This window comes from Pseudoalteromonas sp. CST2 (genome assembly GCF_028599385.1).
In the GTDB taxonomy this organism is placed as follows: Bacteria; Pseudomonadota; Gammaproteobacteria; order Enterobacterales; family Alteromonadaceae; genus Pseudoalteromonas; species Pseudoalteromonas atlantica.
Map to the genome: position 1 here is coordinate 57,672 of NZ_JAQREO010000008.1, position 115,343 is coordinate 173,014.

At 41.0% G+C, this 115,343-nt stretch carries 97 protein-coding genes, 2 tRNA genes and 2 pseudogenes (1 of these 101 only partly in view); 63 read left to right on the forward strand and 38 right to left on the reverse strand.

Features of this window, described 5'->3' with window-relative positions; translation table 11 throughout:
- Positions 1–61 precede the first annotated feature (61 nt).
- Positions 62–1,432, forward strand: a complete 1,371-nt coding sequence (locus PSH41_RS11915) for a YjiH family protein (RefSeq protein WP_273589126.1) — start codon at positions 62–64, stop codon at positions 1,430–1,432.
- A 120-nt stretch (positions 1,433–1,552) separates the two neighbouring features.
- On the opposite strand, the gene PSH41_RS11920 is transcribed toward PSH41_RS11915, so the two are convergent.
- Positions 1,553–2,089 carry an acyloxyacyl hydrolase gene (locus PSH41_RS11920; protein ID WP_273589125.1) on the reverse strand — a complete coding sequence of 179 codons (537 nt, stop codon included), beginning with the start codon at positions 2,087–2,089 and terminating at the stop codon, positions 1,553–1,555.
- A gap of 246 nt (positions 2,090–2,335) precedes the next feature.
- Here PSH41_RS11920 and PSH41_RS11925 point away from each other — a divergent pair, with 246 nt between their 5' ends.
- Positions 2,336–2,929: an MlaC/ttg2D family ABC transporter substrate-binding protein gene (locus tag PSH41_RS11925; RefSeq protein WP_004589167.1), complete on the forward strand. Its 594-nt coding sequence runs from the start codon at positions 2,336–2,338 to the stop codon at positions 2,927–2,929.
- 210 nt (positions 2,930–3,139) lie between these two features.
- Positions 3,140–4,477: an ankyrin repeat domain-containing protein gene (locus PSH41_RS11930; protein ID WP_004589168.1), complete on the forward strand. Its 1,338-nt coding sequence runs from the start codon at positions 3,140–3,142 to the stop codon at positions 4,475–4,477.
- A gap of 287 nt (positions 4,478–4,764) precedes the next feature.
- Here PSH41_RS11930 and PSH41_RS11935 read toward each other — a convergent pair whose 3' ends face one another.
- Genes PSH41_RS11935 through PSH41_RS11955 form a run of 5 tightly spaced genes read right to left on the reverse strand, consistent with a single transcriptional unit; the run spans position 4,765 to position 8,285 of the window.
- Positions 4,765–5,208: a DUF2069 domain-containing protein gene (locus tag PSH41_RS11935; protein ID WP_273589124.1), complete on the reverse strand. Its 444-nt coding sequence runs from the start codon at positions 5,206–5,208 to the stop codon at positions 4,765–4,767.
- Complete coding sequence (gene wrbA / locus PSH41_RS11940) at positions 5,205–5,759, reverse strand: NAD(P)H:quinone oxidoreductase (protein ID WP_154945798.1); 555 nt, start codon at positions 5,757–5,759, stop codon at positions 5,205–5,207. The genes PSH41_RS11935 and wrbA overlap by 4 nt, the downstream gene beginning before the upstream one ends.
- Entirely contained in the window at positions 5,759–6,106 is a 348-nt protein-coding gene (gene arsC / locus PSH41_RS11945) for an arsenate reductase (glutaredoxin) (RefSeq protein WP_273589123.1), read from the reverse strand. Before arsC ends, wrbA begins: the two co-directional genes overlap by 1 nt.
- A 54-nt stretch (positions 6,107–6,160) precedes the next feature.
- Positions 6,161–7,618, reverse strand: a complete 1,458-nt coding sequence (locus tag PSH41_RS11950; protein WP_024034211.1) for a M48 family metalloprotease — start codon at positions 7,616–7,618, stop codon at positions 6,161–6,163.
- Between the two features lies 1 nt (position 7,619).
- Positions 7,620–8,285: a hypothetical protein gene (locus PSH41_RS11955; protein WP_273589122.1), complete on the reverse strand. Its 666-nt coding sequence runs from the start codon at positions 8,283–8,285 to the stop codon at positions 7,620–7,622.
- Between the two features lie 147 nt (positions 8,286–8,432).
- On the opposite strand from PSH41_RS11955, the gene PSH41_RS11960 reads away from it, so the two are divergent.
- The 13 genes and pseudogenes from PSH41_RS11960 to PSH41_RS12020 all read left to right on the forward strand — a co-directional run bounded on the left by PSH41_RS11960 (position 8,433) and on the right by PSH41_RS12020 (position 24,382).
- Positions 8,433–8,651 carry a hypothetical protein gene (locus PSH41_RS11960; RefSeq protein ID WP_004589174.1) on the forward strand — a complete coding sequence of 73 codons (219 nt, stop codon included), beginning with the start codon at positions 8,433–8,435 and terminating at the stop codon, positions 8,649–8,651.
- Positions 8,644–9,720 carry an AI-2E family transporter gene (locus tag PSH41_RS11965; RefSeq protein ID WP_264390709.1) on the forward strand — a complete coding sequence of 359 codons (1,077 nt, stop codon included), beginning with the start codon at positions 8,644–8,646 and terminating at the stop codon, positions 9,718–9,720. Before PSH41_RS11960 ends, PSH41_RS11965 begins: the two co-directional genes overlap by 8 nt.
- A 126-nt stretch (positions 9,721–9,846) precedes the next feature.
- Complete coding sequence (locus PSH41_RS11970) at positions 9,847–12,072, forward strand: aminotransferase class V-fold PLP-dependent enzyme (RefSeq protein ID WP_273589121.1); 2,226 nt, start codon at positions 9,847–9,849, stop codon at positions 12,070–12,072.
- Positions 12,073–12,588: 516 nt separating this feature from the next.
- Entirely contained in the window at positions 12,589–14,235 is a 1,647-nt protein-coding gene (gene pgi / locus PSH41_RS11975) for a glucose-6-phosphate isomerase (protein WP_004589177.1), read from the forward strand.
- A 268-nt stretch (positions 14,236–14,503) separates the two neighbouring features.
- Complete coding sequence (gene zwf / locus PSH41_RS11980) at positions 14,504–15,976, forward strand: glucose-6-phosphate dehydrogenase (protein ID WP_273589120.1); 1,473 nt, start codon at positions 14,504–14,506, stop codon at positions 15,974–15,976.
- A 3-nt stretch (positions 15,977–15,979) separates the two neighbouring features.
- A complete protein-coding gene (gene pgl, locus PSH41_RS11985; RefSeq protein WP_273589119.1) occupies positions 15,980–16,690 on the forward strand; it encodes a 6-phosphogluconolactonase in 711 nt (236 codons plus the stop codon).
- Between the two features lie 338 nt (positions 16,691–17,028).
- Positions 17,029–17,736 (forward strand): SapC family protein, encoded by a 708-nt coding sequence (locus PSH41_RS11990; protein ID WP_004589180.1) that lies wholly within the window; start codon positions 17,029–17,031, stop codon positions 17,734–17,736.
- Between the two features lie 245 nt (positions 17,737–17,981).
- Positions 17,982–18,662, forward strand: a pseudogene (locus PSH41_RS11995) (isoaspartyl peptidase/L-asparaginase family protein); the annotation flags it as partial.
- A 191-nt stretch (positions 18,663–18,853) separates the two neighbouring features.
- Positions 18,854–19,156 carry a hypothetical protein gene (locus PSH41_RS12000; protein ID WP_206435481.1) on the forward strand — a complete coding sequence of 101 codons (303 nt, stop codon included), beginning with the start codon at positions 18,854–18,856 and terminating at the stop codon, positions 19,154–19,156.
- A 125-nt stretch (positions 19,157–19,281) separates the two neighbouring features.
- Positions 19,282–19,638, forward strand: a pseudogene (locus PSH41_RS12005) (isoaspartyl peptidase/L-asparaginase); the annotation flags it as partial.
- Positions 19,639–19,733: 95 nt separating this feature from the next.
- The gene (gene hrpA, locus PSH41_RS12010) at positions 19,734–23,621 is read left to right on the forward strand and encodes an ATP-dependent RNA helicase HrpA (protein WP_273589118.1); all 3,888 of its coding nucleotides are present in this window, start codon (positions 19,734–19,736) and stop codon (positions 23,619–23,621) included.
- Positions 23,622–23,695: 74 nt separating this feature from the next.
- Positions 23,696–24,076 (forward strand): response regulator, encoded by a 381-nt coding sequence (locus tag PSH41_RS12015; protein WP_024034218.1) that lies wholly within the window; start codon positions 23,696–23,698, stop codon positions 24,074–24,076.
- A 9-nt stretch (positions 24,077–24,085) separates the two neighbouring features.
- On the forward strand, positions 24,086–24,382 hold the full coding sequence (locus tag PSH41_RS12020; RefSeq protein WP_004589184.1) for a PilZ domain-containing protein: 297 nt from the start codon (positions 24,086–24,088) through the stop codon (positions 24,380–24,382).
- A gap of 95 nt (positions 24,383–24,477) precedes the next feature.
- Here the strand turns inward: PSH41_RS12020 and PSH41_RS12025 are convergent, their stop codons facing one another.
- Positions 24,478–25,668: a class I SAM-dependent methyltransferase gene (locus tag PSH41_RS12025; RefSeq protein WP_273589117.1), complete on the reverse strand. Its 1,191-nt coding sequence runs from the start codon at positions 25,666–25,668 to the stop codon at positions 24,478–24,480.
- Positions 25,669–25,808: 140 nt separating this feature from the next.
- Between PSH41_RS12025 and PSH41_RS12030 the strand changes: the two genes are divergently transcribed.
- The gene (locus tag PSH41_RS12030) at positions 25,809–26,465 is read left to right on the forward strand and encodes an HD domain-containing protein (protein WP_004589186.1); all 657 of its coding nucleotides are present in this window, start codon (positions 25,809–25,811) and stop codon (positions 26,463–26,465) included.
- Position 26,466: 1 nt separating this feature from the next.
- Positions 26,467–26,895, forward strand: coding sequence for a VOC family protein (locus PSH41_RS12035; RefSeq protein ID WP_054983077.1), 429 nt, complete (start codon positions 26,467–26,469; stop codon positions 26,893–26,895).
- On the opposite strand, the gene PSH41_RS12040 is transcribed toward PSH41_RS12035, so the two are convergent.
- Positions 26,892–27,887: a response regulator gene (locus PSH41_RS12040; protein WP_054983078.1), complete on the reverse strand. Its 996-nt coding sequence runs from the start codon at positions 27,885–27,887 to the stop codon at positions 26,892–26,894. The two genes, PSH41_RS12035 and PSH41_RS12040, sit on opposite strands and share 4 nt — an antisense overlap.
- 9 nt (positions 27,888–27,896) lie before the next feature.
- Positions 27,897–31,229: an MHYT domain-containing protein gene (locus PSH41_RS12045; protein WP_273589116.1), complete on the reverse strand. Its 3,333-nt coding sequence runs from the start codon at positions 31,227–31,229 to the stop codon at positions 27,897–27,899.
- A gap of 309 nt (positions 31,230–31,538) precedes the next feature.
- Here PSH41_RS12045 and PSH41_RS12050 point away from each other — a divergent pair, with 309 nt between their 5' ends.
- Positions 31,539–32,189 (forward strand): M48 family metallopeptidase, encoded by a 651-nt coding sequence (locus tag PSH41_RS12050; RefSeq protein ID WP_273589115.1) that lies wholly within the window; start codon positions 31,539–31,541, stop codon positions 32,187–32,189.
- A 63-nt stretch (positions 32,190–32,252) separates the two neighbouring features.
- Here PSH41_RS12050 and PSH41_RS12055 read toward each other — a convergent pair.
- Together PSH41_RS12055 and PSH41_RS12060 are read right to left on the reverse strand one after the other, a co-directional pair.
- A tRNA-Tyr gene (locus PSH41_RS12055) sits at positions 32,253–32,337 on the reverse strand.
- Positions 32,338–32,385: 48 nt separating this feature from the next.
- Positions 32,386–32,470 (reverse strand) — tRNA-Tyr (locus PSH41_RS12060).
- Between the two features lie 112 nt (positions 32,471–32,582).
- Here PSH41_RS12060 and PSH41_RS12065 point away from each other — a divergent pair.
- Both PSH41_RS12065 and PSH41_RS12070 read left to right on the forward strand, forming a co-directional pair.
- Positions 32,583–33,110, forward strand: a complete 528-nt coding sequence (locus PSH41_RS12065) for a VC2046/SO_2500 family protein (protein ID WP_273589114.1) — start codon at positions 32,583–32,585, stop codon at positions 33,108–33,110.
- Positions 33,111–33,300: 190 nt separating this feature from the next.
- Complete coding sequence (locus PSH41_RS12070) at positions 33,301–33,603, forward strand: DUF6172 family protein (RefSeq protein WP_004589192.1); 303 nt, start codon at positions 33,301–33,303, stop codon at positions 33,601–33,603.
- 128 nt (positions 33,604–33,731) lie between these two features.
- Here the strand turns inward: PSH41_RS12070 and PSH41_RS12075 are convergent, their stop codons facing one another.
- The 3 genes from PSH41_RS12075 to PSH41_RS12085 all read right to left on the reverse strand — a co-directional run bounded on the left by PSH41_RS12075 (position 33,732) and on the right by PSH41_RS12085 (position 35,427).
- A complete protein-coding gene (locus PSH41_RS12075; RefSeq protein ID WP_029774254.1) occupies positions 33,732–34,211 on the reverse strand; it encodes a YchJ family protein in 480 nt (159 codons plus the stop codon).
- Positions 34,212–34,253: 42 nt separating this feature from the next.
- The gene (locus PSH41_RS12080) at positions 34,254–34,688 is read right to left on the reverse strand and encodes a SulA-like leucine-rich domain-containing protein (protein ID WP_029774255.1); all 435 of its coding nucleotides are present in this window, start codon (positions 34,686–34,688) and stop codon (positions 34,254–34,256) included.
- Positions 34,689–34,971: 283 nt separating this feature from the next.
- Complete coding sequence (locus tag PSH41_RS12085) at positions 34,972–35,427, reverse strand: tetratricopeptide repeat protein (RefSeq protein ID WP_064386675.1); 456 nt, start codon at positions 35,425–35,427, stop codon at positions 34,972–34,974.
- A 117-nt stretch (positions 35,428–35,544) separates the two neighbouring features.
- On the opposite strand from PSH41_RS12085, the gene PSH41_RS12090 reads away from it, so the two are divergent.
- Positions 35,545–36,837 (forward strand): NCS2 family permease, encoded by a 1,293-nt coding sequence (locus PSH41_RS12090; protein WP_004589400.1) that lies wholly within the window; start codon positions 35,545–35,547, stop codon positions 36,835–36,837.
- A 253-nt stretch (positions 36,838–37,090) separates the two neighbouring features.
- Here PSH41_RS12090 and PSH41_RS12095 read toward each other — a convergent pair whose 3' ends face one another.
- Complete coding sequence (locus tag PSH41_RS12095) at positions 37,091–37,849, reverse strand: hypothetical protein (protein ID WP_064386676.1); 759 nt, start codon at positions 37,847–37,849, stop codon at positions 37,091–37,093.
- Between the two features lie 293 nt (positions 37,850–38,142).
- On the opposite strand from PSH41_RS12095, the gene cysB reads away from it, so the two are divergent.
- A complete protein-coding gene (cysB, locus tag PSH41_RS12100; protein ID WP_024032357.1) occupies positions 38,143–39,120 on the forward strand; it encodes an HTH-type transcriptional regulator CysB in 978 nt (325 codons plus the stop codon).
- A 71-nt stretch (positions 39,121–39,191) separates the two neighbouring features.
- On the opposite strand, the gene PSH41_RS12105 is transcribed toward cysB, so the two are convergent.
- The 3 genes from PSH41_RS12105 to pabB all read right to left on the reverse strand — a co-directional run bounded on the left by PSH41_RS12105 (position 39,192) and on the right by pabB (position 42,599).
- Positions 39,192–40,568: an L-serine ammonia-lyase gene (locus PSH41_RS12105; RefSeq protein WP_004589403.1), complete on the reverse strand. Its 1,377-nt coding sequence runs from the start codon at positions 40,566–40,568 to the stop codon at positions 39,192–39,194.
- A 102-nt stretch (positions 40,569–40,670) separates the two neighbouring features.
- A complete protein-coding gene (locus PSH41_RS12110) occupies positions 40,671–41,246 on the reverse strand; it encodes an NUDIX hydrolase (RefSeq protein ID WP_273589113.1) in 576 nt (191 codons plus the stop codon).
- 6 nt (positions 41,247–41,252) lie between these two features.
- The gene (gene pabB / locus PSH41_RS12115; RefSeq protein WP_248461690.1) at positions 41,253–42,599 is read right to left on the reverse strand and encodes an aminodeoxychorismate synthase component I; all 1,347 of its coding nucleotides are present in this window, start codon (positions 42,597–42,599) and stop codon (positions 41,253–41,255) included.
- 169 nt (positions 42,600–42,768) lie between these two features.
- On the opposite strand from pabB, the gene PSH41_RS12120 reads away from it, so the two are divergent.
- The 6 genes from PSH41_RS12120 (at position 42,769) to PSH41_RS12145 (ending at position 53,980) form a co-directional block, all read left to right on the forward strand.
- Positions 42,769–44,295: a fumarate hydratase gene (locus PSH41_RS12120; protein ID WP_004589406.1), complete on the forward strand. Its 1,527-nt coding sequence runs from the start codon at positions 42,769–42,771 to the stop codon at positions 44,293–44,295.
- Positions 44,296–44,745: 450 nt separating this feature from the next.
- Complete coding sequence (locus PSH41_RS12125) at positions 44,746–45,786, forward strand: Glu/Leu/Phe/Val family dehydrogenase (RefSeq protein WP_024033350.1); 1,041 nt, start codon at positions 44,746–44,748, stop codon at positions 45,784–45,786.
- A gap of 154 nt (positions 45,787–45,940) precedes the next feature.
- Positions 45,941–46,579, forward strand: coding sequence for a chloramphenicol acetyltransferase (locus tag PSH41_RS12130; protein WP_128581605.1), 639 nt, complete (start codon positions 45,941–45,943; stop codon positions 46,577–46,579).
- Positions 46,580–46,934: 355 nt separating this feature from the next.
- A complete protein-coding gene (locus PSH41_RS12135) occupies positions 46,935–49,823 on the forward strand; it encodes a ligand-binding sensor domain-containing diguanylate cyclase (RefSeq protein ID WP_337939740.1) in 2,889 nt (962 codons plus the stop codon).
- Between the two features lie 58 nt (positions 49,824–49,881).
- Positions 49,882–50,706, forward strand: coding sequence for a M90 family metallopeptidase (locus PSH41_RS12140; protein ID WP_004588146.1), 825 nt, complete (start codon positions 49,882–49,884; stop codon positions 50,704–50,706).
- Between the two features lie 97 nt (positions 50,707–50,803).
- Positions 50,804–53,980 (forward strand): amidohydrolase family protein, encoded by a 3,177-nt coding sequence (locus PSH41_RS12145; protein WP_055254993.1) that lies wholly within the window; start codon positions 50,804–50,806, stop codon positions 53,978–53,980.
- 141 nt (positions 53,981–54,121) lie between these two features.
- Here the strand turns inward: PSH41_RS12145 and PSH41_RS12150 are convergent, their stop codons facing one another.
- Positions 54,122–54,490 (reverse strand): hypothetical protein, encoded by a 369-nt coding sequence (locus PSH41_RS12150; protein WP_004588144.1) that lies wholly within the window; start codon positions 54,488–54,490, stop codon positions 54,122–54,124.
- Between the two features lie 150 nt (positions 54,491–54,640).
- On the opposite strand from PSH41_RS12150, the gene PSH41_RS12155 reads away from it, so the two are divergent.
- Complete coding sequence (locus tag PSH41_RS12155) at positions 54,641–55,393, forward strand: Nif3-like dinuclear metal center hexameric protein (RefSeq protein ID WP_055254995.1); 753 nt, start codon at positions 54,641–54,643, stop codon at positions 55,391–55,393.
- Positions 55,394–55,404: 11 nt separating this feature from the next.
- Here the strand turns inward: PSH41_RS12155 and PSH41_RS12160 are convergent, their stop codons facing one another.
- Both PSH41_RS12160 and PSH41_RS12165 read right to left on the reverse strand, forming a co-directional pair.
- Entirely contained in the window at positions 55,405–56,169 is a 765-nt protein-coding gene (locus tag PSH41_RS12160; RefSeq protein WP_273589112.1) for a YdcF family protein, read from the reverse strand.
- Between the two features lie 51 nt (positions 56,170–56,220).
- On the reverse strand, positions 56,221–57,108 hold the full coding sequence (locus PSH41_RS12165) for a LysR substrate-binding domain-containing protein (RefSeq protein ID WP_004588141.1): 888 nt from the start codon (positions 57,106–57,108) through the stop codon (positions 56,221–56,223).
- 178 nt (positions 57,109–57,286) lie between these two features.
- Between PSH41_RS12165 and PSH41_RS12170 the strand changes: the two genes are divergently transcribed.
- Complete coding sequence (locus PSH41_RS12170) at positions 57,287–57,409, forward strand: hypothetical protein (protein ID WP_273589111.1); 123 nt, start codon at positions 57,287–57,289, stop codon at positions 57,407–57,409.
- 153 nt (positions 57,410–57,562) lie between these two features.
- On the opposite strand, the gene PSH41_RS12175 is transcribed toward PSH41_RS12170, so the two are convergent.
- Positions 57,563–59,932, reverse strand: a complete 2,370-nt coding sequence (locus PSH41_RS12175; RefSeq protein WP_273589110.1) for a bifunctional diguanylate cyclase/phosphodiesterase — start codon at positions 59,930–59,932, stop codon at positions 57,563–57,565.
- Positions 59,933–60,145: 213 nt separating this feature from the next.
- On the opposite strand from PSH41_RS12175, the gene pyrC reads away from it, so the two are divergent.
- From pyrC to PSH41_RS12220, 9 genes are all read left to right on the forward strand, one after another.
- The gene (pyrC, locus tag PSH41_RS12180; protein WP_055254999.1) at positions 60,146–61,195 is read left to right on the forward strand and encodes a dihydroorotase; all 1,050 of its coding nucleotides are present in this window, start codon (positions 60,146–60,148) and stop codon (positions 61,193–61,195) included.
- A gap of 464 nt (positions 61,196–61,659) precedes the next feature.
- On the forward strand, positions 61,660–61,863 hold the full coding sequence (locus tag PSH41_RS12185; RefSeq protein WP_004588138.1) for a cold-shock protein: 204 nt from the start codon (positions 61,660–61,662) through the stop codon (positions 61,861–61,863).
- An 864-nt stretch (positions 61,864–62,727) separates the two neighbouring features.
- Positions 62,728–63,498 (forward strand): DUF3450 domain-containing protein, encoded by a 771-nt coding sequence (locus PSH41_RS12190; RefSeq protein WP_004588137.1) that lies wholly within the window; start codon positions 62,728–62,730, stop codon positions 63,496–63,498.
- Between the two features lie 7 nt (positions 63,499–63,505).
- On the forward strand, positions 63,506–64,870 hold the full coding sequence (locus PSH41_RS12195) for a MotA/TolQ/ExbB proton channel family protein (RefSeq protein WP_004588136.1): 1,365 nt from the start codon (positions 63,506–63,508) through the stop codon (positions 64,868–64,870).
- Entirely contained in the window at positions 64,870–65,394 is a 525-nt protein-coding gene (locus tag PSH41_RS12200) for a MotA/TolQ/ExbB proton channel family protein (RefSeq protein WP_004588135.1), read from the forward strand. Before PSH41_RS12195 ends, PSH41_RS12200 begins: the two co-directional genes overlap by 1 nt.
- 14 nt (positions 65,395–65,408) lie before the next feature.
- The gene (locus tag PSH41_RS12205) at positions 65,409–65,813 is read left to right on the forward strand and encodes an ExbD/TolR family protein (protein ID WP_004588134.1); all 405 of its coding nucleotides are present in this window, start codon (positions 65,409–65,411) and stop codon (positions 65,811–65,813) included.
- Positions 65,813–66,427, forward strand: coding sequence for an energy transducer TonB (locus PSH41_RS12210; RefSeq protein ID WP_004588133.1), 615 nt, complete (start codon positions 65,813–65,815; stop codon positions 66,425–66,427). The genes PSH41_RS12205 and PSH41_RS12210 overlap by 1 nt, the downstream gene beginning before the upstream one ends.
- A gap of 11 nt (positions 66,428–66,438) precedes the next feature.
- Complete coding sequence (locus PSH41_RS12215; RefSeq protein ID WP_004588132.1) at positions 66,439–67,698, forward strand: tetratricopeptide repeat protein; 1,260 nt, start codon at positions 66,439–66,441, stop codon at positions 67,696–67,698.
- A gap of 63 nt (positions 67,699–67,761) precedes the next feature.
- Positions 67,762–68,805, forward strand: a complete 1,044-nt coding sequence (locus PSH41_RS12220; RefSeq protein WP_273589109.1) for a hypothetical protein — start codon at positions 67,762–67,764, stop codon at positions 68,803–68,805.
- 4 nt (positions 68,806–68,809) lie between these two features.
- On the opposite strand, the gene PSH41_RS12225 is transcribed toward PSH41_RS12220, so the two are convergent.
- Together PSH41_RS12225 and PSH41_RS12230 are read right to left on the reverse strand one after the other, a co-directional pair.
- Complete coding sequence (locus PSH41_RS12225) at positions 68,810–69,142, reverse strand: TraR/DksA C4-type zinc finger protein (RefSeq protein ID WP_273589108.1); 333 nt, start codon at positions 69,140–69,142, stop codon at positions 68,810–68,812.
- A 57-nt stretch (positions 69,143–69,199) separates the two neighbouring features.
- Positions 69,200–70,180, reverse strand: a complete 981-nt coding sequence (locus tag PSH41_RS12230) for a tRNA-dihydrouridine synthase (RefSeq protein WP_054983096.1) — start codon at positions 70,178–70,180, stop codon at positions 69,200–69,202.
- 227 nt (positions 70,181–70,407) lie between these two features.
- Here PSH41_RS12230 and PSH41_RS12235 point away from each other — a divergent pair, with 227 nt between their 5' ends.
- The 11 genes from PSH41_RS12235 (at position 70,408) to adk (ending at position 82,040) form a co-directional block, all read left to right on the forward strand.
- The gene (locus PSH41_RS12235; RefSeq protein ID WP_273589107.1) at positions 70,408–70,893 is read left to right on the forward strand and encodes an HvfA family oxazolone/thioamide-modified RiPP metallophore; all 486 of its coding nucleotides are present in this window, start codon (positions 70,408–70,410) and stop codon (positions 70,891–70,893) included.
- A gap of 83 nt (positions 70,894–70,976) precedes the next feature.
- Positions 70,977–71,834, forward strand: coding sequence for an HvfB family MNIO-type RiPP peptide maturase (locus PSH41_RS12240; protein ID WP_443197746.1), 858 nt, complete (start codon positions 70,977–70,979; stop codon positions 71,832–71,834).
- A 10-nt stretch (positions 71,835–71,844) separates the two neighbouring features.
- Positions 71,845–72,597, forward strand: a complete 753-nt coding sequence (locus tag PSH41_RS12245; protein WP_273589106.1) for an HvfC family RiPP maturation protein — start codon at positions 71,845–71,847, stop codon at positions 72,595–72,597.
- Between the two features lie 72 nt (positions 72,598–72,669).
- On the forward strand, positions 72,670–72,792 hold the full coding sequence (locus tag PSH41_RS12250; RefSeq protein WP_004588125.1) for a hypothetical protein: 123 nt from the start codon (positions 72,670–72,672) through the stop codon (positions 72,790–72,792).
- Positions 72,793–72,964: 172 nt separating this feature from the next.
- Positions 72,965–73,510 carry an adenine phosphoribosyltransferase gene (gene apt / locus PSH41_RS12255; protein WP_273589105.1) on the forward strand — a complete coding sequence of 182 codons (546 nt, stop codon included), beginning with the start codon at positions 72,965–72,967 and terminating at the stop codon, positions 73,508–73,510.
- Positions 73,511–73,513: 3 nt separating this feature from the next.
- The gene (gene dnaX, locus PSH41_RS12260; RefSeq protein ID WP_273589104.1) at positions 73,514–75,982 is read left to right on the forward strand and encodes a DNA polymerase III subunit gamma/tau; all 2,469 of its coding nucleotides are present in this window, start codon (positions 73,514–73,516) and stop codon (positions 75,980–75,982) included.
- A 59-nt stretch (positions 75,983–76,041) separates the two neighbouring features.
- Complete coding sequence (locus tag PSH41_RS12265) at positions 76,042–76,368, forward strand: YbaB/EbfC family nucleoid-associated protein (RefSeq protein ID WP_004588122.1); 327 nt, start codon at positions 76,042–76,044, stop codon at positions 76,366–76,368.
- A gap of 6 nt (positions 76,369–76,374) precedes the next feature.
- Positions 76,375–76,983 (forward strand): recombination mediator RecR, encoded by a 609-nt coding sequence (gene recR / locus PSH41_RS12270; protein WP_273589103.1) that lies wholly within the window; start codon positions 76,375–76,377, stop codon positions 76,981–76,983.
- A 266-nt stretch (positions 76,984–77,249) separates the two neighbouring features.
- Positions 77,250–79,154: an MFS transporter gene (locus PSH41_RS12275; protein ID WP_273589102.1), complete on the forward strand. Its 1,905-nt coding sequence runs from the start codon at positions 77,250–77,252 to the stop codon at positions 79,152–79,154.
- A 145-nt stretch (positions 79,155–79,299) separates the two neighbouring features.
- The gene (gene htpG, locus PSH41_RS12280; RefSeq protein WP_273589101.1) at positions 79,300–81,213 is read left to right on the forward strand and encodes a molecular chaperone HtpG; all 1,914 of its coding nucleotides are present in this window, start codon (positions 79,300–79,302) and stop codon (positions 81,211–81,213) included.
- Positions 81,214–81,395: 182 nt separating this feature from the next.
- Positions 81,396–82,040, forward strand: coding sequence for an adenylate kinase (gene adk, locus PSH41_RS12285; RefSeq protein ID WP_004588118.1), 645 nt, complete (start codon positions 81,396–81,398; stop codon positions 82,038–82,040).
- A 113-nt stretch (positions 82,041–82,153) separates the two neighbouring features.
- Here the strand turns inward: adk and tpx are convergent, their stop codons facing one another.
- Positions 82,154–82,741 (reverse strand): thiol peroxidase, encoded by a 588-nt coding sequence (tpx, locus tag PSH41_RS12290; RefSeq protein ID WP_004588117.1) that lies wholly within the window; start codon positions 82,739–82,741, stop codon positions 82,154–82,156.
- Positions 82,742–82,957: 216 nt separating this feature from the next.
- On the opposite strand from tpx, the gene PSH41_RS12295 reads away from it, so the two are divergent.
- The gene (locus PSH41_RS12295; RefSeq protein WP_273589100.1) at positions 82,958–83,962 is read left to right on the forward strand and encodes a response regulator; all 1,005 of its coding nucleotides are present in this window, start codon (positions 82,958–82,960) and stop codon (positions 83,960–83,962) included.
- Positions 83,963–83,965: 3 nt separating this feature from the next.
- Positions 83,966–84,937 carry a sensor domain-containing diguanylate cyclase gene (locus tag PSH41_RS12300; RefSeq protein ID WP_004588115.1) on the forward strand — a complete coding sequence of 324 codons (972 nt, stop codon included), beginning with the start codon at positions 83,966–83,968 and terminating at the stop codon, positions 84,935–84,937.
- 152 nt (positions 84,938–85,089) lie between these two features.
- Here PSH41_RS12300 and PSH41_RS12305 read toward each other — a convergent pair whose 3' ends face one another.
- From PSH41_RS12305 to PSH41_RS12320, 4 genes are all read right to left on the reverse strand, one after another.
- Positions 85,090–86,604, reverse strand: a complete 1,515-nt coding sequence (locus tag PSH41_RS12305; RefSeq protein WP_004588114.1) for a SpoVR family protein — start codon at positions 86,602–86,604, stop codon at positions 85,090–85,092.
- Between the two features lie 17 nt (positions 86,605–86,621).
- Positions 86,622–87,905 (reverse strand): YeaH/YhbH family protein, encoded by a 1,284-nt coding sequence (locus PSH41_RS12310; protein WP_273589099.1) that lies wholly within the window; start codon positions 87,903–87,905, stop codon positions 86,622–86,624.
- Between the two features lie 26 nt (positions 87,906–87,931).
- A complete protein-coding gene (locus tag PSH41_RS12315) occupies positions 87,932–89,854 on the reverse strand; it encodes a PrkA family serine protein kinase (RefSeq protein ID WP_004588112.1) in 1,923 nt (640 codons plus the stop codon).
- Between the two features lie 209 nt (positions 89,855–90,063).
- Positions 90,064–90,645 carry a Fe-Mn family superoxide dismutase gene (locus PSH41_RS12320; protein ID WP_004588111.1) on the reverse strand — a complete coding sequence of 194 codons (582 nt, stop codon included), beginning with the start codon at positions 90,643–90,645 and terminating at the stop codon, positions 90,064–90,066.
- Between the two features lie 267 nt (positions 90,646–90,912).
- On the opposite strand from PSH41_RS12320, the gene PSH41_RS12325 reads away from it, so the two are divergent.
- On the forward strand, positions 90,913–91,251 hold the full coding sequence (locus tag PSH41_RS12325) for a Grx4 family monothiol glutaredoxin (RefSeq protein ID WP_004588110.1): 339 nt from the start codon (positions 90,913–90,915) through the stop codon (positions 91,249–91,251).
- A gap of 257 nt (positions 91,252–91,508) precedes the next feature.
- On the opposite strand, the gene PSH41_RS12330 is transcribed toward PSH41_RS12325, so the two are convergent.
- Positions 91,509–91,661, reverse strand: coding sequence for a hypothetical protein (locus tag PSH41_RS12330; RefSeq protein ID WP_273589098.1), 153 nt, complete (start codon positions 91,659–91,661; stop codon positions 91,509–91,511).
- 436 nt (positions 91,662–92,097) lie between these two features.
- Here PSH41_RS12330 and gltB point away from each other — a divergent pair, with 436 nt between their 5' ends.
- From gltB to PSH41_RS12345, 3 genes are all read left to right on the forward strand, one after another.
- Positions 92,098–96,555, forward strand: a complete 4,458-nt coding sequence (gene gltB / locus PSH41_RS12335; RefSeq protein ID WP_273589097.1) for a glutamate synthase large subunit — start codon at positions 92,098–92,100, stop codon at positions 96,553–96,555.
- Positions 96,556–96,564: 9 nt separating this feature from the next.
- Entirely contained in the window at positions 96,565–97,980 is a 1,416-nt protein-coding gene (locus PSH41_RS12340; protein WP_004588108.1) for an FAD-dependent oxidoreductase, read from the forward strand.
- A gap of 218 nt (positions 97,981–98,198) precedes the next feature.
- Entirely contained in the window at positions 98,199–99,218 is a 1,020-nt protein-coding gene (locus tag PSH41_RS12345) for a GGDEF domain-containing protein (protein WP_273589096.1), read from the forward strand.
- Positions 99,219–99,230: 12 nt separating this feature from the next.
- Here the strand turns inward: PSH41_RS12345 and PSH41_RS12350 are convergent, their stop codons facing one another.
- From PSH41_RS12350 to nadK, 4 genes are all read right to left on the reverse strand, one after another.
- The gene (locus PSH41_RS12350) at positions 99,231–99,542 is read right to left on the reverse strand and encodes a hypothetical protein (RefSeq protein WP_004588106.1); all 312 of its coding nucleotides are present in this window, start codon (positions 99,540–99,542) and stop codon (positions 99,231–99,233) included.
- A gap of 37 nt (positions 99,543–99,579) precedes the next feature.
- Positions 99,580–101,253, reverse strand: a complete 1,674-nt coding sequence (recN, locus tag PSH41_RS12355) for a DNA repair protein RecN (protein WP_024033375.1) — start codon at positions 101,251–101,253, stop codon at positions 99,580–99,582.
- Between the two features lie 75 nt (positions 101,254–101,328).
- Positions 101,329–101,895, reverse strand: a complete 567-nt coding sequence (locus PSH41_RS12360) for a hypothetical protein (protein WP_273589095.1) — start codon at positions 101,893–101,895, stop codon at positions 101,329–101,331.
- Between the two features lie 75 nt (positions 101,896–101,970).
- Positions 101,971–102,855 (reverse strand): NAD(+) kinase, encoded by an 885-nt coding sequence (gene nadK / locus PSH41_RS12365; protein WP_004588103.1) that lies wholly within the window; start codon positions 102,853–102,855, stop codon positions 101,971–101,973.
- Between the two features lie 284 nt (positions 102,856–103,139).
- On the opposite strand from nadK, the gene PSH41_RS12370 reads away from it, so the two are divergent.
- Together PSH41_RS12370 and grpE are read left to right on the forward strand one after the other, a co-directional pair.
- Entirely contained in the window at positions 103,140–104,105 is a 966-nt protein-coding gene (locus tag PSH41_RS12370) for an HrcA family transcriptional regulator (RefSeq protein WP_054983110.1), read from the forward strand.
- Between the two features lie 58 nt (positions 104,106–104,163).
- Positions 104,164–104,778 carry a nucleotide exchange factor GrpE gene (gene grpE, locus PSH41_RS12375; RefSeq protein WP_024033377.1) on the forward strand — a complete coding sequence of 205 codons (615 nt, stop codon included), beginning with the start codon at positions 104,164–104,166 and terminating at the stop codon, positions 104,776–104,778.
- Positions 104,779–104,806: 28 nt separating this feature from the next.
- On the opposite strand, the gene PSH41_RS12380 is transcribed toward grpE, so the two are convergent.
- A complete protein-coding gene (locus tag PSH41_RS12380) occupies positions 104,807–106,006 on the reverse strand; it encodes a Bcr/CflA family multidrug efflux MFS transporter (protein WP_024033378.1) in 1,200 nt (399 codons plus the stop codon).
- A 194-nt stretch (positions 106,007–106,200) separates the two neighbouring features.
- On the opposite strand from PSH41_RS12380, the gene PSH41_RS12385 reads away from it, so the two are divergent.
- Entirely contained in the window at positions 106,201–106,998 is a 798-nt protein-coding gene (locus tag PSH41_RS12385) for a M48 family metallopeptidase (RefSeq protein WP_024033379.1), read from the forward strand.
- A 72-nt stretch (positions 106,999–107,070) separates the two neighbouring features.
- On the opposite strand, the gene PSH41_RS12390 is transcribed toward PSH41_RS12385, so the two are convergent.
- From PSH41_RS12390 to PSH41_RS12400, 3 genes are all read right to left on the reverse strand, one after another.
- On the reverse strand, positions 107,071–108,084 hold the full coding sequence (locus PSH41_RS12390) for an alpha/beta fold hydrolase (RefSeq protein ID WP_273589094.1): 1,014 nt from the start codon (positions 108,082–108,084) through the stop codon (positions 107,071–107,073).
- Between the two features lie 162 nt (positions 108,085–108,246).
- A complete protein-coding gene (locus PSH41_RS12395; RefSeq protein ID WP_273589093.1) occupies positions 108,247–109,035 on the reverse strand; it encodes a nucleoside-binding protein in 789 nt (262 codons plus the stop codon).
- A gap of 134 nt (positions 109,036–109,169) precedes the next feature.
- The gene (locus tag PSH41_RS12400; protein ID WP_004588096.1) at positions 109,170–110,483 is read right to left on the reverse strand and encodes a Na+/H+ antiporter NhaC family protein; all 1,314 of its coding nucleotides are present in this window, start codon (positions 110,481–110,483) and stop codon (positions 109,170–109,172) included.
- A 339-nt stretch (positions 110,484–110,822) separates the two neighbouring features.
- On the opposite strand from PSH41_RS12400, the gene dapB reads away from it, so the two are divergent.
- The 3 genes from dapB to carB form a co-directional block, all read left to right on the forward strand.
- Complete coding sequence (dapB, locus tag PSH41_RS12405; RefSeq protein WP_273589092.1) at positions 110,823–111,620, forward strand: 4-hydroxy-tetrahydrodipicolinate reductase; 798 nt, start codon at positions 110,823–110,825, stop codon at positions 111,618–111,620.
- Between the two features lie 364 nt (positions 111,621–111,984).
- Positions 111,985–113,121: a glutamine-hydrolyzing carbamoyl-phosphate synthase small subunit gene (gene carA / locus PSH41_RS12410; RefSeq protein WP_004588094.1), complete on the forward strand. Its 1,137-nt coding sequence runs from the start codon at positions 111,985–111,987 to the stop codon at positions 113,119–113,121.
- Between the two features lie 16 nt (positions 113,122–113,137).
- Positions 113,138–115,343: the 5' portion of a carbamoyl-phosphate synthase large subunit gene (gene carB, locus PSH41_RS12415; protein ID WP_248450822.1), read on the forward strand. 1,013 nt of this gene lie beyond the right edge of the window; 2,206 of the gene's 3,219 nt are visible here — the first part of the coding sequence; the start codon lies at positions 113,138–113,140; the stop codon falls past the right edge of the window.

The following is a 115,343-nucleotide window of genomic DNA, read 5'->3' on the forward strand; positions in this document are numbered from 1 at the left end:
ATAAGTTTTTACTACAAAAAGAGCGCTTTGCTCTTTTTGTAGTTTTTATGGATTAAAAAATATGTCTCAGTTACCTCCTCGCGGGCACTATACGTGGCGCACTTGGTTTACTTTTTTAGTACCGTCGTTAATTGGTGTGTTTTTATTTATGACACCCATTCCTACCGCAGACGGGATGACCATTCCTATTGCGTTAATGGCTAAAGGCGTGCAAGCGTTGATGTCTGGCTCTGCGCAAGCAATTATTACCCTTATTATTTGTATTACTGGCGTTATGTCGGTGATCACCAAAGTATTTAAACCCGCCGCTATTTGCCAATCACCCCTGTTAAAGCATTTATTTGATGTAAGTGTAGTGTGGTTAGTGGTGCGTTTATTTGGTATGGCGTTTGTGCTAATGACTCATTTAGGGTTAGGTAGCGAGGCAATCACCTCTGCAAACACAGGTGCTTTGGTATTAAACGACTTATTACCTGTTTTGTTCTCGGTATTTATACTGGCTGGTTTATTACTGCCTTTACTAATTAACTTTGGGTTATTAGAGCTTGCAGGCACTATGCTAACCAAGGTAATGCGCCCTGTATTTGGCGTACCTGGGCGAAGTGCAGTTGACTGTACTGCGTCGTGGTTAGGTGATGGCAGTGTTGGTATTTTAATGACCGCAAGGCAGTACGACCAAAAGCACTACACGCAGCGCGAAGCCGCTATTATTGGTACTACGTTTTCGGCGGTTTCTATTACATTTAGCTTAGTGGTTTTAGGCCAAGTGAAATTAGAGCACTTATTTGCCCCATTTTATGCCACCGTATGTTTAGCCGGTGTGGTTGCTGCTATTATTGTGCCGCGTTTACCGCCACTTCGCTTTAAAAAAGATTTGCTTATTGATGGCAGTGAGCCAAATCGCGATGCTGAGGCTATCCCAACGGGTAAAAGCTTAGTAGGGCACTCACTTGATGTAGCATTAGCAAAAGCCAATAACTCGTCGGGCTTTAAAGGTACCTTAAAAGAGGGTGTACATAATGCGCTTGATATGGTGTTTGGTGTACTACCTGTTGTAATGGCCGTAGGAACATTTGCACTTATTATTGCTGAGCACACGCCGGTATTTCAATATTTAGGTATGCCGTTTGTGCCATTTTTAGAGTGGTTACAAGTACCCGAAGCACAGGCCGCGGCACAAACTATTATGGTGGGATTTGCCGATATGTTTATTCCGTCAATTTTAGCTGCGGGCAGCATTGAAAGTGATGTAACTCGCTTTATTATTGCCGCAATGAGCGTAACTCAGCTAATTTACATGTCTGAGGTTGGCGCACTTTTACTGGGCAGTAAAATACCGGTAAACATTGTTGAGCTGTTCGTTATATTTATTTTACGTACACTTATTACGCTGCCGGTTATTGCCTTAATGGCGCACTGGTTAGTTGGCTAGTCGTGTATTTTAATTATAAAAAGCCCTGATTTATCAGGGCTTTTTTGTGGCTAGTTATTTCAATTTACCCTAATACTTAACCCTTTTAAGTGGCAAATTGATACTAAATACGAATGAAGATTAAAAACGCCTTGCCACTGAAAGAGTTAAAAAGTTTAAACCTGGGTTAGGCTCTTTAAATCCAGCGTTTGAGTAATGAATAATTCTTAACGCTACGTTAGTGTGGCCAAAGTCTGCAACTAGGCCGATACGGTCTTCAAATTGGTAGTGAGTACTAATATTTTTGCCCGCAAATTTAGTTTCATCAATAAGCGATACGCCAATACCAGCTTCAATATAAAACGGGGTATTATGAAAACTAAAAGCAGGAAACTGCAGTACGGGCGACATAGCCAAAACAAGATTAGATTGCGAGTTGTCACCATGGCGGTATTCCCACATATTAACGCTGGTTTCAAAATAAAAGCGCGCATCGCCCACTAAGTTTTGTAAGCTAGGGGCATGATATTGATAAGCCAGCTTAACGCCATTCACGTTGCCTTCGCCTTTGAGAACATCTACGGCGTAACCATGATTAGACTGCGCAAACGCCGTGTTACCCCATACAGAAATAACTAAAAATAGAATAAGTGTGAAAGTTTTATATACCGTTTTCATAACTGCCAAATTGGTGTGTGAGTCGAATGAGTAAATAAATGATAAGGGCGGGCCATTCACATTTTCAATGAGGACAAAATGCCGCTTGTTTATGGGCTGTTAACAGGGAAGGCTTAACTAATTGAAAATAAATAGCTTATTTAATTGGTGCTGTTTTGGCATTAATAAGGTGCATTTTTGTGTCTGTTTTTGTGGCTTAAAATCGCGTAATTTAGCCACATCTTAATCACACACATGGTCACGCTCATGAAACTTTTTAACACTATTTTTATTGCTGCTGCCTTTTTTAGCAGCGCGTTATTTGCGCAAACGGCGCAGTCGCCTCAACATATGCTTGAAGGCGTTGCCGATACGCTTTTTAGCGATATTGCAAAAGTAAATGCACAAGGCGATGCAAGCAAAGCCGATATGGCGCGCATTGTAGAGACGCGTTTAATGCCAAACATAGATATTAAGTTTGTGTCGTTTAAATTGCTAGGTAAGCACATTAAAGGCATTGAGCGCGAGCAAGCTGTACGCTTTATTGATGCGGTAGAGCATTATTTAACAGGTACTTACGCAGGTGCGCTAATGAAATACACCGGCCAGCAAGTAGTATTTGAACAAGATACCGCGAAAAGCGACTCTGAGTACGCTACGGTTAAAACGCAAATTATTGAGCCAAACGCGCCCGTGATTGATCTGCATTTTAAGCTGCGCCAAGGTAAAGACCAGCAATGGAAAGTATACGACATTGTTGCCGAAGGTATTTCGCTTTTAAGCGCTAAGCAAAAAGAGATCATTCAACGCATTTCTGATGTAGGCTTAGAGCAAGTAATTACTGAACTAAAAAATAAATAGTTCACTTCCTGATTAAGACCCTCTCCAACCACAAAAGCAGCCGCACTAAAGTGTATTGGCTGCTTTTATATTTTCTTAATATTCATCTACTTTAAGCTCGCAGCAAAAAAAAGGTGTGATAGAATATCACCACGTCGATTAAGCGTGGTGTCAGCTAAAAACTGCTATAACTGACGCCTCATCAAGCTACACTGGAGTTGTGCTGTTTTAATGGAAAATGTACTGATTTGGCCAAAGGAATACCCATTACTTATTAAAGGACTTGTAGAACAAAACGGTGCCTTTATTTTAGATGCTTTAGAAGCTTGGCCTGCATGTCGTTCTACTATTGAAGATGACGGTGTATGCACCACTGTGCTACCACCCATTTACTATTTGATATGGTTAACCCCGCTTGAACCCTTTGAAGAGTGTTATTTTCAGCATATTAGTGAATATGACGAAGATGCGCACGCTTACATTGCTGCTGTTAAAAATCATTATTTAGATAACGAATACACCAGCGAATCAATGGCGCTAATGCTGTGCCAGCGCTTAGAAAAATACGCCAGTGTGGCGGCGCAAAACGCACTTGATACGCCGCTTTCGTTGTTTAGCTTATTATTTAGTAAACGCTATTTTTCGTTAATTGAACATGCCTTAAATAGTGGCAGCAAATTAAGTGCACACGATACGCTAGCACTGTGGCAAGAAGTTGATTTTAGAGAGCGTTTAAGTGCTTTTTTACCTGAATCGGTCGCTGATTTAAACGAACTTACAGAGCTTGCCAGTCAAAAAGTAGCAAACGGTAAAGACTATTTTACGCTGTTAACGCAAGTATCGCCTGATGTTGATTCTATTGTATTGCTTGAAAAAGCATTACTTGCTCATTTAAGCCAAAAAAGCGCAAAGCAAACCATGGCGATGCGTTTTATAGAGCAAGGTGCCACTGGTACATTGGCTGATGAAAACAATAAAACAGCGTTTATGTGGGCAGCCGAAAAAGGCTATGTAAATGTGATAGAAACCCTGTTGGCTAAACAGGATCAAAAAGCGCAAGACACCTTAGGCAATACCGCACTGCATTATGCAGTGTTAGCTAAAAACGAAACCCTTATGGTGCTATTACTAAAAGCAGGTTACGACTTTAGAGCACGTAATAACGAGGGCTTAAGCTGTTACCGGTTAGCAGTAAGTATTAAAGCAAGCAATTTAGTTAAATGCCTTGAGCGCGATTTTGGTATAAAAGAGCTTTCGCCAGAAGGGCAGTTTAACCGCATTAAAAAGGTGCACGCCTTACACGCAATTGTCACTATTTTATTGCCATTGCAGCTGTATTTCTTTTTTGATGAAAGCATTGCCATAAAAAGTGAGCTGACTTTAATTTTTACATTGATTGCATCGGTGTGTTTTTTCTTTGCGGCGAGCTTAAAGCGCTGTGCGCTCTATCCACATATAAAGCACCCGTGGGGATTATTTGTGTTGCGTGTTTTTTCGTTGTTAAGCTTAATAGCTCAGCTTGGATTAGCCAGCATAGTTGCACTGGCTGCACTGAGCGAATTAGTGTAGCGGCCGCCATGGCAAACTAAAAGCCTAAAAAAACGCGCTTACATTGTTATGTTAAGCGCGTTTTTTGTATGTATAAGCTATTATACCAATCCGCAATAATATCTAATCATTTTGCGGGGCTAAACGTGTCGCTATCTGCGTTAAAAAACTCTCATTTAGAACAACTAAATAGCGAATTTTTTGCCTTGCTATCGACACGTTTTTCCATCCTCAAAATAGATTACTTACTTATGCGGATTGGTATTATTTCAACTTTCAGCTTAAATAATTTATTTTGCGAATTAGCATTATTTATTGTATTCGTTAGCGGCTTTTTCCTCTGCGAGCTCTTCTTTAAGCTTACGTATTTTTAAGCCTTGCTCTTGCCCACGGTGCCTTGCGTAATATGTGCAGCCAATAAACATGGAAGAGGCAAATACAAGCTCTAATAACACCCATATTAGCTCATCAGGTGCAGCCCATAACATGGTTAAGCCGTGTATAAAGTACAACATAACAACAAAGTTAGCCCAGGCGTAAGTGTAGGTGTTGTCTTTAATAAAGCCTCTTAAGGGCAACAGTAAAGGGATTATAGGCACAAACAAGGATACAAAACTTGTGTTGCCATTTAGCGGAGGTACAAAGTACATCCACAGAGGAAATAAAAGTAATAAACCCACATAGCCAAAAATAGCGGTGCGCTGAAATTTTACAGTAATTGGCTTTTTAGCAGGGGTGTCAGCGGTATTCATTGAAGTCTTCTCGCAATGTGAGTGAGGCGTTTACCAACGCTTTGGCATATTTTAATTTCGTCTTTACTTAAAGTATTCGTATTACTACTGCCGGCTACATGTGTTGCCCCGTAAGGTGTGCCGCCGGTTTGCGTAGCTAGTAACTCTGGTACTTCGTAAGGTACCCCTAATAACATCATGCCGTGGTGTAGTAGCGGTAATGATAAATTAAGTAAGGTGGCTTCATTGCCGCCATGCATACTGCTTGACGATGAAAACACACAGGCTGGTTTATCTATTAACTGGCCTTTTAGCCATAGATCGCTGGTGGTTTCCCAAAACGTTTTTGCTTGCGATGCCATCATGCCAAATCGGGTAGGTGTACCAAACGCAAGGCCGTCGCAATTTATTAAATCATCTTTTGTAATTACTATATCGTGCGGATTTTTAGCAACAAAGGTACGCAATACGGCTGTGGCACCCTGTTGCTCTATAGATTCGGCTATTTCGTGCGCCATAGCCTCAACCGAGCCATGGCTTGAGTGATACAGGACAACAATGCGAGTCGTCATTATAATACGCTTAATACGTTTTCAGGCGGACGGCCAAGGGCTGCTTTACCGTTGTTTTGTACAATAGGGCGTTCAATAAGTTTAGGGTTGTCTACCATGGCGTTTATTAGCGCTGACTCGTTGGTTTCTTCTTTTAGGTTAAACGCTTTGTATGCATCTTCTTTTGTGCGCATTAGCTGGCGAGCTGAGCTAAACCCTAATTGTTCTAAAAGTTGGCTTATTTGCTCATGGTTAAGCGGTGTTTTTAAATACTCTACTACGCTTGGTGTTACGTTGTTTTGTTCTAGTAATGCGAGGGTTTCACGCGATTTAGAACAACGTGGATTATGATAAATAGTAACTGACATACAATTAGTTCCAAAATGTAATTTGCCGCTATTTTAGGGCAAGCGCTGACAGACTTAAAGCCTTGCCAGCTCTTTTTGTAAACGGCGATACTGAGTAAGCAAGGCTTTTAGGCGTTGCTGTTTAACCAGCTCTGTGGGTTCTACGAAGTTAAGCGCTTTTTGGATTTCGTCTGCCGCTTTAATATACGCGCCATATTGCGATAACACATCAGCATTGGCCTCGTGATAAGCGGCAAGCTTGTCTTGCTTTTTATAGGCATCGGCTAATAGTTGTTTACCTAAGTTGTGGTCGGGTTTTTCAAGTAAAAAGCTTTTTAAAATGTTTTCAGCTAATTCAAACTGCTCAGCCTCTAATGCTGCATTTGCATAGTTTAAAGTAATAACTTGGTTGTTAGGGCGATAGTTGTTTAGTTCAGCCAAAAATTTTACCGCTTCGTCGGCTTTTTTTTGCGCTATTAGTAAATCGGTATGGGTATCGATATAAAATAAATTTTTAGGACTTTGCGCTAATAGCGGCTCTAAAATTTCGGCGGCTTCATCTAGCTTATCTTGATCAAGTAAGCTTATGCCCAAGCCGTATTTAAGCGCGGTGTTGTTGTAACTGTTTTCGCGCATTAATTTTTTAAATAACGCTTCGGCATTTTCGGGCTTATTGGCATAACGAGCAAGTACTCGGCTTTTTGCTAAATTAAACTCAAGGCTTGGGTTTAAATGGCGCACAGGGAATTGCTCTGCACGTAGGCGTACGTCAGATACACGGCTCTCTGGCAATGGGTGAGTCAGTAAAAAAGCGGGTGGTTTGTACTTATATCTTATTTGCGCTGAAAGTTTAGTTAAAAATTCACTCGATGCACGGGCGTCAAAACCGGCGTTATTAAGGGTTTGCATACCAATTCTGTCGGCTTCTTGCTCGGCAGCACGGCTGTGAGTTAATTGGCTAAACGCAGCTTGGGTTTGGTTAGCCGAAATAATAGCAATACCTGCATCGGGAGCAACAACGGTGGCTAATATACCGGCTATCATGCCTGCAATAGTCAGTGCGCTGTTGTCTTGTTGTTGCTGAATACGACGAGCTAAATGGCGCTGAGTTACGTGCGCTATTTCGTGCCCAAGTACAGAGGCAAATTGGCTTTCGTTATCTGATTGCGCAATAAGCCCCGTATGCACACCAACATGCCCGCCGTAAAAAGCAAAGGCGTTAATTTCGTTATTATTTACCCAAAAAAACGAAAAAGGAAAACGCACGTCGTTTGCATTAGCCACAAGTTTTCGGCCAAGTGTGGTTAAGTATTCGTCTAAAACGGGGTCGTTTACTACCGGTGATGAGCCTCTTATTTGCATCATCATCACTTCGCCAATGGCTTGTTCTTTTTCAAGTGGCAAAACTTGTAGCGCAGACGTGCCTAAATCGGGTAGCGTAAAGTTTGTTTGTGCCTTTAACGGCTCACTAACCAGTAGGCTAAAGGTAAGCGCGGCACTGCATAAAGTGATAAAGGCTGATTTTAGCTGCATTTTATTCCTTGTTAATTTGTTCACCAATGGCAATTTTTGCTATGTCAATTTCATCGCTGCTTGCACGGCTGTCTTTTTCGCACAATTGGTAGAGTTCTTTTATTGTGACTCCATCAAGCTTTACAACGTTCAATTCCTGCTGCAAAAATTTAATAATTTTATGTACTACCTTATGTGCATGTAAAATAATGGCTTTATCGGCCTTGTCGCCGCGCTCAAAATAAAAGCCAATAAACTTATGGAGCTGATTTATGCGGATCAGGTTTTTCATTGAATGCGGATCCCATACTTTAAACTCCATAAAGCGGTTATCTCTAACGTATTGATCAATAATTATATCTTTAGCATAGGGTTGCGCCCAGAGCTCAAAGCCTCGGTCGGTAAATACTTGGTGTAGCGCTATACGCGGCTTATGCTTGGTGTGTATTTCACCAAAATCATCTTCATAGCCATCAAGTAAGTCTAAGTTCCAATTGCGTTTATTGATCAGGCTTTTTACAGCGTTATCAAATCCGTGCTCCAATATTCCTTCAGATTCGCTGACCGAAGAAGCAACAAGATGATAAAAAGGCGGGAGCTCTCCCCAGTTTATCTGCTTTTTATACCAATTAATCTCTTTGAGAGTTGGATTACTAGGTAGTTGCGCTTTATTATGCGTGCCAGGCATTAACTTATCCTTACTGCTAATTATGTTATAAGGATAAACTATTGCAGGAATGGTTTTAAGAAAAAGTTACTGCTGTTCACATTTTATAAATAGAATGACCGACAATATGCGACTTATTATTCATTTTACTTAGCGAGTAAAGTAGTTATGTTAGAGTGCGATTTAAAAAAATTTAAATGCCCACAACAGTTTGTACAATTTAAATTAGCGCTTCGTAATGCGCAGTCATCTAATAAGGCAATAACGTTTAGTATAAATAACGACGAAAGCGCAGATGATATTACGCGTTTTTTAAGCAAAAATGCATATACATATAAATTTGATCAACACCTAGGACTATTACTAGTGGAGCCATTGCATGTTTGAATACGTTAAAACATGGTACGAAAGAAAGTTCTCAGATCCTCATTCAGTCACCTTACTTTTTTTACTCATTGCCTCTGTGGCATTACTGTACTTTTTTGGCTCGTTAATTGTTCCTGTGTTAGTGGCATTGGTGATTGCTTATTTACTTGATTGGCCGGTCGTGCACTTAGAGCGCTTTGGGTTAAAACGCTTTAGCGCTACAGTCATTGTAATGCTTATTTTTACCGGAGTTATGCTTACCCTTATTTTGGTTATTGGCCCCGTACTTTGGAAGCAAACCAGTAATTTAGTACAAGAAACCCCACACATGGTAGAGCAAGGTAAGTCATTTTTAATGGCCTTACCACAGCAATACCCCAGTTTAATTAATGCCGAGCAGGTCCAAGCTATTGTGGCAAGTGTAGAGGCAAAGGCGCTCGAATTTGGCCAAGTTATTGTCTCGTTTTCACTTACTTCGTTAAAAGATGTTGTGGCATGGCTTATTTATTTGGTGCTTGTACCCTTACTTGTATTTTTTATGCTTAAAGACAAGCTTGAGCTTACAAGCAGTGCCGCTACGCTTATTCCGCAGCAGAGACGGTTAATTTTGCAAGTGTGGCACGAAATGAACCAGCAAATAATGAATTATATTCGAGGCAAAGTATTTGAAATTTTAATTGTGGGTGGCACCTCGTTTATTGCCTTTACTGTACTTGATTTACGTTATGCAGCTTTACTTGGCGTGTTGGTTGGGTTTTCGGTGTTAATTCCATTTGTGGGTGCGGCATTGGTTACCATACCGGTTGCGGCGGTGGCGCTGTTTCAATTTGGTATCGAAACGCAATTTTGGACCGTACTAATAATTTACGGGGTCATTCAGGCGCTAGATGGCAACGTATTAGTGCCCTTGTTGTTTTCTGAGGCCGTTGATTTAAATCCCGTATTTATTATTGTTGCAGTGCTATTTTTTGGTGGCTTATGGGGATTTTGGGGCGTGTTTTTTGCCATTCCGCTCGCATCGCTTGTAAAAGCGCTAATAAATGCCTGGTCATCTACGCATGGAGAAATAACAAAAGAGCGGGCACAGTAACGTACTTTTAGTTTAAAAAAGCATAGTAAACGCACCTAAGTTACTAATTGATTATTACCCAATGAGAACAAACTTATGTACTATTGGGTATAAGATATATTTTTTAGTAATAAAGGTGCGTTTTTAATGTCTGAGTTTTTATTGCACGATGAACAAGCAGCCCAAGTTTATCTTGATGCAAACGCTACAACACCTGTTTTACCCTGTATTGCCGACGTGGTGTCGCACACCATGCAAATTTGTTTTGGTAACCCTTCAAGCCCCCATATTAGCGGTATACAAGCTAAGTATTTATTAGAACAAACAAGGCAAAATGCACGCCATGTTATTGGTGCGCCCGATGGCGATATTCTTTTTACCTCAGGCGCAACAGAGGGCATACAAACAGCCATTGTTTCAACGCTCATTCATGCTAAAAATCATACGATTAAAAACCCTGTATTATTGTACGGGGCAACTGAGCACAAAGCGGTGCCTAACACGTTAAAACATTGGAATAGCGTTTTAGGCATTAACGCCCAATTACTGGCTATTCCTGTTGATAGTAAAGGGATTTTAGATTTAGCGTTTATTAATGAGCACATAAATAACGCGCTAATGATTTGCACCATGGCGGTTAATAACGAAACCGGTGTTTATCAAGACTTAAACGCTATAGAGCATACTATTCGCAGCCGCAATAAATCAGTGTCTTGGATGGTTGATTGTGTACAAGCTCTAGGTAAACAAGCGCTAGCGCTTAGTAGTACCAGCATAGATTATGCCCCGTTTTCGGGCCATAAACTCTATGCACCAAAAGGTATTGGTTTTTTATACATTAAAAATGGCAGTGCCTATACGCCATTTATTGCGGGGGGCGGGCAAGAAAGCGGCATGCGCTCTGGCACCGAAAACCTACCAGGCATAGCAGGGCTTAATAAACTGTTTAACTTGCTGCTAGATAAAAACGACGACACGTTTAAGTCGGTTGAGGTATTAAATAGCTACAGAGCGCAACTGCTTAATGCGCTGCAAAGTACCTTTGGTGATATAACCTTTAATCACGACTTTTCACATTCTGTACCTACCACCCTTAATTTTGCTGTTGATACGCTTACCTCCAAAGAGGTTATTGATTTATTTGACGCAGCAGGCATTAGAGTGAGCGGTGGCTCGGCATGTAGTACAGGGGCAACACGCAGTTTTGTGCTTGATGCAATGGGGGCAACTAATTGGCAAAGTGAAAACGCCATTAGGCTGTCTTTTGGGCCAGCTGCAACCGAGCAGCAAATTAACCAAGCATGCAAGCGAATATGCTCGCTAAAGGCGGTATTAGAGGCCAATTGCTTAATTGTTTCTGACAGTGCCTCGCCAAAGCAAGAAGTATGCGCGCTGGGATTAACACAATTTAGGCATAAAGGGGCGTGTAGCTGGCTGTATGTTAGTGACGATGACAGCGCCGTTATTATTGACCCGGTAATAGAGCTTATTCCACGCTTTGAAAAAATAGTGAGCACACAACAGCTCAGCGTAAAAGCAATTTTAGATACCCACCAGCACCAAGACCGGCCAAGCGCAGTGGCTTTGTTAAATGAAGTACTGGGCACACCGCATGCGATGCAAAATAGCATTGAGCTTGGTACAAAAACGCTAACCATAAAGCCAACCCCAGGGCACAGTAAAGACAGCGTTAGTTATTTATTAAAAGATCGCACCACAGGCCATATTGAGTATTGTTTTTGCGGTGATTTAATTTTACCTGCAGGACTTGGCAATACCTCGATTGAAGGGGGCAGTGCAACGCAAATGGCACACTCACTTATTACCCTTGCTGAGAAAATGAGTGACGATACGGTTATTTGTTCGGGGCATGACTATCAGCAATGCTTTGCCATTAACTGGCGTACTGTACGTGCACAAACGCCTTTGCTTAGCCCGTTATTAAATGGAGAACTAAGTACGGCGCAATTTGCACAGCTAAAAGCACAACACGATCAGCTACATATGCAAACTAGTAACCAATTGTGTGGCTATGTACAGGCGGCGGTGCAAACAGACACTAAGCAGCTAGACTTTGGACAAGCTAAAGCGTTACTAACGCAAAAAAATGTGTATTTAATTGATACCCGTGAGCCGTATGAACATGGCGCAATTAATGTGGCGGAGCTTTTTGCCGCGCCTTTATCTAATACGCTTAATATTTCACTTAGCCGTATGGCTAACGCCATAGTACAAAATCAATTAAACCCGCAGCACACCTATATATTACTGTGTAGAAGCGGCAATCGTTCTAAAATTGCAGCGGCAAATTTACAGCAATTAGGCTTTGCGAATATTTATAACGTAGCGGGTGGCTTGGCGTTGGTGAGCTAATTATGGGCCTAGTTTTGAGGATGTTTTAACCACCTATAAAGCTAGGCGAGTGCATACGATGCATTTTATGCTTTGGGCCTATAATGTTTCGAAGTTTAATTTGCAGCAGTGTTTGGTATTTTTATATGGATGTAAGCCAGTAGCGTAACGCTGGAGCCGTTACTGAGCCCATTAGGGTACAAACCTCGCGGCAGGATTAAATTGTTCCTAGTTTGAACAAATTTTAATCCTAAAAGGTCAACAGGCCCTAATTCATGAATATTTAATAAATGTTGTTTAAACTATTAAATGCTTAAAATTTGTGGGTAATTAATTCATAAAATTTTTATGATACCGGTGTCAAAAGTAAAAAATTGCGTTATTATCTGCATCATAAATTATAAAAACAGCATTTTTATTACTTTTTTCGTTATACTAAGCGCTTGCTTTTTTACTAGCACTACGCGCAATTAGCGAAGTCTTTTTACCTAAAACTGTTTTTAAATCATTAATTTAAATATTTTAGAGGATATTTACATGTCTAATCGTTCGCAATTAGCAAGTTGGCAAGCACTGCAAAATAGTGCCGCGCAGATGAAACAAACCCATCTAAAAACGTTATTTGCACAAGATGATACACGATTTGATGCATTCTCTACTCAAATTCCGGGTGTGTTGTTTGATTATTCAAAGCAGCGTATTGATAAAACTATTTTTGCACAACTCATCGAGCTTGCTAAAGAGTGTGACATTGCCTCTTGGCGCGACAAGATGTTTAGCGGTGAAAAAATCAATATTACAGAAGAGCGTGCTGTTCTTCATACTGCTTTACGTAATCGTGCCCATACACCTTTAGTTGTTGACGGCGAAGACGTAACACAAGCGGTTGATAACGAATTAGCTAAAATTAAAACCTTTGTAGAAAAAGTACGCAGTGGGCAATGGGTAGGCTACACAGGTAAAGCAGTAAAAGATGTGGTAAGCATTGGTGTAGGTGGTTCAAACCTAGGCCCGCAAATGGCAACCGAAGCGCTAAAAGCACTTGCTGATGACACTTTAAATGTTCATTACGTATCTAATGCTGACGGTGTTCAAATTGCCTCTGTGTTAAAAGCAATTGACCCAGAAACAACCTTGTTTGTTATTTCATCGAAAACATTTACCACATCAGAAACCATGACCAACGCCAAAACGGCCGTTGATTGGTTTTTACAAACAGCAAAAGATGACAGCGCCATTGCTAAGCATTTTGTTGCTGTTAGCACAAACTTAGAAAAAACCGCAGCCTTTGGTATTAGCGATGAAAACGTATTCACTATGTGGGATTGGGTAGGGGGTCGCTTTTCACTTTGGAGTGCGATAGGCTTACCTATTGCGTTATACCTAGGTTATGACGCGTTTGAAGCTATTTTAGAAGGCGCATTTGAAGTAGATGAGCACTTTAAAGCAGCCCCATTTGAGCAAAATATTCCGCTTATAATGGCACTACTTAGTGTATGGAATACCAGCTTTTTAGGCTTTACGTCGCAAGCTATTTTACCGTACGACCAAGCGCTTCATATGTTACCTGCGTATTTACAACAAGGTGAGATGGAAAGTAACGGTAAACACGTAAACTTTGCTGGCGAAACCGTACCTTATACAACGGTTCCTATTATTTGGGGTATGACCGGTATTAACGGCCAACATGCGTTTTATCAGTGTTTACACCAAGGTAATGTAATTGTACCTGCTGATTTTATTGCCTCAGTTAAGCCGCAGGTAGCCGTAGATAAGCATCACGATATTTTATTATCTAACTTTTTAGCGCAAACAGAAGCAATGATGAGCGGTGTAGATGCACAGCAAGTCACGGAAGATTTAGCCGCTAAAGGTAAAACACAAGCGCAAATTGATGAGTTACTAAATCATAAAATTCATCAGGGTAATCGCCCTACAACATCTATACTGCTAGATACAGTTGATGCAAAAACAGTAGGACGCTTAATTGCGCTGTACGAACATAAAATTTTCTGCCAAGGCATAATTTTAGAAATTTGCTCATTTGATCAATGGGGTGTTGAGCTTGGTAAAGGCCTTGCCTCTAAAATTGAAAGCGAACTAACCGATGACAGCGTAAAACACGCCCACGATAGTTCAACAAATGGCTTAATTGCGTACTACAAGCAACACCGTACGCAGTAATATATTCGCTTATGTAAATAAGCAAACCGAGTACCTTTGAACGGGTAGCGCTGGAGTTCTTAGGGCCTGTATTTTTGTGAGAGGATTTACAGGACTCCTAAGACTCATTTAATTGTGCGAACAGTCAAATAATAAATAAAACGCCATAGCGTAAAACATTCAATAGGCTTTTATTAACACTAAGAGCCACTGTCATTCAAGCACTAAACCTGCATACCAAGCGGCTTATGGAAGTCGCTTTTAGGTATTACAAACGTAGAGAGTAACTATGCTTAATCCTTTTGATATTATAATTTTTGGGGGCGGTGGTGATCTTGCGTTACGCAAATTGCTACCTGCAATGTACAGAGCATATCAAGAAGGCAACTTACCAGAAGGCTCGCGTATTCTGCCTACAGTGCGTGAAGAAAGTAAGCGTGCTGACTACATAGAAACAGCACACAACGCACTGAAAGAATTTTTAAGTAAAGGCGAATTTAACGCTAAAGATTGGAAAGCATTTTCTACTTACTTAGTGCCTGTAGTAAGCAACGTAACCGAAGCTGACGACAACTGGGATGTACTTAAAGGCATTTTAGATGAGCACGACAGCAATAAATCTCGCGTATTTTATTTATCACTTCCGCCTGCTGTTTACGGCACATGTTGTGAAATTTTATCAACGAAAGGTTTAATCACACCCACTTCACGTGTGGTTGTTGAAAAGCCAATTGGTTACTGCGGCGAATCAGCAGAGGCTATCAATGGTAAAATTGCAGAGTTTTTTGACGAAGAGCAAATTTTCCGTATTGACCACTACTTAGGTAAAGAGACAGTACAAAACCTAATGGCACTGCGTTTTTCAAATTCACTGTTTGAAAACATGTGGGATGCTAAATCTATTGATAATATTCAAATTAGTTTATCTGAAACGGTAGGCCTTGAAAGCCGTGCTGGTTTTTACGATAAAGCAGGTGCACTGCGCGACATGGTGCAAAACCACCTATTACAGTTATTGTGCTTAGTGGCAATGGAATCACCAAATAAACTAAACGCAAATAGCATCCGTACTGAAAAACTTAAAGTATTAGAAGCACTTCGTCCGTTACTAGAAGGTGACGTAGATGAAAATATCGTTCGCGGTCAATACGTACCAGGGGATTTAAACGGTAAAATTGTACCTGGTTACTTAGAAGAGCTTAACGAAGGTTCAAGTAAAACAGAAACTTTTGTTGCTATTCGTGCACACATTGATAACTGGCGCTGGGCGGGGGTACCTTTTTACCTTCGTACTGGTAAGCGTATGGCTAAACGTTGTGCAGAAATTGTGGTTGAGTACAAAAAAGTATCGCACAATATTTATGAAGAAAACGTGGGTAATATTGAGCCAAACCGCCTTGTTATTCGTTTGCAGCCGGAAGAGACGATTCAATTAACGCTTATGTCTAAGCGCCTTGATAATCTTGAAATGCAATTAGAGCCGGTAACGATGAATATTGAGCTTTCTCAAGCATACAGCAACGGTTTCCATTCTGATGCGTACAAACGCTTAATGCTTGATGCTGCAGCTAATAACCCATCGTTATTTATACACCGTGACGAAGTTCGTCAAGCGTGGAAATGGATAGATCCAATTATTGAGCGCTGGCATACTAAAGGCAAACCTGCACTTTATCGTGCTGGTAGCTGGGGACCGGATGATGCTGATGAATTATTAGCTGAAAACAACCACGTGTGGTTTAACACAGGCGATAAGGCGTAAGGTATGGCAACACTTGTTGAAAAATTTTTTGACTCAAAAGATGAGTTAACCGCTGAGCTATCACACACGCTTGAGCAATCTTTACGTGATGGCATAAAAAGTGATGGCCGTGCTGTGCTAATGGTATCGGGCGGTTCGTCTCCGGCGCCAGCGTACAAGCACTTATCAACGCTTGATTTAGATTGGCAAAATGTAGATGTTGCCATGGTTGATGAGCGCTGGGTTGAGCCAAGCCACGAAAAAAGTAACGAAGCGTTTATAAAAAGCACCTTGTTACAAAATTACGGCAGTGCCGCTAATTTTATTACCATGAAAAACGATGCAGCAACGGCCGAGCAGGGCGCACAAGTATGTGAAGCCGCTTATAGCGCTTTAAAAGCACCGTATGATGTAACAATTTTAGGGATGGGTCCAGATGGCCATACAGCGTCTTTGTTCCCACATGCAGAGGGTCTTGAGCATGGTTTAACAACACAGCAAACTGTGTGCGCTATTAATGCAATAGAAAGTGACGTGACAGGCAGCATTACAGAGCGCATGACACTGACTTTAAATGCAATAGCAAACTCTAAAGTGGTTAAACTCCTGATCAGTGGTGAAGAAAAGCTAGCGGTATACAAGCAAGCTAAAGCGGGTGGCGATGTAAACGATATGCCACTTCGCGCTGTGCTAAACCACCCAAGCATAAATATTGAAGTGTATTGGGCGCCTTAATTTAGCCGCTCATTTACAGTTTAAAAAGGCAGCTTAATTAAGCTGCCTTTTTATTTGGCTAAATAACGTGCTAAAGCTATTCAAAAAATACCGTCAAACTGTTAACCAATGTTAATGGTTTTTATGGCGCTGTATTAAAATCACCCGTTATTTGTACTGTTTTTGAGCGTATTAGTTGCGTTTTTATTGTCTGTTTTTTAGCAACGCCCAGATTTAGTTAAACTTTATTTTTTCATGACGGTTGTCATAAAACTTTCCCTTCCTTTTTTCGTTCAAAAGCATTAGCCTAAAGGCATTAACAATGAAACATATATATTAAAAATAAACGGAGCAGTAACATGGCGGAGCAACAAGTACAGCCTTTACACAACGAAAAGCATGCCAACACTAAAATTCAAAACGGCATCAACGTTGAATTTATGAAAACTCAACATTTAGTGCCAGTAGTTGCACATGAGTTTGCACGCGTAGCAAATGAATTCCCAATGTCTTTTGTTAAAAACAACGAAAGCGGTACTTTCCAAGCAGTTGCAATGTTTGGCCTAGAGCCAGGCGAAAACCTGTTTGTAGAAGATGGTAAATGGACAGCAGCTTTTGCTCCTATGGCATCAACGCGTTACCCATTGGGTCTAGTAAAGCACCCTGAGCAAGATCAGTACGGTATTGTGATTGACGAAGCAAGCTCGCTTGTAGGTGAAGAAGAAGGCAACGCATTATTTGAAAACGGTGAAGAAACAGACTACTTAAAACGTCGTAAAGAGTCCTTAGTGTCTTTCATTGAGTTTTCTCAAGTAACAGAAGCATTCACTAAATACTTAGCTGATAAAGAGCTACTAGTAGCGCAAACGCTAACAGTAGACATTAAAGGCGAGAAAAAAGACATCAACGGTATTTACCTTATCGATGAGAAAAAACTTAACTCGCTTAGCGATGAAGAATTTTTAGAGCTTCGTAAGCGCGGTTACTTAGCACCTATTTATTCGTTCTTAACATCTACTCACCAAGTAGCACGTTTAGCACGTTTAAAAGCTAAGCAAGACGCTTAATTACATACACGTTTAGTAAAAAGCGCCTGATGGCGCTTTTTTTGTGCCATTAAACTTACTCTATGCCAATTGGGTTAAAAAGTAGGGGTGATGAAGGGAAATAACGCCCTCGTATTTCGCTTTGTTATTAGGCTGTTTATTAGCTGCTTAAATAAAGCGCTAACTTAATGCCGTTGATATTAGTTGAAAAAATACGTGTAACCATTCAAAGTAAATTCAATACTAAATTTAAAAAAGAGCGCACTATGAAAAAAACATTCTTATTGTCAGTTTTAGCCAGCGGCTGCTTAACACTAAGCACGCAAGCATTAAGTGAACAAGCCCCGTTTGCTATAGCGATTCATGGTGGAGCAGGCACAATTGAAAAAGCAAAATTTACCCCAGAGCAAGAAAAAGCCTACCGAGCAAAACTAGCCGAAGCTGTTGAAGCGGGTTACACCGTACTTGAAAAGGGCGGCGAAAGTTTAGATGCAATCACCACTGCTATTGAAGTATTAGAGCAGTCGCCTTACTTTAATGCTGGGCGTGGTGCAGTGTACACCTATGATGGCAGCCATGAGCTTGATGCCTCAATAATGGATGGGCGAAACCGTCAAGCGGGTGCGGTCGCTGGCGTAAAGCACATAGAAAGCCCAATTCAATTAGCCCGCTTAGTAATGGATAACTCAGTACACGTAATGCTTAGTGGTCAAGGCGCTGAAGAATTTGCCAAAGAGCAGGGCGTTGCGCTGATAGAAAATAATATATTTGATACTAAGCACCGTTATGAAGCACTTTTAAAAGCAAAGCAAAAATTAGAAAAAGAAAAAGCAACCAGCAAAAACTACCAAGCTGCGCATAAAGCCCTGCCAACAAATTATAAAATGGGCACCGTAGGCGCAGTGGCACTTGATAAAAACGGCAATTTAGCCGCAGGTACATCTACTGATGTCAGATTTAGCTAAACATAGCCATCAGGTTTATTAAAATAAATTGTTTTAAGTTCAATCTTCAGCTACAAAAGTAAATTTTTTGATTGTAGAATCCTTCCCCCCTAAGAAATTTCATTCGAAATAACTCAATCACATTTAATTAAGATCTATACGGGTTAAATATGCGGAAAGAACTTAAGAGAGGTATGAACCTCGCAAAATTGTTACGTAAATACCATGCTGACTTCCCTCCCAATGGGTTGGCTATTTTTATCGAGGTAAGTAGTTCAGAGGGTATTAGCTCTTCAGAGTTAGTAGAAAAGCTTTGTATGCCTAAGGCTACAGTTAGCCGTAATTTACGTATGTTAAGTGACAGGGCCTCCCCTACCAAAGAGGGTATGTATCTGGTTACTTTAAGGCATGATCCTAATGATTATAGAGTAAGACGAGCTTACTTGACCGACAAAGGAAGGGGCTTTTTATTAGAGCTCCTTAAAGCTTTGGATTAAGTGACACTGTGGGATTTTGAAACTCGTAAGGGTTTTCTTTGGCATACATTGGAGCTTCAGGTTCCCATACTCAGTAGATATTTTAATTTAGCAAGCTTTAGTTTAGCTGTATGTACACAGCACCTACAGGTGGCATGACCGCAAAACGCTTTGGCCGCATTGGCGATTCCCCTGTTATTGGCGCGGGTACATTTGCTGAAAACGATTCGTGTGCGGTATCGGCCACCGGTCACGGCGAGTATTTTATTCGCTACAGTGTTGCCAGTGATATTTGTGCACGCGTTAAATATCAAAATAAAACCATTGAACAAGCTGGGGATGAGGTTATTAACCAGGTGCTTGCGCCTATAGGTGGTACAGGTGGGGTTATTATTGTAGATGCTAAAGGTCATATTAGTATGCCATTTAATACCTCGGGCATGTACCGAGCGAGCAAATCGAACACGCAAGCAACCTTTGTAGGAATTTTTAAAAACCAATAGCGTGATATATAAGCCTTATAGGGATTGTAGGATTAACGCTGCGCGTTTATTTTGATACTATTAGCCCTCATTTATTAAATTTATAAGGTGTGCGGGTGGTAAACCTAGGTCAGTTGTTTGGCGAGCTTAAAACGTGCTTAAAAAAAGATCAGTTTATATTTAAAAAACGCTTACATGGCGTAAAAAAAATACAAGACGAGACTAAGCAGGCCAATGCCCTTGAAAAAATAGCGGCTGATATTACCCGCAGCCAGCAGCTACGTGAAAAACGTTTAGCTGAGCTGCCCGCTGTAACGTACCCTGAGCAATTACCGGTAAGTCAAAAAAAGGATGTCATTAAAGACGCCATTGCGAATAATCAAGTGGTGATTATTGCCGGTGAAACAGGCTCAGGTAAAACCACACAAATACCAAAAATGTGTTTAGAGCTTGGCCGTGGGGTTGATGGCTTTATTGGCCATACTCAGCCAAGACGTTTAGCCGCGCGCAGTGTAGCTAACCGCATTGCTGAGGAAATGAAATGTGAACTTGGCCAACAAATCGGTTTTAAAATACGTTTTAGCGATCAGGTTTCTAATAATACGTATGTAAAACTGATGACCGACGGTATTTTGCTCGCCGAAATACAACAAGACCGCTTTTTAAATCAGTACGACACCATCATTATTGATGAAGCCCATGAGCGCAGCTTAAATATCGATTTTATTTTAGGGTATTTAAAAAACTTACTGCCAAAGCGCCCCGACTTAAAAGTTATTATTACCTCGGCGACCATTGATCCTGGACGTTTTTCAAAGCACTTTGATGATGCGCCAATTATTGAAGTGTCGGGACGTACATTCCCCGTTGAGGTGCGCTATAACCCTATAAGCGATATAAATAAAGACGCTATGGAAGCCGAAGGCGACCAACTGCAAGGTATTTTTGATGCGGTAGATGAGCTGTGCGCTGAAGGGCCCGGGGACATTCTCATATTTTTAAATGGCGAGCGCGAAATACGCGATACTGCAGAGGCGCTCTCTAAACGTAATTTAAAACACACCGACGTATTACCACTTTACTCGCGCTTATCTAACGCAGAGCAAAACCGTATATTTGCCCCGCATTCGCGCCGCCATATTATTTTATCAACCAACGTAGCCGAAACTTCATTAACGGTGCCGGGTATTCGTTATGTAATAGACCCAGGTACAGCGCGTATTAGCCGTTACAGCTATCGTACTAAAGTACAGCGTTTACCTATTGAGCCAATTTCTCAGGCAAGTGCGAACCAGCGTATGGGACGCTGTGGCCGTGTTGAAGCGGGTATTTGTATACGTTTATACTCGCAAGATGACTTTATATCTCGCCCTGAATTTACAGACCCAGAAATACTGCGCACTAATTTAGCCTCTGTTATTTTGCAAATGTTGGCATCAGGGCTTGGCGATATGAGCGAGTTTCCGTTTGTACAAGCGCCAGATAGTCGCAATATTAACGATGGTTTAACCCTACTTGAAGAACTTCAGGCGATTAAGCCGAGTAAAAAGCGCCATCAAACAAGTTTAACGCAATCAGGGCGTGAGCTTAGCCGCTTACCGGTCGACCCGCGTTTAGCTAAAATGGTGTTGACGGCTAATAAGCTCGGTGCACTGCGAGAAGTAATTATTATTGTGGCAGCGCTATCGATTCAAGACCCCCGAGAGCGCCCGCAAGAAAAACGCGCAGCAGCGAACGAAAAACACAGTCGCTTTGATGACCCTGACTCAGATTTTATTGCTTTTTTAAATCTTTGGAATTACCTAGAAGAGCAGCAAAGTGAGCTGACAAATAGCCAGTTTAGAAAGTTGTGCCAAAAAGACTTTTTAGCTTATATGCGTATTCGTGAGTGGCAAGACATTGTTTATCAAATAAGCACTGTGTGCAACGAAATGAAAATTAAAGCCACCACGCAAGTGGCTGACTCTGAGCTAATACACAAAGCGCTACTGAGCGGCATGTTAAGTCACATAGGCTTTAAAGACGAAAAGCAAATATATAAAGGCGCTCGTAATAGCCAGTTTCATATTTTTCCGGGTTCTGGATTATTTAAAAAGAGCCCCAAATGGATTATGTCGGCAGAGCTGGTAGAGACCAGTAAACTATACGCACGTATTAATGCCAAAATAGATATTAATTGGGTAGAGCCCCTTGCACAGCATTTAGTAAAACGAAGCTATTCTGAGCCGCATTGGGAGAAAAAACCAGGCGCTGTTATCGCGTTCGAGCAACAAACCTTGTACGGCTTATTGGTGGTTAATAAACGCCGCTGTGTGTATAGCAATATAGACCCTAAAGTTAGCCGTGAGCTGTTTGTACGCACCGCCCTTGTAGAGCAAGAGCTTGGCTTAAATGAACAATTTTTGGCGTACAACCGCGAGCTAATAGAGGATATTCAGGTACTTGAGCATAAATCGCGACGTCGCGATATTTTGGTTGATGAGCAAACGTTATTTGAATTTTACGATAAAAAAATACCTAAAGAAATCAACAACCGTGCAGCCTTTATTAAGTGGTATAAAGCCCAAAAGCAAAAAGATAAACGCTACCTATACATGACCCGTGAAGAGCTTATGCAACACGGTGCAAGTAATATTACTGAGTTTGATTACCCTGACACATGGCAGCAAGATAATATTATTTTGCCGCTGAGCTATCATTTTGATCCAGGACAAGCTGTTGATGGGGTGGCTGTACAAATACCGGTAGCACTTTTAAACCAAGTGCAAGAAACCGGGTTTGATTGGAACATACCTGCCTTTAGGCATGAGTTAATAAGTGGTTTAATTAAATCGTTACCTAAGTCGTTACGTCGTAACTTTGTACCTGCTCCCAATTACGCTGATGCTGTACTGGCAGCCATTGAGCCTATGCAAGGCAGCTTACTTGATGCACTTACTACACGCTTACTAAGAATGACAGGCGTAAAAGTAGATATAGAAGCGTGGGATTTAAACGCACTGGCGCCTCATTTAAGGTTGCAGTTTGAGGTGCGTGATGAGCACGATAAATTGCTTGCACGCGGGCTAGATTTAGCAAAACTAAAAGCACAGCTGCAAGGCAAAGTAACCGATACGCTATCAAAGGTAGCCGATAAAGGCATTGAAAAAGCTGATTTAACACAATGGGACTTTGGCGCTTTGCCTGCCTCGTACGTTAAAAAGCAAGGCCAATACGAAATAAAAGCTTACCCAGCGCTGGTAGATAAAAAATCCACAGCGGCAATTGAGCTCTTTGATAGCGAAGAAAAAGCCCAGCAAGCGCATCAGCAAGGTTTACGGCGTTTAGTTTTATTAAATGTGCCGTCGCCAATAAAGTACCTTCAGCAAAACTTGCCTAATAAAGCCAAACTGGGCTTGTACTTTAATCCGTTTGGGAAAATTGCGGATTTAATTGACGATTGTATTGCCGCCGGCGTAGACAGCTTATTAATAAAGCATGGCGATATACGCGATGAAAACGCTTTTGATAAAGTTAAAGAGCAAATTAGGGGCGAACTAGGCGATGCTGTAGTAGAAATTGCCACCCAGGTTGAACAAGTTTTAAGCATTGCTCATGCGTTACATAAAAAAATGAAAGGGCGTGTCGATTTAACTATGATAACTGCCCATGGCGATATAAAATCGCAGCTTGAGTCACTTATCTTTAAAGGGTTTGTGAGCGCTCACGGTGCGAATAAAATGCCCGACCTAATTCGTTATTTAAAAGCGATTCAAAAACGTTTAGAAAAACTACCTGTTGATCCTAACCGCGATAGACTGTGTGTTTTAGAACTTGAAAAAGTAGCGCAAGAGTACAAAAAGCTCGTAAATAAAATTCCAAAAGGCTTACCTATTCCGCAACAGGTAAACGCTATTTTTTGGATGCAGCAGGAGCTTAGGGTGTCACTGTTTGCGCAAACCTTAGGTACCCCATATCCTATTTCTGCAAAACGCGTTATGAATGCGATAAAAGAGATAGAATAAAACTTGCATTTTCTATTAAGCTTAGTACCTTAATAGAAGGATTTATTTTTGGTTGAGAAGGAAGCGACATACCTATGTCCTCATCGGTTGAACATAAGATTAAGCGATTGTTAGTTGTAGATGACGAGTATTTTAATTATGAAATGCTTAAATCTGCCCTGACTTCAAAATTTGATGTTAGTTATGCTGACTCGGGGAAAAGCTGTTTGGCGTCTGCCATTGCTAACCCGCCGGATATTATTTTGCTTGATGTATGTATGCCTGGCCTCGATGGGTATGATACATGTCGGATGCTTAAGCACACACCTGAGACTAAAAATATACCTGTTGTTATGGTTTCGGGCTTAGAGTCGCCCTCGGAAAAGCAAGCTGGCTTTGATGCAGGGTGTGATGCCTATGTAGTAAAACCGTTTTCGATGGGTACTTTATTTGAGCAAATAAACACGGTTGTTTAAAGGTGATGCATGTTTACTGAAGATAAGCGCAATTTTAGACGTATGCAGGTTAATACTCCTGCGCAATTAACAACAATAGAGCCAGTTGCTGGGCTAAATTATACCGCAGAATGTGTTGATTTAAGTGCCACTGGGCTATCACTTCATTTAGATGACTTGCTTGAGCTCGATACTTTGTTACAGGTTAATATAGAATCGACTCACCCAAGTATTGCCTCTTTAAATGCAACGGCTAAAGTTATACGTGCTAGCAAAGAAGACGATGGCACCATTACCGCAGGATTAGAAATAGTTCAGTTTAACTAAATTGAATAAACACCAAGCGGCTGGCTTTTGCTATTTCGGGTATTAAACAACGTTCGATTTATTACCTACGTCCTTGTAGGTAATAACAATAATTTTTAGTAAACCTTACAAATCAAGCCTTTTAAGTAAAAGCCTTCAGGGTAACTGCCAGCAATAGGGTGATCGGCCGCTTGATTTAAACGCTCCATAATCAATAGCTCTTTACCTGCATCTAGCGCAGCGTCTGCTACCACTTTTTGAAACAAGTTTTGCTCCATTAATCCAGAGCACGAGAAGGTAAGTAATGTACCGCCTGGTTTTAATATTTGCATAGCAATCATGTTTATATCTTTATAACCACGACACGCACCGGTTAGCTGCGCTTTGTTGTCTGCAAATTTTGGTGGGTCCATCACAATAGTGTCAAACTGTTTGCCTTCCTCACGGTATTGGCGTAATAGCTTAAACACATCTTGTTTTACAAAATCGACTTTATTTAAATCTAAGTTATTGTGCTCTACGTTACGCTTAGCGGTATCCAGTGCTGGTTGTGATACATCAACATTAGTGACGTGTTTACAGCCACCACGTAGTGCGTAAAGTGAGAAAGTACCTGTGTAGCTAAAGCAATTTAATACGGTTTTATCTTTTGAAAAGCGCTCAAGTGCTGCGCGGCTATCACGTTGATCCAGGTAAAAGCCTGTTTTATGACCTTCTAAAATGTCTACTTCAAGCTTTAAGCCATTTTCTTCAATAACCACAGGTTCTGAAGGTTCGTTGCCCCACAGTACACCTTTAATAGGTTCTAAGCCTTCTTTGGTGCGCACGTCTACATCTGAGCGCTCATAAATATTCGCGCCAGGAAAAATAGCCATTAACGCGCCTACAATTTCACCTTTATGGCGCTCAGCGCCGGCACTTAGTAATTGGCAAACTAAGGTGTTATCAAACTTATCAATGGTTACACCTGGCAAGTAGTCAGACTCAGCAGCACACAACCTAAAGCCAGTTAAACCGCCTTCGGCTATTGCATGCTCGCGAGCATCTAAAGCACGGCGTAAGCGACGCTCAAAAAAGTGTTGGTCTATTACTTCTTTTTCATCAAAGCTCCACACTCGCGCTCTTATTTGTGAGTGAGGGCTATAAGCAGCGGTGGCTAAAAATTTACCTTCGCTGTCGTGAATGGTGACCGTATCACCTAAGCCTGGTTTACCTTTAATTTTTTTGATGGCTTTTGAAAATAACCAAGGGTGTTTTCTTTTTAATGATTTTTCGCGACCAGCTTGTAGGTAAACGGTAGATGACATAAGGCTTCTCAGTTGTAATAAATAAGCGCTGTATTTTAGTCAAGCATAGGGCAACATACAATGAATGTTTTGCAAGGGAGGTGTAAAGCACGTTAAAGTACGAATAATTCTCATATAAATTAGTTTTTTGGAACATCACTGTGGCCAACACTGCTTTAAGCCCTGAGTTACAACAGCTTGATTCTCAATGTCGCTCATTTATTACTTCGTTAATACATGCCGATGTAGCACACGACATAACGCATATTGAACGCGTAGTGCGTGTTGCTATTCAATTATGTCACGCCGAGCAAGCCAATATGAATATTGTTTTGCCAGCGGCGTGGATGCACGATTGTGTTGCGGTGGCAAAAAACCATCCCGATAGAGCAAAAGCATCTACTATGGCGGCAGATAAAGCCATTGCGTTTTTAAAATCAATTAACTACGACGCATGTTTGTTTGATGATATTCATCATGCTATTGCTGCCCATAGCTTTAGCGCCAATATAGCGGTTAAAACTGTAGAAGCGCAAATCGTGCAAGATGCCGATAGAATGGATGCACTCGGTGCAATAGGCGTTAGCCGTTGTATGAAAGTAGGGGGCTCTATTAGCCGCTTACTGTATAACCCTGATGACCCATTTTGTGTTAACCGCGAAGCAGATGATAAAACCTATACCCTTGATCACTTTTTTATTAAATTGCTTCATATTGCTAAGAGCATGAATACGCCCTCAGCTAAAGCCGAGGCAGAGCGACGCACAGAGTATATGTATGCGTTTTTAGAGCAGCTAAAATCAGAAATTGGTCAATAATATGAGCGCTCCTTTATTATCGGGCATTGATCATTGCCACCTTAATGTTGAAAACATCCAAGAAGCGCTAAAGTGGTACAAGCAGGTACTAGGCTTTAGCGTAGTTGAAGAGCTTGCCTTTTGGGATGAAAATGGCAAAGGGCCACTCACACTTGAAGATAGCGCAAAAACAACGCGTTTAGCGTTATTTGAAGGACAAGGGCGAAGCAAAGGTATTGCTTTTGCAGCCACCGGTGCACAGTTTATTGGTTGGGTTGATTATTTAAATGACTTAAACATAAAAACTGTACTGGCTGATCACGGTGTAACGTTTTCGCTTTATTTTAAAGATAACAGTGGGAATAGCCACGAAATAACCTCTCATGACTACCCGCACATAAAAGCGGTATATGGTGATGTAAAACAAGGCTCACGCACGCGCAATACTTAGTGTTGCTCTTGATATGTGTTTTTAATTGCGATTATAGCATCGAGCTTATTTACAAATAAATTGATGAGGTGGGGGTCAAAGTGTTTACCCGCTTGTGCTTGCATATGCTCAAGCGCTTCTTCTACACCCCAAGCCTCTTTATACGGGCGTTTTGAGGTAAGGGCATCAAATACATCTGCAATAGCCACAATACGCCCTTCAACCGATATTTGTTCGCCTTTTAAACCATTAGGGTAGCCACTGCCATCCCACTTTTCGTGGTGCTCTATAGCCAGTTTATGGGCAAGTTGTAATAGCGGTGATGAGGAATTTGCTAAAATTTGCGCGCCAATAGCCGCATGCTGTTTCATGTGGTCAAATTCGTCAGGGGTTAATCGCCCAGGTTTTAATAAAATAGCATCCGGAATACCTATTTTACCTACATCGTGCATGGGGGCTGCTTGGCGAAGTAGCTCTGCTTGTTGCTCACCCATGCCAAATTCTAATGCTAATAATTTACTGTATTGGCTCATCCTAGCAATGTGCTCGCCAGTGTCTGTGTCTTTGTACTCTGCAGCGCGGCCTAACCGATGTACTAAATCAACATGGGCTTGCTTTAATTGCTCGGCTTGTACAAGCGATAAATGCGTTTTAACACGTGCGCGCACAATCGCAGGGCTAATAGGTTTAGTAATGTAATCAACAGCACCGAGTTCAAAGCCTTTAAACTCATCGCTTTCATCACCCAAAGCCGTTACAAAAATAATTGGGATATGCGAAAGCGCGGGTGTGCTTTTAAGTATTTCGCACACCTCAAAGCCATTCATATCGGGCATCATGATATCGAGTAATATAAGTTTAGGCTGTTCTTTTTCTAGTAGCGCAAGTGCTGCAGCGCCTGATTTAGCAAAAGACATACGGTATTGATTACCTAATACTTCTCGCATGACTTTTAAGTTAGCAGGTTCATCGTCAACGATTAATATACGTGGTTTGTCGTTGCTAAAATCCATTCAATATTCTCATTCTTGGGTAAACTCTTTAATTAGACCGTCTAGCACGTGTTGCGCCTGATCAAAGTTAAATTCATCAAATGCGTTTACAACCTCATTGATTTGAGTTTGTAAGTGTGCAGGGGCGTTATTTTCAAGCTGCGCTAGCAAATCATCGTTGAGCTCAGCGCTTTGCGCTTCATGGTGCAGCGTTTCACACAGTGACTTTAATTCAGCCGCGTTTAGCGTGCTTTTTTGTTCAGTATTTTCACTCTCAGCAGGCGTGATTTGTGCGCACTCATCGCCTGATATTAAGTGTGTTATTGTCTCTAACTCGTCTTTTATTTGTGTTATTAACGCTGTAGATTGCTCAGAAGTTTGCTCGCGCTCTAAATTGGCTAGTAAAGTCATTAATGTTGTTAGGCCTAAATTACCGGCGACCCCTTTAAGGGTATGTATCAGGCTATTGGCGTCTTTAATCTCAGATAACTTACTGTTAAATAAAATATCAAATCGTTTATTGCTGTCATTTATAAATTTGGCAATTTCAGTTAACTGTTTGCATTTATTACCCCAAAGCAATACACCTTTTTCAAAGTCGATGTGTTTAGCCTCAGGGTCTGATTGGCTAATAACCATATCTTTAGCAATACCTAAGCCAAGCACCTGGGCTATTTCTTGGTTAAGCTGATTTATATCTATCGGCTTATTAGCAAAGCCGTTCATGCCGGCACGTTTAGCTGTGAGTTTATCTTGTTGTAGGACGCTTGCCGTTAACGCAATAATGGGGGTAAATTTAAGCTGCCTTTGCTTTTCTATGGCTCTAATTTTTGTGGTTGCTTCTATGCCATCACACTCAGGCATATGAATATCCATTAAGATGACATCAAAATCTTGCTTCTCGAATATTGCAATAGCCTCTAAACCGTTGCTTGCTTTGCTTACCAAATGTTGATCTTTAGAAAGTAATAACGAAAGCAGCTCGGTGTTTTGCTCAATATCATCCACCACAAGTACCCTTAGCGATGGTAATTGAGTGTGCAGGCCATCGAAATGGTCTATTTTTTCTGAATCGCCTTTTATAAGCGGTAAAGAGAAGTAAAAGCAGGTGCCTTTGTTTTCTTCACTGACTAGGTTTATAGTGCCGCCCATCAGCTCTACTAATTGTTTACTAATGGTTGTTCCAAGGCCTGTACCGCCAAAGCGACGAGTAGTGGTACCATCGGCCTGAACAAACGGCTGAAATATAGCTTTAACGCGGTCTTTGGCAATACCTATACCGGTATCTTGCACTTCAAAAAAGAGCTGATCGGTTTGTGTAGTACTTACAGTTAGCTCAACCGAACCTTGTTCGGTAAATTTAATGGCGTTACCGATGAGGTTAGTTAAAATTTGCCTTAACCTATCTGGGTCGCCATAGTAAGTTGTGGCAACAGAGTCTTTAATATTCAACTTTAAACGCAAGTCTTTCTTTTTTGCTTCAAGCCAAAATGTCGAAATAATGCTATCGAGTACTTGTTTTAAACTAAAGTGAACGGGTTCAATCGTTAGCTTTCCGCGCTCAAGTTTTGCGGTATCAAGCACTTCGTTAAGTAACCTTAATAATGAACGCGCCGCATTATTAACTGTAACCAAGTGTTTTTGCTGTTCTTGGTTTAGTGGAGTGTCCATCAGTAGGTCGCTAAAACCGATAATAGAATTCATCGGCGTGCGGATCTCATGGCTCATATTAGCCATAAAAGATTGCTTAGCGTGCGCTGCTTCTTCAGCTTGTAGTTTTGCCTGCTCAAGTTTGTCTTCGTATTCTTTTTGCTCGGTAATATCAACCAATACCCCATCTATCCACTGCGGGTTATTATCTTTATCAAGGGTAATACTGCCTTTATCTAATACCCAGGCAACTTTGCCGTTACGGTGGCGAATACGATACTCTACCGAGTACTTTAAACTTGAGGTCATGGCTTGCGCTACGGCTTCGTTTACCGTTGGCTGATCTGTTTTCAAAATAAGGTCGTTAAGTTCAATGCAGCTTTCTGTGAACTCTTCTGGCGTGTACCCAGTTAGCTCAGCCACTGTTGGGCTGATAAATAACATGCTCCAGTTTTCGTCGTACTTACAGCGAAAAGCAGCGCCAGGCATATTATCCATTAAAGAGCGGTACTTTTGCTCTTTTTCAATAAGGCTTTGCTGCATAGCGCGTTGTTCGGTTAAATCGGTGATAAAGCCAACATACAACGGCATATGGCCGGGCTGATTAACTTCCCCTATACCTAAGCGAATAGGAAAAAGGTGGCCATCTTTGTGTTTGGCAGACACATCCCTATTTATACCAATTACTTTACCTAGATCTACATTTTTGGCGTGAGACAAATAGCCATCATGGTGGCGAGCGATTTCATCGGCCATCAGCATTTTTACATTATGACCTTGAACTTCGTTTTCTCGCCAACCAAAAATTTTGCTGGCCGCTTCGTTAAAGCTCAAAATAATGCCGGTGTGATCTATAGTCACAATGCCATCAATAGCAGTGCCTAAAATAGCATTTAGTCGAGATTCATCCGCCGATTTTTCCTCAAGCAGTAAGCGGTATCTAACCATGCCATTTATAACTGCAATAACACAGGTTATAGCAACAGTCGCGGTAGCTACGGCAATAGCCACAAAAGCAAGCTCAGTGGTTGACTCTTGATAATCGGGTAAAAGCGGTGTGGTTGCAACAAAGCGGGTAGCGGCCATACCCATATAGTGCATACCTGCCACCGCTGAGCCTAAAATAACAGCGGTAATAGCGCGCGCTTGCAGTAGTGATAAATTAGGTAGTAAACGCGTTAAATGATAACGCGTAAAAAGTGCTATAAACGATAAACCAACAGCGACCACAATTGATAAAGCAAATATGATTGCATCGTAACGTAGTAACGGGGCCAGCTCCATTGCTGCCATGCCGCTGTAGTGCATTGTACCAATGCCTGAGCCTAGTAAAATAGAGCAAATAATAAGGTTTTTATATGACCCTTGCGATTTTACTAAAATCGAAAAAGCATACTGACATGCAATAAACGCCGGTAAAAAAGACAAAACGGTAATGATTGGATCATAGCTAATGTTTGTGCATAACGAAAAGGCCAACATACCTATAAAATGCATACTCCAAATACCGGCCGATAAAACAGTGGCACCGGTTACATTAGCTAAGCGTTTATAGTTTTCGAACTTTGTTTGCTTTGCTACATCAACTAACCAGAGCGTAAAAAAGGCAGCAAAAATAGTGGTAATGACCGATAAACTAACCAGTATAGGGTTATATGCACCGTTAATTATGAGGCTCGGATCGTGGTCGGTTATAAAAAATGCAGACAGCATAGTGGCTCAAATTAGTATCTTTATTGAACTAGTTTAATAGATTTAATATATAAATAAACTGTTAATCTATTAATTTATATTATAAATCAATGAGGTTACTTTTTAGCATTAAAATATTAACATGCGTAACGTGCTTTATTAATAAGACGTGATTTTGCGTAAATAAAAATAATAATAAACACTGAGCCCATTTATTTATCGCTAAATAACTGCATTGATTAAATAAGGCTTTATAATACGCTTTTATTTATATTTAGAGCATACACCTTGTTTGAGTATCAGCTAAAACGCAGTGCAAGGCGTAAAACAGTGGCAATAAAAGTTAGCCAAAAATCAGTCACTGTTTATGCGCCTACACACGTGCCAAAACTACAAATAGAACAATGGCTGTTTAGTAAAAAAGAGTGGGTAACTGCGCAATTGCATAAACAACTTAACGCCATTGATACTCAACAACACCCGTTTAAAAACCAGCAAATAATGGTTTTTGCTAAGCCATATACCATTACTTTTGCAAAAGGGACACGCTCTCATGTTCAGCAATCCGATAGCGTATTTACTATTTACACTTCTAATCGAGTAAAAAAACAGCCTGAAAAACGCAAGCAGTTACTTTGCCTTGCCCTTGAAGAAACGCTAACAAACTACATTGAAATGCGTTTAGCTTATTATTGCCAACAGATGTCAGAAGCATTACCGACTAAATTGACGATTGGAAGTTATAAACGTAAGTGGGGGAGTTGTAATTCTCGGCGAGAGCTAACCTTTAGCCTTAACCTTGTTGGGGCGCCTCATCGTATAATTGATTATGTTATTGTGCACGAATTAGCTCATTTAAAGTATTTGAACCACAGCAGCGCTTTTTGGAAGCGCGTAGCTAAATTTTATCCCGATTATAATTCTGCATCAGCATGGCTTAAAAACCACGGGGCAACATTACAGTGGGTATTTGATAATTAGTCTAAAAATGAAGTTTTAAATAGTGATGAAAAAGATGTAGAAAAAGATACTGAAGATAAGAAGTGGTGGAGGGAGCTGGATTCGAACCAGCGAAGGCTGAGCCGTCAGATTTACAGTCTGATCCCTTTGGCCGCTCGGGAACCCCTCCACACTATTTTATTACATTTGGCCCCACTTAACTTAGCGGTAAGAAAAGTGGTGGAGGGAGCTGGATTCGAACCAGCGAAGGCTGAGCCGTCAGATTTACAGTCTGATCCCTTTGGCCGCTCGGGAACCCCTCCAATGCAACGGCGCTGATAATAGCAAACTGCGTATTTAAGTAAAGAAAAAAGCTAAAGAAATTTGAAATAAAGCCGATAAATATCTATCAGTTATCATAATCGGCTAAAGACTATGCAAATCGATGATTTGTTAATCACAGAGAGTCAACTAAAGACCAGGCTAAATAAAAGTGTGCATGAAAATCGCAGAGGCGAATTCTCACTTTTATTAGCGATGCTATCGCACGATGCGCTGGATTTTAGTCAATTTCACTTGCCAAAAAGTGAAACGCATAGTGATTATGTAGACGAAGAACAGTTAAGGGAGCGCTTTGGTGCTGGACCAAAGCAATTATTAGCTCCCGAAAAATTTGATATGACCATAGGGCAAGAGCACGCGTCGGTGATTGTTCAACAAGGCGAGCAAGCGGGCATGAAAGCAATAAAATTAAGCCACTGCTTAAAGCCTGAGCCACTAGCGATTAGAGATGACAAGTTACATATTCCTTTAACAGTAATCGATAATTGTGAACTATCAGTACGCAGGCGCTTAAATGACACGCACACCGCGCTTGCAAGTCCACAAATGGACGCCGCGGCATTTTATGACGATTTAACTAATGAGGCTATACATAAGCCATTGCTTGTTGCTAACGCATAAAAATAATTTAACACTTGTGCGTTTTAAAAGCCTAAAACACCTTATATTTAATAACCGGTTATGCAATAAAATAGAACAATTCTTTTTTTGTTTAAAAAAAGCATCCACAAATTAAATGCAATTGCTATAATGGCTGCAAATGGTATGACTTGAGTGCCATTATCATTAAATCAAGGTAATTAGGAACGTAATGAAGAAAACATTCACGCTAAATCATGAGAAAATCAAATACCCTCGTATGGTTGATGCTGCAAAGCATGAAGTGAAAAAATATTTGAAAAGAGAGCGCAATAAAACGCTACCTGTTGAAGCTGATTACTGGGCGTTTGACTGTAAGTTTGGTACAAGTGCCGATGATGCCGAAGTTGTTCACGTAGCTGAAATTAACAACAAGATCAGCGAAATCGAAAAGCAGGCGCTTACTTCATTCTATGTTGAGATTTTAGCTAGACCTGCGCAGCGTGAATCGTTCGATTTAGATGATGATGAATAACCAATAGCAATATTGTAGAAAATGGACCTAGATGGTCCATTTTTTGTTTATGGCAGTTATTAACATGTTTAGTTGTATAGAGTAGCGCTTAAATAAAAAGCTATTTTATGCTAAGTGTTTAGCTTATTTTATACACTGTGACACTTTTTATATTTTTTGCCGCTTGCACATGGGCAGGGGTCGTTTCTGGCAACTTTTATATCGGCGACCGGATTAATAATACCCTCTAAATAACGCCATTCACCGTCCTCTTTTATAAAGTCTGATTTCTCATCCAACTCACAATATAAGTTTTGGTAAAAATAATACGCATTAAAGGCAACATAACCTCGCTCATCACTTTGCTGCGTATCGCGCACAACTAATTTTACAAAGCGGCAGCTATTGGCAAAGTCAGCAATTTCATTTACTGGGTTTTGTGCTTGTTTTTCTTTGGCGTAAGTTTTAAATACATAAGATGCATTTTTTAATGCATAAGCACTAAAGCGCGAACGCATTAGTTGCTCAGGTGTGGCTGGGGTTTTTATATCAAGATGATAAGGCTGGCAACAGTCGCCATAATTAAGCTGACTGTTGCATAAGCAAGCGCTAGTACTGGTTACACTCATAAAATACTAATTAACATAAATTAAAAATGTATTTTACCAAGCTTATTGAGTAAGTGATATTGCTGTAGTACTGGTTTTTTTAGTAAAGCAAAATAGCTTAGCGCTTCTTTTGTTTAAATTAAGCGATAAATTAACAAGCTGCTGCTCACTTACTATATCTGTCCACGTAATAATGGCTGCAAAGTTACCATTATGAAGTGCTGAATTAAGCACATACTCTAAATTTACTAAATGCTTTTGTCTTATTACAAGCAGTTTGCTGGTATCTATAGAGCAGCTATCTAGCAAGGCTTTACTAGGCACATGGTCGGGCGCAATCAGTAAGGTCCACGCGTTAGAGCTATTGTATTGGTGCAACACTTTTAGCATCTCAAACGTAGCAGAAATTTCATCTTCTACTTTTATTAAGTTTACCGACTCACTTTCATTATGTTGTTGGTAGCTTTTAACGGTTCTTACGGTAATTGGCTGTAGCATAGGTCTCACTCACTGGGTTTATATACAGTACGTGTATACAGTAGTTTATACAGTTGTTGTGTGCAAGCGTTTTTTGTTATTTTTTATACAGTTAATGGTTTTAAAAAGTAAAGAATAAAAATAACCATTTAAAAACAGTGGGTTATAGTTTAAGCTGTGTAAGTGAAAGCTGAGGGTGTTTGCAGTACTGTATAAAGTGTAGCAGTGTTATACAGTACTTAAGGGATGGCTATACAGTTATTTTAGTGTGTTTTACAGTGCTTAGCTGTTAGCTATACAGTAGTTAGTTATTTTTTGGAATTAAGTGGGCAAACTGAATTTGGTGGATTTGCTCATACAAACTGGCTGCATAGCACTGAGCGTCTTTAAGACGTTTGGTGTCGATATATTTTCTTAAATCATTTAAAGCCGCGGTTGCCGGTTCATAGCCTTGGCTGCTGGCTAAACTCAGCCATGCTGCTGCGTGAAATACGCTTTTTGGTACGCCTTGGCCTTTGACAAAAAATAACCCTAAATAAAACTGGGCGCGATGATTTCCGGCCATTGCGGCAAGGCGCATCCACTTAGCTGCCAACGGTGCTTGGTTATGCTTTAAATAATACAGTGCTTTGTTAAGTGTTGTTTGCTCACTTACATCACTATTGTTTTCAGCGCTGTGGTTTGTAGGCTGTGTTACAAAATCTAAAATATTGTTTAATTGCTGCTCTAAGTCTTGTCCGCTAGGCTGAGTCTTATTCATATATTTTCTTTTTTATAGTTTCTACGTCAACAGTTTAGTATATCGCAAGGTAAAATGTCCTGTTTATACTTAATTTTATGGTAAAATTACGTCACTTTTTACTATCACAAGTCTATTATGCTCGAAGCTCTATTTAAACTCCGCGAAAACAACTCCAATGTGCGACGCGAAAGCATTGCTGGAATCACTACTTTCATTACTATGGTTTACATTGTATTTGTAAACCCTGCAATGCTTGCGGAAGCAGGCATGGATCAAGGTGCTGCATTTGTTGCTACCTGTATTGCGGCTGCTATTGGCTGTTTTATTATGGGATTGTGGGCTAATTACCCTTTAGCACTTGCGCCGGGCATGGGTTTAAACGCATTTTTTACTTACGGTGTTGTACTGGGCATGGGTTATAGCTGGCAAGCTGCATTAGGTGCGGTATTTATGTCTGGTTGTATATTTTTAATATTAAGTTTGTTTAAGGTCAGAGAGTGGATAATTAATGCTATTCCTTTGGTCTTAAAGCAGGCTATTGCCACTGGTATTGGTGCGTTTTTAGCGTTAATTGCGCTTAAAAATGCAGGCATTATTGTTTCAAGCCCAGCTACATTAGTACAGCTTGGCGATATTACTTCGGCAGGTCCTTTATTAGCTATTTTAAGCTTTTTTGTCATTGCTGCTTTGCTTTATCGTGATATAAAAAGCGGCGTACTTATTAGCATTTTGCTAGTAACGGGCATTGCGTTAAGCCTCGACTTAGTTGAGTACCACGGCGTAATGTCAATGCCACCATCTATTTTACCTACCTTCATGCAACTTGATTTTGCAGCGGCCTTTGAGCTTTCTATGCTGAGTGTAATTTTTGCGTTTTTGTTTGTTGATTTATTTGATACATCAGGCACGTTAGTTGCGGTAACTCAAAAAGCAGGCTTAGCCGATGAAAAAGGCAATATGCCACGTTTAGGGCGTGCTTTAAGTGCAGATAGTACAGCTACTATTGCGGGTGCAATGTTAGGTACTTCTACCACTACTTCTTATATTGAGTCTGTAGCCGGTGTATCAGTTGGTGGGCGTACTGGCTTAACAGCTGTTGTTGTGGGTATATGCTTTTTACTAATGATGTTTTTTGCGCCGCTTGCGCAAATGGTGCCGGCTTATGCAACAGCGGGTGCTATTTTATACGTTGCGGTATTAATGCTGCAAAACCTTAAGTTTGTAAACTGGGATGACATGAGCGATGCAATTCCGGTAAGTGTGGTATTACTTATGACGCCGCTTACATTCTCTATTGCGCACGGTATTGCTCTTGGTTTTATATCGTATACTGCGGTTAAAGTACTGTGTGGTAAACGCGATCAGGTTAGTATTAGCGTGTGGATATTAACAGCGTTATTTATTATCAAGTTTGCATTTTTATCGTAATAGTTAATACCCATTCTTTTAGCTAAGAGCCTTAGTTTCAGGGTGGGTAAACATTTATTATTTAGTGGCTATCGCTCATGCCGCTGCGTTGTTATACCTTGCGTATCTATATTGTGGTAAATGAGCGTTTATAACGTAGTTAGCGCTAAGTAGTGCCTCAAAATACGTTAGTATTTACCCATTGGTAAAAATAGCTTAACAGATACAAAAAAGCCCATACCTTATGTATGGGCTTTCTTTTGGGTATTTAAAATTACCATTTCTTTTTAGGTGCAAATAATACATCTAAGTCATCTTGCTCTGCTTCTGCTTTTTTCTTCAGGGCAGTGGCATTTGATGCTTTTAGTTCGGTGCTTATTTCTTCTAAATAGGCTTCAACTTCTTGGCGTTTTGCGTTTACGTATTCATCAGAATAGGTAACGGCACTAAGTGTGGCATAGGCTTTTTCAAAATATTGCCTAGCAGAGCCCACCATGCTCGCTGAGCGAGCAGATAAACCGCGTTTAATTTGGCTTTCTATGTTGATTCTAAGTTGTAACTTTTCTAGGCGCTTATCTTCTGCTGCAAATACTTGGCTATCTACACGGCCTTTACTGTGCTCAGAGCGCATAATAACTCTAAGCTTTTTTATGCCCTGAATTAACGAGACTAACTGCTTATCGTTACTTGGTAACGATAAATTGTCGCTGCTATTACCTTGTACTGCACCACTTAGCTTTTCTTTAGCTTCGTTCATTCTGCTTTTTAATGCTTTAGAATTAGGTGAATGGTTCACCATAGCGTTTAGTGCTTCGTAACATCTACGTTGTAAAACGCGTATAATGTTTTCAGAAAGCGGAATATTAGCGCTATTCATAAGTGCTTCTTCGGTTTCTTCAATTATCGCTTTTTGTTTTGTTAATTCTTTGCGACGTTCAACTTCTTGCTTTTCTTTATGCTGCTGTACAGCGCTTACCCACAGTGCAATCACTATCAGTGCCACTATAAGCACAATTATAATCGAAACGATCATGGCTTAATTCTCGGATTCATAATCTATTTTTTTATATTACATCAAATATATGCTTTGAGGGTAGCTTTGCGCTGATTAACTTAAAAATATGTTAAAAATTAGATATAAGAATAATGTATTATAAGTTGAACCTGAATAAACATCGCTATCTGCAGCGGGTTTATTATGCTAGCCTTAATGCTTAAATAATGAAAATATACGTGCTTACTTTGCCAAGTTTTAACTAAATTAAACTTGGTTTTGCTTAGTATTACCATCATATAAGCTTAATAATAACGTTAAAAACTGCAACCATGAAATTACAACAACTTAGATACATCGTAGAAGTTCAAAACCATAAGCTAAACGTATCAGCAACTGCTGAGAGTTTATTTACCTCACAGCCTGGTATATCTAAACAAGTGCGCATGCTTGAAGATGAGCTAGGTGTACAAATTTTTGGCCGCAGTGGTAAGCATTTAACGCATGTTACAGGTGCCGGCGAAGAAATAATTAACATTTCTCGCGAAATTTTATCTAAAGTCGAAGGTATAAAAGCGGTTGCTAATGAGCACACGCTGCCTGATCAGGGTAAACTAAATATAGCCACTACACACACGCAAGCTCGTTATGCTTTGCCTAGTGTTATTCAGGGCTTTATGAAAAAATACCCAGCTGTTTCGCTGCATATGCATCAAGGTACACCACAACAGATTTCTGATGCGGCAGCGCGCGGTGACGCAGACTTTGCCATTGCAACTGAAGCACTTCATTTATACTCAGATTTAGTTATGCTGCCTTGCTATCATTGGAACCGCAGCATTGTGGTGGCAAAAGATCATCCTCTAGCACAAAAGGCCGACAATTTAACCGTTGCCGATATAGCTCAGTATCCGCTTATTACGTATGTATTTGGGTTTACTGGTCGCTCTGAGCTTGATAAAGCATTTAATGCGCACGGCCTTGAGCCGCACATTGTGTTTACTGCAACCGATGCCGATGTAATTAAAACTTATGTAAGGTTAGGGCTAGGTGTAGGTGTAGTCGCTTCAATGGCCGTTGATCAATTAAGTGACACAGATTTAGTGTGTATTGATGCCAGCCATTTATTTGAAGCTAGCACAACTAAAATTGGCTTTAGAAAGGGCAGTTTTTTACGTACTTATATGTATGACTTTATTGAGCGTTTTGCCCCGCATTTAACTAAAGAGCGAGTAGAGCGAGCAAGCTTATTACGTAATCAAGAAGATGTTGATGCGTTATTTGCCGACATAGAACTGCCAGTAAAATAGTAAGACTTTAAGTATACAAATACTAAAAAACCGCGTATTGCTAAAATACGCGGTTTTTTGTTTTTATACGCTTAACATTCAATAATGTTTACCGCTAATCCACCACGTGCGGTTTCTTTATATTTGGTTTTCATGTCGTTACCGGTATCGAGCATGGTTTTAATCACTTTATCAAGCGACACCTTTTGCTCGCCACTGCCACGTATTGCTAGGCGAGAGGCATTAATTGCTTTAATGGCGCCCATGGCATTGCGCTCAATACACGGTACTTGTACCAATCCGCCTACAGGGTCGCAGGTTAGGCCTAAATTATGCTCCATGCCTATTTCGGCGGCGTTTTCAACATGTACTACATTACCACCAACAATTTCGGTGAGTGCGCCAGCGGCCATTGAACAGGCAACACCTACTTCACCTTGGCAGCCTACTTCTGCGCCCGAAATAGAGGCATTTTTTTTGTATAAAATACCAATCGCCGCTGCGGTTAATAAATAGCGTGTGGCTATGTCGCGGTCCACTTCTTTAATAAATGTGTGGTAGTACATTAAAACGGCCGGCAATATACCCGCAGCACCATTTGTTGGCGCCGTGACTACGCGCCCACCTGCGGCATTTTCTTCATTTACAGCCAAGGCGAATAAATCCACCCAATCCATTGCTCTGAGTGGGTCATTACTCACTTCTACATTTAGCTTTAAATACAAACTAGGTGCACGGCGTTTAACTTTTAAACCACCTGGTAAAATTCCCTCGGTGCGCATGCCACGTTCAATACAGGCTTTCATTACTTGCCAAATATTAAACAACTCGTCTTTAATATCGTCTTCTTTGCGCAGCGTTTTTTCGTTATGCATCATTAAAGTAGATACACTAAAGCCTGATTCTTTACACAGCTCTAGTAAATCTTTTGCACTTTCGAACGGGTAAGGAGCCGGGTTTTGCTCGCGAATATCAAGGGCTGCTTGTTTTTCGTTTTCAAATTCTTCATCGGTAACAATAAAGCCGCCGCCAATAGAATAGTACACTTTGCTATATACTTTTTCGCCATTATTTGAGGCAATAATTTCCATGGCATTAGAGTGCTTAGGTAAGGTTTTGCGGCGATGAAAAACAATAGCCCCTTGCTTAGGAAAGTTCGCTTTATGGGTTTGGTTGAGGTATATCACTTGCTCTTTTTCAATGGTGGCAAGGATATCGTCAACTAAATCGGCATCTATTGTTTCTGGGTCGTAGCCGGCAAGCCCTAATATAACGGCTTTACCAGAGCCATGGCCTACGCCGGTTTGACCCAGTGAGCCATAAAGCTCTACCTTTATATCGGTAACAGAGGTTAAAAGTTGTTGCTCTTGTAGGTCATTAACAAATAAGCGCGAGGCACGCATTGGGCCAACGGTATGTGACGACGATGGGCCAATACCAATGCTAAACATATCAAATGCACTGATCATACTATGGGTCTCTACTTTATTTACTCAGCCCGAAAGCTGTTCTTTGAACGGTCGAGTATCATAACGTTAATTCTATATTATGTAACTATTTGGCCGTAAGTTTTACACTGGTAGGGCAAGCTGTTTTGTAAAGTTTTTTATAATGCTAGCCGTTGCTCCCCACAGTAATCCGTGCGGTGTACTAAACCCTCGCAAGGTGATGGTTTTGCCAAAACGTTGAAAAGGAATGGGCTGCCAATTGGCCTCTTTTGAAAGCTGGGTAAGCGACAGTAAAAAGCTAGCTTGCACTTCATTATAATCGTTCTCCCATACTGTGTGTTCACCAAGTAAACCCACAAATGGGCTAATGCTAAAGCCAGTTAGGGTAGAGTATTGTGGCAGCTGCCCGAGCACTTTAACATTACTTGGCGCTATATTAAGCTCTTCGTGTAGTTCTCGAAGCGCTGTGGTGCGCAGGTGCTTATCGCTTTGCTCAAATTTACCGCCGGGTAAACAAATTTCCCCAGGGTGATGATGTAAATAAGTAGGGCGTTTGCACAATAAAATATGCGCGTGGTTATCAACATCAATAATAGGCAGCATAACCGCACTGGCACGCTTTTTACGGGTATCTTTTATTTGATTTGGCGCGGCAGTAGGGCTTAGCTGAAACCGCGCCATAATATGTTCACTATTCAAAGCGTTCTACTGTTTTAATAAAGGAAGTATTTTATTCACTTTATCGTATGTTTCTTGGTATTCCAATTCGACTTTAGAATCAGCGACAATACCACCACCGGCCCAGCAATAAATGTGTTCGTTATGACAAACCAATGTACGGATTGTAATACTGGTGTCCATATTACCGCAGGCGCTTAAATAACCTATAGAGCCACAGTAAATACTACGCCTATGAGGCTCTAGCTCTTCAATTATCTCCATAGCTCTAATCTTAGGCGCGCCAGTGATTGACCCACCGGGGAATGCTGCTTCAAGTTGATCAACACACGTTTTGCTCTCATCCAGTTCTGCCGTTACGGTACTCACTAAGTGATGCACTGCCGGAAAGCTCTCAATAGCAAAAAGTGAGGGCACCTTTACAGAGCCAGGTTTTGCAACCTTACCTAAATCGTTACGCAGTAAATCAACAATCATTACATTTTCTGCGCGGTCTTTGGTTGAGTTTTCAAGGGCTCTGGCTTGCTGTTGGTCGGCGATTGCATCTGCCATGCGTGGCAAAGTGCCTTTGATGGGTTTTGTTTCAACTATATTGTCGTGAACTGCAATAAAGCGCTCTGGCGATATTGATAAAATGGCGCCACGTGGGTGGTTAATAAAGCTAGAAAATGGCGCTTTATTAGCCTCACGTAATACTTTGTAGGCTTGGAAAGGGTCGCCTTTAAAACCGGCACTAAAGCGCTGTGCTAGGTTGATTTGATAGCAATCACCACTTTTTAAATAATCTTGTATTTGCGCAAATTTGTCAGCGTATTCATGCTCACTCATATTTGAGTGCCAAGCGCTGGTGAGCGAAAACTGTGCAGGCGCTGCATCGTTTGCTAAATACTGCTGGTAAAGCGCTAAACGGTTCACCTCAGGTTGGGAAACGTAAAACCAGCTTTGCTGGTGTTTATCAAATATCAGCGCATCTAAATAAAGGCCAATGGCCATTTGTGGCAACGTTATATCGTGTTTTGCCGTGCGTGGCATGTGCTCAATAATACGCCCTAAATCGTAACCAAAATAACCAAGCCAGCCGCCGTTAAAAGGCAGGTTATTAGCGGCTTTTTGCGCGCTAAGTTTACTTAGTTCTTCGTTCATTATTGTAAAGGGGCTACGCGAGTCAAGCTGCTGATTAAATATGCTTTGATTATTGTTTACTTCTAAAATAGCGTGAGGCTCTATCGCAATAATATCAAAGCGACTATTTATGTGCTCGCTATTGGCTGAGTCTAGTAATACGGCATAGGGTAAATGCGCAAAATGCGCGAAAACATCAATGCAGTTTTGTGTTATGGCTAATTTTACACAATTTTTTTCATTGTTTAGCATTTACTGCCCCTTTAAGAACTGGCTCGAAACGGGCTGGGAGGGTATCATAAGTCAAATTTTTTTGGCAGCGTTTAGTATCAAATCTACGTTGTAATTAAAACAGTGCAAACCACCGTCACCGGTTTGGTATAGATTACGCTTAAGCGTAACGCTAACTTAAGGAACCACTATGAGTACAATCCGTCAGCAAGACTTTATTGATAGCATTGAAGATGCGTTGCAATATATCTCTTTTTATCACCCCCTTGATTTTGTTCAAGCGCTAGAAAAAGCCTACAACAAAGAACAAAGCAAGGCTGCAAAAGATGCAATCGCGCAAATTTTAATTAACTCGCGTATGTCGGCTGAAGGCAAGCGTCCATTGTGTCAAGACACGGGTATTATTACCTGTTTTGTAAAAGTAGGGATGGATGTTAAGTGGGATAAAACAGATTTAACCGTACAACAAATGGTTGATGAAGGCACACGTCGCGCATATTTAAATCCAGATAACCCACTACGCGCTTCTATTGTAGCTGACCCTGCTGGCACACGTAAAAACACTAAAGATAATACCCCTTCAGTTGTACACATCGATTTAGTGGCGGGCGGCGAAGTAGAAGTAATGGTTGCAGCGAAAGGCGGCGGCTCAGAGAACAAAAGTAAAATGGTTATGCTAAACCCATCTGACGATGTTGCTGCATGGGTAGAAAAAACGCTACCAACAATGGGCGCTGGTTGGTGCCCGCCAGGCATGCTAGGTATAGGCATTGGTGGAACCGCCGAAAAAGCAGCTGTAATGGCAAAAGAGTCGTTAATGGACCCGGTTGATATTCATGAGCTTATGGAGCGCGGTGCAGAAACAACGGAAGAAAAACTGCGTTTAGAAATTTTTGAACGTGCTAACAAGCTAGGTATTGGCGCGCAAGGTTTAGGTGGTTTAACAACGGTTGTTGATATTAAAGTAAAAACAGCGCCTACGCATGCGGCATCAAAACCTGTTGTGATGATCCCTAACTGTGCAGCTACGCGCCACGTACACTTTACACTAGACGGCTCAGGCCCTGCAGATTTAAAAGCACCTAAGCTAGAAGACTGGCCAGAAGTGACGTTTGAAGTAGGTGAAGGAACTCGCCGTGTTAATTTAGATACGTTAACTAAAGAAGACACCCGCGAGTGGAAAATGGGAGAAACTGTTTTACTCTCAGGCACTATTTTAACAGGCCGTGACGCTGCTCATAAACGCTTACAAGATATGATCAATTCAGGTGAAGGTTTACCTGAGGGCGTTGATTTTGATAATAAGTTTATTTATTACGTTGGCCCAGTTGATGCTGTAGGTGATGAAGCCGTAGGCCCAGCAGGCCCTACGACCGCAACACGTATGGATAAATTTACCGATATGATGCTGGAAAAAACCGGCATTGTAGGCATGATAGGCAAAGCTGAGCGTGGTCCTGCTACAGTTGAGTCGATTAAAGAGCATAAATCGGTTTATTTAATGGCTGTAGGTGGTGCGGCATACTTAGTATCTAAAGCAATTAAAAAAGCACGCGTGGTTGCCTTTGAAGATTTAGGTATGGAAGCAATCTACGAATTTGAAGTAGAAGATATGCCAGTTACGGTTGCTGTAGACAGCGAAGGTGCTAACGCACACACACAAGGCCCTGCAATTTGGAAAGCTAAAATTGAAGAGCTAGACGGCAAGCTTAAATAAAGGTTTATGTAATCTAATAAAAAAGCGAGCTTAGGCTCGCTTTTTTTGTATTTGTTTTATGAAATATTAAAAAAGCGTAAATTGCCCCTTCAAATAAACACCTCAGACCAGTTGTGGTAAATCTGCTTTTTACTTCATAAACCTATACACTGTGCGACTTTGCTGGGAGGGGAACTGTGTAATACAAGGTTTACACTTGGTGTTACCTTTACGTTCACGTAAATGTGAAGGCACTTTTTAACGGTGTTGTTAGCTTTAAATTTAATTTATATGCCTTTTGTTGAATTTTATATCCGTATTTTGTTGTTATTTGGATTTATTAATTCACAAAGCTCGCTTTTTTCGGGTTTAACTTCTCATTATGTGGCACCCTTAAAAATGAAGTGGTAAAGTTTCGTCAATTTCCAGCGCTCATCCCTCTCACGGGTAAACTATTTTGGAGTAATTACAGTGGCTGTGTTTAATCAAGCTGAATTTGATAACCACGAACAAGTGGTTTTTTGTTCTGACGAAGCGTCAGGTTTAAAAGCAATTATTGCCGTACATAATACTAACCTTGGCCCTGCTGTTGGTGGTTGTAGGATGTGGGACTATGCCAACGATGAAGATGCCGTTTACGATGTTTTACGCCTCTCAAAAGGGATGACCTATAAAAATGCGGTTGCTCGCCTACCGTTTGGTGGTGGTAAATCAGTTATTATTGGCAATGCAAAAGAGATTAAATCAGAGCAGTTATTTCGAGCTTTTGGTCGTCAATTAGAGCGATTAAATGGCCGTTACTATTCTGCCGAAGATGTAAACATTACATGTGATGACGTTGCTTTAATGAATAAAGAAACGAATTATGTGCTGGGCTTGGAAGGAAAAAGCGGTAACCCGTCACCTTTTACAGCTTACGGTACGTTTTTAGGAATTAAAGCGGCATTACAGCACCAACGTGGGCATCAAGATTTTGCGGGCATTAAAGTGGCTGTACAAGGTTTAGGTGCGGTCGCCTATGGTTTATGTAAGCATTTAGCCCAAGCTGGTGCAAAATTATTTGTAACAGATATCAATCAAGATGCTGTAGAGCGGGTAGTAAATGACTTTGGCGCTACGGCGGTGGGTATTGATGAAATTTACGACCTTGATGTTGATGTATACGCACCTTGTGCATTAGGTGCCACCATTAATGATGAAACCATTGCACGTATTAAGGCAACCATTATCGCTGGGTGTGCTAATAATCAGCTAGCGCAGTCTCGTCACGGTGAAGTACTTCGTGAAAAAGGTATTTTGTATGCACCCGATTACGTTATTAATGCTGGTGGCATTATTAATGTGTATTACGAAACTGCACCACAAGGCTACAGTGAGGCGGCCTCTAATAAACATGTTGAAGGTATTTTTGATACCTTAACCGAAATATTCACCCGTAGTGAAAAAGAGCAAAAATCAACGCATTTGATTGCCGATGAGTTAGCGCAAGAGATAATTCAAAACGGCCTGTAAATTTACCCGTTTATTTAAACTAAGGCGTACAGTGGTACGCCTTTTTTGTTTATACTCTGTGGCGTGGTAGTTTTTGTGGCCAAGACCCTAAAGGCATTGCGGCCTAATCGTTAACGACAAGCTTATGGATATTATGACTGATACAAACGCCTTAATGGAGCCCATCGACCTTGATACATGGCCTCGCCAACAACACTTCGAATTATTTAAAAACTTTACCCAGCCATATTTTAATGTGTGCGTAACACTTAACGCCAAGCCTTTATTTGAATATTGTAAACAAAATAAACTGTCTTTTTTTCAAGCATATGTGCATGCCACATTAAAAGCTTGCCACGCTTATAACCCGATTATGCTAAGAATTATTAATGACCGTCCATGGCGCTTAAAGCAAGTAAGAGCCAGTGTGGTCGAGCTTGCTAGCGATGATTCGTTTATATTTAGTTACTTTAATTATTCGCCTTGCCTCGAAGAATTTGCTCAGCACGCCACAGCTATAAGCGCCAATGCTAAATCTCAACCGTTATTTTCTCAGGCGTTTAATCAAACCGAAGGGCAGGCCGATTTGATACATATATCGGTTTTACCTTGGCTTAATTTTAGTAGTTTTTCGCATGCCTTTAGTGAAGGAAAAAGTTTAGGTATTCCTAAATTTGTGTTTGGTCATTACGATAAAACCACGGGCCTGATGCCGTTTTCGATTGATGTGCATCATTCGCTAATGGACGGTTTACACGTCGCAGCGTTTATAAACGTATTACAAAACAATATTGACGACTTTTGTAAAGATTAATCGAATTTAGTTAATGCAATGTATTTATTTGCTATGGTAGTATTTTTAGTTAGATAGGCGATATAAGTTAATTTGTAACGATTAGCTGATACGTTTACGACATTAAGTTTTAGCGACTTATTTAAGGTGCTTTTTAGCACGTATTATTAGTTGTTTACGCTATTGTTTAGTTTTAATTAACGCGCTTTTAGCGCTTAAACAAACCCTAGTGTATTCACCCAATGCGTATAGGGATTTTAACGCTTTGTTGGAGCGCACAATTTTGGTGTGCTCAGTGCCAAGTAAATTCTTTCCTACTCCTTTTAAATAACGATAAAACGCTTACACACAAGTAAAAGAATAACTAAGGCAGTTGATGATGAGACAATTAAGCATTATATGTTCTTTTTTCGTCATGTTTTTATGTGAAGCCCAAGAGCAAACCCGTTTACCGTTAAGTGATTATTTTTCTGAAACATGGAATACCCGCTCTGGATTGCCACACAACAGTATTAATAGCGTTACGCAAACCCAAGATGGCTACTTATGGGTTGCTACATGGGAAGGTTTGGCACGTTTTAATGGCCAAGAGTTTACAATATTAACCCGTGCTCATATTAATAACTTACCCGACTCGGGTTTAAGGGCACTCACTCCCACAAATAGTGGTGGGTTATACATAGCGGGGTCGCGCGGAGGAATTAGCTTATATCAACATAGGCAGTGGGATACCAAGCGATCAGCATCAACCATGGTTAATCATTTAATTGAAAGTGCTGATCAAAGCCTATGGTTAGCTCTTGAAAACGACGGCGTGTTTTATCGTGAGCATAACAGCGATACCGACCTTGCAATTATTAAAAATGTGAGTGCTTATCGCGTTATAGAAGATCACGATGGGGTTATTTGGGCAGCAACTAGTGCAGGCCTTTATAAAATACACAACAAAATACCGACTTTAATGACGCCACACTTTGGTTTACCAAATGCACCTGTCTATAACTTATTAATTACCCGTGGTGGCTCGCTTATTGTAGGAAGCGAAAAAGGCGCGTGGATCAAAACCAATGCGCAGTTTCAGCCAATACATGAAAAGCTTAGCAATGAATCTATTTCTAGCTTATTAGAGGATAACCATGGAGATTTATGGTTTGGCACAATTAATAAAGGGGTGTTTAGGTTATCGCCCGATGGCGTAGAGCAGTTAGATGCCAATAACGGATTACCCGCCAACCGTATTTTATCTTTGTTACAAGATAGAGAAAACAGTATTTGGATTGGCACAAACGCCGGATTGTTTCGCCTGCGTGAGTCGCCGTTTTCATCGTGGACCCAAAAAAGAGGTTTAGCGGGGGATTATACCCGCACAGTGCTTTCTCACTCCGATGGCAGTTTATGGGTGGGGGGAAGCTCTGGCTTAAATATAATAAAAAATAATCGCGCTACCTTGGTTTCAGGCTCTAAACAAAGCAGTCCTTATTCTGTGCTCAGTTTACACGAAGCACCCGACGGTAGTGTGTGGGCAGGTACGTATACCTCAGGTGTTTTAAAAATAGTTAATAATACCTTTACGCCGTTTATTAATCGTAGCACTGGCCTTGGGAGTAACGAAGTAAGGGCTTTATTATTTGATTCTAAAAACCGTTTGTGGATAGGCTCTGCTATGGGGCTGACGCGCATCAATGAAGATGACAGCTTAAATCAATTTACAAATAAAAAAGACTTACCAAGTGGGTTTGTACTTGCACTTAGTGAAGATAACGCAGGCAATATTTGGGTAGGCACCGGCAATGGGGTGGTGGTATTTGATATTGTTAGTGAGCAATTTACAACGGTTGAATTCCCCCGTGAGTTTTCTGCGCAATATGCGTTTGGGTTTTATATTGATGATACCTATACCTGGATGGCCACAGATAGAGGCTTAGTGCGCTATGAGCTAACAAGCGGAAAAATGGCCATGCTTGGCTTAGAGCAAGGTTTACCTATCGATAAACTATTTCAAGTGGTGCCGCACAATGGCTCATTTTGGCTCTCGAGCAACCGCGGAATTATTCAAATCGATAAAAATCATATACAGCAAATCCTCGACGCTCCCGCGAGCGCTAAAGCACCCGTTCTTAACTATCAACTGTATGATGAAGGCGATGGGATGTTAAGTGCACAGGCCAACGGAGGTTCAACCCCTTCGGCTGTAACGCATAACGATGGGAGTATTTGGTTTGCAACCGCAAAGGGGGTGAGTACCGTAAAACCAGCGCGCTTACAAGCATCAACGCAAATTGCGCTGCCGACCATTATTGAAAATATTTTTGTAGATGGTAAGCCTATTGCGCTTCCGCTTGAAGGGGAGTCGGTATTTTTGCCTCCGGGGGTTTCTCGTTTATCGTTTCATTATGCAGGGCTGAGCTTTATTATGCCGCAGCGATTAAATTTTCAAACCCAATTAAAGGGCTTTAACGATAAATGGGTTAATCGCCAACATATGACCGGTGCTGAGTACACTAACTTACCGCCTGGGGAATATACCTTTATGGTACGAGCAAGTTACCCTAACGCACAGTGGCAAGATAATCAGCAAGCTGTAAATATTGTAATTCAGTCATTTTTTTGGCAAAAACCGCAATTTAAGTTTGCAGTATTTGTATTATTTTTAATGGTTATTTTTGCTATATACAAATACCGTTTATACCACTACAAAAAAATAGAAATAGAGTTGACTAATCGCGTAGAAAAACAAACCCAAGACCTACAAACGCAAGCCAATGCGTTTGCATACCAAGCAACGCACGACCAACTTACCGACATGCCTAACAGGCGTGCTTTTGATAGCTGGCTTGCCCATAACTTCGCCACTTACAAACAGCAAAACCGGCCGCTAGCCATAGCTATACTGGATATTGATCACTTTAAGCGGATTAACGATAACTGGTCGCATATTATTGGTGACAAAGTGATTTGTACTATTGCAGAGCTGCTTAAAAATGGCTGCCAAGAAAACCAGCATATAGCACGCTGGGGCGGTGAAGAGTTTACAATTGTTTTTGCAGATAAAACCGCCGGCGAAGCAAAAATCATATGCGAAGCACTGCGCGAGAGCATTGCACAGCATGACTTTTCTGCCATGGGTGAGGGGTTAAGTGTAACAGCCAGTTTTGGCTTGTCTGACTCAACCAACGTCGGTGATTACGACCGCCTTTTATCGCGGGCAGATCAAGCATTATACAAAGCTAAAAATAGCGGACGAAATTGCACAGAAATTATCTGATTGAAAATGAGTGCATGTGCACATATTAATAAGAGACTAACTTATTTTGGATGTCCCCATGATAAACGGGCTACTCATTTTTGCTTTGGCTATTTTTGTTGTAATTTATTGGCGCTGGCAGGCACTACAAAACTGGCTTTGGAATAAAAAATATAAAAACGCGGTTTTAAACTCTCAACAAAAAGAAATACTCCTTCGTTGCATGCCTATCTATAAAAAGATGACGGATAACGACAGAGCCAAGCTTGAGCGCCACATAATATGGTTTTTAAATGAAAAGCGCTTTTTAGGCCGAGACGGACTAAAGCTAACCCCCGCCATGAAGCTGATAGTTGCTGCCGATGCCTGTGTGTTAGTGCTTAATAAACCTTGGCCACTTTATAAAAACGTAAAAGAAATTTTGCTCTACCCCAGTGCGTATTATGCGCCGCAATCTACACGAGATAGTGCTGGGCTGGTTAGTTACCACAACGCGGTACGCTTAGGTGAGTCGTGGCCTGGTGGCACGTTAGTGCTAAGTTGGCACGATGTACTTGAAGGCAACCGTTTACCAAGCGATGGCCATAATTTAGTGTTTCATGAATTTGCCCACCAGTTAGACCAAGAAACCGGAAAAACCACTGGCACTCCATTATTAAAAACCCCCAATGCTTATAAAGAGTGGGCCCGAGTGTTTAGCCGTGCATTTGTGCAGTTAAAAAGTCATGTTGCTTATAACATGCCTCACGTTATTCATAGTTATGGGGCCACCAACGAGGCTGAGTTTTTTGCAGTACTCACAGAGACCTTTTTAGAAAAGCCGGCGCAGCTTAGGCAACACGACCCTGAAATTTATAGAATGCTGGTGGATTACTACCAATTTGACCCCATAGTTTGGCATTAATTTTTGGTACTTGGTCTGATAACGCTGGCAAGTTAGCGCTGTTTTTGTTGCAATCGTGTTAGAGAGTTTAACTGCAATAATAACAAGCGAGAAATGCATGAAAAAAATGCTTCACACTGCACTGGCTTTATCAGTCGCCCTTGCAATAGGTCAGCCGCACGCAAACGAAGAGCAAGAAAAGTGGCAGGTAGACTCACCAAAAGGTGAGTTTGTAGATGCAACCATTAGCACAGAGCAAGGCACATGGATGAACATTGATGTTAGTCCTGATGGCAACACGTTGGTGTTTGACTTACTTGGCGACATTTACACTATGCCTATAAGCGGAGGTGAAGCAACTAAACTCACCTCAGATATTGCTTGGCAAATGCAGCCTCGCTTTAGCCCTGATGGTAAACACATTGCGTTTACCTCAGATCAAGGCGGTGGTGATAATATTTGGGTTATGGATGTTGATGGTAGCAATCAACACGCTGTGACTGACGAAACCTTTAGACTTTTAAACAGCCCCGCATGGAGCCCTGATGGCGACTACCTTGTCGCACGCAAACACTTTACCGCTAGTCGCTCACTAGGGGCTGGAGAAGTGTGGCTTTATCATAAAGCGGGTGGTAAAGGTGTTCAGCTTACTAAACGTGAGAACGACCAAAAAGACTTAGGTGAGCCAATGTTCTCACCAGATGGCCGCTATGTTTATTTTTCTCATGACGCGACACCAGGTAAAACCTTTCACTATTCTAAAGATTCTGTTGCCGGTATTTATAAAATTAAGCGCTACGATAGAGAAACAGGCGAAATAGAAACCATAATACAAGGCATGGGCGGTGCGATAAGACCCACACCTTCACCTGATGGTAAAAAGCTTGCCTATATAAGACGTGATGACTTTCAAACAAGCTTGTACTTATACGACCTAACCAGTGGCGAGCACACCAAGCTTTATGACAAGCTTGAACGCGATATGCAAGAAACCTGGGCTATTCATGGTGTGTATCCGACCATTGCGTGGACCCCAGATAACGAAGAACTGGTGTTTTGGGCTTCCGGTTCAATACATAAAATTGCTGTTGATGATAAAGCTGTTGCGCGTGTTCCCTTTAAAGTAAACACCAGTAAAAAAATACAAACCGCGGTACGCTTTACTCAAAATTTAGATACCGATGAGTTTGATGTAAAAATGTTGCGCAACGTGCAGGTTAGCCCCGATGGTGAAACTGCGATTTTTGAAGCATTAGGTTATATTTATAAACGCGATTTAGACTCTGGTAAAATTAAGCGCTTAACCAAACAAACTGATCATTATGAGCTGTTCCCGCAGTACTCCCGCGATGGGAAAAAGATTGTTTACACCACGTGGAGTGATACTAAGCAAGGCACTGTACGCGTTGTCTCTGCCCGAAGCGGGCGCGGCGAGGCGATAACCCGCGAGCCGGGTAAATACGTTGAGCCTACTTTTAGTCCTGACGGCAAAACAATCGTTTATCGTAAAGCCACCGGCGGAAGTATTTTAAATCCTAAGTGGTCACTCAACCCAGGTATTTATAAAGTAAGCGCAAAAGGGGGAGAGAGCGAGCTTATTTCTAAAAGTGGTTATCAACCTCAGTTTGGTAGCGCCAATGACCGTGTATTTATCATGAGCCCTTGGCCTAAGCCTACCTTAAGTGTTGTGGAGCTTGAAACTAAAAACGTTCGTAAACTTTACGAATCTGAGCATGCGACTGAATTTCGAGTCTCACCAGATGGTAAATACTTAGCGTTTGCTGAGCGTTTTAAAGTATTTGTTACCCCGCTGGTAGAAAGCGGCTCACCTATCACAATAAGCCCTAAAGATAACCAGTTTCCTATTGAGCAGTTATCTGTGCGTGCGGGTGAAAATATAAGTTGGAGTGCTCAAAGTAACACTCTCTACTGGAGCTTAGGGCCCGAGCTATACCATGCAAGCCTTGATGGTATGTTTGCTATTGATAAAGCCGATGATGCCGACTTTAAAGTAAAAAGCGGTGAGAATATTAGCTTTAGTAAAAAAATGGCTGCACCAAAGGGCATGATTGCGCTAAAGGGCGCCAACATTATTACCATGAAGGGTGAGCAAGTCATTGAAAATGGCGTCATTATCACAGACGGTAAACGCATAAAAGCAATAGGTACTGCTGATGAGGTAACGATCCCCAAAGGGGCTGAAATTATCGATGTAGCAGGTAAAACAATTATGCCTGGGATTGTTGATGCGCATGCCCATGGCTCACAAGCCAGCGATGAAATTATTCCTCAGCAAAACTGGAAAAACTATGCCGGTTTAGCGTTAGGTGTCACAACAATTCATGATCCATCAAACGATACCTCTGAAATATTTACCGCCAGTGAAATGCAAAAAGCCGGCATGATTGTCGGGCCACGTATTTTTTCTACCGGCACCATTTTATATGGAGCAAATATGCCTGGTTACACCTCGCATATTGATTCGCTAGATGATGCTAAATTTCATTTAGAGCGTCTTAAAAAAGTTGGGGCGTTTAGTGTTAAATCGTACAACCAGCCACGCCGTGAGCAGCGCCAACAAGTTATTGAAGCAGGGCGTGAGCTTGAGATGATGGTTGTGCCAGAGGGCGGCTCACTGCTACAACATAACTTAAGTATGGTTGTTGATGGGCATACGGGCATTGAACACTCAATTCCGGTTGAGCATATTTACGATGATATAAAACAATTATGGTCGCAAAGTGATGTTGGTTATACCCCAACGCTTGTTGTCGCCTATGGCGGAATTTGGGGAGAAAACTACTGGTACGATAAAACGGATGTGTGGAATCACCCGCGTTTAAGTAAGTTTGTGCCTAAAAATCAGCTGTTGCCACGTGCTATGCGCCGAGTAAAAGCGCCCGATCATCACTATAACCACTTTAATAACGCCCGCGTTGCTAAAGAGCTGCAAGATTTAGGTGTACTGGTAAATTTAGGTGCTCACGGACAACGCGAGGGCTTAGGTGCACATTGGGAAATGTGGATGTTTGCTCAAGGCGGTATGAGTTCACTTGAAGCAATTAGAGCCTCTACGCTTGACCCTGCTAAATACTTGGGACTTGATAAAAATATAGGCTCGCTAGAAGTAGGTAAGCTTGCCGATTTAATTGTTATTGATGGCGATCCGCTGAAAAATATTCGCGATTCAGATAAGGTCGATTACACCATGATCAATGGGCGCTTATTTGATGCAAGCACAATGAACGAAGTGGGTAAAAAGCAGCGAAAACCACTTTATTTTGAAAAGCTATAATTGTAATACACGTTTAAAAAGCGGCTATTAGCCGCTTTTTTTTAGCTCAAAATAAATTATTTAATAAAGCGAATTGATAGAAGGTGATAAACAGGCATAAAAAAACCGCTTAACGCGGCTTTTTTATCAATCACATGTTGTTTAAACAACACCGCGCGGTAAGCGACAGTCGTGATCTTTACTTGCAAGCTCAACAATCCAAAGCTCTTCAGCTGTGTAGCCGTCTTCGCTTTGTGTTACAACAGTAAACGGCGCTGTTTTTTGTGCTTTAACAGGCGCAGCAGCTTTAGTTTTAGTTTTTTTCGCAGGCGCTTTTTGCTCAGCTTGTGCAGGCGATTTGCCAGAGCTTAATTCTTTCGTTAGCTCTGCTACATCAGCTAGGCGTAAGTTTTTGCCACCATCGATGCTGTACCAGCCAGGTTTTGTAGTAATTTCAGGTTTTTTACCGTTGGCAGCTTCATATGCAGCTTCAAAGGCAGATAAAACTTCTGTTTTGTCTAGTTTGCTCATCAGAGACCCTATACGTTGTGAACACAGATAAAGAAGCCGTATTTATACCTATTTTCCAACTGTTTTTCAATTTTTTGCGATTTTCCTTCCATTTTAGCCCCATAAACGCCAAAATTTGCACAAAATTCAGTGCTGAGTAAGGTAATAAGTATGCAACGTAGAGAATTTAACCAACTGTTAAACGACATTTTAAAGCCTCACACAATTAAAGATTTTTGTCCTAATGGGCTGCAAGTCGAAGGTAAAAATGAAATCAGAACGATTGTTACGGGGGTGACTGCAAGCCAAGCACTCATTGATGCAGCAATAGAAAAAAAAGCCGATGCTGTTTTGGTTCACCACGGTTATTTTTGGAAAGGTGAATCGCAACCTATTACAGGCATGAAAAAACGCCGTATTGGGGCTTTGTTAGCGCACGATATTAATTTATTTGCCTATCATTTACCGCTTGATATTCACCCTGTTATAGGTAACAACGCCCAGCTTGCTAATTTGCTCGATATTGAAATAGAGACAGGGCTTGAACCCGTTACTAATAGCGTTGCTATGAAAGGACGGTTAAAAACTCCGCTTACAGGTAGCGAGTTTGCAAATAAAATAGCCAAAGTTTTAAACCGCGAACCTTTAAGTAGTGTTGTACGCGATGAAAAAATTAACACCATTGCCTTGTGTACAGGAGGCGGGCAAGGTTATATCGATTTAGCAGCAGAGCAGGGGATTGATGCATACCTAACGGGTGAAGCCTCAGAGCAAACTATTCACAGCTCGCGAGAGCAAAATATAGACTTTTTTGCAGCAGGGCATCATGCAACCGAGCGTTACGGAATTAAAGCCCTTGGTGAACTACTTGCTAAAGAACATGGTTTTGATGTGAGCTTTATAGATATAGATAACCCAGTATAAATTTATATACTCTACAGCGCCTCTGGGTTTATCCAGCGGCGCATACTTATCCAAGCATTCCCAATCACTTCATGGGCATATTGCGTTACTACACGTAATGCCTCAGCATTTGGTATAAATTGTTTATACAAAGGTAAAGCCGCAAAATTGTGATAATCCGTAGCGGCAGGAATTACCTCAATGCCTTGGGCATTAAACAGGTTTATTGAGCGCGGCATGTGTAGCACAGACGTAACCAGTGCAACCTTAAAATCAACGAGCTTAGGCGCGAGTAGTTTGGCTTCTGCGGCTGTATCCATCGCCTGTGGGTTTTGTTTTATGCGGTTTTTACTCACCCCTAAATTTATTGCTGTTTGGCTCATTAACGCGCTATTGGTTACTTTATTATAGCCACCGCCAGATACGATAAGCGTTGCATTAGGGTATTTTTTTGCAAGCTTAACCCCTTCTACCAAGCGAGTAAGCGCACAGTTTCCTAGCTGATTATTAGCGCTTAAAGCGGGGTTAGGGTTTATGTCGCAACCCAGTACAACAATTTTATCAAGGGTTGGGTGTTTTAGTGCATTAAAAGCCAATGACGCGGGCTCATTGTTTTTAATCAGTTGATGCGCAGCAAACGGCGTACTTAACACTAAAAGCGCCAATAGACTTAAGCTTGCGATCACTAAAGCAGACTTACGTGCACGAAACGCCAAAACTAGCATTACAAACGCAAGTAAACCAAATAGTGGTAGCGGCATAATTAAGCCACCTAATAATTTTTTTAATTCAAACATAACAAGCAACATAAAACACAATAGGCCTTATGTTACTTATTAGTTTGTGATTTATCGACCGTTATTTTGCTTACAGGTATTTAAAAAATGGCGATAAACGGGGTTGTCTTTCATGTCTTTTTTCATTGCTAGGTACATAGGGCGGGTTAGGCCTAGTGCACCAAGCGGGATAGATTTAATTAAACCTTGGCTTTCGTAAGGTGTTACCAACCAATCAGGCAGCGCTGCTACACCCATTCCTGCACTCACTAGCTGAAAAATTAATAAGCCTTGATCTACATTTTTTAAGGTGCCGTCAAAGCGGGCATTTTGAATAAAGTGTTTAAATATATCTTGTCGCTCGCGCGGAATAGGATACGAAATAATGGTTTCGTTTTTTAAATCAAGCGCCGTTACATATGCTTTTTTAGCTAGGTCGTGATCAGGGGCGACGATAAGCTTTAATTTAAAATCAAATAAGTGAGCGTATTCAAGTTTATCAGGATCGCGTATATCTGAGGTCAATACTAAGTCGAGCTCATCGTTGAGTAAATCTGGTATAGCGTCGTAGCTAAAGCCGCGTTCGTAGTCAATTTTAATATCTGGCCAAAAATTATTAAATTCTTTAATAGTAGGAAGCAGCCAATGAAAACACGCATGGCATTCAACACTTAAGCGCAGTTGGGAAATAGGTTGATTAAGGCTTTCTTTTAAACGGCACTTAGTGGCTTCTACTTTAGGTAAAACTTCGTTGGCAAGTTCGAGTAATAGCATTCCTTGTGGCGTAAAGCGCACAGGTTGCGTTTTTCTTTCAAATAATTGGCAGTCTAATTTGTTTTCTAAGTCTTTAATTTGATGAGATAAAGCTGATTGCGTTAAAAATAATTCGCGGGCTGTATTAACTAACGATCCGGTGTCTTTTAATGTCGCAATAGTTTTAAGGTGTTTTATATCAATCATCTTTAATAATTCTCAAGGGAAAAGTGAGTTTGGCTCAGATTGACTACATACTACGCCTTTACAAAAAACGTTTCAACGTCTAGATGGCTAAAATAATCGATTAATTACTAAAATAACCCCTTAAAGTTAAATTAACTAATGTGGGTACTTTAGTTGCTACTGGTTTGATGAGTTTGGCATGAGTTTAGCTCAAGTTGTTTTGTTGGGTTATGCAGCGGCTGTTAAAAGCGCGTTATGGGCAGGGCAGCTTAATAAATGGCATTGGTTTTTAAGAGGGGTAAGTAATTATAACAACACGTAATAACAGGTCTGTTTTTAATGGGCTAAAGCTTAAACAGTAATAATATGTTTTATTGCTTTAAAACTTGAGCGCTTAAATAAACGAATGGGTATTACGGGGCTTACTTTTTACACCTTTTTGGTTGTGAAAAAGTAAGCCTTTGGATAACAGCTACTACAGGGGTTTGTGGATAAGCTTAATGGCGTGTTGTGCTGTAACTGGTTTTGACTTTAAAAAGCCTTGCCCGTAATTACATTGAGTGGCTTGTAAAATATTTAGTTGTTCTTGCGTTTCGATTCCCTCAGCCACAACTTCAAAGTTTAGTGATTGTGCTAATGAGAGAATGGCCTCTACTAACGGGTTATTGGTTTTGTTGAGGTGATCGATAAAGCTTTTATCTATTTTTAAAATATGAATAGGTAATTGGTGTAAGTAACCAAGTGCTGAGTATCCAGTACCAAAGTCATCTAAGCATAACTTCACTTTAAGTGGGGCTAGCCCTTCTATTATTTGGGTTGCTAAATCAAGGTTAGCAATAAGTCCTGATTCAGTAATTTCTAAACACAATGACCCTAAAGGCAGTTGGTATTTATTATACAGTGCGTGAACTTGGGCAACAAAGTCGAGACTGGCAAAATGACGCGATGACACATTGACCGTTACTTTTAAAAAGCGATGCCCTAATGTGTGCCAGTGCGCAATATGTTGTGCAGCGAGGTCAAGCAAGTGCAAATCGAGGTTAATAATTTGCCCGGTGGTTTCGGCTATCGGAATAAACTCATTTGGTGGCACAAACCCTTTTTTAGGATGGTGCCATCTCACTAATGCCTCAAAGCCGACAACTTCACTTGTCGCTATAGTAAAAATAGGTTGAAAATAAAGCTCAAATTCGTTGTGTTCAATGCCGTGTTGTAAGTCGTTTTCTATATCGGCATGTGTTTTGAGCTTTTTACGCATGGTGTTATTAAAAAACTTAACTTGGCCACGCCCGCTTGATTTAGCTTCGTACATAGCGGCATCGGCTTGCTGTAATAACAAATAGGCTTTATCGTCGCTGCTTTCGCTAAAGGCGATGCCAATGCTGGTTGATGCTTGCAATAAATGACTATCCACATTAAGTGGCTTAGCAAGGGCTGTGTTTATTCGTTTTAACGCTTCGCTAACCTGGTTTCGGTGCGTGATGTTTTCCATAAAAATAGCAAATTCGTCGCCACCAAGGCGTGCAAACGTATCAGTGTTTCTTACGGTGCCTTTTATGAGCTCACAAATTTTAATTAAAAAATGATCGCCAACCTCATGCCCAAGCGAATCATTAATACTTTTAAATCGATCAAAATCTAAATAAAGCAAGGCATGGCTCGTGCCTTTTTTAACACGCGATAAACGCAAAATTGCATGTTTAATACGCTCAATAAGTAACGAGCGATTAGCGAGGCCTGTTAGCTCATCATGCAATGCTTTGTGTTCAAGCTCTTGCCTTGCAAGCTGCCTATCTATGGCCATACTAATTTGCCTACTTACGTAGGTTAAAAGGGCGCTGTCGTGTTCGTTGTAATGCAGCTTTTTATCGTAACTTTGAACAACAATTACACCGCTCATTCTATCATTTGCTTTAAAAGGCACACCCAGCCAGGATTCAGAAAGACGGCCAACAAGTTTAAAGTCGCCGTTATTTATATGTTGCTGATAATCATTTTGATTTAATAGCAGTACACGGTCTGATTTTAGTAAGTAATACGAAGCTGTATCTTTTAATTGCTCTTTTGATATTTTTTTGTGGGCGTGCGTTTGAATGCCTTCTTCAACGATGTAAACCAAATCGAGTATGTCTACTTGCTTATCGTAAAGGGCAATAAAAAAGTTATCTGCAGGGAGTAAGCTATTTATTATGCTGTGAAGAGATTCAAAAAAGGTATCTAGGTTACTGGCTTTATAGGTTAAGTTAGCTATTTGCAGTAAGCTGTTTTCAAGCTTTTGCGCATCATTTAACTGTTTTACTGTGTGCGTTAAGCTATTGACCGTGTTTACTTGGTTTAGCTTAGCACTTAATAAGTGCGCAACCGTGGTTAATATTTCTAAATGGGCGTTTGTGAAGTAGTTTTTTATTGGATGTTCACAATCAATAACCCCTAAAACATGATCCTTGTATATAAGTGGCACACATAACTCTGATTGAGCAGGGCGCTCATCAGCAATGTAGCGAGGGTCTTGCGTTACATCGCCAATAATAATAGCTGTGCCTGTGCGGGCAACATAACCGGTTATACCTTCGTTAAAGCCAATAACTTTGCGCTCTGCTTGGTATTCGTCTCTGGCGTGGGTTATGCCCATAGAAGCGACTTGATTTAGCTGTAAACGTGTTTCATCAGCCAGGTAAATAACACAATCAACAAACCCTAGGCGGTTTACTACTTGAGTGGTTACGTACTCAAATAACTCTTCTAGGGTATCGAGCTGTAATAAGCTTGAGGAAAACTGATTTATTATGCTCAGCTGTTCAGTTTTAACTTCGAGCGCTTTATAGGTATCGATATGATTCGACATAGGGTAATTTTATTCTTTTTATTTGTATTAGCACCGATAAGTTAACCCAAATTTAAAGCATGTTCAAAATAAAACGCTTAAACGGGTGTAATCGTCGTTAAACTTAACCCAATAGTATTTTGCAGCACTCATAAAGGGGAATAGTTTAGATAACACTTTACTAGATCTTTCCATATGCCTATGATCGGATAAATTCAGCCGTGGAAAAAAGTAATGAGCATTAATACCGATTCAAAAAACACATTAACCATAACTCGTCCTGATGATTGGCATGTCCATTTACGTGATGGTGAGCAACTTAAAGATACAGTACGCGATATTAGCCGCTACATGGGCCGCGCCATCATAATGCCAAACCTTGTACCGCCAGCAACGAGCACTGATTTAGCGCTAGCTTATCGAGAGCGAATTATGGCAGCGGGGCCGCAGGGCAACTTTGAACCCTTAATGGTGCTTTACCTAACCGATAAAACCACACCTGAAGAAATTAAAAAAGCCAAAGCAACGGGTAAAATTGTTGCTGCCAAGTTGTACCCAGCAGGGGCAACCACTAACTCAGACTCTGGGGTTACATCAGTAAAGAATATTTACCCTGTATTAGAAGCGATGCAAGACGTGGGCATGCTGTTATTAGTGCATGGTGAAGTGACTGATTCATCAATAGATATTTTTGACCGTGAAAAAGTATTCTTAGAGACGATTTTAGGCGATGTTGTCGCTGATTTTCCAAATCTGAAAATAGTGCTAGAACACATTACGACAAAAGACGCCGTTGATTTTGTAACAGCCGCGCCGCAAAATGTGGCGGCAACTATTACCGCGCATCACTTATTGTACAACCGTAATCACATGTTAGCTGGTGGCATACGTCCGCATTATTACTGTTTACCTATTTTAAAGCGCAATATTCACCAACAAGCGTTAATGGCGGCAGCTATAAGTGGAAATAAAAAGTTCTTTTTAGGGACTGACTCAGCACCACATTATAAAGATAAAAAGGAAGCGGCATGTGGTTGTGCCGGCGCCTATACAGCACATGCTGCGATTGAACTTTACGCCGAAGCCTTTGAAGAGGCAGGCGCACTGGATAAACTTGAGGGCTTTGCAAGCCATTTTGGGCCTGACTTTTACGGCCTTGCCCGTAACACAGATACAATTACCCTAGAGAAAAGGCCTTGGCAAGTCCCTGCAAATTACACGCTTGGTGACTCACAAGTCGTGCCTATTAAAGCAGAAGCTACGATTGACTGGCAGGTTAAGTAAACTGCTTTAAATTAGCATTGTATTAAAGCCGTATAGCTTGCTGTACGGCTTTTTATTTGCTTGAAATTCAATCTTTACGCGAGTTTTAACGCTCTTTACGAGGTACTTTATTTGTTAAGCTAAGCTGTTATACATGAATTGTTACAATTACGAGTAAAAAAGCTGTCGTTTTTTGTTCAATTTTAGCTTTAAAAATAAACACTTACATATAATGCTTTATTTATTTTTGTTCTGAGTAAATAAATCTTAATTAATAGAGCCAAAAAAAAATTAATGTGTTAACCTTAACTTGCTTTGAGTTTTTGCGTATTGAATTTACGGATATTGTGCTGCGTTTAAGGTTACCGGTTAGGTTAAAACTTGTTCCTGTACTATACCTCCAGAATTTTGGGCACTGACTCAGGGAGGATATAGCCATAATAATATGGCTGAATTTTAATTATTGACTTACAGGAAAATTTAGTATGTCGGTTACTGGTAAAGTAAAATTTTTCAACGAAGCTAAAGGCTTTGGTTTCATTGAACAAGAAAATGGTCCTGACGTGTTTGTACATTTCAGCGCAATCACTGGTTCTGGTTTTCGCACTCTTAGCGAAGGTCAAGCAGTGACTTTCAGCATCAAACAAGGTCAAAAAGGCCCTGAAGCTGAGAACGTAGAAGTAGCATAATTTTAATTATGTGAACCTTAGTTCATCTTGGTGAAGCAGTTTTCTGTTTCACCATAATTCCTCAAAATCTTCCTCATTGTTTTTATACTCTCTAATATTGTTTGTTCACTCCCTAATACAGTCAAACGTTAAAATTTACTTCTCGCTATAGCTTCAAACACGTTTAACATATTTGCCATTTAAATAGTTAAAAACCCTGTTTAATAGCAACGCCGCTTCAATACACTTACAGCTCATAATCTGCATACTTTCAGCAAGGTTAAACAATACATTTACCACACGCATAGTGTGTATTAAAAACCGTGTAATTAACTGAGTGTTTTACTGGCTTTAATAAGGCTTAACTTGGGCTTAGCAAAGTTAAAGCCATTAACTTAAATGCAGTAATATTTATACATCATCTCAAAACCACTTTCGAATTGTTGTATTTTTATACGATGAAGCGCAGGATTTGTAAGTTAAGATGTGTTTTTAGCCTAATTTAACCAAATCTAGTTCATCAAATTGTCACATTTTTATTATTTTTGTTTTTTTTTAAGGTGCAATTCAGTTTTGTTTGGATGTTGCATTTTTGTTTCATGTAAGTGTCTAATTTTTAACTAGTGTTTAATTTTAAAGGGGCTATATAATGCTAAAACGGCTTAATGATGGTTGCATTTATGTTAACAGTATTTTTTGTAATACTTTAGTTTTAGCTTTTTCAAGGTATTTATTTACTTAGAATAGCTAACATCAAGTTGACAGGGCGTATTGCATTTAGCATTATTGGAGGGTTGATATCTATTAAAAGATATCAGGGTTGTCATCCTTAATAAGGTTGATAATTAAATTATAAAAGTAACATTACTTAATTGGTTGGGAACTATGTCTGTTAAAATCAGAAAGAGTCTTGTAGCATCTGCGTTGGTTGGCGCTTTTGCATTTGCAAGCAGCAATGTGATTGCAGATCCTTTGAATGACGTGCAAAAAGCAGGTCAGCAAATTCAAAAGGCTGCTGTTAAGTCTCAAACTAAAATTGACAACGTATACGGTCAAACTCAAGAGCTAATCGCTGAGTACCGTAGTATTGTTGATGAGACTGAACTTATGAAAGTGTACAACGATCACGTAGCACGTTTGGTCGCTGACCAAAATGCGTCAATCGAATCGTTTGACCGTCAAATCGCTACTATCGACAACACTAAACAAAACGTTGTGCCTTTGATGTATCGCATGATCGATACGCTTGAGCAATTCATCAAAGCGGACGTTCCGTTCAATCTTGATTCTCGTCTTGCTCGTGTAGAAAGACTTCGTGAAATCATGGCTTCTGCGTCTGTAACGACGTCTGAGAAATTCCGCCAAGTTCTTGAAGCATACACAGTTGAAACTGCTTACAGCTCGGCTGTAACTGCTTCTCAAGGTACTTTAGAAGTTGATGGTAAAAACATTAACGTTGATATCGGTCGTTTAGGTCGTATCACTTACGTAGCACAATCTTTTGACTTAAAACACGCTTGGGTGTGGGACAACAACACTAAAGAGTGGAAAGAATTAGGTGAAGAATACCTAAAACCAGTTAAAGAAGTGATTCGTATGGCGCGTAAGCAAGCGACACTAGAACTTGTTAAACTACCAATCTTTGGCGCGGAGTAATCGAATAATGAAGAAACTATTTAAAGGTTTTGCTGTTGCAGCAGTACTATCTGTTTCTGCAGGTACCGCGCTTAATGCACATGCAAATACTGATGCTTTAGATAAAATTCTTGAGCAAGTAAAGCAAGAACGTATCTCTGAAGGTAAAATCAATAAGCAACGTGAGCAAGAGTTCTTATCAGAACGTGCTGACAAGCAAGCATTACTTAACAAAGCAAAAAGCCAATTAGCGTCTGAAAAAGCACGCGGTGACAGCTTAGCTAAGCAATATGCACAAAACGAAAATACATTAGCTGAAAAAGAGCAAGCGCTTCAAAACGCACAAGGTACTCTTGGTGAAATGTTTGGTGTTGTACGTCGTGCAGCGCAAGACGCTATCGGTTCTATCGAAGCTTCACTAGTAAGTGCTGAAAAGCCAGGCCGTGCAGAAGTACTTCGTTCATTAGCAGCTGCTAAAGAGCTTCCAACAGTTCGTGAACTTGAAGAACTTTGGATTGCACTTCAAACAGAAATGACTGAGTCAGCAAAAGTTTCTACTTTTGAAACTGAAGTGTCAGGTCTTGACGGCAACTCTACAGTTAAGCAAGTAACACGTATTGGTAACTTTAACTTAGTTACTGACGAAGGTTACTTAATCTACTCGCCAGAGACAAAATCTATTCAGCCTTTAGGTAAACAACCTGATAGCTACATTTTAGATGGTATCTCTGCTCTTGAAGGTACTTCTTCTGACAATTACGCTGGCGTATATATTGACCCGACTCGTGGTGCAATCTTACGTATCAACACGCAGAAGAAAACGCTTATGGAATACTACGAGCAAGGTGCTGAAGTTGGTTACATCATCACAGTTTTATTAGCTGTTGGTCTACTAATCTTCTTAGTACGTTTCGTTGACTTAGCGCTTACTACTTCTAAGATCAAGTCTCAGCTTAAAAACTTGTCTACACCGAATACAAACAACCCACTGGGTCGTATTCTTAAAGTGTACCATGACAACAAGAGCCAAGACGTTGAAAACCTTGAGCTTAAACTTGATGAAGCTATCTTACGTGAAACGCCACGTGTTGAAGCTGGCATCAACATCATCAAGATTCTTGCTGCAATCGCACCGTTACTTGGTCTACTAGGTACAGTAATCGGTATGATCTTAACGTTCCAAACAATCACATTGTTCGGTACGGGCGATCCGAAGATCATGGCTGGTAACATCTCTCTAGCTCTTGTAACTACAGCGCTAGGTCTAATTGCTGCACTACCACTTATCCTACTTCATTCAATTGTTGCAGGTCGTAGTAAGTCAGTATTACATATCCTTGATGAGCAAAGCGCAGGTATCGTTGCTACTCACGCGGAGAAGGAGAAAGCCTAATGCTAGTCCTGATGGAGATATGGGAATCTATCAGGGATTTTGTTGGCACAGGCGGCCAGGTATTATACGTGGTCGCGATAGCACTCTTTCTTATGTGGGTTTTAATGATTGAGCGCTATTGGTTCCTACTTGCTGAATTTCCTCGTTTAACGAAGGATATTGTAGCAAAGTGGGATGCCCGCCAAGACACTACGTCTTGGTACGCACACAGAATCCGTGAAGCATGGATTTCTGAAGCGTCTGAAAAATTAGATCAGCGTATGTTGTTGATTAAAACATTAGTAGCTGTTTGTCCTTTAATAGGCTTACTTGGAACTGTAACGGGTATGATCGCGGTTTTCGAAACCATGGCAACCCAAGGTACTGGTAATGCACGTTTAATGGCATCAGGTATTTCAATGGCAACAATCCCAACAATGGCTGGAATGGTTGCGGCACTATCTGGAGTTTTCTTTAGCTCACGCCTTGAGGCAAGAGCGAGAATGGTGAAAGCCAAACTTGTAGATAGCATGCCTCATCACTAGAGAGAGAATTAAATATGGCACGTAAACAACGTTTTCGTGAAGAAGAAGAAGCAGCGGTAGATATGACGCCAATGCTTGACATCGTATTTATCATGCTTATTTTCTTTATCGTAACTACATCGTTCGTTAAAGAGGCTGGTATCGAGGTCAATAAACCTAAAGCGGCCCAAGCTACGAAGCAAAAAAATGCTAACATTTTTGTTGCTATTCGCAGTGATGGTGCTATCTGGATTGATAAACAGCAAGTTGATGTTGAACGTGTTTCAGCAAAAATCGAAAGTTTATTAGCAGAACAACCTACTGATGTTGTGATTTTGCAAGCTGATAAAGAAGCAAAGCACGGCGTAGTGGTTAAAGTTATGGACCAGATCAAAGCGACAGGTGACAACCTGAGAATTTCAATAGCTGGAGATCAGTAATGATTCGTTTTCTGTTTTCACTGATTGCAGGTGGGGCAGTTACTTTCGGCTTGTTCTACTTCATGGCTTACCTCATCTCTGGTGGGGCTGACCGTAATACTGAACAAAAAGAGCAGATCATAGTCGAAATAATGACGAATCCGCCTGAATCTAAGGTGCAGGAGAGGAAGCGTGTTCCGCCTCCGCCTCCGCCACCGCCAAAGCAGCCGCCTAAACCGCAGCCGCCACAGCCGGAGAATAACAATCCTAACCCTGGTGCTATGTCATTTAACATGGGTAGCATTGATGTAGGAAGTTCGGCTGGTGGACTAAGTGGTCCAGGTGCATTTGGACGAGATGGTGATGCGACACCTATCGTTCGTATTGAACCAAAATATCCAACGCAAGCAGCGCGTGATGGTAAAGAAGGTTGGGTACAACTTTCGTTCACAATTGATGAGTTAGGTGGCGTGACTGACGTTCAAGTTATTGACGCAGAACCAAAACGTATCTTTGACCGTGAAGCTAAACGTGCATTACGCAAGTGGAAATACCGTCCTAAAATTATTGACGGTAAACCACAAAAACAAGTTGGTTTACAAGTTCAACTAGACTTTAAACTTAACCAAGGCTAAGGAGGCGAGTAATGAGAAATTTATCTAAAGTAACTGCTCTTGCAATTCTTATGTCTGTGTCAGGTGCAGCTATAACTGCACCTGTATTAGCAGCGCCGGATTACGCTAAAATTGAAGAGCGTAAAAAAGCCAAGACTAAAATCATGGGCGAGCGTACTGGTAAAAAGGTAATTAAAGCGTTTGACTTGTACAATGAAGACAAAATTGATGAAGCAATTGCCTTGTTAAAAGAGATTGACGCATCTAACGACTTCGATAAAGCGACTGTAAATCGTTACTTAGGTAGCATGTACGCGCAAAAAGAGAAGTACGATGAAGCGATTAAATACTCTAGACAAGCTGTTGCCCCTGATATTTTAAACTTCGCAGATCACGAGCAAACTTTAAAGCTATTAGGTGATTTATACGCAGGTACTGAAAAGTTCCAAGAAGCCAAAAAAGCTTATACAGCTTGGATGGACTTCACCGGCGAAGAAGACCCTAAAGTTTATACTCGTATTGCGCAAGCTAACTATCAGTTAGGTCAGTTTCGTGATGTTTTTAAACCTGCCGACAAGGCAATCTCTTTACAAAAGGAGCCTAACAAGGCCCCTTACCAATTAAAATTAGGTTCTTACTTTGAACTTAAAGATTACGCCAACATGGTGAAAATTGGTGAAGAGATTGTACGTGTTTGGCCAGATGACAAAAAAGCCTGGGTTAGTTTAGGTAAATACTACCTACAAACCGAAGACTACTCTAAAGGTCTAGCGACCATGGAAGTAGCATTCAAAAATGGCTATTTTGAAGCGGAAGTAGATTACAAAGTACTTTCTAACTTTTATTCTTTAAACGAAATTCCATTTAAAGCGGCTAAAACCCTTGAAAATGCGATTAAAGAAGACAAAGTTAAGCGTACTAAGCAAAATGTTAACGCAATTGCTAGTAACTACCACCGTTCTAAAGACATCGAAAAAGCTGCTAAGTACTACGAAGAAGCTGCTAAATTTGACGACGATGCAGAGCTTTACCGCAAAGCAGGATCGTTACTTTTACAATCTGAGAACTTTAGTGCTGCTGTTGTTCGTTTGAACAAAGCGTTAGAGCTTGGCTCTGACAAAAAAGGCACCATTTATTCAGACTTAGCTGAAGCGTACTACTACCAAGCTAAATACAAGCAAGCTTATGCTGCTATTACTAAAGCAATGGACGACCCACGCACACGTAAGTTTGCTAAAGGTTGGTCTACATTTATTAAAGATAAAGCCGCTCGCAACGGTGTTAAAATTTAACTTTAATTTGTTTTAGCAATTATATAAAAAGCCCCTTTGGGGCTTTTTTTATTGGAATTTATAATGAATAAAACGCATCTTTTGTCTGTCCTATTTAGTCTGTTTTTGGTTGCTTGTTCAAAACAACCACCGCCTTTTGAATCTTATGATGCTGCTCAGCAGAGTATTAAAAGTTTAAATACGGCGCTAAAGCCTGTGGGCACTGAAAGTGTATCCACTGAACAAGTACTGCCTTTTTCCTCAGCGTATTTATCGCTTCGTCATCAGATGTATCAGCGCCTACAAACAATGACTCTTTCAAACGCGCAAACACAGCAGCTAAATTACTTAATTATTGCTGAGCGTTTTCCTGAGCGCTTTTTCAGCTGGCCTGCACAGGTCAATGTGTTAGAGAACTTATTATCAGCGCAAATTCAAAGTACTAAGGCTAACGAGGTAATTGAGTGGCTTAAGTTCACTCAAGATCAATTAGATAGTGCGCTGCAAAGCAATTTGAGATTAAACAAGGTTGAATTAAACCTCCTGCAGGGTTACTTACAAACGCCACTATTAAAACAATCTAGCGCAAACGATTTAAAAGCCAAGATTGCAGAGTTTAATGATTACTTGGCCCAGTACAAACCAAGGGGGAGCATTGGCTTACGTGGACTTGCTAATGGCAGTGAATGGTATCAAAGTAAACTAAATTACTTCAGTGGGGCAGTTAAGTCGCCTTTGCAATGGGTTGATACTATTAATCAGCATCTTCAAATTGACTCGCATACTGCGCCTAATTTGAGCTATAACGAGCATCACAGTACTTCGTTTATTAGCCAATACTTAAGCAAGGCGCCAAAAGTAAAAGGGATTGATTGGCAAACTGATTACATGCTGTTGCCCGCTATGGCTAAAAACAGCCATTTGAGCCCAGAAGATAAAATGCTAATGCTTGCGCTAATGGAAACCGATGTGGGCATACACTACCATGCATGGACTTTATCTCAGGCAAAAGTGAACTTAGTAAAACGATTAGCTATTTCACAGCGCGATGCGCAGTATTTAGTTGAAGATAGTGTGCTTTACCCAGGCCAGGCTTTTAGTTTTGCCGAGCAACTATTAACACTTTAAACGCTTATGTGCGCTTTGCGCACATTTCACAGCGCTGTGTTGCAGGGTCTTGTTTAAGTAACCGCTCAGAAATTGCTTCTTCACAATCGCAGCAATAGCCGTATTGACCAATATCAATTTGGCTTATTGCCGCTTCTAATTCTGTCAGCCTATTAACTAAAGTTTGATATTCAGGACCTAAGTGGTAGGTGGCAGTGTCAAGCCATTCGTTATGCTGGCTAGTTAATATAACGTCACGTAGCTTAAGATGGGCAGGGTGTGCTGATTGGCTCAGCATCGCTAATATTACTGATTTAACGTGTGCTATTTCACTGTGCAGTTGTTGCTGATAAAGCATATTGGTATAACCTTCATTTAGCGTTTCGTTATACCGGTATTATCTGAGCTGCGCTGCTTATACGCTATGATTTGAATCAAGTTGCGGAGACTTAGCGTATTTTTTTAAAACCTGTGCTACATCACCTTTTACTTTAAGACGTCTTATTTCATCAAATAGTGCATTAGCTTGTGGGTATTGGCGTTTTAGATAACCCAGCCATTGTTTAGTACGAGAGGCAAAATATTTTTCATCTTGTGTGGGGTCTTGATGAATAGCAGAATGAATCAAATGATAAATTATATGTTCCCACTCTAGGCCATTATATTGTTCATTATTAACATGAGCTTTAATTTTTTTCGCTAAATCAGGGTGAGAAAGGGCACCGCGCCCTAGCATTAAATCGCTACACTGGCTTCGAGTTTGGCAAAGTAGGGCATCCTCCACTTGCCAAATTTCACCGTTGGCAACCACGGCTATGTTTTTACCTTTTATTAGCGGGGGGATTTTTTCCCAGTATGCAGGTGGGTTATAACCATCACGCTTAGTACGGGCATGTATTGCAATACTATCTGCACCGGCGCTTACAACGGCATCTACAATTTCTTGGCTATTGCTATCATCATCAAAGCCCAGGCGTATTTTAGCGCTTACTTGATGTTTACTATCTACCGCATCCCTTACCGCTTTGATTATGTCATACATATGGTCGGGATCTTTTAGCAGAACAGCACCCCCGCGGCTTTTATTTACCGTTTTTGCAGGGCAGCCAAAATTAAGATCTATACCGTGGGAGCCTAATTCGATAGCTCTAACCGCATTTTCTGCTAATACGTCTGCCACTTGCCCTAATAACTGTACGCGCACAGGAGTACCGGCTTTGGTTAAACCGTTATTATTGAGCTCAGGGCAATAGCGATGAAAAACTTTAGCCGGTAAACATTTATCAATTACTCTAACAAATTCTGTTACGCATAGGTCAAAGCCACCAATATTGGTAAGAAGTTGGCGCATTTTAAAATCAACAACACCTTCCATAGGCGCTAAAACAAGTTTCATAGAGTATTTTTATTGAAAAAACGGGTGCGTAGTGTACCTGCAAAGTATGGTTTGATAAAACTTAAATTACTGCCCATATTTGTATGTATAAATTTAAAAGTAAAAAAAATGAAAATAAATGAAAGTTTTTATTTGATAGCGGGTCTATTTAATTATACAAGCAACGCATAATTGACAATAATTAGTTTGCGTTATCTTAATACACACTTATATAAGAGAGTCATACAATGAATACAGTAAAGAAAAACTCAATCGCGTTAACCTTAGGTGCAGTAGTTGTTGGCTCTGCAAGTTTTGCCTCTGCAGATGCACAAGCAAACCCATTTGAATTTCAACAGCTAGTAACCGGATACCAGCTTGATGCGGCAGAAGGTAAGTGCGGTGAAGGCAAATGTGGCGGCGACGCAAAAGGTAAAAAAGAAGGTAAGTGCGGCGAAGGCAAATGTGGCGGTGACGCAAAAGGTAAAAAAGAAGGTAAGTGCGGCGAAGGCAAATGTGGCGGTGAGGCAAAAGGTAAAAAAGAAGGCAAGTGCGGCGAAGGCAAATGTGGCGGCGACGCTAAAGGCAAAAAAGAAGGTAAGTGCGGCGAAGGCAAATGTGGCGGCGACGCAAAAGGCAAAAAAGAAGGTAAGTGCGGCGAAGGCAAATGTGGCGGCGACGCAAAAGGTAAAAAAGAAGGTAAATGCGGCGAAGGCAAATGTGGCGGCCAATAACAGGCTGATTTAAGTACCTGATTTACTCAGATATACGTTATGCTAAAAGGGCCAAAAGGCCCTTTTTGTTTTAGGAGATAATGATGAGAGCAACACAAAACTCAGCATTTGGGATGGTGGGCTTAGGTCTTCGTCGAGAGATGCTTGATGAATTACTAGCGCATACACCAAAGCAAATTGATTTTATGGAAGTAGCGCCTGAAAACTGGCTTAAGCTGGGAGGGCGCTTTAAAAAACAATTTAAAACCTTAACTGACGCCAATAATTTTGTTTGCCATGGTTTATCGCTTTCTATCGGCTCGCCTGAACCTCTTGATATTGAATTTGTTAAATCGCTAAAAACGTTTTTTGATCAGCACAACATTAAACTATTCAGTGAGCACCTAAGTTACTGCTCTGGAAAGGGGCACATGTACGATTTAATGCCAATCCCTTTTACTGAAGATGCCATTGCACACGTTGTACCTCGCATCAAACAAGTGCAAGATATTTTAGATCGCCAAATAGCCATCGAAAATGTCTCCTATTATGCGGCGCCTGGTCAGCAGTTATCTGAGCTTGAATTTACAAACACGATTTTAGAGCAAGCCGATTGTAAGCTACTGCTTGATGTAAATAATATTTATGTTAATTCCATTAACCATGGTTACAACGCCGAAGCGTTTTTATTAGGGCTACCTTCAAAACGCATTGCATATGGACATGTAGCTGGGCACTACAATGAAGCCGATGATTTAATTGTTGATACCCACGGCGCTGATGTTATTGACCCCGTATGGGATTTGCTTGATAAAGCGTACCAAGCGCATGGGGTGTTTCCTACCTTATTGGAGCGTGATTTTAATATTCCAAGTATAAATACACTTACAAAAGAGCTTGATATTATTCACGATTTACAAAATAAGCAGTTATGCGCATCGCCTACTCAGCAATTAGCATAAAGGAAGAAATATGAGCTTTATTGACAGCCAAAATGAGTTTATGGCGCACATACGTGAGCCTGAGCATAACCCAAAGCCTAACGATATTGAAGATAGACGCATGGCGATTTACCGCGACTTATTTTTTAATAATATTGCAGGGTTTATCTCATCTGGTTTTCCGGTGCTTAAAACTTTATATACACAGCAGCAATGGCAAAAATTAATAAGGGCTTTTTTTAGTGAGCATGACTGTAAGTCGCCTTATTTTTTAGACATAGCAGGGGAATTTATTAATTACTTATCGAGCAGCTATACCCTGCAAGAGTACGATTATGCATTTATGCTGGAGCTGGCACATTATGAGTGGATAGAGCTTGATGTTTCCGTGGCTAATGAAGATACCAATGAGCAACGCTTAAAAAGCACTGAACTAACCAGTTCTGCACTTTACTTATCGAGTGTAGCGCGTAATTTAAGCTACCAATATGCGGTGCAAAATATCAGCACAGAGTATAAACCCAGCACGCCATCTGAGCAGCCAAATTACTTTGTTGTATACAGAGATGATAACGACGACGTACAGTTTTTAGCCACAAATGCAATGACCGCCTTGCTACTTTCAATAATAGAATCCAATGCGGGCATTGACTTTGAGAGTGTATGCCAGCAGGTTTTAGTCCACGCGCCTAATTTTAGCGAACAACAAATTGCGCATGGTGCGTTAAGTACGCTTAATGCAATGTGCGAGCGCGGTATTATTGTGACAAAAAATCAACATTAAGGTCTTTATAGATGTTTTTACTTCGTCTATCATGGCAGCCTTATTTGTCGTGCTTAAAAAAAGGTTATACCAATGTCAGATGATAAAGACTTTAAAGATCCGTTTAACGCTACTTACTTTATTGCTTTTTTAGCAGTTTTTGTAGGTATTGGCTGTTTAAATGCGATTTTAGGCTGGATCACAAGCCTAACTTAAAGCTCCTTGCTCTATTAAGGCTGTTGTTTATATCAGCCTTAAGCTTCTTTTCTTCCTCCACCCTTATAATTTTCAAACCACCTTGGTATTAATAACAGCAAACTCGCATTTTAACGTCAGTTAAGGTTATAATCAGCTGCTTTGAAATATAAACTATTGAGCAATTAAACTTATGACTCAAGTAACACCCGCTATTATTAAAAACAGTATCGCAACCATTGCCGACTATCCTAAACCAGGCATTATGTTTCGTGATGTAACAACACTAATGGCAAATCCAGAAGCCTTTAAAGCAACAATCGATGCTTTTATAAACGAATATAAAAACCAAGGCTTTACAAAAATTATTGGTACAGAATCTCGCGGCTTTATTTTTGGTGCACCGCTATCTTACGCGTTAGAGATCCCTTTTATTCCTGTTCGTAAGCCAGGCAAGCTACCACGCGAAGTGATTCGCCAAGATTACTTACTTGAATACGGTGAAGACACATTAGAGCTTCATGTTGATGCTATTGTCCCAGGCGACAAAGTATTATTAGTTGACGATTTATTAGCTACCGGTGGCACAATTGAAGCGACAGCAAAGCTAGTTGCAAAATTAGGCGGCACAGCCACTGATGCAGCGTTTGTTGTTTCATTACCAGAGCTTGGTGGTGAGCAGCGTATAGAAAAAATGGGTATTAAAATCTTAAAACTGGTTGAGTTTGAAGGCGAGTAATTGATGAGTTATCAGGTTCTAGCGAGAAAATGGCGTCCGCAAACCTTTCATGAATTGGTTGGCCAGTCTCATGTAAAGCAAGCGCTTGTTAATGCGCTAACGCAAAATAGACTGCATCACGCTTATTTATTCACTGGAACCCGTGGTGTGGGTAAAACGACCATTGCGCGTATTTTTGCTAAAAGCTTAAATTGTGATGTGGGTATATCGGCATCTCCTTGTGGGCAATGTAGCAGTTGTACTGACATAGAAGCAGGGCGATACATTGACTTACTTGAAATCGATGCCGCTTCTCGCACCAAAGTAGAAGATACTCGTGAAATTCTTGATAACGTTCAATATGCACCTACGCGTGGACGTTACAAAGTATACCTAATAGATGAAGTACACATGCTCTCTAAGCATAGCTTTAACGCGTTATTAAAAACGTTAGAAGAGCCGCCAGAGCATGTGAAATTTTTACTAGCAACCACTGATCCGCAAAAGTTACCTGTTACCATTTTATCGCGCTGTTTACAGTTTAACTTAAATGCACTTTCGCAAAGCGAAATTAAAACTCAGCTTGAGCATGTACTTACTCAAGAGGAGTTAAACTTTGATAAAGATGCGCTAAGTATTATTGCAAAAGCCGCCGATGGCAGTATGCGTGACGCGTTGAGCTTAACAGATCAAGCTATTGCGCAAACCAACGGCGACATAAACAATCAAGCCGTACAAGCTATGCTTGGTTTAATGGACACCCATTACAGCCAAAGTTTGCTTGCTGCTTTGTTAGCACAAGATGGTGGCGCACTGATGGACGAAATAGCCCAAGTTGCGAGCCGTAATCCTAACTATATTGCACTACTTGATGATTTAATTGCATTAACTCATCTTATTCAATTAACTCAGCTTGTCCCGCAAGCAGCGCAACTTGATGATAAAAACGCCGATTATGTTAGCCATGTTGCACAGCACACCCAGGCTCAACAAATACAGGTTTATTACCAGTTACTATTAAACGGTAAAAAAGACTTACAATGGGCGCCAGAGCCTCGTTTAGGCTTTGAAATGATAATGCTGCGTTTATTAGCATTTGAATCTGCAGCTACAACGCCTGCTCAATCGCTTCCTGAGCCTAGTGACACACCAAGTGCAGCAACGCCTGCGCCTACCAGTAGTAAAGGCCGTGCCGATGCGCTGCGTGATATATTAAATAAAAATAAAACACCATCGCAAGCCGAAACCCCTGCTCCGCAAGTAATGGTTGAGAAAAGCCAAAATCAAAGCACTGCGCAAAGCCAAACAATTGATGAACCAGTAGAGCAACCGCCCACAGAGAAGCTAACACGCTCGCCAAGTGAGCAACACAGCAACAGCGCATCAGCTGCGGCTCAAAGCCCGCAAAACGATATACCGAGCCCTGTGCAGCAAAGTGAGCACATTGCTAAGAGTGACGATGCTGCTGAGCGCCAAAGTGAAGACGATGCTTATCTGCAACACAGTAATATGGAGCAAAGCTTAGCTGCACAATTTGATGATGTTATGAGCAGTGCGGTAGAGCAAGGTTATAACCCTGCACCTGTAGCGCAACACACACAACCCGCGCCTGAAAGCGCCGATGCTAAAGATAGCAGTGTGCGTGAACAAGAAGCTCAAGCACAATCAGCAATTGCGCGAATTTTACGGGATAGAAATATATCGGGGGCAGGCAGGCTTTCTGGGGGGAGTGTAAATACCCCTGAGCAAGCGCAAACACCAAAAACACCTGCCCAAGCTACGCCTAACAGCGAAGCAAAGCCACACAATACAAGCGCGCAAGCGAGTGAGTCACAAAACGATTCACCGCCATGGCATGACCATGCGCAAGGCGATAGCGAAAAAAAGCCAACGCTCCCAGTAACAGGGAGCCAAACGCCAGCTGAGCCAGTAACGCAAAGCCAGCCAGCGCGTAAGGTTGATTTTAAAGAAAAGCATCAAACAATTACTGAAAACTTAGCGCCTGAGCTGCTTGAGCAAATTAACCCGCAAAAAAAGCCTGAGGTAATAGAGCAAGAGCCCGCTATACCGGTTCCTGATGATTTTCAAAGCCCAATTAGCGAGATTAAATTTGCGCATCAGCAAGATGAGTGGGCTTATTTAATTAAGCGTATGGGGCTTGGTGGGCGAATGCGCCAATTTGCATTACACTCGATTTTTACTAAGCAAGGCGACAGTTTACATATTGACGTGGATGAATCGCAAAAACACTTAGATACGCCCATGCTTAGGCAAAAGCTCGATGCGGCGTTATCAAGCATTTACGGGCATAACGTATCGCTGAGTATTAACTTTGCAAAAGGGGTGATTGACTCGCCTTATTTAATTCAGCAAAAAATAGATGCAGGGCGACACCAGCAAGCAATAGATGTGATCACATCTGATGAAAACATAGTACAATTTCAGCAGCTATTTAGCGCCGAAATAGACGAAAACAGTATTCAGGCATTGTAATTAAATACAATCGCCCTTATCTTCATGACAACTAGAGTTTAAAAGAAAGAGAGAAAATTATGTTTAAAGGTGGAATGGGTAACATGATGAAGCAAGCGCAGCAAATGCAAGAGCGCATGCAAAAAGCCCAAGACGAAATCGCGACGATGGAAGTTGTTGGCGAAGCCGGCGCAGGCCTTGTAAAAGTAACCATGCTTGGTAATCATAATGTGCGTCGTGTTGAGCTTGATGAAAGCCTTATGGAAGACGACAAAGACATGATTGAAGATTTACTTGCTGCAGCATGTAACGATGCTGTTCGCCGCGTTGCTGATGAAACGCAAGAGCGTATGGGCAAAGTAACTGGCGGTATGCAATTACCACCAGGTATGAAAATGCCGTTTTAAGCAAATATGCAACTTTCAGATAGTTTAACGCAGCTTATAGAAGCGCTACGTTGCCAACCGGGTATTGGTCCTAAGTCGGCTCAGCGCATTGCGTTTCATTTATTAGAGCGCGATCGTAAAGGCGGTACTCAACTTGGTAACGCATTGACCAAAGCCATGGGCGCGGTTGGGCATTGTCAGTCGTGCCGCACTTTTACTGAGCAAGCGCAGTGTGATATTTGCTTAAGTACAAAACGCCAAGACAGCGGTGTGCTGTGTGTTGTTGAATCGCCTACCGATGTGTTGGCAATAGAGCAAACAGGCCAATACCTTGGTTTATATTTTGTACTTATGGGGCATTTATCGCCAATTGACGGTATTGGCCCTAAAGAAATTGGCCTTGATATACTTGAACATAAGCTCTCGCACGGCGGTATTAACGAAGTGATTTTAGCAACCAACCCCACGGTTGAGGGCGAAACCACTGCACATTATATTGCCCAGCTTTGCCATAAATATAAAGTAGGGGCCTCGCGTATAGCGCATGGTATACCTGTTGGTGGCGAGCTTGATTTAGTAGATGGCACAACGTTAATGCATGCATTTAGTGGCCGCCGAGCGGTTATGCAGGACTAACACAACTATCTGAAATCGTTTTAAAAGCCTACATAGTAAAATATGTGGGCTTTTTTGTGTTTGCTATTTAATTACCGTATAACGTGTGTGAGTTTGCCGGTAATCATATTAAATTAATAAATGAGTTAAACTTGGCGACGTTGTGTTATAAATTATTGACTAACAACAACTAGATAACGTGATAGTTGCACGGCTCACGCGCCTTAAAAATATCGCTCAAGTTGCTATAAAAACATCAGGAATTTATCTGATTAGTAAGGAGTACTATGCAAAATAATAAACACGACAATAAAGGCGGTTTACTCAGCAGTAAGCGCTTTTTACCGCTATTTGTAACGCAGTTTTTGTCGGCTATGAATGATAATGTGTATAAGCAATCCGTGCTTATATTGTTAGTGTTTCAAGCTGCAACCCTTGGCGATGGTGCGCTGTATTCAAACCTTGCAGCGGGCTTATTTATATTACCGTTTTTTTTATTTTCAGGAATGGCGGGGCAACTAGCCGAAAAAACAGAAAAATCAAAGCTGATCCGGCTTGTTAAATTTTGCGAAATACCGATTATGGTTATTGGCGCAGCCTCTATTTTTACGCAATATGTGTGGCTAATGCTGACCACCGTGTTTTTTATGGGCTTGCAAAGTACTTTTTTTGGCCCGCTTAAGTATTCAATATTACCGCAACATGTGGCGCCTAACGAATTAACAAAAGCCAATGGCTTGGTTGAGTCTGCCACTTTTGTCGCTATTTTAATTGGTACTATTTTTGGCACCTATTACGTTACTCAAACAACAGGTCCAACTATTATTAGTATTGCCGTGTTGATACTTGCGGTACTTGGCTTTTTCAGCAGCCGCTTTATTCCTATAAGCCAAGCCAATAATCCTAATTTGCACTTTACCTATAATATTTTTTCATCCACTAAAAATGTATTTAAAGCGCTTAATGCTCAAACAGAATCGGTTGGTAAATCGGTGTTGGGTATAAGCTGGTTTTGGCTAATAGGCGCGGTTATTTTAACGGCATTACCTAATTACGTTAAGCATGTAATGGGTGGCGATGAACTCGTTGTAACCAGTGCGCTGGTGGTGTTTTCGCTAAGCATTGCCGTGGGGTCTTTGTTGTGCGAAAAGCTCTCGCGCTCACGTATTGAGCTGGGCATTGTACCTTTTGGCGCTATTTTAATTACGCTATTTTTGTATTTATTAAGCCAAGAGCCAGCTATTAGTGAATATATAGCGCCCTCTGAAAACTTATTAACGCTTAAACAAGTGCTTAATACAGGCGACATGGTATGGCATTTTGTTTGGATGGCAGGTATTGGTATTGCATCCGGTTTTTATACTGTGCCGCTGTATGCGCTTATTCAACAGCGTACCGAGGAGGCAAGTCGTTCGCGGGTGATTGCTGCTAATAATGTGCTTAATGCGCTCTTTATGGTTGGCAGTGCCATATTAAGTATTGTAACGCTCTCTGTTTTAGAGTGGCATATTTCGTCGTTACTATTGCTTTTGGCGGGGCTTAATTTGCTTATCTCTATTTATATTTACACTAAGGTACCGGAATTTTTCTTGCGCTTTGTTATCTATATTTTAGCCATATGCATGTATCGCGTGCGCACAAAAGGGCATGAAAATATTCCAAGCGAAGGCGCAGCCGTTATTGTGGCTAACCATGTAAGCTTTGTAGATTGGATGTTTATTTTAGCCACTTCGCCTAGGCCTATACGCTTTATGGTGTTTGCTCCCATTTATTATTCAAAAGCGCTGCATTGGCTATTTAAAATGGCAAAAGCTATTCCAATTGATAGCGAAAAAGCCAACCCAAAGGCGTTTGCAAAAGCATTTGATGAGGTTGCCGCAGCGCTTGAACGCGGTGAGTTAGTTGGTATTTTTCCTGAAGGAAAACTAACAAGTAATGGTGAAATGGACATGTTTAGGCGGGGCATTGAGCGCATTATAGCGCGCACACCTGTGCCTGTTGTGCCCGTTCACTTAGGTGGCTTGTGGGGCAGTATGTTTAGCCGTAAAGCCAAGTGGCAACTACCACGCCTTAAATGGTCATTAGTATCGGTGAGTGTGGGAGAGCCGATTGGCGCTGAGCAGGTAAGTGCTAATTATTTGCACGAACAAGTCAGCGCTTTAAAAGCCCAGCACGCTATAAATACACCGTAATTTAATCCTAAAAGCCACATTTTTATGTGGCTTTTTATTTATGTCAGCGCAAAAGCTGCTTTTTTAAATTTTTCCCTTGAAGTTACTCCACCTCACCCCATATTAAGTGCATAACGCAGACACTTTGCTAATTGGAGATACATAAATGACTGCAGCACAAAAAGAAACATTAGGCTTTCAAACAGAAGTAAAACAACTATTAAACTTAATGATTCATTCGTTATATTCGAATAAAGAAATATTTTTACGTGAACTTGTATCAAATGCATCAGATGCCGCCGATAAGCTACGCTTTTTAGCGCTTTCTGATGGCGACCTTTACCAAGGTGATGCCGATTTACGTGTACGTATTAGCGCAGATAAAGAAGCGAACACAATTACCATATCTGACAATGGTATTGGTATGACGCGCGAAGAAGTGATTAGCTCTTTAGGAACTATTGCTAAGTCGGGTACTGCTGAGTTTTTCAAAAACTTAACCGGTGACCAAAGTAAAGACTCGCAATTAATTGGTCAATTTGGTGTTGGTTTTTACTCGGCATTTATTGTGGCTGATGAAGTGACAGTGCGCACGCGTAAAGCGGGTGAAACACAAGCGTACGAGTGGCAATCACAAGGTGAAGGTGAGTACACGTTACAAGAAATTGAAAAAGAAGGCCGTGGTACGGATATCATTTTACACCTGCGTGAAGAAGAAAAAGAATACGCGGATGAATACCGTTTACGTAGCATCGTTACTAAATACTCAGATCATATTTCTACGCCTGTACAAATGTATAAAGCAGAAGTACCTGAGTCTGAAGGCGAAGACGGCGAAAAAATCCCTGCAGTTCCAGGTGAATGGGAAAGCATTAACCGTGCAACCGCTTTATGGACACGTGATAAGTCAGAGGTTTCTGATGAAGAATACAAAGAGTTTTACAAGCATGTAAGCCATGATTGGGAAGAGCCGCTAAACTGGGCGCACAATAAAGTAGAAGGTAAAACTGAGTACACAAGCTTATTGTATATCCCTAAAAAAGCGCCGTTCGATTTATGGAACCGTGAGCGCCAAAGTGGCTTAAAACTGTATGTTCAACGTGTCTTTATTATGGATGACGCTGAGCAATTTATGCCAAGCTATCTGCGCTTTGTAAAAGGCTTACTTGATTCAAACGATTTACCGCTAAATGTATCGCGCGAAATTTTACAAGATAACAAAGTAACGCAAGCGATTCGTAAAGGGTGTACGTCTCGTATCTTAAAAATGCTAGAGCGTATGGCTAAAAACAAAGCCGAAGACTACCAAACATTTTGGAACGAGTTTGGCCAAGTAATCAAAGAAGGCCCAGCAGAAGATACAGCGAATAAAGAAGCCATTGCTAAATTGTTACGCTTCTCATCTACGCATACCGACTCAGAAACACAAGATGTATCGCTTGAGCAATACATTGAGCGTATGAACGATGAGCAAGATAAAATTTACTACGTAGTTGCTGATTCGTTTACAGCGGCTAAAAACTCGCCGCACTTAGAAATCTTCCGCAAAAAAGGCATCGAAGTATTATTACTAAGTGACCGTGTTGATGAGTGGATGATGAGCCACTTAACTGAGTTTAACGAAAAACCATTCCAGTCAATTACACGTGGCGACCTTGATTTAGGTAAGCTTGACGACGAAGAAACGAAAAAAGCGCAAGAAGAGTCTGAAAAAGAAGTAGAAGGCTTAATTGAGCGCATTAAAACAGCGCTAGGTGAAGAGGTTAAAGAAGTTCGCTTTACGCATCGCTTAACAGACTCTCCTGCCTGTGTGGTTAGCGATGAGAACGACATGAGCTCGCAAATGCAAAAGCTTATGGAGTCAGTAGGGCAACCTGTACCAGAGGCTAAGCCAGTGTTTGAGCTTAACCCTGAGCATCAGTTAGTTAAGCACTTAAACGATGAGCAAGACGAAGATAAGTTTGCACAGTGGTCTCATGTATTACTAGACCAAGCTTTACTTGCTGAACGCGGTACATTAAAAGATCCTACCGGGTTCGTAACACGTTTAAACAAGTTAATGCTTGATTTAAATAAGTAAGGCTAACAGGCTCTTTTAATTGCTAAAAGAGCCTAAAATATAACCATAATTATAAAGGAAGCGTATGCTTCCTTTTTTTATGTGCTCTAAAGTAGGCAATTAGTATAAGTTGCTTGAGTATCTGCAGCGCTTGTGGAAGAATTCAGGCTTTAAAATAAATATCCATACTAGGGGACAATGATATGCGCATTATTCTTTTGGGCGCGCCAGGTGCTGGTAAAGGTACTCAAGCTCAGTTTTTAATGGACAAATACGGTATTCCACAAATTTCTACCGGTGATATGCTTCGTGCAGCCATTAAAGAAGGTACACCACTTGGCTTAGAAGCGAAAAAAGTAATGGATGCAGGTCAGTTAATTTCTGACGATATCATCATTGGTTTAGTGAAAGAGCGTATTGCTAAACCAGACTGCGAACAAGGCTTTTTACTTGATGGCTTCCCACGTACCATTCCACAAGCAGATGCTATGAAAGAAAATGGCGTTGTGGTTGATCACGTTATTGAGTTTGACGTTGCTGATGAAGTAATTGTTGAGCGTATGGGTGGACGTCGCGTACATCCTGGCTCTGGCCGTGTTTATCACGTTGTTTACAACCCACCAAAAGTGGAAGGTAAAGACGATGAAACAGGCGAAGAGCTTATTATTCGTGCAGATGACACGGAAGAAACAGTTCGTAAACGTTTAGCTATTTACCATGAGCAAACTATGCCATTGGTTGATTACTACCAAGCTGAAGCGCAAGCAGGTAACACGCAGTACCATAAAATTGATGGTACGCAAGCTGTTGAAACAGTAAGTCAGCAACTAGCAGAGCTTTTAGGTTAATATAATCTAAACACAGCTTAGGTATTAAAAAACCGCCCTTGGGCGGTTTTTTTGTATTTAGTAGCTTTTAACAATTTAAAATTAAACCACCAAAGGTCAACACGCCCTGTTACCTATAACGTTTTTAGCTTTTCTATTACTGGGTCGTAGTTTGGCTCGGTAGATAAATTAGACACGAGCTGTTTGTATATCACTGTATGGCTTTTATCTAAAATAAGCACAGCGCGAGTTAGTAGCCCCATATCTTTTATAATTAAGCCATATTTTTGCCCAAAGTCTCGCCATACAGAGTCAGAAAGGGCTGTTACTTTGTCGATGTTTTCAGCATTACAAAAGCGTTTTTGGGCAAAAGGTAAATCGGCACTGATGGTTAGTATTGCGATAGCAGGAAATTGCGTCGCTACTTTTTCATTAAAATGTTTGGTTTGTAAGCTACAAATGCCAGTATCTAAACTTGGCACCACACTGATTAATACAGCTTGCCCTTTGTAATCATTAAGATTTACAGGGGCAAAACCACCATCAACCACTTTAAAATTTGGCGCATTATCACCTACACTTACACCTTTACCTAACAAAGTGACAGGCTTACCCTGAGCAGAGACCTTACCTGCATCAAGCGTGTTTTCTGGGTACTGTGATGCGTGCCCAACTGAGCTTAAAGCCAGTGTGCTTAGTGCAAAAATAAGAGAGCGTACCATAGGTTATTTCCTTTTAAATTAACGCAATAGGTTTGAGTGTATTATACTCAATATCACTGACCAAGCGATTAAATATCACTGTAAAAGTAATAATAAGTTCTGTGATATATAAATTGTAAACTGCATGAACTTTTATTAACATGTAGTTACAAAATGTATCTTTAATAAAGTCATAAGGCCTATTGACAACATTGGGTTAAATAATAGAGAGATAGTATGTCAACATCCGTATTAATATGTGACGACTCAAAATTAGCGAGGCGCCAGCTAGCCCGCTCTTTACCAGATGACTGGGATATTAAAGTAGAGTTTGCTCAAGATGGTGTTGATTGCATCAAAAAACTAAAAATAATCGAGCCCGAAATTCTTTTTCTTGATTTAAACATGCCTGAAATGGACGGTTACGAAGTCCTTATGGCCATGAAAGAGCAAGGCCTTAATATCCTAACCGTGGTTGTATCTGGCGATATTCAGCCAAATGCGCACCACCGCGTACTTGAATTAGGCGCCATTGATTTTATCCAAAAACCTTGCTCACCTGAAAAACTTGCCGATATTATCGAGCATCATGGCATTAAAGATAAAGCCATGCGCGAGCGTCTTGCTCATTCTTTAGGTGAACAAGTAGACCCAGATGTGCGCGATATATACCAAGAGCTTACAAATGTCGCTATGGGCCAAGCAGGCGATTTGCTTGCACGGCTTTTAAATGTGTTTGTAGAGCTGCCAATTCCGAATGTGAATGTGCTTGAAGTTAATGAACTGGATATGGCGCTGCAGTCAATTGACAATAATGCTGCCACATCAGGGGTGTGCCAAGGCTTTATTGGCGGTGGCGTATCGGGCGAGGCATTACTTTTATTAAACGATTCAAGCTTTAAAGAAATTGCGTCACTGATGAATTACGACGGTGAGCTTAACGACAAAGTTGAGCTTGAGCTACTTATGGATATTAGTAATATTTTAATAGGCTCAATTTTAACGGGGCTTTCTAAACAGCTAGATATGTCTTTTAGCCAAGGTCATCCCATTGTACTTGGCCAACATCGCGATGTATCTGAATTGGTTAAATCAAATAAATCTCGTTGGCAAAGAACCTTAGCGATAGAAATAAGCTACGGCATCGAAAACCACGATATTAACTGCGATCTTATGCTGTTATTTACCGAAGATTCACTTAAAACTTTGAAATACAAAGTTGCTTACCTATTAGAAGACTAAGTTATGGCCGCTGATTTAGAAATGAATGAGATCCATTGGTTAATGGATATGTTTAACACGGTTGATGTGGGCCTGGTTGTACTGGATAGAAATTATAAAGTGTGTGTGTGGAATGGCTTTATGGAAAACCATTCTGGGCTATTGCCAAGTGCTGTAAAAGACAAAGACCTATTTGATTTATTCCCATCAATTGATGAAAAATGGTTTAGAAGCAAGTCAGAGTCTGTATTTGTACTTAAAAACCGCTCCTTTACAATCTGGGAGCAGCAACCTTACATTTTTCGTTTTAAAAACTACCGTCCCATTACCGGTAAAGCGGATTACATGTACCAAAATGCGACCTTTATTCCACTTACCAACACACTGGGTGAGGTCAGTCATATTTGTATCATTATTTATGATGTTACCGATGTGGCAGTCAATAAAAAAGAATTAGAAGATTTAAATAAGCGTTTAGAGCAAGTAAGCCAAACCGACAGTTTAACGCAACTGTTTAACCGTGGGCATTGGGAAAGCACACTGCACCAAGAGTTTTTACGTGTTAAGCGCAGCGGTGGCAGCAGCACATTATTGATGTTTGATATCGATCATTTTAAAAAAATTAATGATGAGCATGGCCATAGTTGTGGCGATGAAGCGCTACGCCACCTTTCAGAACTGCTACGAACGACGCTTCGCGAAACCGATATAGCAGGGCGTTATGGTGGGGAGGAGTTTGTTGTTACTTTACTCGATACCGACAAGCAAGGCGCAGCAACTTTTGCCGAGCGCATAAGAGCGTTAATAGAAGCCAACCCTTTTGTTTATAAAAACACAAAAATAGAGATGACTGTGAGTGTTGGTTTTGCAGGAAATAGCCCTGACTTTGCAAAACATGAGCGGTGGATTGAAGCCGCTGACAAAGCCCTGTATCACTCAAAAGAGCATGGCCGTAACAGAGTAACCGATTTTGAGGATATAAAAAATGACGCATAAGCGTCATTTTTTATGCGCTGCTAAAATTAAGGCAGCGGAAATATTACTGCTAAATTAAAGTAACCAAGGATGCACCTAATTGCGCTGCAAGCTTTGGCAGTCAATACTTAACAAGGGCTTAGTTAAAGTGCCATTTTTATCAGCCGTTTTATTTACTCTGTAGTATGGCGAGTATCATCTGCTGGGCATTGGCCAAGAGTAGACACATCGCCTGTACTGGTCTCTTGCTCTAATTGAACCTTGAACCCCCATAACCTATACAGGTGTTTTAGCACTTCTTTATGCGAGTCAGCAAGGGGGATGTTATTGTGAGGAACATAACGCAACGTTAAAGAACGATCGCCTCTAACATCAACATTATATACTTGAATGTTAGGTTCGTGATTACTCAAGTTATATTGTGCTGAAAGCGCTTCGCGTACAGCCTGATAACCGCTATCATCATGTATGGCGCCTACCTCTAGGTGTGGGTTACGGCTGTGATCGACAATAGTAAACAGCTTAAAATCACGAATTAACTTAGGTGATAAAAATTGGCTTATGAAACTTTCATCTTTAAAGTTTTCCATCGCAAAATGCAGTGTGTCTAGCCAATTAGTGCCTGCATATTCAGGAAACCAGCGTCTATCTTCATCTGTTGGGTTTTCGCAAATACGGCGGATATCCACCATCATATTAAAACCCAATGCATACGGGTTTATACCTGAATAGTAATTGCTGTTATAAGGTGGCTGATAAACCACGTTGGTATGGCTTTGCAAAAACTCCATCATAAAGGAGTCGGTTAATTTACCTTCATCATATAAGTGGTTCAAAATGGTGTAGTGCCAAAAGGTGGCCCAGCCTTCGTTCATCACTTGGGTTTGTTTTTGCGGATAAAAATATTGTGATATCTTTCGCACAATACGTATTATTTCTCGCTGCCAAGACTCTAATAGAGGCGCGTTTTTCTCAATAAAATATAAAATGTTTTCTTGCGGCTCTTGCGGAAAATGCCTCTCTTGCTTTTTAGCTTCTTGCTGTTGAGCGGGGATAGTGCGCCATAGCTCGTTTACTTGAGATTGCATGTAGTCTTCACGCTCTTTTTGGCGTTTTTGCTCTTCAAAAAGGGAAATTTGCTGCGGGCGTTTATATCTATCTACGCCGTAATTCATTAATGCGTGACACGAATCAATTAAGCTTTCTACTTGTGTAATACCGTATTTTTCTTCGCAGCGGCTAATGTAATTTTTAGCAAACACTAAGTAATCTATGATGGAGTCGGCGTCAGTCCATGTTTTAAATAAGTAGTTTCCTTTAAAAAATGAGTTATGACCATAACAGGCATGCGCCATAACCAGTGCCTGCATAGGGAGTGTGTTTTCTTCCATTAAATAAGCAATACAGGGGTTTGAATTAATCACAATTTCGTAAGCCAGCCCCATTTGCCCACGCTTATAATTTTGTTCGGTTTGTATAAATTTTTTACCATATGACCAATGGCTGTAGCCTATAGGCATGCCTACGCTTGAATAAGCATCCATCATTTGCTCAGCTGTTATTACTTCAATTTGGTTAGGGTAAGTGTCTAACCGGTAATGCGCTGCAACACGGGCTATTTCAGTTTGGTATTGCTCAAGCAGCTCAAAGGTCCAATCTGGGCCATCGCTAATTCGTTCAGTGCTCATAGTAAACCTCGCTTAGGCTAAGCAGCCCCTTGTTGTTGACGATTTTTTTTAAATAGCTCCCTAAACATAGGGTAAATGTCTTCAACACTTTGAATATGTTGTATTGCAAAGTTGCTATGGGTTTGGGTGATGTTTTGGTATTCGCGCCATAAGCTTTGGTGCGCACGCGTGGTAATTTCTATATAAGCAAAGTAGCGTACCGCATTAAGTAGCTTATTGCGTAATATTTCACCGCAGTGTGGGGTGTCGTCTGCCCAGTTATCGCCATCAGATGCTTGCGCTGCGTATATATTCCATTGCTCTGAATCATAGCGCTCTTTTATTATTTCGTTCATTAATTTAAGGGCACTGGAGACAATAGTGCCGCCAGTTTCTTGAGAATAAAAAAACTCTTGTTCGTCGACCTCTTTAGCTTGTGTGTGGTGGCGTATATACACCACCTCAATGTCTTTATAACTTCGGGTCAAAAATTGATACAGCAAAATATAAAAACGCTTTGCCATGTCTTTTGTGGCCTGATCCATTGAGCCTGATACATCCATAATACAAAACATAACGGCTTTGCTGGTGGGGTGGGGGCGTTTTTCATAATTACGAAAACGTAAGTCGTAATTATCAATAAATGGTACGGCTTTTATTTGCTGTTTAAGTTGCTCAATTTCCTCTTGTAATAATGCAATAATGGCTTGGTCGCTGTCGGCTTGCTCACGCTCCATCGCAAGTTGACCTTCAAGCTCTGCTAGGCGTCTTTTTTTACCCGCACTCATGGCGACTCTTCTGGCGAGTGAGCCCTGTAATGAGCGTACTATATCAATATTACTGGGCATACCATCGCTACAAAAACCAGCCCGATGAGTTTTCATTTGTACAAGCTTATCTAGCTGGTTTTCTTGTAAGTTGGGCAGCTCTAGGTCTTCAAAGAGTAAATCAAGGTATTCATCTTTAGAAATAGAAAACACAAAGTCATCTTGGCCTTCGCCTGAATCACTTGCATCGCCATCGCCTGCGCCACCACCTTGGCCGCCTTTAGGGCGCTCAATTTTGTCACCTGTTGAAAATTGATCGTTACCAGGGTGAATTTGTTCTCTGTTGCCCCCTTTACCTTGGTGAAAAATGGGCTCGCTAATATCTCGTTGCGGGATAGATATACTCTCCCCTGAACTTGAGTCGGTAACGCTGCGTTTATTAACCGCATCAGACACTGCTTCTTTTATTTGCTTTTTATAGCGCCTAATAAAGCGCTGACGATTAAGCGTGCTTTTGTTTTTACCATTTAAGCGTCTATCTATAAAATGCGCCATACTGTTCCCCCTAAACTACATGAAGGTTACTGCGATTTTCTAACCCGTAAATACCACTCAGAAAGTAAACGCACTTGTTTTTGCGTGTAGCCTTTTTCAACCATGCGGTTGACAAAGTCCTCGTGTTTTTGTTGATCCTCAGCGGAGGTTTTTGTATTAAAGGAAATAACAGGGAGTAGATCTTCGGTATTTGAGAACATTTTTTTCTCAATCACAGTGCGTAGTTTTTCGTAGCTTGTCCATAACGGGTTTTTACCATTATTGTGAGCGCGTGCACGTAATACAAAGTTAACTATTTCGTTCCTAAAATCTTTGGGATTAGAAATGCCGGCGGGTTTTTCTATTTTTTCAAGTTCTGCATTTAACGAGGCGCGGTCAAATAACTGTCCTGTATCTGGGTCTCTGTATTCTTGATCTTGTATCCAAAAATCAGCATAAATTACATAGCGGTCAAAAATATTTTGGCCATATTCAGAGTATGACTCTAAATACGCGGTTTGTAGTTCTTTACCAATAAACTCAACATATTGCGGAATTAAATAGCCTTTTAAAAAACTTAAATAGCGCTCTTCCACTTCGGCGCTAAATTGTTCACGCTCTATTTGTTGCTCCAAAACATAAAATAAATGTACCGGATTAGCTGCAACCTCGGTGGTATCAAAATTAAATACGCGCGACAAAATCTTAAAAGCAAAACGAGTTGAAAGGCCGGTCATGCCTTCATCTACCCCTGCGTAATCACGATACTCCTGGTAAGACTTTGCTTTAGGGTCGGTATCTTTTAGGGTTTCACCATCATAGACCCGCATTTTTGAGTAAATACTAGAGTTTTCAGGCTCTTTTAATCGAGATAAGGTAGTAAATTGCGCTAACGCTTTAAGCGTACCTGGTGCACACGGTGCACTGGCAAGTTCACTATGTTGAATAAGTTTGTCGTAGATTTTTATTTCTTCGGTCACGCGCAGGCAATAAGGGACCTTTACAATGTAAACACGATCTAAAAACGCTTCATTGTTTTTATTATTTTTGAATGTTTGCCATTCTGACTCATTTGAGTGGGCTAAAATCATGCCGTTAAAGGGCAGAGCGCTAATACCTTCGGTACCGTTGTAGTTACCCTCTTGCGTTGCGGTAAGGAGTGGATGCAGCACCTTGATAGGGGCTTTAAACATTTCTACAAACTCCATTAAACCTTGGTTGGCTAAACATAAAGAGCCTGAGTAAGCGTAGGCATCGGGGTCGTTTTGAGCAAAGTGCTCAAGCTGGCGAATATCTACTTTGCCCACCAATGCAGAAATATCTTGATTATTTTCATCACCCGGTTCGGTTTTGGCTATACCTATTTGATTTAAAATAGAGGGGTAGCGTTTGACGACTCTAAATTGGCTAATATCGCCGTTAAATTCTTTTAATCGTTTACCAGCCCATGGCGACATAATCGTTTTTAAATAACGTGGTTTAATACCGTATTCTTTTTCGAGAACGTTGGCATCTTCTACTGGGTCAAACAAACTGAGCGGGTGATCGTTTACCGGAGAGCCTTTAATTGAATAGATAGGCACTTGTTGCATTAAATATTTTAGTTTTTCTGCAATTGAAGATTTACCTCCCCCAACAGGGCCGAGTAAATAAAGGACTTGTTTGCATTCTTCTAGGCCTTGAGCCGCATGCTTTAGGTAGGAAACAATTTGTTCTATGGCATCTTCCATGCCGTAAAAGTCTGCAAAGGCAGGGTAGCGTGCAACCACTCTATTAGAAAATAACCGGCTTAAACGTGCATCGGTTGCAGTATCAACCATTTGCGGCTCGCCTATTGCCATAAGTAAACGCTCAGGGGCGCTGGCATAAGCTGATTTGTCATTTTTACAAATTTCTAGAAATTCGCTAATGCTGTATTCTTCTTCTTGTGCTGCTTCGTATCGTGCTTGGTAGTGCTCAAAAATAGTCATAATAACCTCCGAAACCCGCTTTAAAAAGGTGCTTACTTTTTAAAGTTTAGTCAGAGATTGATATTTTTGTGCAATAAAATTAAAAATTTAAGTGAAAAAAGATCATGTGGCTAAATTAGCAATTTCGCGCGTATAAAGGCGGTTTTAATTTTATAAAGGCATAAAAAAAGACGCCGAGGCGTCTTTTTAAATCAGCGTATAATAGCTAATTAAGCGAAGTTAGCGTTCGCGAATTCCCAGTTAACAAGCGCCCAAAAACCTTTAAGGTAATCAGGACGAACGTTACGGTAATCAATGTAGTAAGCGTGTTCCCATAAATCCACAGTTAGGATTGGTGTAACACCTTCGTCTGTAAGCGGCGTTGCTGCGTTAGACGTGTTTACGATATCTAATGAACCGTCAGCTAGTTTAACTAACCATGTCCAGCTAGAACCAAAGTTATTAACCGCTTTGTCGTTTAATGCATCTTTAAACGCGTCAAAAGAGCCCCATTTAGCGTTAATAGCGTCAGCGATAGCACCTGTTGGCTCGCCGCCGCCATTTGGAGATAGACAGTTCCAGTAGAAAGTGTGGTTCCAAATTTGTGCAGCGTTGTTAAATACGCCACCTTCAGATGAACAAACAATCTCTTCTAAAGATTTATTTTCAAATTCAGTACCTGGAATTAAACCGTTTAATTTAACAACGTAAGTGTTGTGGTGCTTACCGTGGTGATACTCAAGAGTTTCTTGTGAAATATGAGGCTCAAGTGCATCAATTGCATATGGTAGTGACGGTAGTTCAAATGCCATTTTTTTATCTCCATCTTCTTTTGGTTGATAACTCGCTTGATAGTACGTAATGCCTGATAGAACAGACCACTTACCTATACCAAACGAAAATATAGTGTTACTATAATTGTTGAGTATTTTACTCAAGTTTAAGCAAACAGCAATGCTATTGCTGAAGACTATTTCAATTGCGGCTTTATTTGCCCATTTTAAGTTATATATCTGTGGCCACAATGATTTATTTTCAAGCCCTAGGTATATCAAGCTATCGTCATTTTGAGGTTGTAGATGGAAACCATTGATAAAATTAAACAGCAGATTTCAGAAAACCCAATTATCCTTTACATGAAAGGGTCGCCTAAATTACCAAATTGTGGTTTTTCTTCACAAGCGTCACAAGCTCTAATGTCATGTGGCGAACCATTTGCCTATGTTGATATTTTACTTAATCCAGATATTCGCGCTGAGTTACCAGCATACGCAAATTGGCCTACTTTCCCACAGCTTTGGGTTGAGGGCGAATTAGTAGGTGGTTGTGACATTATCATTGAAATGTTTCAACGTGGTGAATTACAGCCACTGATCACTGAAACTGCAGCTAAGTATAAAGAAGCTGACGCAGAGTAATTGCTACTTTGCTAGATTATTAAAGCCACGTTTTACGTGGCTTTTTTGTGCCTATTAACTTTCTTACGTCTTAATCTCTTGAACAGCCCATCAGTGGGTGATTATAACCATTAATCTGTGCTCAATAGTTAGCAAACTCAGCCATTGCTCCTCGTTTAGGTGCACCTAGTCAGGATAAGTAATCAACAAAGCTACTTAATATAAGCGCGAATTTTAATTAAAATATGAGTTTTATATCAATGCGCAATAAGACGTAATCATTTTTCGGGGCTAAACGTGTCGCTATCTGCGTTAAATAATTCTTTTTTAGAACAACTAAATAGCGAGTTTTTTGCCCAGTTATCAACACGTTTTTCCAGCCTTACAATAGTTCGCTCAATCAAGCGAATTGGCATTAAATAAAAATTCACTACATCTGCACTAAAAACGATACCACAATTAATAACTATACTAATGAACGCTAAAAAAGCGTGATCCTAAACCTCTAATTTATTTAAAACGCATTAAACTATCTAAATGTTAACTGAACCCGTGGGAAAATAGTGAATATTTATTCATTAGTTTGGTGCTTTACGTTTACGTAAAGGGTATTGCTTTAACGCCTTTGTTTTTACAAAGTGTTAAAATTGACACCAGTGTCATGAAAAAATAACGCGCAAATAAGCGCTAAATGTTAAAACTTATGGGTGAAAAAGAAATCTTGCCTTGAAGTGAGAAATATTCAAGAATGTGAATATGTATTCAAAATAATATTGACTCTATTTACTATAGAGGCTAGTTTTGTGCGTCTGTTAGCAAATCGTCGAGCAGTTCATTCACGTTAACAGTGCAGCAAGGGAGGGGTCTATGTTATACGACTCAACATTAGAAAAAGATAATTGTGGCTTTGGCTTAATAGCCCAAGTAAATGGTCAAGCTAGTCATCGGCTTATTCGTACAGCTATTACTGGACTTGATCGCATGCAGCACCGCGGTGGTATTTCTGCCGATGGTAAAACAGGTGACGGCTGTGGTTTATTACTACAAAAACCTGACAGTTTTTTCCGTGCTATTGCGAGTGAGCATAATTGGCACTTAGGTAAAAATTACGCCGTAGGCATGGTTTTCTTAAATTCAGATCCCGTTTTAGCACAAGCTGCAAAACAGGTTTTATGTGAAGAATTAGAACAAGAAACACTTAAAATACTCGGTTGGCGTGAAGTGCCTACTGACCCTTCAATGCTAGGGCCAATTGCTACACAGCAATTACCTGGTTTTGAGCAAATTTTTGTTAGTGCGCCTGAAGGATGGCGCTCTAAAGATTTAGAGCGACGTTTATACGTAGCACGTCGCCGTGCAGAAAAGCGTTTAGCAGAGGATGAGTCGTTTTATATTGCGAGTTTATCGGGGTTAGTGACTATCTATAAAGGCCTTATGATGCCTGCAGATTTGCCTAACTTTTATTTAGACTTAGCTGATATTCGTATGACCAGCGCTATTTGTGTATTCCATCAGCGTTTTTCTACTAATACCCAGCCACGTTGGCCTTTAGCACAACCATTTAGGTATTTAGCGCATAATGGTGAAATTAATACCATTGAAGGTAACCGCCAATGGGCTCGTGCACGTTCGTATAAGTTTTCATCGCCACTTATTCCTGATTTACAAAGTGCAGCGCCGTTTGTAAACGAAACTGGCTCTGACTCTTCAAGCTTAGATAACATGCTGGAGCTGTTTTTAGCGGGTGGCATGGATTTATTCCGTGCTATGCGTATGCTTGTGCCACCTGCATGGCAGAAAAACCGTGCTATGGATGATGACTTACGCGCATTTTACGACTTTAACTCTATGCACATGGAGCCGTGGGATGGCCCTGCGGGCATTGTTATGTCTGATGGGCGTTTTGCAGCCTGTAACCTTGACAGAAATGGCCTGCGTCCAGCGCGCTATGTTATTACTCAAGATGGCTTTATTACACTTGCCTCTGAGGTAGGGATTTGGGATTACACTGCAGATGAAGTGGTTGAAAAAGGCCGTGTAGGACCAGGTGAGCTGTTAGTAATTGATACTAAATTAGGCAAAATTTGGCACTCAGACGAAATCGACCAAGATTTAAAATCGCGTCATCCTTATAAGTCATGGCTTGAAGAAAACGTTAAACGTTTAACCCCGTTTGAAGAGCTTACCGAGCAAGATGCGGGTAATCGCTCATTTGATGACGAAACACTTGTTAAATACCAAAAAATGTTTGGTTACACTAACGAAGAGCTCGATAGTGTTATTCGCGTAATGGGTGAAAACGGCCAAGAAGCAACTGGCTCTATGGGTGATGACACGCCATTTGCAGTACTTAGCGAAGGGCATCGTTCACTGTACGATTACTTCCGCCAAAAGTTTGCACAAGTGACTAACCCGCCAATCGACCCGCTGCGTGAAAACCACGTAATGTCACTGGCAACGTGTATTGGTAGTGAGCAAAACGTATTTAATGAAACCACAGGCCACGCTAAGCGCCTACAGTTTGATACGCCAATTTTAATGTATGCAGACATGCAGCAGCTACTAAATGCCGATGACGAGCATTACAGCTACTGTAAAATTGATATTACATACACAGCAGAGGAAGGTTTAGAAAAAGCGGTTGCACGTATTTGCGACGCTGCACAAGAAAAAGCAGCAGCCGGCTGTGTAATGCTTATTTTATCTGACCGTAACTTCAGCGAAACTCAATTACCAATTCCTGCTGCTATGGCGGTAGGTGCTGTACAAAAACGTTTAGTAGATAATAACTTACGTTGTGAGTCTAATATTATTATTGAAACGGGTAGCGTACGCGATGCACACCAATTTGCCGTATTACTTGGTTTTGGTGCAACCGCAATTTACCCATACCTTGCATACGAGTCACTGGTTGCGATGAGCGACAGTAAAGTGATTGATAAATCGTACTGCGAAGTGACGCTTTCGTACCGAAAAGCCATTAATAAGGGCTTGTACAAAATTATGTCTAAAATGGGCATAAGCACAATTGCATCGTACCGTTGTTCAATGCTTTTTGAAGCGGTTGGTCTATCTGATGCTATGGTAGACATGTGCTTTAAAGGTGTGGCAAGTCGTATTAAAGGCGCCTGTTTTAGCGATTTTGATATTGATCAGCAAAAGCTACATAAACTTGCTTTTAGTAAGCGTAAATTACTGAGCCATGGCGGTTTATTAAAATACGTTCACGGTGGTGAATACCACGCTTACAACCCAGATGTTATTCAAACGCTACAAAAGGCCGTACGTTCAGGCGATTATAAAGACTACGCAGCCTATGCTGATTTAGTTAATAACCGTCCTATTGCAACGCTGCGCGATATGTTAGCGCTTAAATTACCTGAAAAAGGCATTAGCATTGATGATGTTGAGCCGGCTGAATTTTTATACCAGCGCTTTGACTCTGCAGCTATGAGTATTGGTGCACTTTCTCCAGAGGCGCATGAAGCGCTTGCCATTGCAATGAACAGCTTAGGCGGGTGTTCAAATTCAGGTGAAGGCGGTGAAGATAAGTTGCGCTACAACACCGAGAAAAACTCACGTATTAAACAAGTTGCCTCGGGTCGTTTCGGTGTAACGCCGCACTACCTTCGTAATGCGGATGTAATTCAAATTAAAGTGGCGCAGGGTGCTAAACCTGGCGAAGGCGGGCAATTACCAGGTGAAAAAGTAACGCCGTATATTGCAAAACTTCGTTATTCGGTACCCGGTGTAACATTAATTTCACCACCACCGCATCACGATATTTACTCAATTGAAGATTTAGCCCAGCTAATATTCGATTTAAAACAAGTAAACCCAGAAGCGATGATATCGGTGAAGTTAGTATCTGAGCCGGGTGTAGGCACAATTGCCACAGGTGTAGCTAAAGCCTACGCCGACTTAATTACTATCTCAGGTTACGATGGTGGTACCGGTGCAAGCCCATTAACGTCAGTTAAATACGCGGGTAGCCCGTGGGAGCTTGGCCTTGCAGAAACTCAGCAAGCGCTTGTTGAAAATGGTCTTCGTCACCGTATTCGCCTGCAAACAGATGGTGGTTTAAAAACAGGTTTAGATATCATTAAAGCCGCTATTTTAGGTGCAGAGAGCTTTGGCTTTGGTACGGGCCCAATGGTGGCGCTGGGTTGTAAATACTTACGTATTTGTCATTTAAATAACTGTGCGACCGGTGTTGCAACGCAAGATGAAACACTTCGTCAAAAGCATTACCACGGCTTACCAGAAATGGCGATGAACTACTTTAAGTTTATAGCCCAAGAAGCACGTGAAATTATGGCAAGCTTAGGTATTGCTAATCTAACTGACTTAATTGGCCGTTTAGACTTATTAGAAGCGATTGAAGGTAAAACAGCGAAGCAAAAGAAAATAGATTTATCGTCTGTAATTGCTCAGCCAAATAACCCAACGGGCGAAACCTTATTTTGTAGCGCACCAAATAGCTCGCACTATTTAGGTGAACTTAACGAAACGTTACTAGGTAAAGCGCAACAAGCGATTGATACCTCATCGGGTATTTCGCTCGTGAGCCGCATATGTAATACAGACCGTTCAGTGGGCGCAATGCTGTCGGGTTACATAGCCTCTAAGCACGGCAATCAAGGTATGGCAGCAGATCCAGTATCTATTGAGCTACATGGTACAGCAGGGCAATCATTTGGTGTTTGGAATGCCGGTGGCCTTGAAATGACCCTTATTGGCGATGCAAACGACTACGTGGGTAAAGGCATGGCTGGTGGTAAGCTTGTTATACGCCCACCACTGGGATCATCGTTTGAAAGTCATAAAGCGACTATTGCTGGTAACACATGTTTGTACGGTGCTACAGGTGGTAAGTTATTTGCCGCAGGCTGTGCTGGTGAGCGTTTTGCAGTGCGTAACTCTGGCGTGCAAGCCGTTGTTGAAGGCGTAGGTGATAACGGCTGTGAATACATGACTGGCGGCGTTGTATGTGTGCTAGGTAATGTAGGCGTTAACTTTGGTGCGGGTATGACAGGTGGTTTTGCTTATATTTTAGATGAGCGAAGTGACTTTGAAAAACGCATTAATCCAGAGCTTGTAGAAGTAGTAACACTTGATGATTTAAGTTCGCACCAAGAGCATCTGCGTGGCCTAATTGCCGAGCATTTAGAGCTAACGGGTTCATGTCGAGCAGAAACCATTTTAGCTAATTTTGAACTGTACTTACCTATGTTCAAACTAGTTAAACCAAAATCAAGTGATGTAAAAAGTTTACTCGGGCACCGCGCTCGCAGTAGCGCAGAACTTCGTGTTCAAGCGCAATAAGGGGGCAGTATGAGCGAAAATGTATATCAATTTATAGACGTGCAGCGTGTTGATCCGCGCAAAAAACCAATCTCGTCGCGTAAAAAATCTTTCGTGGAAATTTACGAACCCTTTTCTGAGAATCAGGTAAATTCACAAGCTGACCGTTGTTTAGATTGTGGTAACCCTTACTGTGAATGGAAATGCCCAGTGCATAACTACATTCCACAGTGGTTAAAACTAATTAGAACTGGCCGTATTTTAGAAGCGGCTGAGCTTTCTCATCGAACAAACAGTTTACCTGAAGTGTGTGGACGCGTATGTCCACAAGACAGACTGTGTGAAGGTTCATGTACGCTTGATGAAGAGTTTGGCGCAGTAACGATAGGTAATATTGAAAAATACATTACCGATACCGCATTTAAAATGGGCTGGAAACCAGACATGTCATACGTGACATGGACGGATAAAAAAGTGGCTATTATTGGTGCGGGTCCGGCTGGTTTAGGGTGTGCAGATATTTTAGTACGTAACGGTGTAAAGCCAGTGGTTTTTGACCGTCACCCAGAAATTGGCGGATTACTTACTTTTGGTATCCCTTCTTTTAAACTTGAAAAAGAAGTAATGCAAAAGCGCCGTGAAATTTTCACCGAAATGGGTGTGGAATTTAAGCTAAACGTTGAAGTGGGTGTAGATATCACTATGGACGAAATTTTAGCTGACTACGACGCGGTATTTTTAGGTGTAGGTACGTATCAGAGTATGCGTGCTGGTCTTGAAAACGAAGACGCGCCAGGCGTACACGACGCACTGCCATTTTTAATTGGTAACACAAATCGCGTTATGGGTTACGATGAAAAAAACCAAGCGTGCATTGATATGGCCAATCAAAAGGTTGTGGTACTTGGCGGTGGTGATACCGCGATGGACTGTGTGCGAACGTCTATTCGCCAAAATGCAGCTAAAGTAACTTGTGCTTATCGTCGTGATGAAGAAAATATGCCAGGCTCTAAGCGTGAAGTTAAAAACGCTAAAGAAGAAGGTGTAAACTTTACCTTTAATGTACAGCCAACGGGTATTGTACTTGATGATAATGGCCATGTTGCAGGCGTTAAAATGGTTAAAACACAACTGGGTGAGCCTGATGAAAACGGCCGTAGCCGAGCGGAAGTTGTACCAGGCTCTGAGCACGTACTTGAGGCAGACCAGGTTATTATGGCGTTTGGCTTTAAACCACACAAAATGGACTGGTTAGAAAAGTATGATGTAGAAATTAACCACTGGGGCGGCATTAACGCACCAGAGCAAGGTGAATTTACTCATCAAACAACTAATCCGAAAATATTTGCAGGTGGCGATATAGTGCGAGGCTCTGATTTAGTGGTAACGGCTATTTTTGAAGGGCGTAACGCTGCTGAAGGTATTATGGATTATTTAGAGGTTTAATTATCTCGTTAAGTTTTAAATATAATAAAGGCAAGCTAACTGGCTTGCTTTTTTTTGCTTTTTTCAAATTAAAAAGTATTAAAAAGTTGTCATTAACCAATAATTAACGTGTAAATCTTGCTTAAAGTACTATTTCAGTACAAACTTGCTGCTAACTTCTTTTTTAAATCCTCGGAAAATGAGCTTTTAAAGCTCGCTTGCAAATAAAAAATAATAATATGAATGCATACTCAGACAACAGAGAAAGAAAGCTAATTGTTCGCTTTTTTTCGACCATCGGATTTATAGCTACCTTCGCTATGGCGTGTAATGCATTGTCTAATGCTGATGTAGTGCTTGGTATTATGCTGCTAGTTTCAGCTGGTTTTTATGCGTGGGCTTTTAGCCTTTACCGCGCAGTCGAAAAATCAGCGACCACCATTTTATATAACCTTTACTGTTTAATGCTGTATTTAGTGATCTCGGGCGGAGCTGAAGGTACTGGGCCAATTTGGATATTTATTGTATCACCGGTGACTTACTCTATTAGAGGCCTAAAAAAAGGAACATTTGATATTGTTGCTTTTTTATTTGCCGTGATCGCCGGCTTTATTATTACAGATAACTTTAATATTTATGATTATCAGCCTGAAGCACTTCCACTAAGGGTGGTCATTTCTTTTATTATTGTTGCTTTATTAAGTGGTTTTTATGAGCGCTCACGCGAAAAATACAATGAAAAAATAGTCGCGCTGAGTCAAAAAAATGAGCGCCTTGCCACAATAGATCATTTAACTGATTTACCTAACAGACGTTTTATGATGAAAGAACTTGCTGAGCTTAAACATCATCATAAAAAAACTAAGCAGCCGTATGTAATTTTGCTAGCTGATGTTGATAATTTCAAAAACATTAATGATAACTACGGCCACGACTTTGGTGATGAAGCGTTAACCCAACTTGCCAATATTTTAAAAAAGAGCATGCCAAAGCAAGGTATTGCTTCTCGGTGGGGCGGTGAAGAGTTTTTAATTGCACTACCAAACAGCGACAAAGATCAGGGGCAAAGTATTGCAGAAAAAATTCATGCAGAATTACAAAAAAATCCAGTGCGCATGAATGGAAAATCGGTGGTATTAACTATAAGTATGGGGCTTGTGCAAAGCCAGTTAGATACAACCATAGCTCAAGACATAAAGCTGGCCGACGAGCGATTATACAAAGCAAAAGAGCAAGGTAAAAATAGAACTTGCTCTTAACGCTTGTGTTAGTTAATCCATAGAAAAACTATCAAGGTTGGGGCGGCTTTTACTTTTTCGCCGCTGTAAACTTAAATAGCACATTGCACTGCACAGTATCTGTGCTAATAAAAGTAACCATTGATTATTAGCCACTATGTTGCCAATAATAAACCACTGCCAAACACTCACCGTTACTTGATAAACCAATATAAGTTTTAAAAAGCTAAAGAGTTTTAGCTTAAATTCTGCGTGCTTAAACTTACTAAACCCGATAAGTAAAAAGCTTAAAACAACAAGTAGCCACCCAGTAACATGGCAAAAATTTATCAGCATGCTTTGCATTTAAAACGTCTCTCCACTGTTGTAGCAAAAGTATATCTTAGGCGTGCGCCATAATAAGCTCTTTAGCATTTGCTTTAGCGGTTTTACTTATATTATCGCCGCCAAGTAAGCGTGCAATTTCATTAATACGGCCGTCTTTATTTAGGCTGAGCATTTGAGTAAAGGTTTCGCCTTGTGCTATTTCTTTTGCTACAAAAAACTGCTGATGCGCACTACTTGCAACCTGGGGTAAATGGGTTACACAAATAACCTGTGTTGATTTTCCTAGTTGGCGTAGTAACTTCCCTACAGAGGAGGCGGTAGGACCCGATATACCTACATCCACTTCGTCAAAAATAAGCGTTGGCGTTGTCACTTTTTGGGCAATGATCACCTGTATGGCAAGGCTAATACGCGACAGCTCACCACCCGAGGCAACTTTAGCTAAAGGTTGTAATGGCTGCCCAGGATTAGTAGAGACTAAAAACGAGACGCTATCAAAACCTAATGCATTGGGTTGGCGCTCAGCTTCTTGGGTAAGCTGAATTTCAAAGACCCCATTTTCCATCGATAAATTAGCCATGCTTTCACTAATTAATTGATTTAATGTATTAGCATATTTATGGCGACTTTCGCTTAGCTGATCACTGGCGTGCTGGTATGCACTTAGCGCATTAGTTATTTCATCGTCTAATTGCGCCAAACGAGAGCTATTGTTACTAATTGATTCTAGCTCTTGTGTTAAACCTTGATGAAACTCAACCAGCTCTTGAGGCTTTATATGATGCTTACGGGCTAAGTCCATCGCGCCACTTAAGCGCGCTTCTACTTCTGTTAATCTAGCAGGGTCTAAGTCGGCTTGCTCTGCGTAGTTTCTTACTTCTCTGCTTGCTTCTTCAACTTGCACTGCGGCTTCATCTAATAATGCAGCTACACTTGCTAAGCTTTCGTCATAATTTGCAAGCTCGGCAAATTGCTGAGCGCTGTGTTGCAGCATTGAACAGGCATTTTGCTCATCACTTTCATATAAATGTTGAAGTTCGCGCTGGCAGGCTTCTAAAATGGTTTGGCTATTACTTAGCTTGTAATGTTCGGCTTCTATCTGTTCAAACTCGCCGTCTTGTAAGGCAAACTCATCTAATTCGGCAACTTGGTATTCGAGTAATTGTTTTTGAGCGGCTTGTTGTAATTGCTGTTGCTCAAGCTGTTTAAATTCTTTTTGCAGGTTTGCATATAATTTAAAGCTTTGGCTAACCGCTTTTACAAGCTGGTTGTGGCCTGCGTAGGCGTCAAGCAGTTGCAGCTGGTGTTCAGCTTTTAAAAGGTGTTGATGAGCGTGCTGTCCGTGTATAGAAATTAAATACTGTCCCAGCTCTTTAAGTTGAGCTGCTGTAACAGCGCTGCCATTAATATAGCTTTTGCTACGGCCATTTTTACATACAACGCGTCTAAGTAGGCATTCGTTGTCGTTACTCGTTAGCATGTGTTGTTCTAAAAATGCTTTAGCAAGAGGAAGGGCAGTTAAATCAAATTGTGCGCACACTTCTGCTTTATCTGTGCCAGGGCGAACCGCCGACGCTTCAGCGCGCTCGCCTAAACACAGTGAAAGTGCATCAATGGCAATCGATTTACCCGCGCCGGTTTCACCCGTGATCGCCGTCATGCCGTTATGCCACTCAGTGCTTAAGTTACTTACAATTGCAAAATTTTTAATTTCTAAACCAATTAACATACTGTTCATCCATCCAGTGAATTAACTGTTAATTTATACAGTGTTTAGGTTTTTTGCAAATTAATTTTTTACTTTTTAAGCAACGCTCGCATTTTGAGAAAACTGACTATCAGAGTCAGTACTTTCATCAGAAGGGGTTTCGTCAGTATTTTCAAGGCTTTCGCTTGGGTTTACAGGTGTGTCAGTTTTAATTTGTACAATCAATGAGGGTAAAATTTCGTGATAAAACGCTTTATTATATAGTATGCCTTGCTGGGGTAACTCACTCACAAAGTACTGTATATTATCTTGAAGCGCTTGGGCGTTTTCACTTTGCAGTGCTTTTTGAAACTCAATCGAAAGCGTGCTCACTAAGCTGTCGCTAATATCTTCTAAATGTTGTAGGTTTTCATCTGTATGGGGCTGAACCACAAAAAAATTGGCCACAATTGCCTGAATTTGCGCTACATACTTAGGTCTTATTATTTTGGCTTCTAATAAATTGTTTAGCTTGGTTTTAAGGCGAGTGTTTACTTGGGCAACACGTTCGTTAAATTGTTTTTTCTTGGCTTCTAACGCTTTTTTTCTATTGTTTTCAACTCTAATATAAGCGCCAAGCAAAGTGATAAGTAATAACAAAGCAAAGATAACAACATAAGTCATTGCTAGATATTCCTAGTTTGATTAATTTTTATTTGTGTTGTATTTTGCGCTAAAGCACTACGCTTGGCAATAAAATTAGTATAAACGGCTGCCCCAATTAAGTTTAGTACGTAAAACGTTGTAGTAAGAGTAGTTTTTTGGGTGAATTAAGCGCAGTTTTCTGTCGGCTTTTTTAATAACCACTTCATCGCCGGGTAAAACGGCAAGCACTACATGGCTGTCGCAACTGACTTGTAAGCTGTCGGTGTTCTCAAGGCTTAACTTTAAGCGTACCTCGTTATCGGCATCAACCACTAAGGGTCTGCTTGATAATGTATGCGGAAACATAGGCACTAACGAAATTGCATTAAGCTCAGGTGTTAAAATGGGCCCGCCACCCGATAAAGAATAAGCTGTAGAGCCGGTAGGGGTTGATACAATTAAGCCATCAGAGCGCTGAGAAAACACAAAGTCATTATTAATAAATGCTTCAAACTCAATCATGTGGGCAACTTTGTCGGCATGTAGCACCGCTTCGTTAACGGCTGAATTCGCACTTTTAAGTTCGTTATGGCGATATACTTCTACCTCGAGCAAAAAGCGTTTTTCTTCTAAATATTCGCCGCTTAACACTTGCTCTAGGCTACCTTCAAAGCCCTCTGGATTTAAGTCGGTTAAAAACCCTAAATTACCTCTATTTACGCCTATTACAGCTACATCAAAGCGTGCCAGTACGCGTGCAGCACCAAGCATATTGCCATCACCCCCTACAACAATAGCAAGGTCGGCTTGCTCGCCTAAGCTAACAAGGTCAACTTGATGAGTATCAGGGACATCCGATAACTGCCCACCGGTGCGCTTTTCTACAATCACGGTAAAGCCAAGAGCCGATAAAAAAGTATGTAAACGCTGTAACGTAGCCGCAGCTTTAGGATGGTTTGGTTTACCTATAAGGCCAATAGTTTTAAACGGTGAGTGCATAACGGCTGCAATAAAAAGTAATAATATTTTTGTAGGGTAACTCAAAACAGAAGTGTTTGAAAACACAGATTTACCAATATGATAATGATTCAATTACGCCTGTATATTGCCAAGCTCACCTAAGAGCTGATTATTGGCTCAACAGATTAAATTACCCCTTTAATTTTTGTATTTAATGCTTAAAAATAGTTGCAGCAGTGTTTTATTGTAATGCATGCAACAACATATTCACTTAAAGCGTGCTTTAGGCTTGAATTTGTTTTAACTGCCCCGATATCTCTTTCATGCAACAAGATGTAGATAACATGAATATAAACCCGCGAGATCAACAAATTTTTTCAGCAGTGATGAGCCTTTATTGTAATGGTGAAGGGTTACCCGTTCCATCAACAAAAATAGCGAAGCAAAAAGGCATGGCGGTTTGTTCTGCCACGGTACGAAATGCTATGGCGCGACTTGAAAAAGTAGGCTTGTTATATTCCCCTCATACATCGGCAGGGCGTGTGCCTACAAACCAAGGGTTTGATTATTGGTTTGATGAGTTTTTTCCGTTAGCTGAAATAGCTAATTACTGGCAGCCACAACAAGCACAACTTGTGGAGCTGGCCCATGGGTTAAGTAAAAAGTACCAAGTATGTTGTTGTGTAGGCTTACCCCAAGCAAGCTCACAACAAGTGTTTAGAGTAGAAGTGCTTGAGTTTGATTCTAACGATTGGCTTGTACTGCTAATAGATAGAGCAGGGCAAAGCCACAATATTTGTATCAACAAACCTGATGATTCCTCAGATGCCGTGCGTTATCAATTTGCAACTTGGTTAAACACAGTATTTAGCCAACAAACCTTAATGGAAGGTTTGTACAGAATGCAAGCAATGGCAAACACCGCACCGCGTAATTGCCATGACTCACTGACACAGTGGACGCGCCAGCTTAGTCATAAGCTTGGATCAGATAACAGTATTGTAGTAGGCGAAAACTATTTATATAAAAAGGTCGATTGCGAACAAAGCTTAAATATTGGCGTTTCATTTTTAAATTTTGTCGAAGATAAACTCGCATTCAAAAACGGTGTATCAGTTTTAAACACTGAAAACCTACCGTTTACAGAGTGCAATGAGCTGATAGTAATTAGTGTGCCGTACTTTCAAAATCAAGAGTATCAAAGCCGTTTTTGCGTAATTTGCCCTAAATCGGCACAAATTGAACAATTAATCCAAGAATTTAAATTATTAGAGCCATCTAACTCTTGAATCTTTTTATTCAATCCCCATAATTACCGCAGTTGTAAAGAATTGGAGCACGTATTTTATGTCTGAGCAGACACAAAACCCAGAGCAAGAAGTAGAACTAAACGAAGAAGTAGCTCAAATGGAAGCTGATGTTGAAGCAGCAGTAGAAGCCGCAGAGCAACACGAAGCAGACCAAGAGCAAAGCCCTGAAGCTGAAATTGCAATGCTATACGCAGAGCTTGAAGCCGCTAAGCAAACCATTGCGGATCAAAAAGACAGCGTTGTACGCGCCGCCGCAGATGTAGATAACATTCGTCGTCGTGCTGCACAAGATGTAGAAAAAGCACATAAATTTGCACTGGAAAAGTTTGCTAACGAATTACTTCCAGTAATCGATAACCTAGAGCGCGCTATTGAGTTTTCTGATAAAGAAAACGAAACCCTAAAGCCATTGCTTGAAGGTATTGATATGACAGTTAAAAGCTTTAACGATGCGGTTGCAAAGTTTGGCGTTGAAATTGTTAACCCACAGGGTGAGCAATTCAATCCAGAATTCCACCAAGCAATGTCTATCCAACCAAGTAACGATGTTTCACCAAACACGGTACTTGCAGTAATGCAAAAAGGATACACATTAAATGGTCGTTTATTACGCCCTGCAATGGTTATGGTATCTAAAGCAGCAGACGCTTAATTAGTCACTGTTTATAAAAAATGCCTCATTATGAGGCATTTTTTTTGTCTATTTTATAGTGGATTAACTGCACCAGCATAGTTAATAGCACGGCGCTAAACATTAAGCTTGAAAACGGCACTGCACTTTTTGCATGCACTACCGCAAGCAAAGGGCCAACGAGCGCGCCACTGCCAAAGCGCAGCGTCCCAATAACAGCGGTGGCGGTACCGGTGTTTTTTTCAAACTTCATTAATATTAATGAATCAGCATTACTCGCCGTTACCCCTAGGCTCATCATTAAAGGCGCAATGGCCGCTACAATGTAATATAAAGAAAGCTGCAACAAGCTAAACGTAAGCAGTGCCAGCCCAGAGGCAAAGCCACATACAAGCCCTATGTACAGCATTTTTCGAGAGCCAATTCTTGGTACAATTCGGGTATTTAAAAAGTTACCACACATAAGTGCCATGACATTAAATGCGAATAAAATACCAAATAATTGCTCAGATACATTATATAAATCTAAGTATACAAAAGGCACTGAGGTTAAAAAGCAAAAAAAGCCAAACGAGACAAACATAGAGCTTAATATGTCTGCACGTGCATCTTTATTACTAAGTACCGTTTTATAGCTGTCGAAAAACAAGGCTAGGCCTTTTTTCTCATTTTTATGAATAGGGATATCAATTAAATACACTTGTACAAACGCTAAAATTAAAAAGCTATAGGCAGCAAGAACCAAAAATATGGTTGACCATACCGAAAACCCTAAAATAAACGACCCCACAGAGGGGGCAACTAAGGGCGCTACCATCATAATCATAGATACATACGACATGCCCTTAGCGGTGTTTTTTTGATAAATATGCCTAATTACGCCAGGCACAACCACCGTAGCTGCCGCGCCGGTGAATGCTTGCACGGCTCTAAGTACCCAAAAGGTGTGTATTTCGGTGGTAAAAGCTAGCGCAAATGAGCTTGCACCAAATAAGGTTAAGCCAATACGGGCTAGTTTTCGTCGTCCGAGTTGATCGGCAATAGGGCCAAAAAATAACATGCCTAGCGAGTAGCCAGCCAAATAAATACTTAGCGAAATTTGTACATTTGGCATAGTGGTTTGTAAATCGTTCGCAATAACCAACATGGCCGGTAAGTACATGTCTATAGCCAGCGGCGTAATAGCAACAATACTGGCTAACAAGGGTAACAAAATTCGGGTATTAAAAGACGAGGCCGAGGCGTCCATGTAGTCACTCAACATTCACTAAAAACAAGGCTTATAGTGTAACAGGGCTATGCAAGGGTATAAACTTAGTTTGTCTGGCAAGGTCATTTATTTATTAAAAATAAAAAGCGGCGTAATAAGGAGCAAAGATTCTAAACTGGCACTGTGTTTGCTATTCTACAACTAATAAAAATTAAAGACTTGAAGGAAACACCATGAAAAAGCTAGCCCTTGCCTTACTCGCAACTGCAGTTTTAGCCGGCTGTAAAACATCGCCTACGGGGCGTACTCAAATTGCGCTGTATTCAGAGCAACAAATGAGTGAAATGGGCACCGCAAGTTTTGCTCAAATGAAGGAATCACAGCCAATCAATAAAGATGCAAAAACCAATGCGTATGTAAATTGTATTGCTGAAAAGGTCGTGGCTGTTTTACCAAAAGAATACGCCTCACAAAACTGGGAAGTCGTGGTATTTGAAGATGAGTCGGCAAATGCCTTTGCATTACCTGGCGGCTACATCGGTGTTCATACGGGGTTATTAAAAATAGCCACCAATCAAGATCAGCTTGCAACCGTACTAGGGCACGAAGTGGGCCACGTTATAGCAGAGCATTCAAATGAGCGTGTATCGCAAAGCTCAATTTTAGATACCGGTATGCAATTAGGCAGCGCTGCGCTTGAAATGGGCAACGTACAATACCGCAACGAAATTATGCAGGGTTTAGGTTTAGGGGCGCAGTACGGCGTAGTTTTACCGTTTAGTCGTTCACACGAATCAGAGGCCGATACCATTGGCTTAGATTTAATGGCGCAAGCTGGCTTTAACCCACAAGAGTCGGTCACGCTTTGGCAAAATATGAGCGCAGCAGGCAGTGGTAGCACACCTGAGTTTTTATCTACTCACCCTGCACCGAGCAATCGAATTAATAATTTACAAGCACAAATGAGCGAAGCTCTTAGCGAGCAAAGTACGGCTAAATCGCAGGGTAAAAACCCGCAATGTACGCTGTAAATTAGTTTTTATATAAAAAGCCCCTGTAAGCGGTTTACTTACAGGGGCTTTATTTTATTAAGTATCAAGCTATTACTCACTTAGTGCTTGTTTAAACACTGCCTTAAATCGCTCAAAATCTTCTACTTGCGGTAAATGCCCTAAATTATCAAGCTCAAACAGTTGCGCATCAGGAATGAGCGCAGCAGCGTGTTTTCCTAATTTGTCGTAACGCCCCAGCTGATAATCTATCCCGTCTTTTTTCCAGTTTCGGCCAGGGCCTGTTCTGTCACGCGTACCAATAATTAATTTAACGGGCACCGTTAAGTCTTTAAATTCAGTGATCACCGGTTGGGTAAAAATCATATCGTAGGTTTTAGCGTTAACCCAAGCAATTTGCTCTTTATCTGGGCCTTGTATTTGCCCTGTAATAAAGTCGGTTAATGCTGAATACTGGGTATTCCATTGACCATCGTAATAGTTTTTTTGCTGGTACTTTTTAACACCTTCGGGCGTTTTGTTAAGCTCATTTTTATAAAAAAAGTTGGTGTCTTTGTATTTTACATAGTGTAAGTAGTTTTCAAGCCCTATTGGATTAAGCAAAATCAGTTTAGTGGTTGTATCTGGGTACATTAATGCAAAACGGCTCGCTAGCATTCCCCCCATAGAGTGGCCAACAACAATCGACTTTTCAAGATTTAGCGAGTCCATTAATGCATGTGTATGATGCGCAAGCGCCGCAAATGAATATTGATAGTTAGTGGGCTTTGAAGACTTACCAAAACCAATTTGATCGGGTATCAGCACCCCAAACCCAAGCGACTGTAAGTAACGGGCTGTGGGGCTCCAGTAGTCGGCATTAAAGTTTTTACCGTGCATTAGCGTCACTGTTGGCATATTTTTTTGTGTGGGTTTTAAATAAATATACGCCATTTTTAGCGATTGCTTTTGTGAAGCAATATAAAAATAATTTACTTTAAAATCATACTGGTAATTTGTTAAAAGTGCATCGTAAGAGAGGGTTTTAGAGGGTTCTGTACTACTGGCAAATGCATTATTAGTAAAGGCTAATAATGCAGACAAACAAATAACTTTAATCGCTGGCATTTCCTTACTCCTATTAAAGGCAAGCACACGGCTTTAATTAAAGTAAGACAATAACTAAGTATTAAAGGCTGTTCAATTAAATAGTTTTCATGGCAAAAAAAAGAGCACTGTTTAAGTGCTCCGTTTAAAAGTAATGTTGACTCTGTTTTACACTGTCTGGGCTTAAAAAGTCCACTCAACGTGTATTTGTGGAACCGATTCAGTGACCTCAGTGCCTAGCTTGTTATGCCAGTATTGCAGTTCCATACCCAGTAATAGGGTGTTTTCTTTCATTTCTAACGCGTGGCCCATATCCCATACTAAAATAGGCTGTGCAAGTACCCACGCTTCTACGTCGTTACCAAACTCATCTTCGCGCTCTGCAATGTACTCAGCGTGTCCTTTAAAGCTAAATTTTTGCGAGCCTAGGGTAAACGGGTATTCAAAGGCTACATCAAACATCCAGCTGTTAGTTTCAATAGGGGCACCGCCTTTGGCTACGCCTTCACTGTCATCAATATAGGCAGTGACAAGTGTTTGAAAAAAGTTGAACCCAGGTACATCCCAGCTTAATTTAACACCCGGTAGGTATTTCATCATTTTGGCATCGCCGGCAACGTTAATTCCGCCAGTAAGGCCTACATCTAATAATGCACCAGCGCCAATTTTCTCACCGCTAATAGCCGATAAGCTTAGCGTTGAATACCATTCGCCGTAAAAGTCGCTATCTTGGTAGCCGTCGGTTGTATCGTCTTTGCTGTAATCAATAAAGAAAAAGTTATCACCGTAATCATAGCCCGATGCATGTTGCAGCGAGTAAACAGTAGTGTCTGATTCTTGCTTGGTAAATGGGTTTTTTTGGTCGCCATTATTAACATGTAATGCGGTACTGCTCCAATTAGCAGCAAGGGCAGAAGATGATAAAGCGATTGACGTAAGGGTAACGAGGGGAAGTATTTTTTTAAATTTCATAATCTGTATTTAACTATAATTTTAGTGACACGCGAAAGCGCGCATTATAGCACAAGGTATTGATTTGTAGATTATTATTTTAACATATGTTGCAGCTTATTTATTAAGCTGCAACATAAGGTTTTGCACGAAATTTAGGCTTTATTGCGGCGCAAACAAATAACGGCAATGGCAGTAAAGGCTAAGATAAAGCAGTAGTAAGATGACGTTGACACTTCCCACGGGCTAATTTTAAACGTAGCACCTAACAGTAATGCTTGAGCACCATAGGGCAGTGAGCCTTGCGTAACACAAGCAAAAATATCGAGTAAACTTGCAGAGCGTTTACCACTTATTTCGCCATCATCAGCAAGTTTTTTAGCAATAGGGCCTGCAACAATAATGGATACCGTGTTATTGGCTATACACACGTTGCTGGTTAATACCAATGCAGCTATACCAAGCTGATCAGCTACTTTGCGGTGCCACTTGGCAATCACTTTTGTAATGGCTTGAATTTTTTGTGCCAGAAAATCAAGGCCACCGTTAATACGAATAAATTCAGATAAGCCACCAATAAACATAGAAAGTAAAAATATTTCCTGCATATCGGTAAAACCTTTGTAAATATCTTTTACAAAGCTTGCGCCTTCGTAGCTGCCGGTAAAGCCCATTAGCGCAGCAAATACAATACCGCTAAATAGCACCACAAACACGTTCATACCGGCAACAGCCAATACTAAAATAAAGGCATAAGGCAGCACTAATAATAAATCAAAATCTTTAGTTTCTACTGCTTGTGGAGCAGGTGTTAAATAAAGCAGCAAAGCAATGGTTAATACGGCAGCAGGAACCGCTATTTTTAAGTTTTCTTTAAACTTGTCTTTCATTTCACAGCCTTGCGTACGCGTTGCCGCAATGGTTGTGTCTGAAATAATAGAAAGGTTATCACCAAACATTGCGCCCGATACTATAGTACCGGCCATTAGTGCAGGGTCGATGCCTGTTTTAACGGATACCGCATAGGCGATTGGCCCTATAGCACCAATGGTACCCATTGATGTACCCATTGCAGTAGAGACAACCGCAGCAATTAAAAATAGCCCAGGTAATAACAGCGACGGGGGAATAAGTGACAAGCCAGCGTTTACAACCGCATCCACACCACCGGTGGCACTTGCTACTGCCGAAAATGCACCGGCAAGTAAGTAAATTAAACACATGGTAATAATGTTGTTGTGTCCTGCGCCTTTAATAAAGGTTTCAACACATTGGTTTACAGTGCCTTTGTTTAAAATAAAGGCAAGCATAATAGCGGGTAGTATAGCAACCGGCGCTGGGAGCTGGTAAAAAGCGTAATCAACCCCTTGCGATTGTAAATATAAACCTGAGCCTAAAAAAAGGGCTACAAAGGTAAGAAGGGGAAGCAAAGATAGAATTGCTTTGTTTTTATTAAATGTTGGCTGCATTGTATTCCTCATAACCAGTTAGTATAACCACAGCCAAAACACCTCTTTTAGCTGAATTTAGTAGATCACTCTTTAATAAAAAAGTAGATGACCACAGCGCCCGCAAGCCAAAGACCAAATCGACGCGAAAGAGAAGTTTAAATGTATAGATGGCTAAAGTAAACTGGTATTGTTATTATTATTTAATTAAGGGCTTACCTGACTATTGCACGACTTTTAGATAATATCTACCGGTGTGCGATTATATGCGGCTAATAATTGCTCAAAGCAAGTTTAGGGCGGCAAATTAGTCAGGGCACGCAACAACAGATCCAACTAAATCAGATTAAGGCAATAACAATGAATCGAATAGGTGTTTTTGGTGCTAACGGCAGAATGGGCTTAGCCCTATTAGAAGCCGCGACAATTAAAGAGCAAACACAACTTGGTGGTGCGTATGTTCGCAGCAGCTCATCGTTATTGGGTATTAATGTAAATCAAGTAAACAGTGCAGCCGACAAATCCATTAGCTTTAGCGACGAGAGCAAGGTTGCTGATGTTGATGTACTTATCGATTTCACGTTACCAGCAGGTATGCGCAATCACTTAAAAACAGCGCTCGATAAAAAACTGCCTATGGTTATAGGCACCACAGGTTTAACTAGCGAAGACATGGCATTATTAGAAAATGCTGCTAAACATATTCCTATTGTGTTTGCGCGTAACTACAGCGTTGGCGTTAATGTGCTACTTAACCTAGTGCAAACAGCGGCCACTAAATTTGGTGACGACCTAGATATAGAAGTTTTTGAAGCGCATCATCGTCATAAAATAGATGCGCCCTCGGGCACAGCATTAGCCATTGGTGAATCTATTGCACAGGCTAAAGGGTGGGATCACGATGAAGTAGCGGTATACGACCGCAGCCGAGTAGAAACCGCAAAATCACAAAATGAAATTGGCTATTCAGTACTAAGAGGCGGGGACATAGTAGGTGAACACACCGCCTATTTCGCAACTATGGGCGAAAGGCTTGAATTAACCCACAAAGCAAGTTCGCGAATGACCTTTGCATTAGGAGCTATAAGGGCTGCGCAGTGGTTACAAAATAAACCAGCAGGACTTTATGATATGCAAGATGTGCTAGATCTGAAGTAGTTTAGTTACTTTTTTAGCTGTTTGGGTCTATTTTTGCCTAAAGCGACTTATTTGTAGTATTTATCTAAATAACGTTAGACCTAAATAGCATCTTCATGTAGAATGCAGCCAATTTGCCAAAAATTACTAAATGCGTGTTTCCAATTATACCCAAGTGGCTAGTAAAACCAGGGGTTTCAGTGGGAATGAAAAGAGTTTTAGGCAAGAAAAATGATTGAAGGTTTAGCGTTTTATATCGGCATCATTTAAGACTGCGTAAAACAATTTAAGCTCACAAAAAAATCTGGTTTTGACGATCCCTCTGGGTATTGGCGGGGTGTTAAGCATTTGCTTACTCCCGTTTTTTACTGTTAGGAGGTTTAACTTGACTAAATCCGCTCTGTTAGTCCTAGAAGACGGCACAGTGTTTCGCGGTACTGCAATCGGCGCTGACGGCATGTCAGTCGGTGAAGTAGTATTCAATACGTCTATGACTGGTTATCAAGAAATTTTGACTGATCCATCATACGCGGAACAAATCGTAACTTTGACGTACCCACATATCGGCAATACGGGTACCAACAGCGAAGACGAAGAAGCGAATCAAATTTGGGCTAAAGGCCTAGTGATCCGTGATTTGCCACTGCTAGCAAGTAACTTTCGTAACGAGCAATCGTTAGATGATTACTTAAAACAACGTAATATTTTAGGTATTGCGGACATCGACACCAGAAAGCTTACCCGTATTTTGCGCGACAAAGGCGCACAAAACGGCTGTATTATTGCCGGTGACGAGTTAGACGAAAACAAAGCGTTACAAGCCGCGCAAACCTTCCCAGGTTTAAAAGGTATGGATTTAGCAAAAGTTGTCTCAACCAAGGAAAATTTTGAGTGGCGCGAATCAAGCTGGACATTAGGCCAAGGATTTAAAACCCTTAGCAGCGATGATGAAAAGTTTCATGTAGTAGCCTACGACTTCGGTGTTAAACGTAATATTTTACGTATGCTAGTTGATCGCGGTTGTAAATTAACCGTTGTACCAGCGCAAACCTCAGCCGCCGATGTACTTGCTTTAAACCCAGATGGTATCTTCTTATCTAATGGTCCTGGCGATCCAGAGCCATGTACTTACGCTATTGATGCAATTAAAACCTTTTTAGAAACCGACACACCAATTTTTGGTATTTGTTTAGGGCATCAATTATTAGCACTGGCCTCAGGTGCTAAAACAGTAAAAATGAAATTTGGCCACCACGGTGGTAACCACCCAGTAAAAGACTTAGACCGCGATGTAGTAATGATCACTGCACAAAACCACGGTTTTGCTGCCGATGAAGACACACTACCAAGTAACTTACGTGCCACGCACAAATCGTTATTTGATGGAACACTACAAGGTATTCATCGTACTGATAAGCCAGCGTTTAGCTTCCAAGGTCACCCAGAAGCAAGCCCTGGCCCGCACGATGCTGCCCCATTATTTGACCACTTCATCGACCTGATGCAAGCGCGTAATAACTAATTTAACTGGAGTAATAATGCCAAAACGTACCGATTTAAAAAGCATTCTTATCTTAGGCGCAGGCCCAATTGTAATTGGTCAAGCTTGTGAATTTGATTACTCTGGTGCTCAAGCGTGTAAAGCACTTAGAGAAGAAGGCTTTAGAGTTATATTAGTTAACTCAAACCCAGCGACTATCATGACTGACCCGGAAATGGCCGATGCAACGTACATCGAGCCTATTCATTGGGAAGTGGTAGAAAAAATTATTGAAAAAGAAAAGCCAGATGCAGTACTACCAACAATGGGTGGTCAAACTGCATTAAACTGTGCACTTGATTTAGATAAGCACGGTGTACTGGCTAAACACGGCGTTGAGCTAATTGGCGCAACCGCCGATGCAATCGACAAAGCAGAGAACCGTGAACGCTTTGACGTAGCCATGAAAAACATTGGCCTTGAATGTCCACGTGCTGAAATTGCTCACTCTATGGATGAAGCACACGATACGCTAACACGTATTGGTTTTCCGTGTATTATTCGTCCTTCTTTCACTATGGGTGGCACTGGTGGCGGTGTGGCTTACAACATGGAAGAATTTAACGAAATCTGTGAGCGCGGCCTAGATTTATCACCAACAAGTGAGTTGCTGATTGATGAATCACTGATTGGCTGGAAAGAATATGAAATGGAAGTTGTTCGCGACAAAAAAGACAACTGTATCATTGTATGTTCTATCGAAAACTTTGACCCAATGGGTGTACACACTGGTGATTCAATCACCGTTGCACCAGCACAAACGCTAACCGACAAAGAATATCAATTAATGCGTAATGCCTCTATGGCGGTACTGCGTGAAATTGGTGTTGAAACCGGTGGTTCAAACGTACAGTTTGGTGTAAACCCTGATGATGGCCGTATGGTTATCATTGAGATGAACCCACGTGTATCTCGCTCATCAGCACTGGCATCTAAAGCAACGGGTTTCCCAATTGCTAAAATTGCCGCTAAGTTAGCAATAGGTTACACGTTAGATGAACTTCAAAACGACATTACAGGTGGCAAAACACCGGCGTCATTTGAGCCATCAATCGACTACGTAGTAACAAAAATTCCTCGCTTTAACTTTGAAAAATTTGCCGGCTCGAACGACCGCTTAACAACGCAAATGAAATCAGTGGGCGAAGTAATGGCGATTGGTCGTAACCAGCAAGAATCGTTACACAAAGCATTACGCGGTCTTGAAGTAGGCGCAACGGGCTTTAACCCAATTGTGGCACTTGATGACCCGAAAGCGCGCGAAAAAATCATCCGTGAACTACGCGAGCCAGGCGCTGAGCGTATTTGGTACATTGCCGATGCAATGCGCCACGGTATGAGCGTAGAAGAGGTATTTGAACTTACCAAAGTTGATCCTTGGTACTTAGTACAAATAGAAGACATTTTAAAAGACGAAGCTAAAATTGCTGAAGGTGGCATGGCCGGCTTAAATGCCGAGTTTTTACGTAAACTTAAGCGTAAAGGCTTCGCCGACCCACGTATTGCTGAAATTGCTGGTGTATCTGAAGCCGAAATTCGCAAAAAGCGTCATCAGTTAAACATTGTACCTGTGTACAAGCGTGTTGATACCTGTGCTGCTGAATTTAGCTCAGACACAGCTTACATGTACTCAACGTACGATGAAGAGTGTGAAGCGAACCCGTCAGACAAAGACAAAATCATGGTTATTGGCGGCGGTCCTAACCGTATCGGCCAAGGCATTGAGTTTGACTACTGTTGTGTGCACGCAGCCCTTGCGCTACGCGAAGACGGCTATGAGACCATCATGGTTAACTGTAACCCTGAAACGGTTTCTACCGATTACGATACCTCTGACCGTCTATTCTTTGAACCAATTACACTTGAAGACGTATTAGAAATTGTACGTGTTGAAAAACCAAAAGGTGTGATTGTACAGTACGGTGGCCAAACACCACTTAAACTAGCACGTGAACTTGAAGCGAATGGTGTGCCAGTAATTGGTACTTCACCAGATGCGATTGACCGCGCAGAAGACCGTGAGCGTTTCCAACAGTTAGTAGAGCGTCTTGATTTACTACAACCAGAAAACGCTACAGTTACATCAACTGAAGAAGCATTACTTAAATCAGGTGAAATTGGCTTCCCACTGGTTGTGCGTCCATCGTACGTACTGGGTGGCCGTGCAATGGAAATTGTTTACGATGAGCAAGACTTACGTCGTT

Coding starts and splice junctions, on each gene's coding strand:
- PSH41_RS11915 (WP_273589126.1), top strand. CDS start 62: ATGTCTCAGTTACCTCCTCGCGGGCACTATACGTGGCGCACTTGGTTT.
- PSH41_RS11920 (WP_273589125.1), bottom strand. CDS start 2,089: ATGAAAACGGTATATAAAACTTTCACACTTATTCTATTTTTAGTTATT.
- PSH41_RS11925 (WP_004589167.1), top strand. CDS start 2,336: ATGAAACTTTTTAACACTATTTTTATTGCTGCTGCCTTTTTTAGCAGC.
- PSH41_RS11930 (WP_004589168.1), top strand. CDS start 3,140: ATGGAAAATGTACTGATTTGGCCAAAGGAATACCCATTACTTATTAAA.
- PSH41_RS11935 (WP_273589124.1), bottom strand. CDS start 5,208: ATGAATACCGCTGACACCCCTGCTAAAAAGCCAATTACTGTAAAATTT.
- wrbA (WP_154945798.1), bottom strand. CDS start 5,759: ATGACGACTCGCATTGTTGTCCTGTATCACTCAAGCCATGGCTCGGTT.
- arsC (WP_273589123.1), bottom strand. CDS start 6,106: ATGTCAGTTACTATTTATCATAATCCACGTTGTTCTAAATCGCGTGAA.
- PSH41_RS11950 (WP_024034211.1), bottom strand. CDS start 7,618: ATGCAGCTAAAATCAGCCTTTATCACTTTATGCAGTGCCGCGCTTACC.
- PSH41_RS11955 (WP_273589122.1), bottom strand. CDS start 8,285: ATGCCTGGCACGCATAATAAAGCGCAACTACCTAGTAATCCAACTCTC.
- PSH41_RS11960 (WP_004589174.1), top strand. CDS start 8,433: ATGTTAGAGTGCGATTTAAAAAAATTTAAATGCCCACAACAGTTTGTA.
- PSH41_RS11965 (WP_264390709.1), top strand. CDS start 8,644: ATGTTTGAATACGTTAAAACATGGTACGAAAGAAAGTTCTCAGATCCT.
- PSH41_RS11970 (WP_273589121.1), top strand. CDS start 9,847: ATGTCTGAGTTTTTATTGCACGATGAACAAGCAGCCCAAGTTTATCTT.
- pgi (WP_004589177.1), top strand. CDS start 12,589: ATGTCTAATCGTTCGCAATTAGCAAGTTGGCAAGCACTGCAAAATAGT.
- zwf (WP_273589120.1), top strand. CDS start 14,504: ATGCTTAATCCTTTTGATATTATAATTTTTGGGGGCGGTGGTGATCTT.
- pgl (WP_273589119.1), top strand. CDS start 15,980: ATGGCAACACTTGTTGAAAAATTTTTTGACTCAAAAGATGAGTTAACC.
- PSH41_RS11990 (WP_004589180.1), top strand. CDS start 17,029: ATGGCGGAGCAACAAGTACAGCCTTTACACAACGAAAAGCATGCCAAC.
- PSH41_RS12000 (WP_206435481.1), top strand. CDS start 18,854: ATGAACCTCGCAAAATTGTTACGTAAATACCATGCTGACTTCCCTCCC.
- PSH41_RS12015 (WP_024034218.1), top strand. CDS start 23,696: ATGTCCTCATCGGTTGAACATAAGATTAAGCGATTGTTAGTTGTAGAT.
- PSH41_RS12020 (WP_004589184.1), top strand. CDS start 24,086: ATGTTTACTGAAGATAAGCGCAATTTTAGACGTATGCAGGTTAATACT.
- PSH41_RS12025 (WP_273589117.1), bottom strand. CDS start 25,668: ATGTCATCTACCGTTTACCTACAAGCTGGTCGCGAAAAATCATTAAAA.
- PSH41_RS12035 (WP_054983077.1), top strand. CDS start 26,467: ATGAGCGCTCCTTTATTATCGGGCATTGATCATTGCCACCTTAATGTT.
- PSH41_RS12040 (WP_054983078.1), bottom strand. CDS start 27,887: ATGGATTTTAGCAACGACAAACCACGTATATTAATCGTTGACGATGAA.
- PSH41_RS12045 (WP_273589116.1), bottom strand. CDS start 31,229: ATGCTGTCTGCATTTTTTATAACCGACCACGATCCGAGCCTCATAATT.
- PSH41_RS12065 (WP_273589114.1), top strand. CDS start 32,583: ATGCAAATCGATGATTTGTTAATCACAGAGAGTCAACTAAAGACCAGG.
- PSH41_RS12070 (WP_004589192.1), top strand. CDS start 33,301: ATGAAGAAAACATTCACGCTAAATCATGAGAAAATCAAATACCCTCGT.
- PSH41_RS12075 (WP_029774254.1), bottom strand. CDS start 34,211: ATGAGTGTAACCAGTACTAGCGCTTGCTTATGCAACAGTCAGCTTAAT.
- PSH41_RS12080 (WP_029774255.1), bottom strand. CDS start 34,688: ATGCTACAGCCAATTACCGTAAGAACCGTTAAAAGCTACCAACAACAT.
- PSH41_RS12085 (WP_064386675.1), bottom strand. CDS start 35,427: ATGAATAAGACTCAGCCTAGCGGACAAGACTTAGAGCAGCAATTAAAC.
- PSH41_RS12090 (WP_004589400.1), top strand. CDS start 35,545: ATGCTCGAAGCTCTATTTAAACTCCGCGAAAACAACTCCAATGTGCGA.
- PSH41_RS12095 (WP_064386676.1), bottom strand. CDS start 37,849: ATGATCGTTTCGATTATAATTGTGCTTATAGTGGCACTGATAGTGATT.
- cysB (WP_024032357.1), top strand. CDS start 38,143: ATGAAATTACAACAACTTAGATACATCGTAGAAGTTCAAAACCATAAG.
- PSH41_RS12105 (WP_004589403.1), bottom strand. CDS start 40,568: ATGATCAGTGCATTTGATATGTTTAGCATTGGTATTGGCCCATCGTCG.
- pabB (WP_248461690.1), bottom strand. CDS start 42,599: ATGCTAAACAATGAAAAAAATTGTGTAAAATTAGCCATAACACAAAAC.
- PSH41_RS12120 (WP_004589406.1), top strand. CDS start 42,769: ATGAGTACAATCCGTCAGCAAGACTTTATTGATAGCATTGAAGATGCG.
- PSH41_RS12130 (WP_128581605.1), top strand. CDS start 45,941: ATGGAGCCCATCGACCTTGATACATGGCCTCGCCAACAACACTTCGAA.
- PSH41_RS12135 (WP_337939740.1), top strand. CDS start 46,935: ATGATGAGACAATTAAGCATTATATGTTCTTTTTTCGTCATGTTTTTA.
- PSH41_RS12140 (WP_004588146.1), top strand. CDS start 49,882: ATGATAAACGGGCTACTCATTTTTGCTTTGGCTATTTTTGTTGTAATT.
- PSH41_RS12145 (WP_055254993.1), top strand. CDS start 50,804: ATGAAAAAAATGCTTCACACTGCACTGGCTTTATCAGTCGCCCTTGCA.
- PSH41_RS12150 (WP_004588144.1), bottom strand. CDS start 54,490: ATGAGCAAACTAGACAAAACAGAAGTTTTATCTGCCTTTGAAGCTGCA.
- PSH41_RS12155 (WP_055254995.1), top strand. CDS start 54,641: ATGCAACGTAGAGAATTTAACCAACTGTTAAACGACATTTTAAAGCCT.
- PSH41_RS12160 (WP_273589112.1), bottom strand. CDS start 56,169: ATGTTTGAATTAAAAAAATTATTAGGTGGCTTAATTATGCCGCTACCA.
- PSH41_RS12165 (WP_004588141.1), bottom strand. CDS start 57,108: ATGATTGATATAAAACACCTTAAAACTATTGCGACATTAAAAGACACC.
- PSH41_RS12170 (WP_273589111.1), top strand. CDS start 57,287: ATGAGTTTAGCTCAAGTTGTTTTGTTGGGTTATGCAGCGGCTGTTAAA.
- PSH41_RS12175 (WP_273589110.1), bottom strand. CDS start 59,932: ATGTCGAATCATATCGATACCTATAAAGCGCTCGAAGTTAAAACTGAA.
- pyrC (WP_055254999.1), top strand. CDS start 60,146: ATGAGCATTAATACCGATTCAAAAAACACATTAACCATAACTCGTCCT.
- PSH41_RS12185 (WP_004588138.1), top strand. CDS start 61,660: ATGTCGGTTACTGGTAAAGTAAAATTTTTCAACGAAGCTAAAGGCTTT.
- PSH41_RS12190 (WP_004588137.1), top strand. CDS start 62,728: ATGTCTGTTAAAATCAGAAAGAGTCTTGTAGCATCTGCGTTGGTTGGC.
- PSH41_RS12195 (WP_004588136.1), top strand. CDS start 63,506: ATGAAGAAACTATTTAAAGGTTTTGCTGTTGCAGCAGTACTATCTGTT.
- PSH41_RS12200 (WP_004588135.1), top strand. CDS start 64,870: ATGCTAGTCCTGATGGAGATATGGGAATCTATCAGGGATTTTGTTGGC.
- PSH41_RS12205 (WP_004588134.1), top strand. CDS start 65,409: ATGGCACGTAAACAACGTTTTCGTGAAGAAGAAGAAGCAGCGGTAGAT.
- PSH41_RS12210 (WP_004588133.1), top strand. CDS start 65,813: ATGATTCGTTTTCTGTTTTCACTGATTGCAGGTGGGGCAGTTACTTTC.
- PSH41_RS12215 (WP_004588132.1), top strand. CDS start 66,439: ATGAGAAATTTATCTAAAGTAACTGCTCTTGCAATTCTTATGTCTGTG.
- PSH41_RS12220 (WP_273589109.1), top strand. CDS start 67,762: ATGAATAAAACGCATCTTTTGTCTGTCCTATTTAGTCTGTTTTTGGTT.
- PSH41_RS12225 (WP_273589108.1), bottom strand. CDS start 69,142: ATGCTTTATCAGCAACAACTGCACAGTGAAATAGCACACGTTAAATCA.
- PSH41_RS12230 (WP_054983096.1), bottom strand. CDS start 70,180: ATGAAACTTGTTTTAGCGCCTATGGAAGGTGTTGTTGATTTTAAAATG.
- PSH41_RS12235 (WP_273589107.1), top strand. CDS start 70,408: ATGAATACAGTAAAGAAAAACTCAATCGCGTTAACCTTAGGTGCAGTA.
- PSH41_RS12240 (WP_443197746.1), top strand. CDS start 70,977: ATGAGAGCAACACAAAACTCAGCATTTGGGATGGTGGGCTTAGGTCTT.
- PSH41_RS12245 (WP_273589106.1), top strand. CDS start 71,845: ATGAGCTTTATTGACAGCCAAAATGAGTTTATGGCGCACATACGTGAG.
- PSH41_RS12250 (WP_004588125.1), top strand. CDS start 72,670: ATGTCAGATGATAAAGACTTTAAAGATCCGTTTAACGCTACTTACTTT.
- apt (WP_273589105.1), top strand. CDS start 72,965: ATGACTCAAGTAACACCCGCTATTATTAAAAACAGTATCGCAACCATT.
- dnaX (WP_273589104.1), top strand. CDS start 73,514: ATGAGTTATCAGGTTCTAGCGAGAAAATGGCGTCCGCAAACCTTTCAT.
- PSH41_RS12265 (WP_004588122.1), top strand. CDS start 76,042: ATGTTTAAAGGTGGAATGGGTAACATGATGAAGCAAGCGCAGCAAATG.
- recR (WP_273589103.1), top strand. CDS start 76,375: ATGCAACTTTCAGATAGTTTAACGCAGCTTATAGAAGCGCTACGTTGC.
- PSH41_RS12275 (WP_273589102.1), top strand. CDS start 77,250: ATGCAAAATAATAAACACGACAATAAAGGCGGTTTACTCAGCAGTAAG.
- htpG (WP_273589101.1), top strand. CDS start 79,300: ATGACTGCAGCACAAAAAGAAACATTAGGCTTTCAAACAGAAGTAAAA.
- adk (WP_004588118.1), top strand. CDS start 81,396: ATGCGCATTATTCTTTTGGGCGCGCCAGGTGCTGGTAAAGGTACTCAA.
- tpx (WP_004588117.1), bottom strand. CDS start 82,741: ATGGTACGCTCTCTTATTTTTGCACTAAGCACACTGGCTTTAAGCTCA.
- PSH41_RS12295 (WP_273589100.1), top strand. CDS start 82,958: ATGTCAACATCCGTATTAATATGTGACGACTCAAAATTAGCGAGGCGC.
- PSH41_RS12300 (WP_004588115.1), top strand. CDS start 83,966: ATGGCCGCTGATTTAGAAATGAATGAGATCCATTGGTTAATGGATATG.
- PSH41_RS12305 (WP_004588114.1), bottom strand. CDS start 86,604: ATGAGCACTGAACGAATTAGCGATGGCCCAGATTGGACCTTTGAGCTG.
- PSH41_RS12310 (WP_273589099.1), bottom strand. CDS start 87,905: ATGGCGCATTTTATAGATAGACGCTTAAATGGTAAAAACAAAAGCACG.
- PSH41_RS12315 (WP_004588112.1), bottom strand. CDS start 89,854: ATGACTATTTTTGAGCACTACCAAGCACGATACGAAGCAGCACAAGAA.
- PSH41_RS12320 (WP_004588111.1), bottom strand. CDS start 90,645: ATGGCATTTGAACTACCGTCACTACCATATGCAATTGATGCACTTGAG.
- PSH41_RS12325 (WP_004588110.1), top strand. CDS start 90,913: ATGGAAACCATTGATAAAATTAAACAGCAGATTTCAGAAAACCCAATT.
- gltB (WP_273589097.1), top strand. CDS start 92,098: ATGTTATACGACTCAACATTAGAAAAAGATAATTGTGGCTTTGGCTTA.
- PSH41_RS12340 (WP_004588108.1), top strand. CDS start 96,565: ATGAGCGAAAATGTATATCAATTTATAGACGTGCAGCGTGTTGATCCG.
- PSH41_RS12345 (WP_273589096.1), top strand. CDS start 98,199: ATGAATGCATACTCAGACAACAGAGAAAGAAAGCTAATTGTTCGCTTT.
- PSH41_RS12350 (WP_004588106.1), bottom strand. CDS start 99,542: ATGCAAAGCATGCTGATAAATTTTTGCCATGTTACTGGGTGGCTACTT.
- recN (WP_024033375.1), bottom strand. CDS start 101,253: ATGTTAATTGGTTTAGAAATTAAAAATTTTGCAATTGTAAGTAACTTA.
- PSH41_RS12360 (WP_273589095.1), bottom strand. CDS start 101,895: ATGACTTATGTTGTTATCTTTGCTTTGTTATTACTTATCACTTTGCTT.
- nadK (WP_004588103.1), bottom strand. CDS start 102,855: ATGCACTCACCGTTTAAAACTATTGGCCTTATAGGTAAACCAAACCAT.
- PSH41_RS12370 (WP_054983110.1), top strand. CDS start 103,140: ATGCAACAAGATGTAGATAACATGAATATAAACCCGCGAGATCAACAA.
- grpE (WP_024033377.1), top strand. CDS start 104,164: ATGTCTGAGCAGACACAAAACCCAGAGCAAGAAGTAGAACTAAACGAA.
- PSH41_RS12380 (WP_024033378.1), bottom strand. CDS start 106,006: ATGGACGCCTCGGCCTCGTCTTTTAATACCCGAATTTTGTTACCCTTG.
- PSH41_RS12385 (WP_024033379.1), top strand. CDS start 106,201: ATGAAAAAGCTAGCCCTTGCCTTACTCGCAACTGCAGTTTTAGCCGGC.
- PSH41_RS12390 (WP_273589094.1), bottom strand. CDS start 108,084: ATGCCAGCGATTAAAGTTATTTGTTTGTCTGCATTATTAGCCTTTACT.
- PSH41_RS12395 (WP_273589093.1), bottom strand. CDS start 109,035: ATGAAATTTAAAAAAATACTTCCCCTCGTTACCCTTACGTCAATCGCT.
- PSH41_RS12400 (WP_004588096.1), bottom strand. CDS start 110,483: ATGCAGCCAACATTTAATAAAAACAAAGCAATTCTATCTTTGCTTCCC.
- dapB (WP_273589092.1), top strand. CDS start 110,823: ATGAATCGAATAGGTGTTTTTGGTGCTAACGGCAGAATGGGCTTAGCC.